This window comes from Eubacterium segne (assembly GCF_014287775.1).
Lineage (GTDB): Bacteria > Bacillota > Clostridia > Lachnospirales > Lachnospiraceae > Eubacterium_G > Eubacterium_G segne.
In genome coordinates, this window is the sequence record NZ_JACOOZ010000002.1 from 288357 (window position 1) to 403699 (window position 115343).

The 115343-nt window shown below is 35.9% G+C and carries 128 protein-coding genes and 2 pseudogenes (2 of these 130 cut by a window edge); 9 read left to right on the forward strand and 121 right to left on the reverse strand.

Annotated elements, in window-relative coordinates:
• The 3 genes in view from H8S00_RS03655 to H8S00_RS03665 are tightly spaced (at most 11 nt apart) and all read right to left on the reverse strand, a layout consistent with a single transcriptional unit that may run on beyond the window.
• A protein-coding gene (locus tag H8S00_RS03655; RefSeq protein ID WP_077710200.1) for an ABC transporter permease crosses the window boundary here: on the reverse strand, positions 1-1055 show its 5' portion. It extends 391 nt beyond the left edge of the window; only the first 1055 of its 1446 coding nucleotides appear in the window; the start codon lies at positions 1053-1055; its stop codon lies beyond the left edge, outside the window.
• Between the two features lie 3 nt (positions 1056-1058).
• Positions 1059-2282, reverse strand: coding sequence for an ABC transporter permease (locus H8S00_RS03660; RefSeq protein ID WP_025489608.1), 1224 nt, complete (start codon positions 2280-2282; stop codon positions 1059-1061).
• Between the two features lie 11 nt (positions 2283-2293).
• Positions 2294-2788: a hypothetical protein gene (locus H8S00_RS03665; protein WP_025489607.1), complete on the reverse strand. Its 495-nt coding sequence runs from the start codon at positions 2786-2788 to the stop codon at positions 2294-2296.
• Positions 2789-2950: 162 nt separating this feature from the next.
• Here H8S00_RS03665 and H8S00_RS03670 point away from each other — a divergent pair, with 162 nt between their 5' ends.
• Positions 2951-3637 carry a response regulator transcription factor gene (locus tag H8S00_RS03670; RefSeq protein WP_025489606.1) on the forward strand — a complete coding sequence of 229 codons (687 nt, stop codon included), beginning with the start codon at positions 2951-2953 and terminating at the stop codon, positions 3635-3637.
• On the forward strand, positions 3631-4923 hold the full coding sequence (locus H8S00_RS03675; RefSeq protein ID WP_021364213.1) for a sensor histidine kinase: 1293 nt from the start codon (positions 3631-3633) through the stop codon (positions 4921-4923). Before H8S00_RS03670 ends, H8S00_RS03675 begins: the two co-directional genes overlap by 7 nt.
• 45 nt (positions 4924-4968) lie before the next feature.
• Here H8S00_RS03675 and H8S00_RS03680 read toward each other — a convergent pair whose 3' ends face one another.
• The 7 genes from H8S00_RS03680 to H8S00_RS03710 form a co-directional block, all read right to left on the reverse strand.
• Positions 4969-5211 (reverse strand): hypothetical protein, encoded by a 243-nt coding sequence (locus tag H8S00_RS03680; protein WP_021380064.1) that lies wholly within the window; start codon positions 5209-5211, stop codon positions 4969-4971.
• A 27-nt stretch (positions 5212-5238) separates the two neighbouring features.
• Positions 5239-5934 (reverse strand): C45 family peptidase, encoded by a 696-nt coding sequence (locus tag H8S00_RS03685; protein WP_009905043.1) that lies wholly within the window; start codon positions 5932-5934, stop codon positions 5239-5241.
• Between the two features lie 49 nt (positions 5935-5983).
• The gene (locus H8S00_RS03690) at positions 5984-6895 is read right to left on the reverse strand and encodes a primase C-terminal domain-containing protein (protein WP_044967241.1); all 912 of its coding nucleotides are present in this window, start codon (positions 6893-6895) and stop codon (positions 5984-5986) included.
• A gap of 380 nt (positions 6896-7275) precedes the next feature.
• Complete coding sequence (locus H8S00_RS03695; protein ID WP_024407057.1) at positions 7276-7554, reverse strand: helix-turn-helix transcriptional regulator; 279 nt, start codon at positions 7552-7554, stop codon at positions 7276-7278.
• Positions 7555-7705: 151 nt separating this feature from the next.
• Positions 7706-7990 carry a topoisomerase C-terminal repeat-containing protein gene (locus H8S00_RS03700; RefSeq protein WP_002326770.1) on the reverse strand — a complete coding sequence of 95 codons (285 nt, stop codon included), beginning with the start codon at positions 7988-7990 and terminating at the stop codon, positions 7706-7708.
• Positions 7991-8135: 145 nt separating this feature from the next.
• Positions 8136-8873, reverse strand: coding sequence for a 23S rRNA (adenine(2058)-N(6))-methyltransferase Erm(B) (gene erm(B) / locus H8S00_RS03705; protein WP_001038792.1), 738 nt, complete (start codon positions 8871-8873; stop codon positions 8136-8138).
• Positions 8874-8997: 124 nt separating this feature from the next.
• Positions 8998-9081, reverse strand: coding sequence for a 23S rRNA methyltransferase attenuation leader peptide (locus H8S00_RS03710; protein ID WP_001814874.1), 84 nt, complete (start codon positions 9079-9081; stop codon positions 8998-9000).
• Positions 9082-9260: 179 nt separating this feature from the next.
• Here H8S00_RS03710 and H8S00_RS03715 point away from each other — a divergent pair, with 179 nt between their 5' ends.
• Positions 9261-9818, forward strand: a complete 558-nt coding sequence (locus H8S00_RS03715) for a TetR/AcrR family transcriptional regulator (protein ID WP_005946872.1) — start codon at positions 9261-9263, stop codon at positions 9816-9818.
• A 46-nt stretch (positions 9819-9864) separates the two neighbouring features.
• On the opposite strand, the gene H8S00_RS03720 is transcribed toward H8S00_RS03715, so the two are convergent.
• The 44 genes and pseudogenes from H8S00_RS03720 to mtaB all read right to left on the reverse strand — a co-directional run bounded on the left by H8S00_RS03720 (position 9865) and on the right by mtaB (position 49570).
• Positions 9865-10767: a conjugal transfer protein gene (locus tag H8S00_RS03720; RefSeq protein ID WP_025489605.1), complete on the reverse strand. Its 903-nt coding sequence runs from the start codon at positions 10765-10767 to the stop codon at positions 9865-9867.
• Positions 10768-10784: 17 nt separating this feature from the next.
• Positions 10785-11792: a bifunctional lytic transglycosylase/C40 family peptidase gene (locus H8S00_RS03725; protein ID WP_025489604.1), complete on the reverse strand. Its 1008-nt coding sequence runs from the start codon at positions 11790-11792 to the stop codon at positions 10785-10787.
• On the reverse strand, positions 11789-13978 hold the full coding sequence (locus tag H8S00_RS03730) for a CD3337/EF1877 family mobilome membrane protein (protein WP_025489603.1): 2190 nt from the start codon (positions 13976-13978) through the stop codon (positions 11789-11791). Before H8S00_RS03730 ends, H8S00_RS03725 begins: the two co-directional genes overlap by 4 nt.
• Positions 13978-16428 (reverse strand): conjugal transfer ATPase TcpF, encoded by a 2451-nt coding sequence (tcpF, locus tag H8S00_RS03735; protein ID WP_025489602.1) that lies wholly within the window; start codon positions 16426-16428, stop codon positions 13978-13980. The genes H8S00_RS03730 and tcpF overlap by 1 nt, the downstream gene beginning before the upstream one ends.
• A complete protein-coding gene (locus H8S00_RS03740; protein WP_003061368.1) occupies positions 16406-16804 on the reverse strand; it encodes a conjugal transfer protein in 399 nt (132 codons plus the stop codon). Before H8S00_RS03740 ends, tcpF begins: the two co-directional genes overlap by 23 nt.
• A 108-nt stretch (positions 16805-16912) precedes the next feature.
• Positions 16913-17416, reverse strand: a complete 504-nt coding sequence (locus H8S00_RS03745; RefSeq protein WP_002323345.1) for an antirestriction protein ArdA — start codon at positions 17414-17416, stop codon at positions 16913-16915.
• Between the two features lie 17 nt (positions 17417-17433).
• Entirely contained in the window at positions 17434-17937 is a 504-nt protein-coding gene (locus tag H8S00_RS03750) for an antirestriction protein ArdA (protein WP_025489601.1), read from the reverse strand.
• Positions 17856-18152 (reverse strand): conjugal transfer protein, encoded by a 297-nt coding sequence (locus H8S00_RS03755; RefSeq protein WP_074038079.1) that lies wholly within the window; start codon positions 18150-18152, stop codon positions 17856-17858. Before H8S00_RS03755 ends, H8S00_RS03750 begins: the two co-directional genes overlap by 82 nt.
• 88 nt (positions 18153-18240) lie before the next feature.
• The gene (locus tag H8S00_RS03760; protein WP_022620533.1) at positions 18241-18867 is read right to left on the reverse strand and encodes an alpha/beta fold hydrolase; all 627 of its coding nucleotides are present in this window, start codon (positions 18865-18867) and stop codon (positions 18241-18243) included.
• A gap of 70 nt (positions 18868-18937) precedes the next feature.
• Complete coding sequence (locus H8S00_RS03765; RefSeq protein WP_002323342.1) at positions 18938-19159, reverse strand: hypothetical protein; 222 nt, start codon at positions 19157-19159, stop codon at positions 18938-18940.
• Positions 19160-19273, reverse strand: a pseudogene (locus H8S00_RS03770) (DUF3789 domain-containing protein); the annotation flags it as partial.
• A 33-nt stretch (positions 19274-19306) separates the two neighbouring features.
• Positions 19307-20503 (reverse strand): MobT family relaxase, encoded by a 1197-nt coding sequence (gene mobT, locus H8S00_RS03775; RefSeq protein WP_025489600.1) that lies wholly within the window; start codon positions 20501-20503, stop codon positions 19307-19309.
• Between the two features lie 149 nt (positions 20504-20652).
• Positions 20653-21144 (reverse strand): hypothetical protein, encoded by a 492-nt coding sequence (locus H8S00_RS03780; RefSeq protein ID WP_009905022.1) that lies wholly within the window; start codon positions 21142-21144, stop codon positions 20653-20655.
• Positions 21137-22528 (reverse strand): FtsK/SpoIIIE domain-containing protein, encoded by a 1392-nt coding sequence (locus H8S00_RS03785; RefSeq protein WP_004843351.1) that lies wholly within the window; start codon positions 22526-22528, stop codon positions 21137-21139. The genes H8S00_RS03780 and H8S00_RS03785 overlap by 8 nt, the downstream gene beginning before the upstream one ends.
• A gap of 91 nt (positions 22529-22619) precedes the next feature.
• Entirely contained in the window at positions 22620-23105 is a 486-nt protein-coding gene (locus H8S00_RS03790) for a DUF6560 family protein (protein WP_004843350.1), read from the reverse strand.
• Between the two features lie 86 nt (positions 23106-23191).
• The gene (locus tag H8S00_RS03795) at positions 23192-23575 is read right to left on the reverse strand and encodes a YdcP family protein (protein WP_004843349.1); all 384 of its coding nucleotides are present in this window, start codon (positions 23573-23575) and stop codon (positions 23192-23194) included.
• A gap of 15 nt (positions 23576-23590) precedes the next feature.
• The gene (locus H8S00_RS03800) at positions 23591-23917 is read right to left on the reverse strand and encodes a YdcP family protein (RefSeq protein WP_004843348.1); all 327 of its coding nucleotides are present in this window, start codon (positions 23915-23917) and stop codon (positions 23591-23593) included.
• Positions 23918-24151: 234 nt separating this feature from the next.
• Positions 24152-27196 (reverse strand): SrtB-anchored collagen-binding adhesin, encoded by a 3045-nt coding sequence (locus H8S00_RS03805; RefSeq protein ID WP_009273766.1) that lies wholly within the window; start codon positions 27194-27196, stop codon positions 24152-24154.
• 375 nt (positions 27197-27571) lie between these two features.
• A complete protein-coding gene (locus H8S00_RS03810; protein ID WP_118588814.1) occupies positions 27572-28027 on the reverse strand; it encodes a GNAT family N-acetyltransferase in 456 nt (151 codons plus the stop codon).
• Between the two features lie 109 nt (positions 28028-28136).
• Positions 28137-28394: a hypothetical protein gene (locus H8S00_RS03815; RefSeq protein WP_118588813.1), complete on the reverse strand. Its 258-nt coding sequence runs from the start codon at positions 28392-28394 to the stop codon at positions 28137-28139.
• Between the two features lie 54 nt (positions 28395-28448).
• Positions 28449-29351 (reverse strand): AAA family ATPase, encoded by a 903-nt coding sequence (locus H8S00_RS03820; RefSeq protein WP_118588812.1) that lies wholly within the window; start codon positions 29349-29351, stop codon positions 28449-28451.
• Between the two features lie 41 nt (positions 29352-29392).
• Positions 29393-29944 (reverse strand): hypothetical protein, encoded by a 552-nt coding sequence (locus H8S00_RS03825; protein WP_118588811.1) that lies wholly within the window; start codon positions 29942-29944, stop codon positions 29393-29395.
• 175 nt (positions 29945-30119) lie between these two features.
• Positions 30120-30566 carry a hypothetical protein gene (locus H8S00_RS03830; RefSeq protein WP_186840012.1) on the reverse strand — a complete coding sequence of 149 codons (447 nt, stop codon included), beginning with the start codon at positions 30564-30566 and terminating at the stop codon, positions 30120-30122.
• 161 nt (positions 30567-30727) lie between these two features.
• Positions 30728-31678, reverse strand: coding sequence for a hypothetical protein (locus tag H8S00_RS03835; RefSeq protein ID WP_186840013.1), 951 nt, complete (start codon positions 31676-31678; stop codon positions 30728-30730).
• 119 nt (positions 31679-31797) lie between these two features.
• The gene (locus tag H8S00_RS03840; protein WP_118588808.1) at positions 31798-32331 is read right to left on the reverse strand and encodes a hypothetical protein; all 534 of its coding nucleotides are present in this window, start codon (positions 32329-32331) and stop codon (positions 31798-31800) included.
• Positions 32332-32673: 342 nt separating this feature from the next.
• Entirely contained in the window at positions 32674-33360 is a 687-nt protein-coding gene (locus tag H8S00_RS03845; protein WP_243053003.1) for an endonuclease/exonuclease/phosphatase family protein, read from the reverse strand.
• A gap of 550 nt (positions 33361-33910) precedes the next feature.
• Complete coding sequence (locus tag H8S00_RS13785) at positions 33911-34096, reverse strand: sortase family protein (protein WP_243053001.1); 186 nt, start codon at positions 34094-34096, stop codon at positions 33911-33913.
• On the reverse strand, positions 34096-34491 hold the full coding sequence (locus H8S00_RS13790) for a class B sortase (RefSeq protein WP_243053000.1): 396 nt from the start codon (positions 34489-34491) through the stop codon (positions 34096-34098). Before H8S00_RS13790 ends, H8S00_RS13785 begins: the two co-directional genes overlap by 1 nt.
• A 115-nt stretch (positions 34492-34606) precedes the next feature.
• Positions 34607-35053 carry an MSCRAMM family protein gene (locus H8S00_RS03855; protein ID WP_158576791.1) on the reverse strand — a complete coding sequence of 149 codons (447 nt, stop codon included), beginning with the start codon at positions 35051-35053 and terminating at the stop codon, positions 34607-34609.
• A pseudogene (locus tag H8S00_RS03860) lies at positions 35031-35166 on the reverse strand (ParA family protein); the annotation flags it as partial. The pseudogene H8S00_RS03860 and the gene H8S00_RS03855, both read right to left, overlap by 23 nt.
• A gap of 352 nt (positions 35167-35518) precedes the next feature.
• On the reverse strand, positions 35519-36616 hold the full coding sequence (gene tsf / locus H8S00_RS03865; RefSeq protein ID WP_021952693.1) for a translation elongation factor Ts: 1098 nt from the start codon (positions 36614-36616) through the stop codon (positions 35519-35521).
• Positions 36617-36641: 25 nt separating this feature from the next.
• Complete coding sequence (rpsB, locus tag H8S00_RS03870; protein WP_118589011.1) at positions 36642-37388, reverse strand: 30S ribosomal protein S2; 747 nt, start codon at positions 37386-37388, stop codon at positions 36642-36644.
• Between the two features lie 191 nt (positions 37389-37579).
• A complete protein-coding gene (topA, locus tag H8S00_RS03875) occupies positions 37580-39652 on the reverse strand; it encodes a type I DNA topoisomerase (protein WP_021952695.1) in 2073 nt (690 codons plus the stop codon).
• 32 nt (positions 39653-39684) lie between these two features.
• On the reverse strand, positions 39685-40776 hold the full coding sequence (gene dprA, locus H8S00_RS03880; RefSeq protein WP_021952696.1) for a DNA-processing protein DprA: 1092 nt from the start codon (positions 40774-40776) through the stop codon (positions 39685-39687).
• Positions 40773-42293, reverse strand: coding sequence for a YifB family Mg chelatase-like AAA ATPase (locus H8S00_RS03885; RefSeq protein WP_186840014.1), 1521 nt, complete (start codon positions 42291-42293; stop codon positions 40773-40775). Before H8S00_RS03885 ends, dprA begins: the two co-directional genes overlap by 4 nt.
• A gap of 77 nt (positions 42294-42370) precedes the next feature.
• Positions 42371-43033, reverse strand: a complete 663-nt coding sequence (gene sigK / locus H8S00_RS03890) for an RNA polymerase sporulation sigma factor SigK (RefSeq protein ID WP_366459400.1) — start codon at positions 43031-43033, stop codon at positions 42371-42373.
• A 54-nt stretch (positions 43034-43087) separates the two neighbouring features.
• Positions 43088-44314, reverse strand: a complete 1227-nt coding sequence (locus H8S00_RS03895; protein WP_186840015.1) for a peptidase U32 family protein — start codon at positions 44312-44314, stop codon at positions 43088-43090.
• Positions 44315-44333: 19 nt separating this feature from the next.
• On the reverse strand, positions 44334-44978 hold the full coding sequence (locus H8S00_RS03900) for an O-methyltransferase (RefSeq protein WP_186840016.1): 645 nt from the start codon (positions 44976-44978) through the stop codon (positions 44334-44336).
• Between the two features lie 24 nt (positions 44979-45002).
• On the reverse strand, positions 45003-45413 hold the full coding sequence (locus tag H8S00_RS03905) for an endolytic transglycosylase MltG (protein WP_021952701.1): 411 nt from the start codon (positions 45411-45413) through the stop codon (positions 45003-45005).
• A 12-nt stretch (positions 45414-45425) separates the two neighbouring features.
• Positions 45426-47087 (reverse strand): ribonuclease J, encoded by a 1662-nt coding sequence (locus tag H8S00_RS03910; protein WP_021952702.1) that lies wholly within the window; start codon positions 47085-47087, stop codon positions 45426-45428.
• A 50-nt stretch (positions 47088-47137) separates the two neighbouring features.
• Positions 47138-47404 carry a DUF1292 domain-containing protein gene (locus H8S00_RS03915; protein WP_021952703.1) on the reverse strand — a complete coding sequence of 89 codons (267 nt, stop codon included), beginning with the start codon at positions 47402-47404 and terminating at the stop codon, positions 47138-47140.
• Between the two features lie 50 nt (positions 47405-47454).
• Positions 47455-47874 (reverse strand): Holliday junction resolvase RuvX, encoded by a 420-nt coding sequence (ruvX, locus tag H8S00_RS03920; protein ID WP_021952704.1) that lies wholly within the window; start codon positions 47872-47874, stop codon positions 47455-47457.
• 81 nt (positions 47875-47955) lie between these two features.
• Positions 47956-48216, reverse strand: coding sequence for an IreB family regulatory phosphoprotein (locus H8S00_RS03925; RefSeq protein ID WP_021952705.1), 261 nt, complete (start codon positions 48214-48216; stop codon positions 47956-47958).
• Between the two features lie 46 nt (positions 48217-48262).
• Complete coding sequence (mtaB, locus tag H8S00_RS03930; protein ID WP_021952706.1) at positions 48263-49570, reverse strand: tRNA (N(6)-L-threonylcarbamoyladenosine(37)-C(2))-methylthiotransferase MtaB; 1308 nt, start codon at positions 49568-49570, stop codon at positions 48263-48265.
• A gap of 177 nt (positions 49571-49747) precedes the next feature.
• Between mtaB and H8S00_RS03935 the strand changes: the two genes are divergently transcribed.
• Positions 49748-49975 (forward strand): HPr family phosphocarrier protein, encoded by a 228-nt coding sequence (locus tag H8S00_RS03935; RefSeq protein ID WP_021952707.1) that lies wholly within the window; start codon positions 49748-49750, stop codon positions 49973-49975.
• Between the two features lie 53 nt (positions 49976-50028).
• Here the strand turns inward: H8S00_RS03935 and thiI are convergent, their stop codons facing one another.
• The 21 genes from thiI to H8S00_RS04040 form a co-directional block, all read right to left on the reverse strand.
• Entirely contained in the window at positions 50029-51210 is a 1182-nt protein-coding gene (gene thiI / locus H8S00_RS03940) for a tRNA uracil 4-sulfurtransferase ThiI (RefSeq protein ID WP_186840017.1), read from the reverse strand.
• Positions 51211-51215: 5 nt separating this feature from the next.
• Positions 51216-52370, reverse strand: coding sequence for a cysteine desulfurase family protein (locus H8S00_RS03945; protein ID WP_186840018.1), 1155 nt, complete (start codon positions 52368-52370; stop codon positions 51216-51218).
• A gap of 13 nt (positions 52371-52383) precedes the next feature.
• Complete coding sequence (locus H8S00_RS03950) at positions 52384-53121, reverse strand: 16S rRNA (uracil(1498)-N(3))-methyltransferase (protein ID WP_186840019.1); 738 nt, start codon at positions 53119-53121, stop codon at positions 52384-52386.
• 4 nt (positions 53122-53125) lie between these two features.
• Positions 53126-54091: a 50S ribosomal protein L11 methyltransferase gene (gene prmA / locus H8S00_RS03955; protein WP_186840020.1), complete on the reverse strand. Its 966-nt coding sequence runs from the start codon at positions 54089-54091 to the stop codon at positions 53126-53128.
• An 88-nt stretch (positions 54092-54179) separates the two neighbouring features.
• Positions 54180-54359: a DUF4250 domain-containing protein gene (locus H8S00_RS03960; RefSeq protein WP_021952712.1), complete on the reverse strand. Its 180-nt coding sequence runs from the start codon at positions 54357-54359 to the stop codon at positions 54180-54182.
• A gap of 150 nt (positions 54360-54509) precedes the next feature.
• Entirely contained in the window at positions 54510-54902 is a 393-nt protein-coding gene (locus tag H8S00_RS03965; RefSeq protein ID WP_021952713.1) for a hypothetical protein, read from the reverse strand.
• A 14-nt stretch (positions 54903-54916) separates the two neighbouring features.
• Positions 54917-55405, reverse strand: coding sequence for a COG2426 family protein (locus H8S00_RS03970; RefSeq protein ID WP_021952714.1), 489 nt, complete (start codon positions 55403-55405; stop codon positions 54917-54919).
• A 58-nt stretch (positions 55406-55463) separates the two neighbouring features.
• Positions 55464-56192 (reverse strand): polysaccharide deacetylase family protein, encoded by a 729-nt coding sequence (locus H8S00_RS03975; RefSeq protein ID WP_021952715.1) that lies wholly within the window; start codon positions 56190-56192, stop codon positions 55464-55466.
• A gap of 96 nt (positions 56193-56288) precedes the next feature.
• Entirely contained in the window at positions 56289-58391 is a 2103-nt protein-coding gene (locus tag H8S00_RS03980; protein ID WP_243169547.1) for a heavy metal translocating P-type ATPase, read from the reverse strand.
• A 103-nt stretch (positions 58392-58494) separates the two neighbouring features.
• Positions 58495-58851: an ArsR/SmtB family transcription factor gene (locus H8S00_RS03985; protein ID WP_021952717.1), complete on the reverse strand. Its 357-nt coding sequence runs from the start codon at positions 58849-58851 to the stop codon at positions 58495-58497.
• A 316-nt stretch (positions 58852-59167) separates the two neighbouring features.
• On the reverse strand, positions 59168-60292 hold the full coding sequence (locus H8S00_RS03990; protein ID WP_186840021.1) for a phosphopentomutase: 1125 nt from the start codon (positions 60290-60292) through the stop codon (positions 59168-59170).
• Positions 60289-60729, reverse strand: coding sequence for a cytidine deaminase (gene cdd / locus H8S00_RS03995; RefSeq protein WP_118588793.1), 441 nt, complete (start codon positions 60727-60729; stop codon positions 60289-60291). Before cdd ends, H8S00_RS03990 begins: the two co-directional genes overlap by 4 nt.
• A 51-nt stretch (positions 60730-60780) precedes the next feature.
• On the reverse strand, positions 60781-64485 hold the full coding sequence (locus tag H8S00_RS04000) for a ComEC/Rec2 family competence protein (protein ID WP_186840022.1): 3705 nt from the start codon (positions 64483-64485) through the stop codon (positions 60781-60783).
• Positions 64486-64699: 214 nt separating this feature from the next.
• The gene (gene atpC, locus H8S00_RS04005) at positions 64700-65113 is read right to left on the reverse strand and encodes an ATP synthase F1 subunit epsilon (protein ID WP_021952720.1); all 414 of its coding nucleotides are present in this window, start codon (positions 65111-65113) and stop codon (positions 64700-64702) included.
• Positions 65114-65185: 72 nt separating this feature from the next.
• Entirely contained in the window at positions 65186-66577 is a 1392-nt protein-coding gene (gene atpD, locus H8S00_RS04010; RefSeq protein ID WP_021952721.1) for a F0F1 ATP synthase subunit beta, read from the reverse strand.
• A gap of 56 nt (positions 66578-66633) precedes the next feature.
• Positions 66634-67518, reverse strand: coding sequence for an ATP synthase F1 subunit gamma (gene atpG, locus H8S00_RS04015; protein ID WP_118588790.1), 885 nt, complete (start codon positions 67516-67518; stop codon positions 66634-66636).
• A gap of 32 nt (positions 67519-67550) precedes the next feature.
• On the reverse strand, positions 67551-69059 hold the full coding sequence (gene atpA / locus H8S00_RS04020; RefSeq protein ID WP_021952723.1) for a F0F1 ATP synthase subunit alpha: 1509 nt from the start codon (positions 69057-69059) through the stop codon (positions 67551-67553).
• Positions 69060-69064: 5 nt separating this feature from the next.
• Positions 69065-69583, reverse strand: a complete 519-nt coding sequence (gene atpH, locus H8S00_RS04025) for an ATP synthase F1 subunit delta (protein ID WP_186840023.1) — start codon at positions 69581-69583, stop codon at positions 69065-69067.
• Complete coding sequence (atpF, locus tag H8S00_RS04030) at positions 69561-70013, reverse strand: F0F1 ATP synthase subunit B (protein ID WP_021952725.1); 453 nt, start codon at positions 70011-70013, stop codon at positions 69561-69563. Before atpF ends, atpH begins: the two co-directional genes overlap by 23 nt.
• Before the next feature lie 24 nt (positions 70014-70037).
• Positions 70038-70268, reverse strand: coding sequence for an ATP synthase F0 subunit C (gene atpE / locus H8S00_RS04035; RefSeq protein ID WP_021952726.1), 231 nt, complete (start codon positions 70266-70268; stop codon positions 70038-70040).
• 41 nt (positions 70269-70309) lie between these two features.
• Positions 70310-70996 carry a F0F1 ATP synthase subunit A gene (locus H8S00_RS04040; protein WP_021952727.1) on the reverse strand — a complete coding sequence of 229 codons (687 nt, stop codon included), beginning with the start codon at positions 70994-70996 and terminating at the stop codon, positions 70310-70312.
• Positions 70997-71319: 323 nt separating this feature from the next.
• On the opposite strand from H8S00_RS04040, the gene H8S00_RS04045 reads away from it, so the two are divergent.
• Positions 71320-72207 (forward strand): LysR family transcriptional regulator, encoded by an 888-nt coding sequence (locus H8S00_RS04045; protein ID WP_021952728.1) that lies wholly within the window; start codon positions 71320-71322, stop codon positions 72205-72207.
• A 109-nt stretch (positions 72208-72316) separates the two neighbouring features.
• Here H8S00_RS04045 and pckA read toward each other — a convergent pair whose 3' ends face one another.
• The 10 genes from pckA to H8S00_RS04095 form a co-directional block, all read right to left on the reverse strand.
• Positions 72317-73921, reverse strand: a complete 1605-nt coding sequence (gene pckA / locus H8S00_RS04050; protein ID WP_186840024.1) for a phosphoenolpyruvate carboxykinase (ATP) — start codon at positions 73919-73921, stop codon at positions 72317-72319.
• A 177-nt stretch (positions 73922-74098) separates the two neighbouring features.
• Positions 74099-74962, reverse strand: coding sequence for a C39 family peptidase (locus tag H8S00_RS04055; RefSeq protein WP_021952730.1), 864 nt, complete (start codon positions 74960-74962; stop codon positions 74099-74101).
• Between the two features lie 125 nt (positions 74963-75087).
• Positions 75088-76167, reverse strand: coding sequence for a vancomycin resistance histidine kinase VanS (vanS, locus tag H8S00_RS04060; RefSeq protein ID WP_186840025.1), 1080 nt, complete (start codon positions 76165-76167; stop codon positions 75088-75090).
• Positions 76168-76171: 4 nt separating this feature from the next.
• Positions 76172-76861, reverse strand: a complete 690-nt coding sequence (gene vanR / locus H8S00_RS04065; protein WP_186840026.1) for a VanR-ABDEGLN family response regulator transcription factor — start codon at positions 76859-76861, stop codon at positions 76172-76174.
• Between the two features lie 5 nt (positions 76862-76866).
• Positions 76867-77550 carry a YczE/YyaS/YitT family protein gene (locus H8S00_RS04070; protein WP_186840027.1) on the reverse strand — a complete coding sequence of 228 codons (684 nt, stop codon included), beginning with the start codon at positions 77548-77550 and terminating at the stop codon, positions 76867-76869.
• A complete protein-coding gene (locus H8S00_RS04075; RefSeq protein WP_186840028.1) occupies positions 77535-77792 on the reverse strand; it encodes a DUF1871 family protein in 258 nt (85 codons plus the stop codon). Before H8S00_RS04075 ends, H8S00_RS04070 begins: the two co-directional genes overlap by 16 nt.
• A gap of 211 nt (positions 77793-78003) precedes the next feature.
• Positions 78004-78762 (reverse strand): DpnI domain-containing protein, encoded by a 759-nt coding sequence (locus H8S00_RS04080; RefSeq protein WP_186840029.1) that lies wholly within the window; start codon positions 78760-78762, stop codon positions 78004-78006.
• A gap of 17 nt (positions 78763-78779) precedes the next feature.
• Positions 78780-79697, reverse strand: coding sequence for a DNA-methyltransferase (locus tag H8S00_RS04085; protein ID WP_021952736.1), 918 nt, complete (start codon positions 79695-79697; stop codon positions 78780-78782).
• A 342-nt stretch (positions 79698-80039) separates the two neighbouring features.
• A complete protein-coding gene (locus H8S00_RS04090; RefSeq protein WP_021952737.1) occupies positions 80040-80594 on the reverse strand; it encodes an ATPase in 555 nt (184 codons plus the stop codon).
• Positions 80584-80814 carry a hypothetical protein gene (locus H8S00_RS04095; protein ID WP_021952738.1) on the reverse strand — a complete coding sequence of 77 codons (231 nt, stop codon included), beginning with the start codon at positions 80812-80814 and terminating at the stop codon, positions 80584-80586. Before H8S00_RS04095 ends, H8S00_RS04090 begins: the two co-directional genes overlap by 11 nt.
• A gap of 620 nt (positions 80815-81434) precedes the next feature.
• On the opposite strand from H8S00_RS04095, the gene H8S00_RS04100 reads away from it, so the two are divergent.
• A complete protein-coding gene (locus H8S00_RS04100) occupies positions 81435-81674 on the forward strand; it encodes a DUF6061 family protein (protein WP_109216609.1) in 240 nt (79 codons plus the stop codon).
• Positions 81675-81684: 10 nt separating this feature from the next.
• Here H8S00_RS04100 and H8S00_RS04105 read toward each other — a convergent pair whose 3' ends face one another.
• The 6 genes from H8S00_RS04105 to H8S00_RS04130 form a co-directional block, all read right to left on the reverse strand.
• Positions 81685-83886 (reverse strand): AAA family ATPase, encoded by a 2202-nt coding sequence (locus H8S00_RS04105; protein ID WP_109216608.1) that lies wholly within the window; start codon positions 83884-83886, stop codon positions 81685-81687.
• 65 nt (positions 83887-83951) lie between these two features.
• Positions 83952-86702, reverse strand: coding sequence for an Eco57I restriction-modification methylase domain-containing protein (locus H8S00_RS04110; RefSeq protein WP_146190238.1), 2751 nt, complete (start codon positions 86700-86702; stop codon positions 83952-83954).
• An 11-nt stretch (positions 86703-86713) separates the two neighbouring features.
• Positions 86714-87571, reverse strand: a complete 858-nt coding sequence (locus H8S00_RS04115) for a DNA-methyltransferase (protein WP_109216606.1) — start codon at positions 87569-87571, stop codon at positions 86714-86716.
• Positions 87572-87786: 215 nt separating this feature from the next.
• On the reverse strand, positions 87787-89223 hold the full coding sequence (locus tag H8S00_RS04120) for a plasmid recombination protein (RefSeq protein ID WP_109216605.1): 1437 nt from the start codon (positions 89221-89223) through the stop codon (positions 87787-87789).
• Between the two features lie 257 nt (positions 89224-89480).
• Positions 89481-90476: an AAA family ATPase gene (locus H8S00_RS04125; RefSeq protein ID WP_109216604.1), complete on the reverse strand. Its 996-nt coding sequence runs from the start codon at positions 90474-90476 to the stop codon at positions 89481-89483.
• Between the two features lie 14 nt (positions 90477-90490).
• Positions 90491-90727 (reverse strand): hypothetical protein, encoded by a 237-nt coding sequence (locus tag H8S00_RS04130; RefSeq protein WP_014078576.1) that lies wholly within the window; start codon positions 90725-90727, stop codon positions 90491-90493.
• Positions 90728-90878: 151 nt separating this feature from the next.
• Between H8S00_RS04130 and H8S00_RS04135 the strand changes: the two genes are divergently transcribed.
• Together H8S00_RS04135 and H8S00_RS04140 are read left to right on the forward strand one after the other, a co-directional pair.
• Positions 90879-91310 (forward strand): helix-turn-helix domain-containing protein, encoded by a 432-nt coding sequence (locus H8S00_RS04135; RefSeq protein WP_109216603.1) that lies wholly within the window; start codon positions 90879-90881, stop codon positions 91308-91310.
• A 57-nt stretch (positions 91311-91367) separates the two neighbouring features.
• Entirely contained in the window at positions 91368-92423 is a 1056-nt protein-coding gene (locus H8S00_RS04140) for a tyrosine-type recombinase/integrase (RefSeq protein WP_109216602.1), read from the forward strand.
• 203 nt (positions 92424-92626) lie between these two features.
• Here H8S00_RS04140 and rpsI read toward each other — a convergent pair whose 3' ends face one another.
• From rpsI to H8S00_RS04190, 10 genes are all read right to left on the reverse strand, one after another.
• Positions 92627-93019 (reverse strand): 30S ribosomal protein S9, encoded by a 393-nt coding sequence (gene rpsI, locus H8S00_RS04145; protein WP_118588747.1) that lies wholly within the window; start codon positions 93017-93019, stop codon positions 92627-92629.
• A 23-nt stretch (positions 93020-93042) separates the two neighbouring features.
• Positions 93043-93471, reverse strand: coding sequence for a 50S ribosomal protein L13 (rplM, locus tag H8S00_RS04150; protein WP_021952740.1), 429 nt, complete (start codon positions 93469-93471; stop codon positions 93043-93045).
• A 224-nt stretch (positions 93472-93695) separates the two neighbouring features.
• Positions 93696-94145, reverse strand: coding sequence for a hypothetical protein (locus H8S00_RS04155; protein ID WP_021952741.1), 450 nt, complete (start codon positions 94143-94145; stop codon positions 93696-93698).
• A gap of 83 nt (positions 94146-94228) precedes the next feature.
• Positions 94229-95635: an alginate O-acetyltransferase AlgX-related protein gene (locus tag H8S00_RS04160; RefSeq protein ID WP_186840030.1), complete on the reverse strand. Its 1407-nt coding sequence runs from the start codon at positions 95633-95635 to the stop codon at positions 94229-94231.
• A gap of 12 nt (positions 95636-95647) precedes the next feature.
• A complete protein-coding gene (locus H8S00_RS04165) occupies positions 95648-97075 on the reverse strand; it encodes an MBOAT family O-acyltransferase (protein ID WP_118588745.1) in 1428 nt (475 codons plus the stop codon).
• Between the two features lie 14 nt (positions 97076-97089).
• The gene (locus H8S00_RS04170; protein ID WP_021952744.1) at positions 97090-97926 is read right to left on the reverse strand and encodes a hypothetical protein; all 837 of its coding nucleotides are present in this window, start codon (positions 97924-97926) and stop codon (positions 97090-97092) included.
• A gap of 128 nt (positions 97927-98054) precedes the next feature.
• The gene (gene truA / locus H8S00_RS04175) at positions 98055-98795 is read right to left on the reverse strand and encodes a tRNA pseudouridine(38-40) synthase TruA (RefSeq protein ID WP_021952745.1); all 741 of its coding nucleotides are present in this window, start codon (positions 98793-98795) and stop codon (positions 98055-98057) included.
• A gap of 13 nt (positions 98796-98808) precedes the next feature.
• Positions 98809-99615 carry an energy-coupling factor transporter transmembrane component T family protein gene (locus tag H8S00_RS04180; protein WP_118588744.1) on the reverse strand — a complete coding sequence of 269 codons (807 nt, stop codon included), beginning with the start codon at positions 99613-99615 and terminating at the stop codon, positions 98809-98811.
• Between the two features lie 5 nt (positions 99616-99620).
• Entirely contained in the window at positions 99621-100469 is an 849-nt protein-coding gene (locus tag H8S00_RS04185) for an energy-coupling factor transporter ATPase (protein WP_021952747.1), read from the reverse strand.
• 1 nt (position 100470) lies between these two features.
• Positions 100471-101322, reverse strand: coding sequence for an energy-coupling factor transporter ATPase (locus H8S00_RS04190; RefSeq protein WP_021952748.1), 852 nt, complete (start codon positions 101320-101322; stop codon positions 100471-100473).
• 138 nt (positions 101323-101460) lie between these two features.
• Here H8S00_RS04190 and H8S00_RS04195 point away from each other — a divergent pair, with 138 nt between their 5' ends.
• The gene (locus tag H8S00_RS04195) at positions 101461-103335 is read left to right on the forward strand and encodes an LTA synthase family protein (RefSeq protein ID WP_186840031.1); all 1875 of its coding nucleotides are present in this window, start codon (positions 101461-101463) and stop codon (positions 103333-103335) included.
• A 58-nt stretch (positions 103336-103393) separates the two neighbouring features.
• Here H8S00_RS04195 and H8S00_RS04200 read toward each other — a convergent pair whose 3' ends face one another.
• From H8S00_RS04200 to rplE, 20 genes are all read right to left on the reverse strand, one after another.
• Positions 103394-104875, reverse strand: a complete 1482-nt coding sequence (locus tag H8S00_RS04200) for a glycosyltransferase family 2 protein (protein WP_021952750.1) — start codon at positions 104873-104875, stop codon at positions 103394-103396.
• A 628-nt stretch (positions 104876-105503) separates the two neighbouring features.
• Complete coding sequence (locus H8S00_RS04205) at positions 105504-106028, reverse strand: bL17 family ribosomal protein (RefSeq protein WP_021952751.1); 525 nt, start codon at positions 106026-106028, stop codon at positions 105504-105506.
• A 101-nt stretch (positions 106029-106129) separates the two neighbouring features.
• Positions 106130-107089 carry a DNA-directed RNA polymerase subunit alpha gene (locus tag H8S00_RS04210; RefSeq protein WP_021952752.1) on the reverse strand — a complete coding sequence of 320 codons (960 nt, stop codon included), beginning with the start codon at positions 107087-107089 and terminating at the stop codon, positions 106130-106132.
• A gap of 71 nt (positions 107090-107160) precedes the next feature.
• Positions 107161-107754: a 30S ribosomal protein S4 gene (gene rpsD, locus H8S00_RS04215; protein ID WP_021952753.1), complete on the reverse strand. Its 594-nt coding sequence runs from the start codon at positions 107752-107754 to the stop codon at positions 107161-107163.
• A gap of 15 nt (positions 107755-107769) precedes the next feature.
• A complete protein-coding gene (gene rpsK / locus H8S00_RS04220) occupies positions 107770-108165 on the reverse strand; it encodes a 30S ribosomal protein S11 (protein WP_005362186.1) in 396 nt (131 codons plus the stop codon).
• Between the two features lie 31 nt (positions 108166-108196).
• Positions 108197-108565: a 30S ribosomal protein S13 gene (rpsM, locus tag H8S00_RS04225; protein ID WP_021952754.1), complete on the reverse strand. Its 369-nt coding sequence runs from the start codon at positions 108563-108565 to the stop codon at positions 108197-108199.
• Between the two features lie 343 nt (positions 108566-108908).
• Complete coding sequence (rpmJ, locus tag H8S00_RS04230; protein WP_118588738.1) at positions 108909-109022, reverse strand: 50S ribosomal protein L36; 114 nt, start codon at positions 109020-109022, stop codon at positions 108909-108911.
• 101 nt (positions 109023-109123) lie between these two features.
• Entirely contained in the window at positions 109124-109381 is a 258-nt protein-coding gene (locus H8S00_RS04235) for a hypothetical protein (protein WP_186840032.1), read from the reverse strand.
• A gap of 81 nt (positions 109382-109462) precedes the next feature.
• Positions 109463-109681, reverse strand: coding sequence for a translation initiation factor IF-1 (infA, locus tag H8S00_RS04240; protein ID WP_005362190.1), 219 nt, complete (start codon positions 109679-109681; stop codon positions 109463-109465).
• A 28-nt stretch (positions 109682-109709) separates the two neighbouring features.
• Positions 109710-110459 (reverse strand): type I methionyl aminopeptidase, encoded by a 750-nt coding sequence (gene map / locus H8S00_RS04245; RefSeq protein WP_118588737.1) that lies wholly within the window; start codon positions 110457-110459, stop codon positions 109710-109712.
• A 2-nt stretch (positions 110460-110461) separates the two neighbouring features.
• Positions 110462-111106: an adenylate kinase gene (locus H8S00_RS04250; RefSeq protein ID WP_021952756.1), complete on the reverse strand. Its 645-nt coding sequence runs from the start codon at positions 111104-111106 to the stop codon at positions 110462-110464.
• Between the two features lie 76 nt (positions 111107-111182).
• Entirely contained in the window at positions 111183-112523 is a 1341-nt protein-coding gene (secY, locus tag H8S00_RS04255) for a preprotein translocase subunit SecY (RefSeq protein ID WP_021952757.1), read from the reverse strand.
• A 1-nt stretch (position 112524) separates the two neighbouring features.
• Positions 112525-112965 carry a 50S ribosomal protein L15 gene (gene rplO, locus H8S00_RS04260; RefSeq protein WP_021952758.1) on the reverse strand — a complete coding sequence of 147 codons (441 nt, stop codon included), beginning with the start codon at positions 112963-112965 and terminating at the stop codon, positions 112525-112527.
• 25 nt (positions 112966-112990) lie between these two features.
• Positions 112991-113173, reverse strand: a complete 183-nt coding sequence (rpmD, locus tag H8S00_RS04265) for a 50S ribosomal protein L30 (protein ID WP_021952759.1) — start codon at positions 113171-113173, stop codon at positions 112991-112993.
• Positions 113174-113188: 15 nt separating this feature from the next.
• Positions 113189-113698 (reverse strand): 30S ribosomal protein S5, encoded by a 510-nt coding sequence (gene rpsE / locus H8S00_RS04270; protein WP_021952760.1) that lies wholly within the window; start codon positions 113696-113698, stop codon positions 113189-113191.
• A gap of 17 nt (positions 113699-113715) precedes the next feature.
• Positions 113716-114084: a 50S ribosomal protein L18 gene (gene rplR, locus H8S00_RS04275; RefSeq protein WP_021952761.1), complete on the reverse strand. Its 369-nt coding sequence runs from the start codon at positions 114082-114084 to the stop codon at positions 113716-113718.
• A gap of 17 nt (positions 114085-114101) precedes the next feature.
• Complete coding sequence (rplF, locus tag H8S00_RS04280; protein WP_186840033.1) at positions 114102-114644, reverse strand: 50S ribosomal protein L6; 543 nt, start codon at positions 114642-114644, stop codon at positions 114102-114104.
• A 24-nt stretch (positions 114645-114668) separates the two neighbouring features.
• The gene (rpsH, locus tag H8S00_RS04285; protein WP_021952763.1) at positions 114669-115070 is read right to left on the reverse strand and encodes a 30S ribosomal protein S8; all 402 of its coding nucleotides are present in this window, start codon (positions 115068-115070) and stop codon (positions 114669-114671) included.
• A gap of 27 nt (positions 115071-115097) precedes the next feature.
• Positions 115098-115283: a type Z 30S ribosomal protein S14 gene (locus H8S00_RS04290; RefSeq protein ID WP_021952764.1), complete on the reverse strand. Its 186-nt coding sequence runs from the start codon at positions 115281-115283 to the stop codon at positions 115098-115100.
• 15 nt (positions 115284-115298) lie between these two features.
• On the reverse strand, positions 115299-115343 hold the final stretch of the coding sequence (gene rplE, locus H8S00_RS04295) for a 50S ribosomal protein L5 (RefSeq protein WP_021952765.1). Its footprint extends 495 nt past the window's final position; 45 of the gene's 540 nt are visible here — the last part of the coding sequence; its start codon lies off the right edge, out of view; its stop codon occupies positions 115299-115301.

A 115343-nucleotide genomic window follows, 5' to 3' on the forward strand; every position in this document is an offset into this window, starting at 1 on the left:
TTTTTCAGCCAGAACAGAAATACTAAAACAAGGATAACAAAACTTGCAACAGAGATTACCAATATCATCATTTCGCTTACTTTTGCTAAATCATTGAAGTTTGAGGACATGGTTTCGGAATTTCCGTTATTGTCAATCAAATCATATTGCTCCCAGTTGATGTCTACTTTTTGCAGATTTTCTTTTACTTCGTCGTAAGCTTCCACATCTTCTACTTTGAAATAGGCTCTTTCATATAATGGACTTGTTTCACCCTCTGCCTTTTCTGGAAATCTCAAATCTGTAAATATTACATTTTCCGAACGGTAAGTATCTCCCTGCATAAGTGGGGACATCTTTTGATCCACTTGATAAATTCCAACAATCTCAGCTTCTGATACCTTTGAATTTTCAGTATCGTGGTAATCATTAAAAGAAATCTTATCGCCGATTTTCAGATTATTTTGATTTGCAAGTTCCTCTGAAATGACACACATATCTTTATCCTCTGGGGTTATCATTCGCCCCTCTTTGATATGCAGGTTTCCAGATAAAACATTTCTGTCAAGTTTCATATCTTTGTTTCCAATTAAGCTTACACCTCCCTCATCTACACTTTGGTCTACATCTTTATCTTCAATTCTTTTGAAATTTACAGGGTTTACAGGAGTTGTTGCTGTTGTAATATTGTAATCAGCAATTCCTTTTGTTTTTGCCAGTTTCTCAATGTCTTTTATATCTAAGCTTTCAAATTCATTTGTTGTCCAGCCTGACCAAGTCTCCACACCATTGATAATCTCTTTTTCCTGATGGTAGCCACCAAAACTACCTTCCTTATCATTACCAATCTTTTCTGAGTATTCACGAACTCGTTTTGTTCGGTACTCTGCATTTCTTTCTAAAAGAAAGCCTGCACCTATGGCTTGTCTGGTTTTGTCCTGCACCTCAATACTGGCATTTTTGCTCGCCACACCTGCAAGAAGCAGGGTACTGATTGCAAAAACAATCAACAATAAGAGAATACTTTTTATGGGCTTTCTGAACACAGAACGCCTTGCCAATCCAAAAAAATTCATGTACTATCCCTCCATTTTCGCTAATATATCTTTTGGGTTTGCTCGTAATATCGGAAGAATGGAACAGCACAATGCCACCAGAATAACTGCACCACCTAAAAGGAACAACATTCCAATATCTTGTATCTGCAACACCACTTTCAGATTTTCTGTTACTGTTTCTGAACCAGTAATGACATTTTGCAAAACGCCCGAGAACAATTTACCAATGGCTGTTGCTCCTAAAACCGAAAGTGTAAATACACTGCCTGCTTCTAATAAAGTTTGCAGGAAAATTTCACTTTTTGTCTTGCCGAGGCTCATAAAGATTGCCACCTCTTTTTGCCTTGTCCGCATCCACATACATAACAGCAGGGAAACAACAACAGTACCAGTTACCAATGTAAGTACCAGCATAAGATTTGCCACCTTACTGATTTGCTCTAATGGAGCAGACATCTGTTGATAAAGGGTATCGGAAGTGCTAAGTTCTACATCATTTCCGAATATTTTTTGCAAGCTGGTTTCCAGCACATCTAATTTTTCTGGTCTTTTTGAATAAACGCAGAGTTTTTCAAATTCAGCTTCTTTGAACAATTCTTTATAAGTGCTGTTGTCAATAAAGACTTGATTTTCTATTCGATTGACTGCGGTAGTTTCTGTTGGCTGGTCTTTTTCCACATTTCCTGCGGACATGAAAATTCCAATAATTTGAACAGATACTTTTGTTCCGTTTTCTGTACTTAATTCAATCGTATCTCCAACTTTTAGCTCATTTTGATTTGCAAGGTTCGCATTGATAACAGCACCTTTTTTCTCATGTTTGATATAATCGCCAGAAGATAAGCGGTACTGCATTTCTGAAAAAGGGCTGTCCTTTTCCAAATCATCATAGGAGAGCAACGCTATTTTCAAATTTTCCTCATTCGTAGAAGTATTGAGCGTAACGGGAGCAAAACTAGCTGGAAATACATCTTGCCTGCCGATACGGTTGATAGCTGAAACATCTTCCAGCGTTTCAATCTTGTTTACTTCATTCTCTGTTATCTTGCTGTCCTTACTTGTAATTTCAGCTACAATCTTAGAATTTGTCTTTTCCTGCATGGCTTGTTTGGACTCATTTGTAGTCCTTAAAATCATGCTTGTACCTAAAATCATACTGTTTACAAGTATCAAAACAATCAACAAAAGAATGGTTTTTCCTTTTTTTCGCTGTAAATAGCGAAAACCAAGTTGATAAAACTTCATACTTCACACCTCTATTCCCAACGGGCTATGACAACCTTTGTTGCATTGAAATGAAGTGTGTCTGCAAATTCTCCATAAAGATATACTTCAGATTGTTTTTTTACATCGGATATAGAACCCGTTGTTACATTTGTAACACCAGACTGTGCATTTACTGTGGCAATGACAAATTCACAATCTGGGTTATAGGTTACAGAAACAGCATTGTCTTTATTTTCCATTCCCGGTGCTTCTATTTTTATCCCAGCTCCACCCTCAATATCTTTTGCTTGATTTACCAAGCAACCATTGTCTGTAAATTCCAAAACACTTCCTCTCAAATTAGCAGACTCTAATATGTCGTTTCCTTTATTTTCTGAAGAACCATTTGTATTTTCTTCATTCGTATTAGAATTGACAATAGGATTAGACGTATCTGGCTTCTCATTTGGACTTGCACCACACCCCGTCAATGCACAGATACATAATCCAACTGCTATGAATTTACTGATGTTTGTTTTTTTCATTTTTGTATTCCACCTTTCTTGTTCGATATGCCCCTATTGTAAAAGCAAACCATTCTAAAAATCCTGTAAAAAAGTAAGAAAATCATCATCATTTTTTAGAGGATTTTTACAGACTTTTCTGTTATACTGTCTATAATTTATATAGAAAAGGATTGATACATTATGAAAATACTTCTTCTGGAAGATGATTTAGAGTTATGTAAAAATATAAAAATTTCTCTGGAAAAAGAAAACTATATGGTTGATTGTTGCAATGACGGGGAAACTGCTATGCTGTATGCCTTAAATACAGACTATGCTTATGACCTCGCCATTGTAGACCGTATGTTACCGATTATTGACGGTTTGACAATCATAAAATCTATGCGTAAAAAAGGAATTTCTATTCCTATCCTTATCATTACTGCCATGAGTACCCTTGACAATCGGGTTGAGGGTTTAGACGGCGGTGCTGATGATTATTTAGTAAAACCATTTCATATCAAAGAATTGCTTGCAAGAGTTCGGGCATTAACAAGACGCCCTGCCAATATCCAGTTATCTTCCAAATTAGAATATGGAGATTTAACTTTCGATAAAGACAGCCGAACCTTATCTACACCCGTCAATTCTCTTTTATTAACTTCAAAAGAAACCGAGTTGACTTTTGTATTTATGCAGAACCCAGAAACACTATTTTCCCGTGAACAGCTAATCCTTAAAATCTGGGGCAGTTCTTCCGAGGTAGAAACTGGCAATGTAGACAGTTACATTTCTTTTCTGCGAAAACGCCTAAAAGAATTAAAAAGTTCCTGTAAAATAACAACGGTCTACGGTGCAGGGTACAAACTGGAGAAAGAAACATGTTAAATAACTTATACCGAAAACTTCATATTCTGTTTGCAAGTTCTGTTATGCTGATTATTACCCTTGTGATTTCCTTTGTCGTTGCGAACACAGTTCATACAGAGAAAATCAACGAAAGCACCTTATTTCAGAGATTGACAACCTTGCTGATTTATCAAGTGGAAAGTGCTTCTTCGGATATGGACAAAGCACTCAAAACCTACGAAGAGAGTTATCATATTTTTTCTTTAATTACTGATACAAGGGGGAATACCATTTATCAGAGTGATTTCCCATTTCCAACTTCTGCGGACAATCTGTTGCATGATGTAGAAAAGCAGATTTCTACACAACCATTATCACAAATAGAAAACAGCACAACTTCACAAGGCGGTTTTCTGGAAATAAGAGGAACACATCACGATACTTATTTTGTTATTCCTGCTACAATTAGGACAGCAAATGATACCGTGTATCATGCAACCTTTCTTTATCAGACAGCCAGTTTGACGGATATTTTACAAAAAACATTGCCTATATATCTTCTTATCTGGTTTTTGGCTTGTATCGTTGTTATCGTGCTGACCCGTTATCTGCTGAAAAAGTCGTTTGCTCCAACGGAACGAATACTGCAAAGCCAAAAAGATTTTGTTGCAACAGCGTCCCATGAATTAAAATCTCCACTTGCTGTTATGATTTCCAACACGGATATGCTTCTTGATAATGTTTCCTTAAACGAGCAGGCAAAGCAAGCCGTACAGACCATAGATTTTGAATGTATGCGGTTATCCCGTTTAGTCAAAGATATGTTGCTTTTGGCTTCTTCCGACGCTAAAACATGGACATTGCATAAAAGCACAATCAATGTAGATACCTTGCTCATTACGTTATATGAAACCTACGAACCCGTCTGCATGAAGCAGAATTTAGAACTAAAACTGCATTTATCCGAGGAAAGTTATCCTGCTATGTTTACCGACAAAGACCGATTATTTCAAATCTTGTGTGTCTTTATGGATAATGCCATTCAACATTCCAAGAATAATTCTTTAATAGAGATAGAAGTAATCGCCACCGAAAAAAATATTGCTTTTTCTGTGGTAGACCACGGGCAAGGCATTTCTGATGAAGATAAGCAGTATATCTTTGACCGATTTTATAGTGGCGACAAGTCCCATACGAACAAATCGAATTTTGGACTGGGACTAAGTATCGCCAAAGAATTAACTCAAATGCTGAACGGTATTATCATTATCAATGATACTGCTGGTGGAGGTGCTACTTTTACTGTTAAATTTCCTCTGAAATAGATTAAGGCTTGCAGATCATACACTATGTATGGAGCAAGCCTTTTTTCAAATCTTTGTCTTTTTGGTAATCTTGTAAATATATTCTTCTGGGGTAGGGCGTTTATTACCAAAATATTTTTTGAAATTTGCCTGCACTTCTGGGGCGGTGCTATTCATAGCTTCATCAATCGTCGCTTCAATATCTGCCCGAACATCAGCCAATGATACACCGCCAGCTTTTGCACCAGCTTTCAACGCTTTTTTTATATCTCGCTTTTTTAGTCCTATCATAATAACCTTTCTTATCATAATTGCAAATTTATAAATTCATTAGTATTAAAACTGAAATTCAAATACATTACTAAAATCATTGTTCAAGACATAATAAACTTTATTTTTTTCTGTAGAATATACAAATGAAACCCTAGTTGCCCACAAGTCTTTTTGAGAAACAGATTTTAATACTTTAAATGCGTCATTTACTGAAAAATCTTTATCATATCCTGCCAATAACTCTTTAGCCACTTCGTATCTTGTATCCCCAGAAACAATGTACGGCTTTGTTATATCTGGTTTTAGAATAGAATAATTTGTAATAAGTGAAAAATTTTCTTGTTCATATCTATACCCAATTCCAGGTTCAATAATTAAAACTCGTCCTTTTTTATCAGAAAGCATAGCTTGCATAGTAGCATCTGGTGCATAAATAATTTTTTTCTTTTTAACAATGTCCAAGGCTTTATCAAAAGAAATCTCTGCCTTAATGAATTTTTCTGTTAATTCAGATATTGTAATACAATCCTCGCTTTCTATATACCTTGCATTTTCATTACCATGAACATAAAGAAGTGTTCCTACATTACCATTTTTATTTATCCCATGAAATGAATGATACAGACCGTCAGGCATTTTAATACCAATATAAAATCTATTTTCTTCGGTAATTACAGTATGATCCCATACAGAAAGGTCAATATCAAAATTAAAACCAACAATTTTATCTATACCATTGTAAACAAATCTTGTACACATATAATCACTCCTCAAAATACTATTTCAAATAGTCATTTAACTAATCTAATTAGTATTTTAAAATGTTTTTAAACTCAAACATATTATATTCGCACGTTTCGATTGAATAGCCTGAACTAAAGTAGGCTAAAGAGAGGGTAAACATAACGCTATTGCGCCCTACTAAACCCTTTTCTCCTGAAAATTTCGTTTCGTGCAATAAGAGATTAAACCAGGGTTCATCTACTTGTTTTTTGCCTTCTGTACCGCTTAAAACCGTTAGACTTGAACGAGTAAAGCCCTTATTATCTGTTTGTTTGAAAGACCAATCTTGCCATTCTTTGAAAGAATAACGGTAATTGGGATCAAAAAATTCTACATTGTCCGTTCTTGGTATACGAGCAATCCCAAAATGATTGCACGTTAGATCAACTGGCAAAGACTTTCCAAAATATTCTCGGATATTTTGCGAGATTATTTTGGCTGCTTTGACAGATTTAAATTCTGATTTTGAAGTCACATAGACTGGCGTTTCTAAAACAAAATATGCTTGATAACCTTTATCAGATTTGATAATTAACGTAGGCATAAAACCTAAATCAATAGCTGTTGTTAAAATATCGCTTGCTGAAATAGTTTCTTTTTCCGTGTGAATATCAAAATCAATAAAGAAGGTATTGATTTGTCTTAAATTGTTTTCAGAATGTCCTTTAGTGTATGAACGGTTTTCGTCTGCATACGTACCATAACGATAAACGTTTGGTGTCCAATGCGTAAATGTATCTTGATTTTCGTGAATCGCTTCTTCGGAAGTCAGAACAACGCCACGTCCGCCAATCATGCTTTTTTTTGAGCGATACGCAAAAATAGCCCCTTTACTTTTACCTGGCTTGGTAGTGATTGAGCGAATTTTACTATTTTTAAATTTGTACTTTAACAAGCCGTCATGAAGCACAGTTTCTACAACAAAAGGGATATTCATTCAGCTGTTCTCCTTTCTTACGAAAATTAATTAGTTAGAAGCTACGATCAAAGTTGAATCACAACAAAAAAGGCAATCAACTAAGTTTTTCTTAATTGATTGCCTGGTATCTTCTTAAAGACTTGAAATCCCCTCAAAAACCCGATATAATGGGTTTACAGATATTTAAGTATCTGATTAATAAAGTAATTAAATACTTTACCAAATTTTGGGTCTCGACTTCTTTAATTGATTGGTGGTAATCAATTAAGGCTCGCAGTTAAAGTTTCTCAGGCTTTAACTGGTCGTGGCTCTTTTTTTGTATTCTTTATTCAGTTCGTTGTTTCGTTATATCTAGTATATCGCTTTTTAAAAAAATAAGCAATGATTTCGTGCATTATTCACACGAAATCATTGCTTTTTTCTTCTTCCATTTCTAACTCCAATGTTACTTGTTCTGTTTCTGGTTCTGGTTCTGTTGGCTCATTTGGGATTAAATCCACTACTAGCGTTGAGTTAGTTAACTTTGCAATTTGTTCTAGTGTTTTTATGGTTGGATCTGATTTTCCTGATTCTATTCGTGAATAATTTGATCTACTCATTTCTAATTCTTGGGAGAATTTTTCTTTTGATTTGGTACCTCTCATCTTTTTTAAGCTTTCTCTAAATGCTAGTTCCAAGTTTCTCCCCCCTCTTTTTGTGTCATAAAATTCACGCTTTATTTAAATTATAGCTTTTAATATCTTAATAAACAAGTGATTAATCACTTGTGATTTGTGATAAGTGATTTGTGATTAATATATAAAAGCCCTCTTTAAAGGGCTTTTATGTTTATTTTGAAAAAGAGATAAAATCAATATATCCCTTTTCCCCAATTTTTACAACGGCATTGTAGGGCTTTTTCTCTTTGTTTTTGATTCCTTTTACCAGGGTTTCTTTTCCCTCCAGTAATTCTTTTACATTCGTTTTGGTTAGTTTTTTCTTTCTAAAATGTTCAGCTAAAGTAAACTTACATTCAGGATAATTTGAACAACCATAAAACGATTTTTTTAATACAATATTGTTGCCACACTTAGGACATTTTCCTACAAGGGGTCCCGAGCGCTTAGTGGGAATTTGTACCCCTTATCGATACAAATTCCCCGTAGGCGCTAGGGACCTCTTTAGCTTCTTGGAAGCTGTCAGTAGTATATCTAATAATTTATCTCCATTCCCTTTAGTAACGTGTAACTTTCCAAATTTAAAAAAGCGACTCATAGAATTATTTCCTCCCGTTAAATAATAGATAACTATTAAAAATAGACAATACTTGCTCATAAGTAACGGTACTTAAATTGTTTACTTTGGCGTGTTTCATTGCTTGATGAAACTGATTTTTAGTAAACAGTTGACGATATTCTCGATTGACCCATTTTGAAACAAAGTACGTATATAGCTTCCAATATTTATCTGGAACATCTGTGGTATGGCGGGTAAGTTTTATTAAGACACTGTTTACTTTTGGTTTAGGATGAAAGCATTCCGCTGGCAGCTTAAGCAATTGCTGAATCGAGACTTGAGTGTGCAAGAGCAACCCTAGTGTTCGGTGAATATCCAAGGTACGCTTGTAGAATCCTTCTTCAACAATCAGATAGATGTCAGACGCATGGCTTTCAAAAACCACTTTTTTAATAATTTGTGTGCTTAAATGGTAAGGAATACTCCCAACAATTTTATACCTCTGTTTGTTAGGGAATTGAAACTGTAGAATATCTTGGTGAATTAAAGTGACACGAATGTTCAGTTTTAATTTTTCTGACGATAAGTTGAATAGATGACTGTCTAATTCAATAGACGTTACCTGTTTACTTATTTTAGCCAGTTTCGTCGTTAAATGCCCTTTACCTGTTCCAATTTCGTAAACGGTATCGGTTTCTTTTAAATTCAATTGTTTTATTATTTGGTTGAGTACTTTTTCACTCGTTAAAAAGTTTTGAGAATATTTTATATTTTTGTTCATGTAATCACTCCTGAAGTGATTACATCTGTAAATAAATACAGAAGTTAAACGATTTGTTTGTAATTTTAGTTATCTGTTTAAAAAGTCATAAGATTAGTCACTGGTAGGAATTAATCTAACGTATTTATTTATCTGCGTAATCACTGTTTTTAGTCTGTTTCAAAACAGTAGATGTTTTATCTACATTACGCATTTGGAATACCAACATGACGAATCCCTCCTTCTTAATTACAAATTTTTAGCATCTAATTTAACTTCAATTCCTATTATACACAAAATTTTAAGAAAGTCAATAAATAATCATAATTTTCTAATTGTGTTATTGACTACACTAATTCAATTAGCTAGAATTGTGTTTGTATGATATTTTGAATGAGGTGCATAACTATGAAAACCACTAAAGAAGCAGTAATAAAAGCAACATCAGACTTAGCAGATGAAAAAGGATTAAATAACGTTTCGTTAAAAGCTGTTGCTCAAAAATTAAACATTCGTACACCATCTTTATATAATCACATAGAAAGTTTAGATAATCTTCTTTTAGAAGTTGCTCATAATGGTATGCGTGACATGAATGAAAGAATGATGAAAATTGCCGTTGGAAAAATAGGGAAAGAAGCAATTAAGTTAGTTTCTATCGAATACCTAAACTATATGATTGAACACCCCGGAGTTTATGAAACAATTCAATGGGCTGTGTGGCACGGAACAGAGGAAACAGCAACCATTTTTAACAACTATCTTTCATTATTAACTACTCTTATCCAATCGTGCAGTCTTAACAAAGACAAAACACTTGAAATATTAAATATGCTTACTGGAATAATTCACGGTTATACAACTTTGCAATTAGGAAACGCTTTTTCTGCCTCAGATAAAGTTAGATTTGAATTAGCTGAAGCGATAGATACTTTATTAGTCGGGATTTTCCAGAAGTATAAATAATATATTTAGGCTTGCAAATCAATACAGAACTGCAAGCCTTTTTCTTTTATCCTACAATCTTCCAGTTGCTATCCTTATGTAGCACAAGCTCATACTGTGATACTTGTGTCGCCTTTGTCTGATTATCAAGGAATTTTACAGCTACTTTAACTTTCACATTATCCCCGTCCTTTGTAAAGATAGGGTTTACCAGTTCAGAATAAAGGTAGTCCCTGCCGATAGGCTCAATCACATTTCCAGATACATAGTAAGCAAGCTCTTTTTCTGTGGCTGTTGGATAGAGCTTAAAGAATGTTTCCAGAAATGCGGTAGCGTCATTTACCGTATCAGCGTCCACGCTTGCGTCTGCTTCTGGTGTCTTAGGCTCATAGTCTGATTTTTCGATTGCTGGTGCAAGAGTAGGGTTCTGAATGATTACCATATCCCCGTCAGCGTCTACATGGACTTTTACAGTATAAGTCGCTTTCACATTGCTTGTCTGTTCTCCCTCTTTTATCTGCTGATCTACTTCGTAGGTAGCAGAAAAAGTGTCCGTTCCCGATTGCTCGATATGCCACACAATCACATCTGTAACTGTGGAGCTGGTCGGTATATCCGTTCTGATTGTATCAACATTCAAGTCTTGCAATTCCTTTGTCAGATAACCGCTGATTGCCTGCGTCCTTGCTTCAATCGCTTCTTTGCTGTTACTCCATGTGTAATAAGACTTCGCAAAGTTCTTTACGAAATTTTCTATCCCGTTGGTGTCCTGCAAACGAAGTTCAATGATTTCTTTTTCATGGGTCGTGTGCTGGTCGATAGCCGTAAAATTCTTATACACCCCAAAGCTCACGCTTGCGATAAGCACCACCCACAACGCAATCACGGTTTTCTTATGTGTGCCTACCTTGACAGTACGCACCTTTTTTTCTTTGACATTTTCTGTCTGTTTCTTATTCTTCTTAAACATAATGTTATCCTCACTTTCTATTGTTTTACTCGTCCTGCACCGATTAAGTGCTGTTGCCAGTAACTATTATTTAGGTCTGCATATCCTATCGGATTTCCTGCGTGGTACATCTGCGTCGGCGAAACAAGAATACCGACATGTGTTACATAACTTCCAGCGTTATAGGTAGAATGGAAAAATACCAAGTCCCCAGCCTTTGCCTGCGAGAGTGGAAGATGTTGGGTGGCGTCATACTGTGCTTGTGCTGTTCTCGGTAAGGAAACACCAGCTTTTCCATAGCACCATTGCGTCAGCCCCGAACAGTCAAAGGAAGTGTTAGGATTGCTACCGCCATATACATACTTCCAGCCTTGATACTTCAATGCTTCATTCATTACTTTTTGTGCCAGTTCTCCCGATACCTGCGGAACAGTTAAATACTGATTGACTAATTCGACGTAAAATTGATTGCCATACTGATACCGCCAGCCCCCGTTCTTCGCAACGGCTATCGGGTTGGTGTAGGTTACTTTCTTTCCACCCGATTTTTCACGGGCGAAGCTCTCTGCAAGATTAAAGGTGTGTTTCTTTCCTTTTCCTGCCACATATCCCACATAGCCACCGCCATAGTTATAAGACTGTATCGCTACATTCAAATCGTCGATACCTTGATTTTTGCAGGAAGAAAGCAGGGACGCAAAATACTTACACCCCTGCTTGATTGAGCTTTCCGTATCTAAGGAATTAGGCGGTAAACCAAGACTTTCCGAACTCTGCATAACATCTTCTGCCGTACCGCCACTTTCTACTTGAATGATAGCCAATAGCACATTGACATACTCGGAAATACCGTATTCTCTGGCGTACTTTTCTACCATAGGCTGATGTTTCAAGACTTCTGCGGATAAGTTCATACCCGTAATGCCAGAAGAAAAATTGCTGTTCTCGTCGTCGCTGTCCGCACTAATCAAGACACCAAAGAAAAGCACCAGAGAAAAGAGGATAGGAAACAGAGTGCCAATGATAGCGATATGTTTCAGTTTCATTTTTTCTTCTGTCCTTTCTTCATCACAAGGTTACGAGTTTTCTCTGTTGTCTGCTGGTTCTTTTGGACGGTTTGCGTCTGCTGAACCTTTGTCCTGCGGTCTTTTGTGTAATTCTGGCGTGTTTCCTGCGATACCACTTTTTCTACATTCTGCCTATGTACTGGCTGTGCCGACTGGGTCGCTTTCTTATCAGAAGCACCAGAAGATAACGGACGCTCTTTGATAACATTTGTCTTGACTGGCTCACTTGCTTTTGAAGTGGTCGCTGTGGCAGGACGTTTGACTTCCTGCATTTTTTCCGCACTCGGCTTTGAAGCTGTGGCTGGTCGCTCATGGGGACGGGTAGCTCCCGTTGTCGCTGATCCGTCAGCCTTTCGCTGTGCCTGCCTTGCTTCTTGTGCCTTTTGAAGCTCCATACGCTTGTCAGCGATACTCTGTCTATGCTTTTCCTGCTTTTCCAAACGTCCCGTCTGTCTGGACTGCTGTTCCTGCACCATGCCACGCTTAAAGTCGGACACGCTGGACTTTGCCTTTTCCTTTGCGGAATACACCGCATAAGCGGTCTGTGTCGGCATATCCTTGATATTCTCTTTGACAGCATTTGCCTTGTCTTTCACTTTATTTTTCGTATCTAAGACAGCACCCACCTTTGAGCCTGCACGCTGTCCCATACTGGAAGTAGATGTATTGCCCCGACTGTCTTTTGTGGCTGTGTTCCTTGTCGGTTTTCTGTTTGAAATCGTGCTACCTGCCACCGCACCAGCAACACCGCCAGCAGTAACCGCACCAGCAAGCCGTCTTTCCATACGCCTAGCTCTATGTCGCATAAACAGATATGGTCTGCGGAATATCCTGCGTCCCATGTTTTGACTGTCGCCAGCGTTCAAAGAGAACATACTCATTAAATCGCCCAGCTTCATATAAATACCAGCGAAACATACTATCTGCAAGAACGCTACCATAAAGAACGGATAGTCCGTGGAGATGTTATAAAACATACTGGAAATGCTGAACGCCACCGTTACAATGAGCGTTATTCCTGCCCGTGTCATTATGGTATTAAACACCCTTACGATTGCCTGCTTCGCCATGCTTTCATAGCTCGGTATCATGGAAAGTAAAAAGCTGATAGGTAAAAACATTGCAAAGATAATAAAAAGTATCTGGCTAAATAACATCATGCCCGTAAGCAAGAATACAAATATCGTTATCCCTAAATTGAAGAACAGTAGGAAGAACACCATGCCTAAACGGTTCACGACCTGCGGTATCGTCAGATTGTTGTTGTCGTTATCTTCGATTTCTGTTTTCACGACTTCCTCTCTGGTTTTCCCGTCCTCGTCCTCTGGACTTGCCGATACAAGAGCTTCGACACGGTCTGCCCCGATTTCTTCTGTGTTGCTGTTACCGAATTGCAGAAGTAGCCACGGCTGTTCCACTTGAATAGAAAATAGGCTGTCCCGTATCAAGTCCACGCTGTCCTTGCCCTCGCTGTCGGAGTTGGGGAGCATGATTTTTGTTCCCAAGTCCAAAGAAGCGGTACTGATGTCTGATGAAAATTCATTTATCTTCTTGATGTAGTCGGGAGCGTAGGCAATAAACGAAGCGGACAGCACGAACACCACCACAAAGTTGATAACAGCGTGAAGTGCCTTGCTGGTTTCCCGTTTGATAAGTCCCGTATAAGCAACATACATTCCCACCACTAAGATAATGAGAAGCAGGAAACCAACATAGAAGCCCGTAGAAGAAAAGCCGTTCTCGGTTACACCTGCAAGGGTCTGTATGCTCTTTCCGATACTGTCTGCCATATCGTTAATAAAATCAAGTTTATAGGCTTCCTGCACCACATAGCCCGTGGCATTGCTTAAATAAAGGCTTATCGTCCAGACAAAGTTGGTAATGCAGTAAAGCCCGTACTGTACCGATTTTCCAATGCCGTCCAGCCAGTTCCACGGCAACCATGACCAGCTATTATCCACATAAAAATCAAGCTGGTAGTTGGAAAGGGGATATTTTGAGTAAAGATTTTCTGCGTTTATGGTATCGTCCACAAGCCCCGTCGCATGAGCCACCGTCCCCAAAAGTGAAAGCAGGATAAGGGAGAGTGCCACCACGAACAGAGCCATTTTGAGAAAGTGAAGTATCTTCCTTTTTGTGAACGCACCTTTTATCCTTTCTTTCATCACTCCACCTCATTTCTCTGTACGGGCGGTCTGGTATCAAAGGCGTGTAGCAGTTCTTCAAAAACTGGGTGTATCTGTACCACACCGACACGCCCGTATAAGTCCTGCAATAAGCATTGTCCGTTCTCCAAATCACGAAGCCGTTTCTGGTTGTTTTCATCGTCCTTGTCGATACCGAAAAATTCTAAGGTCTGTTTTATCTCGTTGATGTCAGTAGAACGGAAAGCGAATTTTAAGCCGATATTGTTTTTCAGACTTTCCTTTGCCACGTCCCCAGAAGATTGTGTAACGAAATAAACACCTGCCTGCATAGCTCGTCCAGCACGAACCAGCTTGTTAGAGAGCGTTTCTCCTTGTGCCACATTTAAGAACGCCCACGCTTCGTCCAAATCGACAATCTTAAAAATACTTCTGTCCGAATGGATAAAATCAAGGGCAAAGGTACTAATCACAATCAGCATAGATACCGACAATAATTCAATAGTCGTGTATTCTTCAAAGGTCGTGTCCTTATCTGGCAGTACAAGGTCGGCTACTTGAATGATATTGAGCTGGTTATCAAGGCTGATTGCATTTTCCACCGTACCGTCTGAAAACAGCAGATGTGCAAAGTCGTAGTCCGTGAAGCTGTCGATATGGTCTGCGATATTTCTTGATATGGGCGTATCTTCACGGCGTAGCTCGTCTATTACATGGAGCAAGCCCCGACTGTCGCTCTGGGTAACGGAACGAACCGCTTTTCGTAACACGGGGAATTTTTCGCCGTCCCTAGAGGAAATACCCGTAAGGAATGTCAAGATGTCGATTGCCAGACTTTCAGCGTCTTTTACATTCTTCATAATCACGAATGGGTCAAGAAGTCCTGCATTGTCTTTATCGCTGGTAAGATTTACGATATTGATTTCATGGGCGATTTCTGGAAGTGTTTCTCTCCAGTTGCCACGCTCGGCTTTGGGGTCTAAAATGACTGCTTGACCGCCAAACAACACCGAATAATACACCAGAAGATTGTTGCAGAACGACTTTCCACCGCCAAGCGAACCGACAAAAGCAGACGCTAAAGCGTTGGTAACTGTACCTTTTACGCCCTGCGAAGCTAAAGACGGTTGCAGGTACACATTTCTTCCCGTATCAACGGAATAGCCCATATAGATACCCGTAGTTTCCCCTAACTGCTGGGTCGCTCCAAAGCCAAGCCCTGCCAAGAAGTCTGATTTTACATACTGCACATAGTCATTGATATATCGCTTGCTGGCAGGTAAAAATTCAGAATGAAGCCCCAGCATATCCCCAGCAGGACGTACCAGCTTTACATTGAGGTCGTCGTAAAAGTCTTTGACTTCATCACAACGGCGTTTCAGCTCGTCAAGATCGGGTGCAGACACCCGTATAACGTAGCTTAACTTATACATACTTTCTTTTGTCTGGTCTAAGTCCGTTTCCAGCTCGTCCACGCTGTCTAAAGCGTCCACCACATTTGAGCTGGTTTCACCTCCTGCTTGATAAGCGTGATTGTCAAGGTCTTTCAATTCCTTTTTCTTGTTGCGTACGGTTGTTAATGCTTTTCGGTTCTCCACGATTTCTACATTCATAGAAGTATCAACGGGGAATGTGAATTGCTGTTGCTGGAAATAGAAGATTTCACTTGACGGAAAATCAAGCTCGCCGACAATCGCATTGACGGTAAAATAGGACACATAACTTTCCTTGTCCTCATGTTCCAAGCGTAAATACCGCTGGCTTTCTTCAATCACACACCTTGTCGGACGGATAAGGTCGTAGTATTTTATCAGCGTTTCTTTGTTCAATTTTTTTTTTGGTAGCTGGTACGCATAATCTTCATAAGCGATACCGTCCCTGCCGTAAAGATGTTCCATGAGATACCCAAAATCATTGATTTCCAAGCGACGCACCTTAAAGCGACGGGAGATTTTATTTTCCAGTAACTTTTCCATTTTCATGTAACGGTTGATTTCATCATTCGGCATGGAAACAAAATCATTCATCAGCGTATGGTTTACTTCATGGAGAAACTCTTTGAATGTCAGCCACGCCGATTTTTTGATGTTCTTCAGATTGAGCTGTTCTTCCGTAACCATGAGCTTAAAGCCAAGAAAAAAGCGGTAGTCCACTTGATTGTTCCCAATCATAGATACTAACGCTTCGGTCTGTTCGTCTATTTTCTGGTAGGCAACTTCCTTTAATTTTCCCGTTACCAGTTTCTTTGACTGCTCCTGCATACTTCGTATGGAGCTTTCTGTGGCAATCTGCAACGCATGAATTTTACCCTCACGGGACTGTGCGATTAGCTGTCGGAAACTGTCATGCACGATAAATTTCTGCTCTGCGGATAGAAAAGAATAGTTGTATGGTACCAGCTCATAATAGGCAAACACTTCATTGTCCTTGTTCCAGACAAGGTTATTGTCAATATATTTTATCGGGAACATAGTTCACACTCCTTACTGCCGTGATTGTTTCATTTAATATCTGCTTATGCAGTTTTACGGCTTTTCCTGCATAAGTGATTTTTGGTCGCAGGGCATAGGTTATCTGTGATTTCAAAAAGCTGTACGGCTTCTTTCCGTCAAAGGTTTTCTGCGACATGAACCAAGTGAGAGCAACGGGAATACCAAAGTATTTGAGAAATGCTCCCTCAATCATGGAAAGTGGGGGAATATCCCCAAACAGAATGATGATAAATTCCGTAATCACAAACCATGTAATCTGTGTAAAAGTAACGGGAAAGGGTAAGTTAAAGTCATTGATTGCATATAAGACTTTTTCCACGTTCCAGATACCCGTGTAGCTTTTAATCTTTTTCAAGTTCTTTCAGCTCCTTTCAAAATAGAAAAGGACAGCCATTTTCAGACTGTCCCTTAAAAGAGAAATACGCTGTCAGTAGCAACAATGCTTGTCGCTGATCTTCCAGCGTTAATATGGTATCTCGCACATACCTCGGCTTGTTTCAATAAAGCAACCGCCCATATCCAAATCTCGCCCGTAGGCTTCATAGTCAATGTAGTTCTGTAAGCTGGGTGGAATGTCGCCAAGTGCCTGCAATTCGTCTATGTAGTAGTAGGCAACGTCTGTCATGGTTTCACAGTCGGGATAATAATAAATATCGTCCTTGTGTTCCACGACTTCTTCCAGCGTCCCGTAGTGGCTGATAAATTCGTCCAGACACTCTACGATATAGTCGGGAAGTTCCTCTATCATTTCATACATCTCATTGAGTTCTTCAATGGAAACATACTCGCCAATCGCAATGGGGAAGTTGTCGGTATCATGGATTGCGTATTCCTCATACTGTTCATTCAAGCCGATTTTTTCTTTTACATCTTCCTCATCAATGGGAAACGTGAACCAAGCACCGACTAAATATCCCTCATTGTATTTGCCAAGATTAGCAATGTAAACCGCCATATCATCAATCATAACCACCACCTCATTTCCTACTCTGGCAGTTCAAAGATACCGTGTTCTGTTACTAAAAATTTCCCGTGTTCCTGCAAGTGAGAAGCATAGGCTTCAAAGTCAAAGTAATATTCTTGACAGTCCTCGGATAAATGCTTAAATGTCGGGTCGTTCATCAGCTTTTGCCTTGCAACATCTATCATGCTTTTGCAGTCAGGATAAACCGTAATCACGTTCCTGCAAATATAAAGTGCTTCTAAATTGTCATATACGGTCAGAAGTGATACATATTCTTCCTGCATATCACTTGAAAGCTGGCGGTACATAAAATCTAATTCGTTGAGCTGATACACGCTTGTATGTTCGTGAACTTCATCAGCATAAGGCAACACCTTTTCGATAATACAGTAATCCCCACTTTCTGCACCGATACCTAACTTTTCTTCAAACTCGGCAACATCTATCGGCAGGTCGAACCAGTATGATATTGTTTCTTCGTCAGTTGTTCCTCTCGTTTCCACCAGTACCCTTGTTTCCTGCATTGTTCCTCACGTCCTTTCTGTTGGTTCATCACATCTTTTAAGTTCTGGTATGAGATACCAAACACATATTTAGAAAAATCTTCTAACTGTCTTTCTTCATAGTCGGCAGGGTTCAGCCGTTTCATTTCATGCCACACCTTACGCTTGTAAGAGGGCAGGTCGGAAATGTATTCACAGCCGACTTTTGCCTGCATATCCTTAAAAATATCGTTCATTTCATCACTCCAATCTGAAATTTAGGTATGAAAAAAGCAGTCAATCCTAAGACTAACTGCTTTGTGTGTATGGATATGAAATTGTTTATCAGACATATTGTTTGAAAAATACATTTAACTTTTGCCCTAGTAGTGTTGGGTTATCTGTATTTACTTCATGTCCTGCATTTTCAATAATAGCTATTTCTGCGTTTTCTATCTGTTGTTGCAATTCTAAAGAAGCTTTTTTATTTATCTTATCCTTATCGCCACAGACAACAAGTACCGAACATGATATTTTTTTCAGTTCATGTTTAAAATTAAGTTCTGTCATAGATTTGCATAGATTGATAAAATCTGTTTTCTGAAAACCCATTTTTTCAAATGCTGAACAAGGCATAATACGGAATATCAGATTTTGCATTTTTAACAGATACTTTGGCATTTCATATTGTGTGCCTATTAACACTAATGAGTTCATTTTTTCTGGGTGTTCTATCGCATACTGCATAGCAAGAATACCACCTAAAGAAAGTCCACAAATATTTAGCGGTTCTTCAAACTGTTCACAGTATGTTTCCAATGTCCGATACAATGTATCATAACATGGTATTTTTCCAAAAAGCCAATCTGATAAATTAGGGCATAAAACTTCAAAATCATCATTGAATACTTTTACGGTATCACTCCAACTTTCAGAAGATTGTCCCAAACCGTGAAGCATTATATATTTCATTCCATCACTCCTAGATACTGTGTTTCATATCCACATTATAACATTCGCATATCAGCACCACAATAAAATTTTATGCACCGATAATCTTATTGAACAGCTCTAACAATACATCTTTCACACCGCCAGCGTTGAATACCAAACCGACAGCAATCAAGGCAACTACCAAGAAGCCGATAAGTTTTGAAAACTCACGCTTGAACCCTAAGTAGATACCGATAACCACAATCGCCATAAGCACTAAGCTCTGTGCGTTTGATAAAAACCATTGATACAAATTTTGTCCGAAATTCATTTAATTGTCCTCACTTTCTTCTAATTGTTTCATTTCATAGTCAGCTTCTTTGCCGACATTCAAAATACACATCAAGACTACGCCGATACCCATTCCCATAGATACCAGCAGGAAATCTTTTAATAATACCCACATTTTTTATCACTCCTAACTTTCCACCAAATCTTTTGCAGGGGTCGTCTGCTGTTTGATTATCATTTTATGCTTTTCTGTGAGCTTTGCCTGCTGTTCGATTGTTTCCATGTAGTCTGTACCGTTTCCTTTATCAATCTTTTTCAGCATTTTCAAGGTTGGTGCTACCTGCCTTTGTACCCAACGCAATGTGCGGTCTAAGGTGTAAGGCTCTGGCTTTGTCGTCAGCTTCAAGCTCTGTCTGTTATCGCCAATAAACCAAGCCCAGCGGTCATTGAGTTTCCATTCATTTTTTCGCTTGTCGGGTTCTTCATCAACAAACCGTACATACTGGTTGATGATAGAAAAGGCGGTCTGCTCTGCGTCATAATAGGTCAGCAAATCTCGTACTGCATAATAGGCACGTTCATTTCTAAGCCGTATCTCAAAACGGTTGATAATGTCGGCTTCTTCAAGCGGTGTCCCTAACTTGACGTACTGCTCATAGTCCTTTTCATAGATACAAAAATACACATCTGATTTCAGCGAACCAAGATAAAGGGTGCGTCCCATATATTCTCTGTCGTCCTCTCTATGCTTGATAAGCTCGCCCGACTGGTAAAACTTATAACTTCTGGACTTTCCGATATATTCCCGTTTTCTGCATTTTTCCGCAAGCTCTGGAATATCCAAAATGCCCGTATGGTCGTTGATAGCAAGGTCGATACGCTTCATCACGCCACCGTCTACGAGTGCGTCCATGAGAAAGTCATACCAGCTTCTTTGCTGTGCCAGCAGGTAACTTTCAAACTGCCTGCAACCACGCCCCTTTAACTCTAAAAGGACACCTTTTTCTTCGTCAGCCGACGTATAGATAAAGATGTCCCCTAAAGAGTAATGCTCCGTATAACTGTAATGTCCATAATCTTCATGGAGCATATAGTTGATATTCAGTTTTAATATGTCTTTGATGATATGCTGTATATCCAGCGTGGGAAAACGAATTTTCACATAATCAAACAGCATGGTAAGCGGTGCTTCTGGATTGAACCTTGCCAGTTCTTTATGCAGAGTTTCCAAAAGCTCCTTTGACGGCTTCATTTTTCCGCTTTCTATCTTATTGAGATATTCTCTTGTGATACCAGAAGCCACCGCCAGCCTGCCTTGTGAGATACCGTAAGCAATCCGTTTCTCCCGTAATTCTTTTATCCATTGTTCTTCATTCAGAACCATACCCCCAATCTGTAAAGTGTGAAGTTTTTTTAGGCGACTTCACAGCCGATTTTTGCTAGGAAACCATGCCAGAAGCCTTATGTTTCCTATGTTTTTTGTCTATTGTCTATTTGCAAACGTACCCCTCTGTTAGATACCGAGGGGTTTTATCAGCGGACGGGACAAGCCCCGTCCGCCAAGAACGGAACTTGCGGTTGAGAACCGCAAAACCCGTCCTTGTCGTCCGTGTCTGTGTCCTGCTGTGAACCTTGTATGCCCTCATAGATAACCGCAAAATCTATTCTTTCATCTGAAAGTGCTTCTTTCATTTCTTCAGACAGCCCTTTAAGAAATACATTACATTGCAGACAAGCCTTATCTAAAACTCGAAATCGAAAATAGATTATCCTGCTTTCAACGCAATGTCTACTTTCCAACCTCATTCTAAACTTATGAGGAATGTTGATTTTTTCACGAATAACATCATCAATGATTTTATCTATCCTTGAATGAAATCGCAGATTTGGATTGACAGAATAATCTAAAAAACAATCTAACATATATTTCCTGCAATCCGTTGTAAAAATATCTGTATTCAAGCACAAACAGAGGTAGTTTTTCTCTGTGGGTGCGTGATAAACATTTAATGTGTCCTTATTCAATCACATCTTCCTTTCCTTGTTGTTCTGGCATGACTTGTCTTTCTTGTGCAAGCCTGCCGATTGTTTGTAAAAAATCATGTCCTTTGGGGACTAAAGGCGTGTAAAATTCGCTTATCACGCTTGTTCCCATATCACAATAGCCACGCCCCTTGATACGCTTCTGGAAAAACTGCTTTTTCACATCTGAACCGAACAGCATACCGTAACCTAATTCGCTGATACGCCCAAGTCCCACACGGAAATTGAAGTTATCTCTGATACCGTCAGAGAAATACTTTGCGTCTGGACGCTGGCAGGCAACGATAAGGAAATAACCTGCTTGTCGTCCTAACATAACGATTTTCTTTAACTGGCTAAGCAAGCCCACGCTTTCCTTTGTCCCCAGCATTTCAAAAAATGCCACATATTCATCAAAGATAAGAAAGCAGGGTGGCAGTCCCAGATAGGCGTAGTTTTCGCCCGTCTTATAGTTCGGGTGTTGCTTCATTTCCTCACTTCGCTGTACCATTCCCTCATAAAAGGCATTGACACAATCAATCATTTCTTCTTTGGTGTGATACACATTTCCCATAACTGTCCCTAAGTCTGCAAGGTCAGCGTTCTTCGGGTCTAAGATGTAAAGGACAGCGTTGGTATGCAGTAAGGCTTCAATAAGCGTCAGCAGAAAATAAGTTTTACCGCCACCCGTTCCACCAGCAATCAGAGCGTGAGGGAGTGCGTCATATTCCCAGACAAGATTTTTCATCAGTTTCAGACAGCCGTTTTCTGCCCGTACTTCATCAATGGTAATGCGGTTCGCTATCATATCATAAAGCAGGGTATATTCAATATAGCCGTCATGCAGGGTCTTGTCGGTCAGCTCACAATATAAGCCACTTTCCAATTTATCCTCTAACCGTAAAAGCTGGTCTTGATATTTTCCCAGCGTAATTTCACAGCGGATATGAAGCAGTCCCTTTTCCATTTGATAATAAATCTTTGGAAACCAGACGATTTTTTCCCTTGATCTGCTTTGCAGGTCAGTAAAAAAACCGCTGTCTTGTACGGTATCGGCTTCATACCACTTATTTTCCAGTACCATTCTTGCCAGCTTTTGACGGTGCAGGAGCTTCTTGAAACTATCGTAACAGAAGTGGTAATACAGAAAAACGACCAATGCACAAACACCAGTCGCTATCAGTATAGTTATGAAGTTGTAAGGGGAAAGCGTCAAGCCGTTCTCTAACAAGCTGAAATGTTCCCAATCAGTACGCATGAGCTGTTTGATATTCAGTAGCAGGAGAACCGCCACGAATACAAACAGAAGCGTTCCTATGGAAAAGTGGTAGACAAGGTGCTTGTCGCTGGCTCTGATACGGTGTCCTTTGTTAAAAATCTTTTGCATAAATCAATCACTCCTTTCTGGGTATGAAAAAAGCAGTCAATCCTAAGACTAACTGCTAAAATAATATAACTGTTTATTTGGGCGAAACGTATTAGAGTAAATTTTTCTCTTTTAACATTTCAAGAAATTCTTTATATCCAACACAGTCGCAAGAAACTGTACAAATTTTTTTGTTTCCTACAAATATTTTCAATCCTATTTGCTCTTTTTCTGTGCAACGGGAAATATCATTAAATGAAATTTCTCTTGTTCTTCCAACAGCAGGAGTAATACGCAAATTATTTCCGTCAATTACTACCTTATGTCTTTTTAATGCCCACGCACAAAATTCAATCAATAGAACAAAAATAGCAAAAACAACAGAGTGTCCCACCGTATTATCAAATCCCATGAACAATCCTAAAGCTATTGCAATTCCTACCATTATCAATGAACAAATATGACATACTGTTTGATAGGCGTGTGATACAAAAACAGTATTTGTGAATTTTTCTTTTTTAGTTGCTTTTTGTGTCTTATCTAATACGAGAGATATAATAGGGACAACGAATACAGCAAATATAATAGCTCTTATCATAAACAGCACTCCTTATAATTAAATTTTTCATACCCATATTATAACAGTTTTATATATCCGCTACAACGAAAATCTATTCAGCAAGCCTATTTTTTCGGCTGTCCCTGCGGTGTATGGTTCTGTGGACTGCCTACGTTTTGATTGCCTTTATTCTTCAATACAATATCCTCTGCCTTTACATACCAGTCCACATCTGCACCCGTATAGGTCTTTCTTGATACCGTATCGGCTACTGGATTGACAAGCTCCACAACTGCATTGTACGGAAATTCTCTTAACGGTACTTCTGGCGGTACAGACACGGGGATAATTCCACCATGCAAACTGCACTTCAAATCATAGATACGCTTTTTAAGCTGGGTACTCGGTGTCCCGTCCTCATTCTGTAAGAACACATCACGCACCGCTGTAAATTTTAATTCTCCAAATGTTTTCTCTTTGTCAATAACAAACCCGTTTGATAATCTCATAAATTCTTCACTCCTTTACTTTTCTTCAACTGCTACAATATCATCAGCAACTAACACATAATCGGTATGTCCCATATCCCCGATTGCATAACCTCTGCCGTATAACTTCGGATTGACAAGTTTTACTTTCTGTTCATACTTGAACTTTTTTTCGCCAGCCTGCACGGGAATTTCTACCACAACATTTTCGCCTTTCTGTACGTCAGAATAAAGGTTATAGCTTCGTCTTGCTAAGACCCTGCGGTTATTTTTATCTCTTTCAAAGACTGGCTCACTTTCGCCTGCAAATTCAAGAGTTCCAAAAGACTGTACCATATCTGGCACGACATATTTCATTTCCATATTGTTTTACCTCGTTTCTTTCTATTTTTGATAAATTGATTGTGATTTCTTATTCTGGCGGTTTGGGAAGTACCAGCAATCCCACAGATAGTAAAGGGTAAAATCAATGCTTACGCACCCTTGACTATCCGTGTTCTTGCAGGTTGTTGGCAGACAAGCCAGAATAAGCGGAAGTCTGCCGTTTGACAACTTCGGCGGAGAGCGTGATTTTTCTTTTCTCATACCGTTACCGCCTTATGATTTTTTCATTTTACGGCGTTTGTAGAAGAAGATACCTGCCAGTCCAGCACCAGAGGTCAAAAGAAGTGCAAGCAGTCCGTAAAGGTTTGTGTTATCGCCCGTTTTGGGACTGTCGCTCGGTCTGTTTGGCTTTTCTGGTGTCGGTGGTGTTTCGGGTTTCTCTGGTTCTTTTGGCTTTTCCTTAAAGGTAATCGTCTGTCCCTTATCCTCAATATCCTTATGCTCGGTAACTTTCTTCGGATCGTCTGGATTGCTTAAATCGTACAATTCTTCAAAAGTTACAAGCTGTTTGCCGTCAAGGGAAGTAGCGTCAAGGGTAAAGGCAACTTCCACTTTCATAGTTTCGCTGTCAGCAGTAAAAGTGTAATCACTTTCCACACGTTTCCCATTGATAAGAAGCTCGGCATTTTCTTTTTTCAACATCTGCCAGCCCACAAGTTTGTACTGTGTACCGACTTCTAAGCCCTCTAAGGTTACGGTATCAATGATTGTTACCTCTTTTCCAGCTTCAAGCTCTTTGTTGCCGTCCTTATCGGTAGCAGTCGTATGAATTTTGATGATACGCTCTGTGATAAGTACGGTCTGCCCGTCGTCCTCAATGTCTTTATGCTCCGCAACTTTCACGGGTTCGTCTGGATTGCTGAAATCATACAATTCTTCAAAGGTAACAAGGTTCTTGCCACCTAAAGCAGACGCATTGAATATATAGGAAATTTCCACTTTCATTTCTTCATCATCAGCGACAAAGGTATAATCGTTTTCTACACGTTTCCCGTCAATGATAAGCTCGGCGTTTTCTTCCTTTAACATCTGCCAACCTTTCAACTGATACTTTGTGCCTTTTGTAAGCCCGTTTAATTTGACAGTATCAACGATTGTTACCTCTTTTCCTGCAAGGATAGTTTTTTCGCCGTCCTTGCTGGTCGCTGTGGTATGGATAGAGATTTCTTTTTCGTATTCATCAGTCAACGTTCCTAAATCAATCACAAGGTTATTTCTTGATACCACGATTTCAAAAGGTGGGATAAGTTCAAAGCCTTTGTTACTGTCGCAACGCATTTCTTCAATGATGTAGGTATCATAAGGTAATGCACCCTTGCTGTCGTCTGGTTCAGAAGTTCCAAACCACACACCGTCCTCGCTGGTCTTGCCTGCGTTGGTATTGTGCTTATGCGAAGCCCATTCAGAAGAAGTGGAAAACTGCCCGTTATCATCAGTTACAACTATATGATTTTCGCCCGTTGTCTTGCTTGTGATCCTAAAAGGAACATCAGCAAGACGCTTGTGTGTGCCTGCACCGATTTTTACACCCTCAATATCTCCACGCTTAATCTGATTATAGATAGAATGGGCTTCGTCGGTTAAGTCCACGATTTTTCCATTTTCTGTGATTGTAAAATCAATCGGTTTTGCACCGTCTGTCAAATATCCGTCTGGTGCTTCGCTCTCAACGATACGGAAGTTTCCATAAGGTAAAAGGTCAGCAGAAGTAGAAGCGATACCCTCAATATCGGTACGAATTGTCTTTACCACTTCATTTTTCTTATAGAGCTTGCCCTCAACCAATACTGCATTATCATTTAAGGAAATGATGTCAAAGGCAGTATCTTTTAAAGTTGCACTTCCTTGTGGTTTGGTATCGCCCGTTTCTAAATCTCGTTTCTGAATTTTCACACCGCCACGGATAACCTTATCTGATACGGAAAACTGGTTACTTCCAGATAATACGGCAAGGTCGCCGTCCTCGGTAATCTGTGTAAGGTATAAGTCTTTTATCTGTTCGGACTTATCGCCAGCCTGCATATATGCACCGTCTAACAAGTATCCGTTTGGAGCTTTTGTTTCTTCAACGGTTAGCGTTCCAAGTGGAAGAACCGCTTTACCGTCCTGCATATAGAAGCTATCGCCAGATACTTTGTATGCGTCCGCAAATTTTGTGATGTAGTGGGTTGACCCGTCGCTGTCTGTTTCAGCGATTGTCTTTGTAACCCATGTACGAGTAGCTTCGGCAGGGAGATTGTCTTTATTATAGAAGCCTGCATAATACTTCCATGTAAATTCCGCACCTGCTAGAGAAGCGTTCCCCTGCGGATTGTCTTTCTGTGTTTCCATATCAATCTTGAAAAGCTCAATCAACGTGTCCGTTACTTTTGGTGTATCAGATACTTTCAAAGTCGCTGTTTTTCCAGCTTCAACCTTTAAGGAATATATAGTTTTATCTACTTTATATCCTGCTGGTGCGGATAATTCCTTGATATAGACTGTGCCTGCTTTTACCTCTACAACATCTGTATTTCCGTTTTCATCAGTCGTAAGAGTGGCAAGCTGTTTCGTGCAGTTCTTATCAGAAAAGACACCGTATGTTGCACCAGCGATAGAGTAATTCCCGTTACCGTCTGTAATGCTGGTATTACTGGTAGCCTTTTTAAGTTTCGCATTTCCGATATTTAACTTCGCCCAGAATTGCCCCAATTCCTGCCCCTCGCCAGAGTAGATATAACCGCCACATTCATAACGTCCTTTATTTTCTTTGACAAAGGCTCTTGCACCAGAGAAAACTTCGTCCTGCGTTGCCTTTGGAATTTCATCATAAGAAGCTCTCACGTTGTCGCATTGCCAGCCAAGATGTACGCTCAATCTCTGCCAGACAACAAGCTGTCTTAAAAGGTAGGCGTGATTGTTGCTTATTCCGCTGTGGCTGTCTGTGTACTGTTTCACATATTCGATAGATAAGGCAACGTCGCTTATCTGGTCGGCACTCATACGGGTGCTTGCGTCAATTCTGGTCTTGTAGCCATTCCTAAAATCTGTGTTAATGTCGATACAGTAAGCGTCCTCGCCCTCGACGGTCAAATGTCCCTCGTTAAAAGTAGAACCAATCGAACCGTCATTCATTACTTTTTCAACGATACCGACACGCTCTTTTGACTCCGTCCAGTATTGCTTGCTTTCTGCATGAACGGGTGTCGTCGGTAAAGTAGTAACGACAGTTGCAAGAGCTAAGAAGCCAGTACACAATCGTTTTAACATCTTTTTCATAAATCTAATGCTCCTTTCATTTTGGGTAATAAAATAGCCGTCCAATAAGAACGGCTGGAAATAGAAAAGGAACGTCATGTTAGGCGTTCCATAGTCTATAAGTTATTCAATTTTTTCTTGTTTCAATACTGATGTGTTGTACCATATCTTTGCATATCTAGGAAAACTTGCGTATCAAGGCTCATTCGTTAGTAGTAAATAAGTAGTAAATTGATGTGTTTGTTTCCTTGAAAATGCTGATAGATACTGTGTTTTAGCGGATAATCAGATTTTTATTGTGTTTTTATTGTTAAAACTTTATCCAAACAAAAAAGACAACCTTCTGCCATTCCTTAATTCCTTTCTATGTTTTTTCTATTATTAATGCATGATTATTTAAACAAAAAATTCACTTCCTTTTGTAATAATATTTTTCTTTAAAACATGAATTATTGCGGATTTAATAATCCTCATTGTTACTGTCTCTCCTTCTTCAGACACATACCTTTTAAATCCTAGCTTTATTAATAATTCTATTGTTGCTATATTATCTGTAAGAGTAACAACATATATTTCTCCCTTTTTTATTATTTTATTGTCTATTGATAAGCCTTCTGTAAAAAACAAATTTATAATTTCTATGCACGCTTCTTTTGCATAGCCTCTTCTTCTTTCTGGTTTAGATATATAAAATTCTATTTCAAAATTAATTTCTTTGTGAAAACCCACATATCCTATAAAATCTTTTTTGTTCTTTCTATATATGGAATAGATACATTCACAGTTACCTTTTCTTTCAAAATAATTTCTAAACTCTTCTAAATGCTTTTCTTTGAACTCAAGACCCGTAATTTTCGAAAATTTCCATCCTGTCTGAGCATTTTTATAAACGCTTCATCATCTCTGGAATTTTTTCCCGGAATAAGATATAAGCGACTCGTTTCTATAATTTTACCTGTATTCATAATTGTTTATCTAATAACTCCTGAAGTTCTTTCTTTGTCTCTGCCCTATTATGTATTGTAAATTCTCTACTATGTATATCTGTAATAGCCCGCGCCTGCTCCTTATCAAACCCATACTTTTCTAGCTTTTCTATATAATCATTCAAATTTTCAGATGTATCAGCTAAATACATAACTTGATTATGATGTTCCTGCGCCCAGACGACCGCTTCTAAAATTGATATTCTTCCATTATTGTTACTATTTGTTTTCATATAATATCATAACCTCCAGCCATTTTATGATTAAACAATATATGCTATTTCTTTTTACTTTTCTTCTTCAAGCAAACTTTCAGGTTCATTCTTAATTCTGTTCAAAGTTTTCAGCTCTTCTTCTGTTAACGTTTTTTCAATTACAATAGGAAATTTTTGTTTTTGTACTTTCAAAAAAAGCGTATCCATTATCGAACATTTTCCACAATTATGGGGACCTAATAATTTAAAATGTCCTATTTGTGGTGGGTAATTCCAACCTGCATCAAATGCTTCCTGGGCTGTGCAAAAAACCTTTGTGCCACATACTTCGCAATAATGCCAAAACGGACGTGTATTCATGCTTTCAATCAATGCTAATCGCTGTTCCCTTTTTTCTTTATCTTTTTTCAACTTTTGTGCTTCTTCTTCAAGGTCTTTATATGCATTCTTAACAATTTCATAATTGGGAGTATCCATACGCAACCTTATATCCCCATCTATAACCTGATATATTTTATTAAAACCTTCAACAGGATTCGGAAATTCTATTTCATTCTTTTGCGCTTTAATCTCAGAGACATTTAATTTTCGTTTGTTTATGTATTTTTCCCAAACTGAGTCCGTTGGACACATTACATAAACTTCTATATTTATATTTTTTATCGCTTTTCGAATTGCATCAATGTATGCTATTCTACGTTTTGTTTTATATAAAGTATGCTCTACCACTACATTCTTTTTTTCTTTTAATGCTTCAATAATATCAACTAGAATAGCCTCATTCGCATTCTTTAAACATTCTATTTCTTCCATAAAAGAAATGCATCCAAATTCTTCCATTTTTTTATAAGCTGCTTGCTGATAATCATACACATTCAGGATTATTGTATTTTTATCTTCAGAAAAATGATTTTTAATAAATGTTGTCTTACCTGAAGCTGCAGCACCTATAACAAATTTAACTGTCCTACTCATAAAATTCTCCTTTAATATATTTTTCCCGTTTAGTTTCCTGATTACTTATATTTTTCTATTTTTGGCTTTCCAACATATTCAATATCTAATAGTTGATTAAATCCATCAAAGAAATAGGCATTGTTATTCACTAAAATTGTTCCCCATAAGCTTGAAGGAATATTCTCTTTCTTCTCTATGAATATTCCCTGTGGTTCTACACTCCAACTACCGGCTTCATACGCAATCAAATCTTCGAAGGAAATAATTACGCTTTCTTTGTACCTCATATGCTTAATTTTAAATTTAAAGTCCTTTAATTCCAATTCAGGATATTCACAATATGAATATAACGGAGCATACTTCACAAGCAATTCGCTATTACATTCGCCAAATCTATATGTTCTGTTGCGACTAATATTCATTCCTTCCCAAAAGGATGGTATGTAATGCTCATTTCCCTTAGGGTGATCCCTATTATATCTTACTAATATTCCATCGTTTCCTGTGTTATGAATTACATCAAAATAACCATATAGGTCGTTAAAACTAAGCGCAACTTCATTCCTTGTTCTCTTATCGATTAATACAAATTGAAACTCATCTAACCGCATCTCATCATTTTCCTTTAATATATGTTAATACACAACAATATTTTTTATTAGTTACCTGTAACTATCCACAATTTTCTACAATGTAGGAGCCATAATTCATATATGTCATTGTGGTCCTACATTATATACTTTGAGTTGCGGAGCATTGTTTTTTGACTTTTGGTTTATATAATTTTTATCCAACTCTAACTATTGCTCCACCTAACGATTTAACAATAATTGTTCCAAACTCTTCGAACTCAATCTCATATATTCCATTCTTTAATTTTTCTTTATCAAAGTTATAAACCATAGCATACAAATATTTTCCTTCTGGTCTTTCAAACGGCCAATCTTCTTCATTTTTACTTACATATAGTAATGATAACATTCCAAAAGAATCTTCTACTGCATGATAAACTATTCCCTCATATGTTTTTTCAAATTTCTTTATTATTTCTGCGTACTTAGGGATATAGTCAATAGTATCAATAGAACCTACCATACCCCCTGCTGTCAAATAAGAATAGTAAACTTTGCCCTGTTCAAAATATTTAACAAGATTTGGATTTAAGTCTAATGATGATGTTAAATTTTTAAGCCTACTAACTGCCTCTTCTTTCATTTTTTCTCTCTTATCCATATTTTTTCTCCTTATTTTTTAATCTATGTTAAATTAATTATACTTTTTATTATCTTGATATTTGGACATAAATCTTTATTTTTCGGACATAAATCTTTTTATAACATAAAAGACACCTCATTTTGAGATGCCCTTTACAGATAAATTTTGTCTATTTAATTTTATACCTCAACATCAAATTTCTTCTTTATGATTGTTTTCAATGTCTCTAACATTTTTTCGCAATACAACAGTTTTTCTGATTGACTACTACTTCCAAAAAATTCCTCACATTTTTTAATTTCCTCCCGTACTTCTTCTCGAGAATTTCCTAAATCGAACTCTAATTTTTCTTTTACTTTATTATATAAATTATAATTATTTTTCGCTATTTCATATGTACAATCAAAGAATCTAAGTTCTTTGCAATTTTGATACCATATATCTCCATATTTAATTCCCGGATAACTGCCTTCATATATTATTATATTGAATGGTGATATTATTTCTTGCCATATACTATATTGAACTGTAGAATCATCAAATATTTCTTTTATATTCTCTTTTATCATCACTAGATGATTTTGATAACATTTTCCTTGAAAATTTTTGCTATTAGGTACATAATTAAAAAAATCTGATGTATACATAATTTCTATCAACTGCGCGAGTAACGAATATATATATTTAATTTCAAAACAGTATGGAATTTCCTCATTTATAGGTGTTAGCAATGTTCTTCCAAAAATCTTCTCTACCTTCCTCAAAAATAGATAACAGGTTTTATCTGATGCCACTAAATTAGGACTTCCTTTTTCTTTATTATTGATAATCCTATTATGTATTCTGTATATTTTCTTTCGTTTCTGCTCTTTTACACGTTCTAATTCTTTATCGCTATACAAGTCGACATTTTGAATAACTTCTCCTATGCCCACAATTTCTCCGAATGATGCAAAAAAATCTGACTTCGTCTCTATTTGATCTGTATTTGATTCCATATATTCCACCAGTAGATCACAATATTCTTCCATGTCATAGTCTACTTTCTTAATCTTTCCCGCTTCCTTAAAGCAAAGAGGTCTGTAGAAACCTCCTTTTTTAATATCTTTGTAAATATTATCTTTTTTCATAATCACACCTACTTTCTTATATAAATATCACACTGTTAATAAATATAAATTTTATACTTTATTAAAAATATTATATCTCTATTGTGTTCTTTTGTATTTAAGTATGTACCATCACATATTTAAATATCTAATTCTTCCATCTTTATTATCTCAGATTCGACTGCTAAAATTTTCATTTTATTTATACACTTTCTTTTTTGTAGATATTTAGTAGTACTTTGGTTTCCTCCTCTTTTGTTTAAAAAATAATTAATAAGAGCGTTCAAAAAAACCGTATCTGATATATCTTCTGCTGTAATATTAGAATTTTTTTGCTTTTGAGTTTCTGATAAATCTTTAGCAATATCATATGATGTGAATAGCTGTTTTCCAAATAAATATTCTTCTGCAAACTTTTCATTCTTTAACAAAATCTGTGAAAAACTTCGTAAAGCTTTCCCTGGTGTAGTCAATTCTAAACTACTTTTGAGTAAAATAACTAATTTATTGCTTTTTATTTCCAGAATATTTATCTCTTTTGAATTGTTTCTTTGTGAGCATACTTCATTGTATTTTTCTGCTGATTCATATAAAAAATCCTTGTACTCCACTAATGATTTTGGGGGTTGTGGCAACGCAAGTTTTAACCCAACTCTGTATTCGAAATATGTCATTTTATTTATTCTCCTCTTTTCACATTTTTTAATATTGTCCGAAAACATAAATCGTAATGATGATTTTTTGTTTGTTTTTTTTTATTACATTCATTATTATAATAAGAAACATTTTATTCATTATTACTGTAACGAAGGAAGTTAAAATATTCACTGGATTTACAAGCAATTTCACTTCATAATCTGTCGCTCTTGATTGGTTCATATATTTATAAATCAATCTTTTAACGCTTTCAATATCTTCAGGTGTTAGTTTATTAAATTCAGTTTTATAAAACTGCTTTAGAACTTTTTAACTCACATCTGCTTCCTCCTATCCACCTAATTAAAATGTTATTAATATTAAATAATTGTTGCTTTTATTATCGCATGATCTGGCTTACCATTTGGCTTATCTGCAGATTCCTTCGTAACATTTGAATATCTTGATTGATTAATAAAATTCCAATCATAATTTACTGTAATCGATCGGTCACTAATATTTGTAATCAAATGATCTAATTGAATTTTATCTCCATTCTTGTGAACAAAGGAATACCACTCCCCTTCCGTATATATTGGAGTATACAAACTATAACCTTTTTTCATTGATTTATTTAATGTTGTATTTTTAGGTGTTGACCATAAATTTCCCCAATACGCATTGTAATCGCCTATACATAAAACATCATGATTTTGCTTAGACAAATAATCATCCAAAGCCTTAAATTGATTCTTTTTATAATCCATATTTTCATTGTTTATATCCACTTTAATTCTTACACCAATTATTGATAATGGACGACCATTCCACATAACCTGTATTTCATATAAATTCGGTAAATTATTTCCTGTCAAAACTTCATCACCTGTTTTTACAGTAGGCTTATTATAGTCAAAAGTTTCATCAAAATTAAATGTTTTATACTTTAGGGCAATTAAAATTCCGTTAAATTTTGTTGTAGTTGAAACAAACCACTGATAACCATTTTCTTCCAATTTACTGATATAGTAATCAAAACCTTTCGCAATAACGAACTCAGTTAACACAATACAATCCGGTTATTCATTGAGTATTTCATCAATTACCCAAGGTAAAAGATTATAACCATTATTACTTGGAATTGTTGCTGACATTCCTATATTCCATTCGTATATTTTCATTTTTTTCGCCTTTCTTTTCTTATATAAATATCACTTCGAAATATTTCATTTTTTGCTTCCGTTCTTAATTATTATAGTTCTTTTTATTTCTATTTCAAGTTTTTTTTCAAAAACACAAAACAGAATATAGAGAGGCTAAAATAACATTATCTAAAGAAGAGATTTACAATTTTTTATCAGGATATTATCCCCACCATCTAACACAGAGAGAAATTTCAAAAATGTTAGGAATACCGTTTAGAGAAGTAATAGCCTTCACACAAGCTATGAATTATTACTATCACGCATGTAAAAGTAACACTCCATCTTTTCAAAATTTCATATCTGATGCAGACGTGGTTGAAAATATTTTCAAAAAGTAAAATTCTTTCTATACCCCTATTGGTGTATTTTATATAATTATCTATTTCACTTTCTAAATCCGATACTTTATGTTCTACACACATTCAGACATAATATTTCTCCCAATAACCACAATTCTCCAATCATCCCCTCTTCCATTATCACAAGTAGACAACATTAATATTTGTCCACCATACCTAGGCTTATCCCCAGTTTTCCACAAACTCTTCTCTGCCACCTTATCAACAAACTCTTCATACTCCTCCTCATTCCCTGCCATTACAGATTCCAATACTGAAACTCATATACGTTAACACTCATCACTGCAAACACTTCATACTCTCTCTTTTTATCCGTTATAAAATATATCTTCCTGTGCTTATTAAAAAACTCCTTATCCTTATACCGTTCTAATGCTCCAAACATTTTTCCACCATTTATGTTATGACCGTAAATAATCAGATTGTCCGATTTGTTCACATCACAGTATGCACTTAAATAAGGTGTTCCATAAAAACTGTAATTTCTGTTAAAATCATGGTTTAAATAAAAATCCGGATTATCCTTTGTCTGCATCACAGGATAACTTATGGTTGTTCCCGGTATTTCCACATAACCTATGCAGTCCTTGTTTTTCTTTACAAGACCATTTACATCAGACTTCTTTTCTGTCACACTTTCCTGTATGTTCTTAAATTCATTCTCATACTTTCTCTCTGCTCTTTTTTCCTAAAAAAAAAGGACAGCTGCAATCACAGCCATCCCCAATAAAAGAAGTATCAGAGATATTTTAATTATTTTCTTCATCGTCCTTCTCCTTTTTGAAATTGTATTTTAACTTGTCCTTTGCTCTTACGCATGCAAAACATCCAAGTGCAAGCAATAACGTAATAAGTGAAACCACCATTCCTGCTGTCTTTCCATTAATGCCTGTCTGTGGTGTGTCAGGTACCACAGGGATTCTTTCATCTGTAACTGTAAGTTTCTGAACCTTTCCTGTGTCCTTAATTCTTATTTTTTTATCCTTTGCAACCTTATAGTGTTCCGGTGCATCCACTTCCTTAAATGTGTAGGTTTCTCCTGCCTTAAACATGCCTTCTATGAATTCTGCTTTCTTTCCAGTTGTAAACTCATATACCTTCTTGCCCTTGCTGTCATATACCTTGTACTTTGCACCACCAAGCTGTTTCTTTGTGTCTGATGCAATCTTGTTGCATGCTACCCTGTGGGTCTGCATCTATTAACAGAACTCTCTTCCCCTTTCTTACTAATCCAATACCTAAATTAACTGTTGTGGTAGTTTTTCCTACTCCCCCCCCTCTGGTTTGCTATTGCAATTACCTTACACATTTCTTTCTTCCTCCTTATACATTTTTTAGAATGAGAACTCATATCGGCTCTGATTATTGTGTTACATTTTCGTCTTACTAAAGAAACAGGAAGACTTCGCATCTAATTTGGTTGAACCAAAATTTTCCCAAATCAAACCAAAATAAACCAAAATTCTACGATAAGACGTGATAATTTATAATATTTTATGAATTTAAGATATTTTGCATTTTCAGGATTCAGAAAGCAAAAAAAATCCCTCAAACATACTAAAAATAGTACATTTAATGGATTTTCTTCTCTATAATGTGGGTTTTCACCCGTTATAAAATAGAATTCTTTTTTATAAAATCAAGTTATGATAACTTATGATTTATTTCATCTGTGCAGCTACTTCTTCAGCAAAATTCTCTTCTTTCTTTTCAAGACCTTCACCTGTTTCAAAACGAACGAATTTCTTAAGTGCTACTGTAGCGCCAACTTCTTTTGATACTTCATCAAGATACTTAGCAACTGTCTGCTTTCCGTCTGCAGCCATTACATATGTCTGGTCAAGAAGGCATACTTCCTTTAACTGCTTTGATACACGACCTTCTACTAAACCATTGAAAATCTTGTTTTCCATGATTTCTGCTTTGTCGTTCATAGCGATTTCTGCTACTGCTGCCTTTGCTTCTTTTGAAAGGAAGTTGAATAAGTAATTTAAGTTACTCTTCTTCTCTTCATAAATAGCAATATCTTCATCGCTCCAAGCCTTGCTTTCTACAGCCTTGTTGAGTAAGTTCATTAAAATAGGCTTTGGAAGTGTATCAGGCTCGTTTAATGCGCTGTCAATTGTGATTTCTCTCATCTTAGCAAGTTCATCTGCAGAAATATCATTTCTTGAGATGTACTGTGGGTTCATAGCTGCAATCTGCATAGCAATTGTCTTAATTGCTGCTGTTACAGCATCATTTGCAGGAGCATCAGCTTCAACTAATACACCAATCTTTCCACCTGCATGAATGTATGATGAAATAACACCTTCTGATTCTAACTTTTCAAATCTTCTAATGTTCATGTTTTCACCGATAACAGCGATCTGTGATACTAATTCATCCTTAACAGTCTTAGCAGGATCAAGAATCCAGGCTTCGCCTAATAATTCTTCAACATCTTTAGCGTCTGAAGCAACAATCTGCTTAGCAACATTACCTACGAATGTCTGGAACTTTTCGTTCTTAGCAACAAAGTCTGTTTCTGAGTTAACTTCTACGATTGCAGCCTTACCGTCTTCTACTAATGTATAAACGATACCTTCTGCAGCGATTCTGCCAGACTTTTTAACTGCTGTAGCTTCACCTTTTTTTCTTAAAACTTCAATAGCTGCTTCCTGATTACCATCAGTTTCAACTAAAGCGTTTTTACAAGCCATAACACCAGCACCTGTTAATTCTCTTAATTCTTTTACCATTGCTGCTGTAATTGTCATAATTCTATTCCTCCTGAAATCTATATTATTCTTCTACTGTCTCGTTAACTTCTTCTGTTTCAGCCTCAGCTGTTTCTGCTACCATTTCTTCACCCTGGTTAGCTTCAATAACAGCATCTGCCATCTTAGAAACAATAAGTTTAACTGCTCTGATAGCATCATCGTTACCTGGGATAACGTAATCTAATTCTTCAGGATCACAGTTTGTATCAGCAATACCGATTAATGTAATTCCAAGTGCATGAGCTTCCTGAACGCAGATTCTTTCCTTCTTAGGATCTACAACAAAGATAGCATCTGGGATTCTCTTCATTTCCTTGATACCGCCAAGGTTCTTTTCAAGCTTATCCCATTCCTTCTTAATATTAACAACTTCTTTCTTAGGAAGAACATCAAATGTTCCATCTTCAGACATTCTTTCAATATCTTTTAATCTCTTAATTCTTGACTGAATAGTCTTGAAGTTAGTAAGCATACCACCTAACCATCTTTCGTTAACGTAGTACATACCACATCTCTGTGCTTCTTCCTTAACAGCATCCTGAGCCTGCTTCTTAGTACCAACAAAAAGGATTGTACCACCTTCCTGTGCAATATCAGATACTGCCTTGTAAGCTTCATCTACTTTACCTACTGACTTCTGTAAGTCGATGATGTAGATACCATTTCTTTCTGTGTAGATGTATGGAGCCATCTTAGGGTTCCATCTTCTTGTCTGATGTCCAAAATGAACACCTGCTTCTAATAACTGTTTCATTGAAATAACGCTCATTTTAATACCTCCTGGTTTTTTTAATATTATTTTTGATATCGTCCCGGCAATTATTCCGGCAAATATCATACCTTCCATCTGCTTCACCGAATCAGACAACCCCGAGCGTGGGCACCCGTCTGCTTCTCCACCGATGTGCTTAATGCAACTTCATTATCATACCATATATAAAAAACATTGGCAAGATTTTTTTACCTGTCTTTGTTTTCCTTACTTTCAACATAACCACACTCTGCATTGGCACAGGCTAACTTATTACCTTTTTCTACCATATAACCTCCACACTGTGGACACTTCTTTGTGGATGGCTTCTGCCATGACATAAAATCACACTCCGGATAATCAATACATCCGAAATATCTTCTGCCCTTTTTGGTTTTTCTGATGATAACATCCTTTCCGCATTTAGGACAAGGCACTCCTGCCTTTTCAAGATACGGTTTAGTATTTTTACACTCAGGAAATCCCGGACATGCCAAAAACTTTCCGTGAGGTCCATACTTAATTACCATTCGTCTGCCACATTCTTCACAGATTTCCTCGGACTCCTCATCGGCAATTTTTATTTTTTCTAATTTCTTTTCAGCTTCCTTTACCATTTCATCAAGGTCAGGATAGAAGTTTCTTATGATTGTCTTCCATTCCACGGTACCCTCTTCCACGGCATCAAGAAGTGATTCCATATTGGCAGTAAAAGCTGTATCAACAATAACGGCAAATGCTGTTTTCATTACATTATTTACCGCTTCTCCTAATTCGGTAACATACAGATTTTTCTTTTCTTTTATAACATAGCGTCTTCCAATAATTGTGCCAATAGTAGGTGCATAGGTACTTGGACGTCCTATTCCCTGCTCTTCCATTGCCTTTACCAGGGCTGCTTCAGTAAAGTGAGCCGGTGGCTGTGTGAAATGCTGATTTTCCTCAAATTCCACAAAATCCAGTTCCATTCCTTTTTCTAACTTGGAAACAGTATTATTTGTTACCACTTTTTCGTTATCACTGTCTGTATAAACCTTCATAAATCCGTCAAAATCCAACTTAGATGTTGCAGCATTAAAAATATATTTTCCTGCGGCAACCTTTACATTAGTTGTCTCATATACTGCACTTTGCATACGGCTTGCAACGAATCTCTTCCATATTAATTGATATAATCTGAACAAATCCCTTGGAAGCTGTGCCTTTATACTATCCGGAAGAAGGGTAACATCTGTAGGTCTTATGGCTTCGTGAGCATCCTGTATCTTTTTACCGGATTTCTTTGTAGTAACCTCTTTAGTCATATAGCTTTCGCCATAGTTATTTTCAATAAAATCCTTTACCTGGGCTTCTGCTGTTTCAGAGATTCGTGTGGAATCTGTACGCAAATATGTGATAAGACCGATACTTCCACGACCTTTTATTTCCACACCTTCATATAACTGCTGGGCTATTCTCATAGTCTTTTGTGTGGAAAAATTAAGAGCCTTTGAAGCTTCCTGCTGCAATGTACTTGTGGTAAAAGGAACCGGTGCCTTTCTTGACCTGTTGCCTTTTTTTACATCACTTACAGTGAACCTTGCAGCCTTTAATTCCTTTACGATTCCATCTAACTGCTCTTTTCCCGTGATTTCAATTTTTCCTTTTTCATTTCCGTAAAAGCTTACCTTGAAATCCTTCTTATTGTATTTCAAAACCGCATCCATATCCCAATATTCCTTAGGAATAAATGCGTTTATTTCATCTTCTCTGTCACAAAGCATTCTTAATGCAACAGACTGGACTCGTCCTGCACTAAGTCCTCTCTTTATTTTCATCCATAGAAGCGGGCTTATACTATATCCAACCATTCTGTCCATAACTCTTCTTGCCTGCTGTGAATCCACAAGATTCATGTTTATCTCTCTTGGATGCTTAAGAGACTCCTTTACTGCCGGCTTTGTAATTTCATTAAATGTAATTCTGGCAGTTTTCTTTGGGTCTAATTTTAATGCATTAGCCAAATGCCATGAAATAGCCTCTCCCTCACGGTCCGGGTCAGTTGCCAGATAAACTTTGTCTGCTTTTTTTACACAGCGTCTAAGTTCTGCCAGCTTGTCCCCTTTTCCACGTATGGTAATATATTTCGGTTCATAATCATTTTCAAAATCAATACCCATCGTGCTTTTTGGCATATCTCTGACATGACCATTTGAAGCTACAACTTCATAATTTGAACCCAAAAATTTTTTAATTGTATTCACTTTTGCCGGTGATTCCACAATAACAAGATATTTTGCCATAAGACTTCCCCTTAACTAAAAATAATCTGAATTTATGTATTTTTTATGGAAAAATAGTTCTCATAAGGTTGTTCTATAAGTCCTTCTAATTGTAATTTCAGCAACATTGTAACTATCTTCTCATATACTATGCCTGTAGTTTCTATTAATTCATATATACTTTTTGGCTGTAAACCTAACTCACTATACAACATCAAAAAATCTTTTTCAAGTATTTTTTCTTTTGCCTTTTCTTTCTTTTGCTCATAATATGCATTATATCCAAGGTCTGAGAGAATGTCATCCACATTTGTAACAATACCTGCTCCTGACTTTATAAGCCTGTTACATCCCTGACTTAATTTGTCGTCTACCCGCCCCGGAACCGCCATTACATCTCCTCCCTGCTCTAATGCCCACTCAACAGTTATTAATGAGCCACTGTTCTCCCTTGCCTCTATTACCACTATTTTGTCCGCCAGCCCACTTATTATCCTGTTCCGCTGTGGGAAATGCCATCCTTCCGGTGAACTTCCCGGAGGATATTCCGATATAATTCCGCCATTATTTATTATGTCCCCATATAACTCAATATTTTCCACCGGGTAGCAAATATCAACGCCACTTCCAATAACTGCATAGGTACTCATACCTCCCTCTATTGCTCCTAATTGACTATATGTATCAACTCCCCTTGCCATTCCACTTATTACCTGCACGCCCCTTTCCGACAGCTCTTTCCCTATTTTTTTTGCCATGTTTCTTCCATAATTAGAGCATGCCCTTGCCCCTACCATTGCCACTGCCGTGGCATTTTCATCCGGTAATTTTCCTTTGTAAAATAAAAAATAAGGTTTATGGTCAAAAGGTATAAGTTTTTCAGGATAATTTTCATCATCTACCGACACAAACTTTATATTGTTTTTCTCAAGTTTTTCAAAATATTCCTTAGGATTAAATCTTTCAATATGCCTTAAAAGTTCTGCTGCTTCTTCACTTTTAAGTCCCCCTGCCTCCACTAATTTCTTCTGGGTTCCATTAAATATTTCCTGTACATCTTTTAGATTTTTCATTATTTTTTGAATTTTTGTAAAATACATCTTAGGTGCCGTGGCTATGCATCCCCACATTTCCTGCTTGTTCATAGTCCCCTCCTTACTGACATGGCTTTATAACTTACTGCCTCTGCAATGTCCTCATATTTTATTTCCTCATGATTTTTTAAGTCCGCTATGGTTCTTGCGGTTTTTAATATTTTTTCATACGCCCTTACACTTAAATCCATATTTTCATATATCTGTCCTATAAGTTCCTGCTCTTTTTTTCCAAGATTGCAGTATTTCTTTATGTTTTCTCCTTCTAACTGACTGTTAAATCTGATTTTTTCATTTTCATACCGTTTCCTCTGAATCTCCACAGCCTTATTTACCCTTTTTCTTATTTCTTCTGAACTTTCCTCTGAAGACTCCCTTGTTAAATCAAAAAAATCCACATTATTCATATGTACGCACAAATCAATTCTGTCTAATATTGGACCACTGATTTTTTCTAAATATTTGTTTACATCCCTTTCCGTACAACTACATTTATTTCTGTCGGGATAATACCCGCATTTGCAGGGATTCATTGAAGCAAGAAGTATAAAATCCGCCGGAAATGAATATGTCCCACCTTTCCTTGATATGACAATTTTCTTGTCCTCTAAAGGCTGCCTCATAGCCTCCATTACTCCTCTGGAAAACTCCGTAAATTCATCCATGTACAGCACTCCCCCGTGAGCCATGGTCATTTCTCCCGGCTTTGGATTTATTCCGCCCCCTGTCATGGCCGTTACCGTTGTGGTATGATGAGGATTTCTAAAAGACCTTTCTCCTACCAGATTTCCCTCTAATTTCCCTGCTATACTTTGTATTTTTGATATTTCTATTTTTTCATTTTGTGACATCTCAGGAAGTATGGTTTTCATAGCCTTGGCAATGGCAGTTTTCCCTGTTCCGGGCGGCCCCACCAGCAAAATATTATGCATGCCTGCCGCAGCTATTTCCGCTGCCCTTTTTGCCATTACCTGCCCCTTTATCCACTTAAAATTATGTTCATAAACTGTAGATATATTTTCTTCTTCTATTTCTTCCTTTATTTGATAATTCTTATATCCGCCACTTACAAGTAACATAACCAGTTCATTTAAATCTTCTACTCCAATTACCTTTATGCCCTTTATATATCGGCATTCTCCAACATTCATAGCCGGCACAAAACAATATTTCATTCCCCTTTCCATAGCATGCAAAACTATAGGTAAAACTCCATTTACAGCTACTACCCGTCCACTTAGGCTAAGTTCTCCCACAAACATTTTATCATCTAACCTGCACTTTATTATATCAAGGCACCACAAAATAGACACTGCCACCGGCAGGTCAAAATACGTTCCTGCCTTTCTTATGTTTCCCGGAGAAAAATTAATTGTTATCCGCTTAGGTGGAACTAAAAACCCCGAATTTTTTATTGCTGTTCTCACCCTTTCCCTTGACTCTTTTATATCATAAGACAAAAGGCCTACCATATCAAAAGATGGCAGACCATTACATATATCTGTTTCAACTATTACAGGCAGTACGTCCACTCCCATAATAGCTGCACAATTTACTTTACACACCATAATCTATCCTCTTTGTATATTAAATTTTGGTGTCAAAAGTGCTATTCTTTTTTCATTGTCATATTGACTATTTTATATCACATTAAGTATGAATTGTCAAAAGCTTTTTTCAATTTTTCCAGTGCCTTTTTTTCAATTCTGCTAACATAGCTTCTTGATATATTCATTGCTTTTCCTACGGCTTTCTGGGTCATAGCTTCCTCTCCCCCTAAACCGTACCTCATAACAATAATTTCCCTTTCCCTTTTTGACAGAACCTTTTCCACATATTGCCTTACCCTTACCACATCTTCCGCATTTTCCATTTGCTTTAGTGCATCAATTCCGTCATTTTCCATAATGTCCATAAGGCTTATTGTATTACCTTCCTTATCCATCCCAATAGGTTCATTTAGTGACACTTCCCTGTTTTTCTTTTTTTCTCCCCTAAGCATCATAAGCAGTTCATTTTCAATACACTTTGATGCATATGTCACCAGTCGCTTTCCCTTTTGGGGATTGTAGGTATTTACCGCCTTTATAAGGCCAATTATCCCTATGGAAATCAGCTCTTCATTCTCCCTGTTTTCTGAATAATATTTTTTGGCTATGTGAGCCACAAGCCTTAAATTTCTTTCAATTAGTATGTCTTTTGCTTCCTTGTCTCCATTCTGAAATCTCTCTATCCAATGATTTTCTTCCGTAGGTGTCAAAGGTTCCAAAAAACTTTTCACACTTTCCCCCGCGACATACTTAATTATATTATCTTATGATAAATCGCCATTTCCCGTGCATGTCTTTACAGGTTTATTTTACTACTCTTTTACTCTAAGCACGTCTCCCCTTTCAGGAGTCTCACTTAATTTAACCAATAACTTCTGCTTTGGGTGAGGACAGCTTTCCATTTCATTCCCCTCCTCATCCTTTATGGAAATAACATTAACCTCTATGTCCCTTCCATCCGGCTTCATTACTTCTATTTTTTCCGAAACACTAAATTTATTCTTCTGTTCAAGAACAAATTCACCATTGTCTGAAACTTCCCTTACAATTCCTAAATATACATAATCTCTCTCATATACGTTGTTATCATATATCTGAGTTGTTTCGTCAGGCTTTCCAAAGAAAAATCCGGTAGTATACTGTCTGTAAGTACACTGGGAAATCCATTTTCTGTAAAGCGGAAGATTCTCCCTGTATTTGTCAGGGCTTTCTAAATAATCATCAATTGCTTTTCTATAAGTTCTTGCAACTGTAGCCACATACAAAGCTGTCTTCATTCTTCCTTCAATTTTAAAGCTGTCTATTCCTGCATCAATTAATTCAGGAATATGCTCTATCATACACAAATCCTTTGAGTTAAATATATATGTGCCTCTTTCATTTTCCTCCACCGGCATGTACTGTCCCGGTCTTGACTCTTCAACCACTGCGTATTTCCAGCGGCACGGATGGGTGCAGGCTCCTTTATTGGCATCTCTTCCTGTCATAAAACTGCTAAGAAGGCATCTGCCTGAATAGGAAATACACATTGCTCCATGGACAAAGGTTTCAATTTCCATATCATCAGGAATATTTTCCCTTATCTGCTTAATTTCATTAAGGGACAATTCTCTGGCGGAAACCACTCTTTTTGCACCTAAATTGTACCAGAAATTGTATGTTCCATAGTTAGTGTTATTTGCCTGAGTACTTATATGAAGCTCCATATCCGGCAGAATTTCCTTGGCTATGGTAAATATTGCCGGATCAGAAATAATAAGTGCATCCGGCTTAACTGTCTTTAAATCATTGAAATATACCTTAACCGGCCCAATATCCGCATTATGAGCCAAAATATTTGCCGTAACATATACTTTCACTCCATGCTCATGGGCAAAATCCACTCCTTCTTTCATTTCCTCTAAAGAAAAATTTTTAGCCTTAGCCCTAAGGCCGAAAACTTCACCACCAATATATACTGCATCTGCACCATACCTTACAGCTGTCTTTAACACTTCAAGACTGCTGGCAGGCACTAACAATTCCGGTTTTCTTCTCATATTAAAACACTCCTGTCTTCTATTTTTTAACAGATATTGTTATTCCATCACCTATTGGAACAATACTTGTCTCTAATTCCTCATGATTTTTTACTACTTCTAAGTATTCCCTCATTCTTTTATGAATGGTTCTGTCTCTTCTTTCCACCACAAATCTTGACTCAATAAGGTCTCCTTCCTGCAATACATTATCTGTAATGAGAACTGCTCCTTTTTTCATCAGACGCAAAACCTCCGGCAAAAAGTAAATGTACTGCGCCTTTGCTGCATCCATAAATACAAAGTCAAACTGTTGTGACGGAAGAGTCTTCATAACCTCTGTGGCATCGCCTTCAAGAAGTTCAATAATCTGTCCTTTTCCTGACAATTCTATATTTTTTTTAGCCTCCACAATTCTTTTTTCATAATTTTCAATTGTGATAATTTTCCCGTCTTCATCTATACATTCACTCATTAAAATGGCTGAGTACCCTACTGCGGTACCCAGCTCTAATATTCTTTTCGGCTTTTTAATGTATAACATTACCCTTAGAAAGCTTTCCATTTCCTTTCTTATAATAGGTACGTTATCAATATGTGCCTGTTCTTCAATTTTTTCCAAAACTTCGCTGTTTGTTTTTTCTAATGAATGTATATATGATACTATCCTTTCGTTTACTATCATATTATCCTCCATAATACAGGGCAATTACTGTGCATCTTCCCCTTGTTCAGTTGTATTTTCCTTTTTATTCTCTTCCGGACCTGCGCTTATGGTTTTAAAAATTTCTTCCCCTGTCCATGAAGTGTTAAAGGTATAGGTTCCGGGCTTTATGGTTTTTACAGTATAAATATATGACTGTACCACAAAAGCATTTGCATCTTCTATTACTCCATATTCTTCCAAGGTTTTGCCAAACTGCTTTATGGTTGTGCCTTTGTCAACAGTAAAGGTCATGTCCGTTCCCGGCTCTTCCTCAACACCATTGCTGTTAAATATCTTTGAGCCAAAATTAAAGGCTGCTGTGGCACATACCACAATTATAATAACCATTACAATATATTTAAGCATCTTTATTGATACATTGGCAAAGCCCTGTGAAGTTTTCCTATTATTCATATAAACTCCTGACTATTCAACTTCCATTATAATTGGCAGAATCATTGGACTTCTTCTCATGGTCTTCCACAAATATTCTCCAAGACTGTCTTTAACAACCATTTTGATTTTTCCCCAGTCCACATTTCTGCCTTCAAGACATTCCAAAAGTGCCTGTGTTACTACTTCCTTTGCATTTTCAATAAGGTTTTCAGATTCCCTTACATAAACAAATCCACGGGTTACAATATCAGGTCCTGCAAGAATCTGATTTGAATATTTTTCCAGTGTAAGAACAACTATTATTATTCCGTTTTCTGCAAGGTTTTGTCTGTCACGAAGAACAATATTTCCAACGTCACCTACTCCTAATCCGTCAACTAACACGGAACCTGCCGGAACTCTTCCTGTAATGCCTGCACTATCCTTACCAATGCTTAAAACATCACCGGATTCCATAATAAACACATTTTCCTTTGGTATTCCCATATCCTGTGCCAAACGTCCGTGCTGTCTTAAGTGCTGATATTCACCATGCACCGGAATGGCATACTTAGGCTTAATCAAAGCATACATAAGCTTAATTTCTTCCTGGCATGCATGACCTGAAACATGAGTGTCCTGAAAAATAACGTCTGCCCCCTGCTGGTATAATTCATTCATAACCTTTGACACGGCTTTTTCATTTCCCGGAATAGGTGTTGAACTAAATACTATGGTATCATTTGGTTTAATACGCACCTTTCTGTGAAGAGATGCTGCCATACGTGACAGAGCTGCCATGGACTCACCTTGACTTCCTGTAGTGATAAGAACTAACTGGTCATCAGTGTAATTTTCCATTTCTTCTATACTGATTAGTGTATTGTCAGGAATCTTTAAATATTCCATTTCCCTTGCTACGGAAATAATATTTACCATACTTCTTCCTTCAACAATAACTTTTCTGTTATATCTGCATGCCGTATTTATAATCTGCTGCACTCTGTCCACATTAGATGCAAATGTAGCAATAATAATTCTGTTTTTAGTGTGTTCTGCGAAAATATGATCAAATGTTTTTCCTACTTTTCTCTCTGACGGTGTAAAGCCCGGACGTAAAACATTAGTGCTGTCACACATAAGTGCCAAAACTCCACGTTTTCCCAGTTCACTAAATCTCGCAAGATTTATGGCATCACCAAATACAGGTGTATAATCAACCTTAAAGTCTCCGGTGTGTACAATAACCCCTACCGGCGTATGAATAGCCAATGCTGCTGCATCTGCTATACTATGGTTTGTTCTGATAAATTCTATTCTGAAACCTCCTAAATGTATACTTTGTCCGAATTTTACAACTTTTCTCTTAACTACATCAAGGAGCTCATGCTCTTCTAATTTTCCTTCAATAATTCCTATGGTAAGCTTTGTTCCATATACAGGAACATTAATTTCCTTTAATACATATGGTAATGCTCCAATGTGGTCTTCATGTCCATGGGTTATTACAAAACCCTTAACCTTATCAATATTTTCTCTTAAATAAGTAATGTCTGGAATTACACAGTCAATTCCCAACATATCGTCATCAGGAAATGACAAACCGCAATCCACAACAATAATACTGCCATTGTACTCAAAGGCAGTCATGTTCATTCCTATCTGTTCAAGACCTCCCAGTGGAATAATTTTTATATTTGAATTTTCACTCATCTATTATTTTTTCTCCTTATTATCTCAAATTTACCCTTCTAATAAATATCCTATTTTGAAATATCTATGTCCTCTAACAGTTCAGAAAATACTTTTCCTATATAGTCTATTTCCGAATCTTCAACTACCATTTCATAAACTGCCTCTTCATCTTCTTCCTTTGATATATCCTTTAAGATATAAGCCTCAGCCTCTTCTTCGTCTCCCTCGTCTTCCGTAACAAGAAGATAATTAACATTATTAATTCTGGTTTCCTCAACCACATACATTTCTACTTCATTTCCGTCTTCATCAATAAAAACAATCTTTTCTTCCATTAAATAAAATACCTCTAACTATTTTTCCTTAAAACTGATTTAAACTAAAACTAATTATTGCTGTTTAAATAATCCTCTAAAATAACCTGTGCTGCAACCTGGTCAACATATTTATATCTGTCTTCCCTTTTAATACCTGCTAAGTCCATAATCTCATAGGCTTCCACCGTGGTAAGCCTTTCGTCCTGAAATATTATTTCAAGGTTAGTCCTTCTGTGTAACATAGTTGCAAACTCTTTTGTTTTCTCCACTCTTTCTCCCTCGCTGCCGTCTAGCATAACCGGGTAACCCAACACGATTTTATCAACATTATATTCATTAATAAGTGCTTCAATTCTTGCCAAAGTCTTCCTTAACTTATTTGGCGAATCTCTTCTGACTATTTCAATTCCCGTAGCAGTAAGACCTAACTCGTCACTTACAGCCACTCCCACTGTTTTTGAACCGAAATCTAATCCCATTATTCTCATAGTTTAACCCTTAATCTTTTATTTTACGCACTTTACCTAAAAAAGAGCATGGCTACTAAAGCTACATTTTTTTCAACGCAGTTATTTTAATTTATTATTAATGTAATATTTTACAGCCTCTTCTATGAGCTCATCCCGCTCGACTTTCATAATAAGACTTCTTGCATTTTTGTAACTTGTAATATAAGTCGGATCTCCGGACATAATATAACCCACTATCTGGTTTACCGGATTATATCCTTTCTCAGCTAATGCCTCATATACCTTTTCGAAAATCTCTTCCACGCCTAACTTAGTTTCAGGCTGAACTCTAAAAAACTGTGTATTGCCTAAATTGCTCATCTTATCACGTCCTTTTTTTGCCTTTTAATGGCAGTATATTATAATTTTAATATAAAACTTTCCTAGTGGCAAGCATTATTTCATTATCAATAAAGTCTTTAAGGAAAACTTCTTCTATTTTTCCTGCCAGATTTTCCTTAGTTTCCACAGCCACCTCTATGTATTCTTTAGTGTGACCTACCTGATATTTTATTCCATTTATTTCCTTTTCCTCCTCAAAAAGCACCGATACTTTTTCCCCGATTTTTTCTTTTCTGTAGTTTTCTTTTAAAGATTCTCCCACTGAAATCAAATCTTCGCTTCTCTTTGATTTTATGGTTTCATCTACCTGTCCTATCATTTTTGCCGCAACAGTTCCGTCTCTTCTTGAATATTTAAACACATGAAGTTCTGAAAACCCTACTTTTTTTACAAACTCTCTTGTTGTTGCATAGTCTTCATCACTTTCCTGCGGGAACCCAACAATTACGTCTGTGGTAAATGCGGGATTTATAAATTTCTCCCTGAGAAGCATGCATTTGTTATAATATTCTTCTGATGTGTAATGTCTGTTCATGGCTTTTAACGTTGTATCGCATCCGCTTTGCATGGACAAATGGAAATGAGGACAGATTTTTGTAACTTTTGATAATCTGTGGGCAAATTCCTCCGTTACCACTTCCGGGTCAAGGGAGCCTAATCTTATACGTTCAATTCCTTCTGTATTTTCAGCTAATTCTATTACATCTATTAATTTCTTTCCATTATCGTCATAACAACTTAAGTTAATTCCCGTAAACACAACTTCCTTAAATCCGTTATTTGCCAATCTTTCCAATTCATCTTTTATACTATCCATTTTTCTGCTTCTTATTCGCCCTCTGGCATAAGGAATAATGCAGTATGAGCAGAAATTGTTGCATCCGTCCTGAATTTTCAAATGAGCCCTGGTATGCTCCGTAACAGTGGCAATTTCCAAGTCCTCATATTCATCAGTCTTATTTATGTCAATAATATAATTCTTTTTGTGTTCCTTAAAATATTCCTGTAATATTTCCACAATTTCTTTCTTTTTGTTATTTCCCACAATTATGTCTATGGACAAATCCTCTGCAATTTTCTCAGAGGCTGTCTGCACATAGCAGCCTGTTGCCACCACAATGGCACCTTCATTCATTTTCTTTGCCTTATGAAGCATTTGTCTTGATTTTCTGTCAGCCATATTAGTTACAGAACATGTATTTACTATATATACGTCGGCTTTCTCAGAAAAAGGAACTATCTCATACCCTGCATTTGCAAGGAGCTGGGACATTGCCTCTGTTTCATAAGAATTTACCTTACATCCTAAGTTGTGTAATGCTACCTTTTTCATTCTAATCTCCAAATATTTTATTTTAAACCTTTCTTTTTAAAGCCTCTGCACCTTATACAAATTTACACTAATTTAACCTATATTTAATTGTAATTTTGTTATTTGTTCTCATTGAACAAATGTTAAATCCGTGCTATTATGTAAAGGAAAGAGATAAAAAAAGAGAGGTGTACAAATATGAAAACAGTTACTATTAATTTAGGCTCTATCGACAAGGTTAAATCATTTGTAAATGATATCACAAAATTTGATAACGACTTCGACTTGGTTTCAGGACGTTATGTTATAGATGCAAAATCTATTATGGGCATCTTCAGTCTTGATTTGTCAAAACCAATTGATTTAAATATACATAACGAGGACAATCTTGATGAAATCCTTGAAGTTCTAAAAAAATACGAATAAAGCCTAAGTGGTCGGCTAATTTTTTAGTCAGCCACTTTTTTTTGTGTCTTTTTTTAGTTGTTAATTTCTATTACTTCTACTGTGTCAATTGCTTCCTTAAACATTCTGTCTATTTCCTCAGCTAAATGAGTTTCTGAATTTTTAATTACATTAATATTAGGTTTTGTAACCGGATGTTTTGCCACAAAAGTTGTACAGCAATCCTCATACGGAAGTATTGATGTTTCATAGCTTCCAATCTTTAATGATACATCTACTATTTCCTGTTTATCAAAAGCTATTACAGGTCTGAATACCGGAAGTGTACATACCTCATTTGTTGCTGCAAGACTTTGCATGGTCTGGCTTGCCACCTGTCCTATCGACTCACCGGTAATTAATGCCTGTGCTCCTTCTTCCTTTGCAAAATATTCAGCTATTCTCATCATATATCTTCTCATAATAATAGTCAGTTCATCGTGAGGGCATTTATCATATATATACATCTGAATATCTGTAAAATTAACTACATATAACTTCATTGGTCCTGAATATTCAGATACGATTTTTGCCAAATCCACTACCTTCTGTTTTGCTCTTTCAGATGTGTATGGAGGTGCATGGAAGTATACTGCATCCACTACTACACCACGCTTTGCAGTCATCCATCCTGCTACCGGGCTGTCAATTCCTCCTGACAACAAAAGCATTGCCTTTCCTGCTGTTCCTACCGGCATTCCTCCCGGTCCCGGAATTATTTTTGAATAAATATTTATATGATTTCTAATTTCAATGGTTAAAATCACATCAGGGTTATGAACGTCAACCTTTGTTTCAGGAAATGCCTCTAGAATTCTTCCTCCCATTTCCGCATTAATTTCCATTGACTTCATAGGGTAATTTTTTCTGGCACGTCTTGCCATAACCTTAAATGTAAAATTCTTATCCTCATAATTTTCATCAATATATTTTATAACCTGATTTGCTAAATCCTCAAATCCGTTATCTTCAATTTGTACCATAGGACAAATTCCCACAATACCAAATACGTGCTTAAGAGCATCAACAACTTCATCAAAATCATAGTCGTTTTCAGCTGTTGCATATATTCTTCCATATTCCTTTGTGACCTTGAAATCACCGTCAACTTTATCTAATGCCCTTCTTGCATTGTCAACTAAAGCATCTTCAAACAAAAATCTGTTTTTTCCCTTTACCCCGATTTCCGCATACTTTATTAAAAATGATTTAAACATTTCCTTTATCTCCTTACATATTTTCTTAAAACCGGAAGAAGCTTTGTTATTTCTTCCACTGCATAATCTACTTCTCCCTTTGTGTTAAATCTGCAAAAACTAAATCTTATGGTGGAACCTAATAAATCCTTATCTACCTTCATTGCCTTTAATGTTTCACTTACGGCAGGTCTGTTAGATGAGCAGGCACTTCCTGCTGACACATATATTCCTTTATCTTCAAGAGCGTGTAACAATACCTCACTTCTTACCCCTGAAAAGCTTGCACTTACAATATGGGGAGCACCTTTATCTCCCTTTCTGCTGTTTATTGTAACACCTTCTATGCCGCTTAATTTATCAATAAGATAGTCTTTTAAGTCTGTCATGATTTTTACGTTTTCTTCTAAATTATCATAACATTCCTTTGCCGCTAAACCTATTCCTGCAATTCCCGGAACATTTTCCGTTCCTGAACGCATGCCTTCCTGCTGCCCCCCTCCTAAAATTATAGGATTGATTTTAGTATTTTTCTTTATATAAATAAAACCGCTTCCTTTAGGTCCATGTATCTTGTGTCCGCTAACGGTTAAAATATCAATGTTGTCCTTTTTAGGTCTAATTTCCATTTTGCCAAAGGCCTGAATGGCATCCACATGATAAACCACCTTTGGATTTACTGTTTTTATATATTTTCCTATTTCGTGAATTGGCATTATGGCACCAACTTCGTTATTTACATACATTATTGACACTAATATTGTGTCTTCACTCATCTCTTTTTTTAGTGCCTCTAAATCCACCACGCCGTATTCATCCACAGGAAGGTATACTACGTTATATCCCATTTTTTCTAAATACTTCATTGGATTTGCCACGGAAGAATGTTCTACCTTTGTGGTAATTACCTTATTTCCACTTCTTTTATTTGCCTCAACAGAACCTATTATTGCCATATTATTGGATTCTGTTCCACCGGATGTAAAATATATTTCCTTGCTATCTACCTTTAAAATATCAGCAATACAGTCTTTAGCATCCTTTATATATTTTTCTGCCTCTACGCCTATCATATGCATAGAAGATGGATTTCCATAATCCTTTGTCATTGCATCTACAACTATATTTTTTACATTTTCAGTTACTTTAGTAGTAGCTGAATTGTCGAAATACGCTTCCATTTGTGTTTCCTCACTATTCTTCCGTCAAATACATTATTACCGACATAATTGTCATACCGGCTGTTTCCGTTCTTAAAATTCTTTTTCCAAGAGTTATTTGCTTTGCACCATATTCTGCTGCCTCTAAAACCTCTTCCGGTGCAAACCCTCCTTCAGGTCCTATGAAAATTCCAACAGACATGCCTTTTTTTATTTTTGAAACTATATCCCTTGTAATATCCATATTTTCAGCCTCTTCATAAGGAATCAGAATCATATCCATGTTGTTTGCCATTTCCAACGCCCTACTAAAAGACACCGGCTGTAAAACCTTGGGGATAATTCCTCTTTTTGACTGTTTTGCGGCACTTTCCGCTATAAGATTCCACCTTTTTGTTTTGGCTTCCGCCTTTTTTGCATCTAACTTAACAACACATCTTTTAGTGGCAACAGGAACTATTTCATATGCCCCTAACTCCACCATTTTTTGAATAACCGTTTCCATTTTGTCTGACTTTGGAAGTCCCTGAAATAAAGTAACTTTAACAGGAAGTTCCCTTGCAGGACCGTTTACATCTTCTATTATAACCTGAACTTCATCCTTTAAAATGTTATCTATGGAGCATACATATTCCCTGTCCATACCATTACTTATTAAAACCTTCTCTCCCACACTCATTCTCAAAACATTTCTTATGTGGTTTACATCTTTTCCCGTAATGGTAATTCTGTCCTCACCGATTTGGTTTTCCTCAACAAAAAATCTATACATTTCTCTACCTTTTTTCTGCCATAACAGCCCGCCAGTCGCCTTGTTTAACTACATCTGTTAATTTTAATCCTCTGTTATTTTCCACCGCTTCCTTTACTGCTTCTTCCTTCATATAAATAATTCCTGAGGAAATAAATATTCCTCCATCCTTTAAAAATCTATCCACAATACCGGCAATTGGAATAATAACATCCGCCAAAATATTTGCCACCACAACATCATATTTTTTATTTTCAAATTTTTGTTGCATTTTTTCATCATCTAACACATTTCCTAATATAACTTCAACGTCATCCATAGGGATTTTATTGACCTTAAAATTATCATACACAGCATCTATTGCAGCCTGGTCTATGTCTGTCATATCCACATGTCCTGCCCCTAACTTCTTTGCAACAATGGATAATATGCCGCTTCCACAGCCTAAATCCAATACTTCATCACCGGCTTTTATATACTTTGTAAGCTGGTTAATGCAAAGCTGTGTTGTTTCATGTTTCCCTGTTCCAAAAGCTGTTCCCGGATCAATTTCAATCATCTGCATATGGGAACACTTTTCATCTACACTCTCCCATGTAGGTTTAATGTAAAAATCACCTACCGTAAATGACTTAAAATATTTTTTCCAGTTATTAACCCAGTCCACGTCCTCTGTAGTGGATTTTTCTATGCTTCCTTCACCTATATTAATAAAACCGTTTGCTTCCTTTAACTTTTCCCTTAAACTTTCTAAGAGATTTTCGTCATTTTCATCATCAGCATTTTCTTCCGTATAAAAACTGATATATGCCACACCGTCATCTTCCGGCAAATCCGGCAGATAATCAATGAACATTTTCTCCTTTTCCTCCTGGGTGATCTGGAGATTATCCTCTATCTGTATTCCGTTAATTCCTAATTCTATCATAATACCACTGACAAAATCTGTAGCTTCAGTGGTTGTTTTTAAAGTGTATTTATTCCATTTCATAATAAAAAACCTCGTTATATTGATAAATAATCTACAACTAAATTATCATATCATATTAACGGGGTTTTATCAAACTTACCATTATATTTTATACAAACTGATTTGATGTGGCATCATAGCTATAATTGATTTTTTCCAGTTTCTCTTCTATCTCACTTTTATCCACATCCTTTGCCCTGCAAAAATCATCAAGGCTTCCGTAAAAATCTCTTAAATTGGTATTTACAACGCTTAAAAGCATAACCGGGTCTTTGGGTAATGTATCCATTTAAACTTCTCCTTTCATTCGGCGGCAGTTCGCCAAAAACATTTATAGAAATGAACTTCGTTCATTTAGTTTTTGGCTCCATTGTGTTGCCCCCTCATTTCATTCGGCGGCAGTTCGCCAAAAACATTTATAAAAATGAACTTCGTTCATTTAGTTTTTGGCTCCCCAAAGGAGGTATCCTATAATGATGCCCACAAATACTCCTATAATTAAATGTAGTATCCTCATTATATCCGGTCCCTTAGGTGTTTCCGTGTCTTTATATTTTTTTCTTTCTTTTCTGTTAAATATTACAATGTCAATTGCTAAAACTATGCTTCCCACAAAGGATATTATAAACGTAACTATTGTTACTAATATAGCCTGCTGTATTCCAGAAATTGCCATCATTACTGAAATAAACGCAATTAAGGCTGATGGAATGGTTATTGCCATGGTTATTTTTCCAACCATTCCCGGGGTGTATTTCCCATCTGTGGTTCCCTTAGTGATGTTCTTCTGTCCTTTATACATATAGTCGTAATTCATTTGTTTCTTTGCCATACAACGCTCCATTCTTAAACTGTAGCACTAAATGCCGACACTCCCAAGGCACTTAAAACTCCCATTATTATACCTGCTAAAAGTACGCCTCCCATGCAGGCTATTACGCTCTTTTTAAAATCCATATCTAAGAAGCTTGCTGCCAATGTTCCCGTCCATGCACCTGTTCCCGGAAGAGGTATTCCTACAAATAACATAAGGGCAACATAAAGTCCCCTTCCTGCCTTTGACTTAAGCTTCTCCCCTCCACGCTCACCTTTGTCTATGCACCATGAGAAAAACTTTCCAATATATTTTTTATCTGCTCCCCATATTAATACCTTTCTTGCAAACAAAAATATTATAGGTACCGGAAGCATATTTCCAATAACACAGATAATGTAAGATGTAACCATTGGAAGCCCCATTCCTGCTGCTATGGGAATGGCTCCTCTAAGTTCAACAATTGGCACCATAGATACCAGGAAAACTATTAAATATTTATAAATAACTGCTCCAAACATATTTATATCTCCTTAAGTTTTTATTTAAAATCTCCCGTAAAGTATAACATCCCACTGATTATTCCACAACTTGTTTTTTTATTAAATTAGAATCCTCTATTTGGTCCACCGTCACAAACTGATATCCCTTACTTTGTAGTTCATCCACAATTTTAAGTGCTGCATCAACAGATGTTCCAAAAATATCATGTAACAATATTATATCCCCGGGGCGGGTGCTTTTAATCACTCTTTTTGCCACAACATCTGCATTTCTATCCTTCCAGTCCTCCGGGTCTACGCTCCACAGCACAATTGACATATCTGTTTCTTCTAACAGTTTTTCATTCCAGTCCCCGTAGGGAGGTCTTAAAAACTTAGGCTTTTCTCCTGTTATTTCCTTAATGGCATTATTGGTATCCTCAATTTCTTTTTTTGCCTCATTATATCCGGTTTTTGCCAAATCTATGTGGGTATACGTATGATTTCCAATTACATGCCCGTCTTTTTTCATTCGCTTCACTATCTTTTCAGAATAAGAAATCCTCTCTCCTGTAAGAAAGAATGTTGCCTTGACTCCCCTTTTTTTTAGTCCTTTTAATAGTTTTTCCGTATATTTTGTGCTTGGTCCGTCATCAAATGTTAATGCCACCCTTGGAATGGTACCTTTCATGTCACTTATATTTAAATTTGCTTCACTGGTTTTTACGGATTCCTTATTATCAGGTACTTTTCCAAAAATAAAACATATTATTAAAATGCATAAAATAATTACTTCTGTTACAATTACAACCGTCGTTTTTTTCATTTTCTACCATTATTAGTCTTTATTAATTATCATATTCAAAAATGGCTGCATTTAGACATAAATCTAATGCAGCCATTCCTGTTATATTCTGACTAATTATTTAGCTGTTCTCATTGCATTTAAAATTGCCAGTACACAAACACCTACATCTGCAAAAACTGCAGCCCACATAGTTGCTATACCAACTGCCGCTAATACAAGAACGGCAACTTTTACTACTAATGCAAAGATAATATTCTGCTTTGCTATAGACAGGGTTCTTCTTGATATTTTAATTGCCTTTGTAATATTTTTCGGATTATCATCCATTAATACAATATCCGCCGCTTCAATTGCAGCATCGCTTCCCATGGCTCCCATGGCAATTCCCACGTCTGCTCTGGCAAGAACCGGTGCATCATTTACACCATCTCCCACAAATGCCAATGTTTTGCTCTCCTTTAAAAGTTTCTCTACATGAGATACCTTGTCTGCCGGAAGTAATTCTGAATGAACTTCGTCAATTCCTAATTCCTTAGCAATGCTGTCTGCGATTTCTTTTCTGTCACCTGTAAGCATTACCGTCTTTTTAACACCTAATTCCTTTAATTTCTTAATTGTCTCCTTAGATGTTTCCTTAATTTGATCCTCAATCAGGGCATATCCTAAATATTGTCCGTCAACAGTTACATATACAACCGTTGCTGCACCTTGTGCATTATCACTGGCAATACCAAACTGATCCATAAGTTTCTTATTTCCTGCAAGAATAGTGCTTCCGTCTAACTGTGCTTTTATGCCTTTTCCATGTATTTCCTCTATGGAAATTTCATTCTGTCTTGCCTCAATATCAAAGTAGGCTTTTGAATCAGTAATCTTCAATGCGTCCTTTAATGATTTTGCAATAGGATGATTTGAATATATTTCCGCAATAACTGCCGCCTTTAAAAATTCTAAATCGGACAACTTTGAGTTTATTTTGCTAACCTTGAAAATTCCTTTTGTTAAAGTTCCTGTTTTATCAAATACGATTGTGTCACATCCTGATATTTTTTCTAAGTAATCGCTTCCCTTTACCAGAACACCTTTAGTAGATGCAGCACCTATTCCTGCGAAGAAGCTAAGGGGTACTGATATTACCAGGGCACAAGGACATGATACAACTAAAAATGTTAAAGCACGGTAAATCCATGGCTGCCATGTTTTGGCAAAATCAGCAATGTTTCCACCTAATACGAAGCTTACAACAAGGGGAGGTATTATAGCTAATACCACTGCACATGCAACAACAATCGGTGTGTACACCTTTGCAAATCTTGTAATAAATCTTTCTGTTTTTGCTTTCTTACCACTTGCATGTTCAACTAATTCAAGTATCTTTGAAACTGTTGATTCACCAAATTCTTTTGTTACTTTAATTGTAAGGGCTCCATTTATACTAATTGAACCACTGATTATATCATCTCCTGCCATCGTTTCTCTTGGAAGACTTTCTCCTGTAAGAGATGATGTATCAATACTTCCCTGACCACTTATAACCACACCGTCAAGAGGAACCTTTTCTCCCGGTTTTACAATGATTGTATCACCTATTTTTACTTTGTCAGGTGATACTTTTTCATATGAGCCATCTTTCTTTAAAAGATTTGCATAATCCGGTCTGATATCCATTAAATCTGTAATGGAATCTCTTGATTTATCAACGGCGTAATCCTGGAATAATTCACCTACCATGTAGAATAACATTACGGCACATGCTTCAGGATACTGTCCTACGAAAAATGCTCCCAAACTTGATACCGTCATAAGGAACTGCTCATCCATAGCTTTTCCTTTAAAAAGATTTTTTATGGCATTTAATACAATATCTCTTGCTGTTAAAAGATATATAAGGAGATATGTTATAAGCTGTGCCATGTCAATGTCTATGGTTTTAAACAATCCCGGAATATGAAATATCACCATGGCAATTAAAAATACCACAACTCCCGCTACTGTTTTTCTTAAGTCAATTTCTGCACCATCTTCGCAACAGTCACATCCATGGCTATGTCCGTGATGATCATGATCGTGACCGCATGAGCAATGATTATGATCGTGATGATGTTCATGGTCATGGTCATGACCACATGAACAGTGGTCATCATGGCTGTGACTAGCACTTCCACCTTCATGACTACGTTCATTTTTTCTGTTTATTATTTTGTCATATAAATTCATTGTCCTTCCTCCTAATTAATTATTGTAGCGCCCCCTCCCTTCGGTCAGCGGCATTTCGTCGGAAACATTTATAGAAAATGAACTCCGTTCATTTTGTTTCCTCCTACTCCATAACGTGTTCTAGGCCCTGATTTAATATGGACTGGATGTGTCCGTCATCTAATGAATAGTATATAGTTTTTCCCTCTTTTCTGTACTTTACTAACCGCATCTGTTTTAAAATTCTAAGCTGATGTGATACTGCTGACTGTGTAAGTCCTAAACTTTGCCAAATATCACATACGCACAACTCACCTTCTGACAATGCATATAAAATTTTAATTCTGGTGGAGTCGGCAAACACCTTAAAAAATTCTGCCAAATCACAAAGCATACCTTCGTCCGGCATATTTAAGCTTCTGCTTTCTACCACATCATCATGGTGATGATGCTCTCCACAACTCTGTAACTTTTCTTCCATATGATTTACCTGATACTTCTGTGTATCATTCCTTTCTTTTAAACATATGAACCATTGTTCATATGTTATATTATTATATATGCCATAATATGTCAATAGTTTTTTGCACAAAAAAAGAAACTGCCATGGGACATTTTTATTTATCAACATGACAGTTTCAATATGATGAAATTACTACTTTTTAACTTTTACCGTTTTTACTTTACTCCACTTTCCAAAATATTTTATACCCTTTATGCTACCTCAATATAGCTTTATCTTATACCAGATACTATGATTATATAAGGTGTAATATTTTTATTTCAGTGTTATTTTTTTAAATGTTAAGACTTTCACATACTACCTTTGAAACATAAGAAAATCCCTTTATTATTCCAAGATTTTTCGGTTTAATATTTTTATTGTAAATTAGCAAAGGAACGTATTCTCTTGTGTGATCCGTAGTCATTGTAAACGCCGGATCACAGCCATGGTCGGCTGTAATTATCAGCAAATCCTCATCCCTTAACTGTTCCATAAATCCACCTAAAAATCTGTCAAACTCCGTTGCCGCATTAGCGTAACCTTCAATATTTCTTCTGTGACCATACAGCATATCAAAGTCAACTAGATTAAGGAAACACAAGCCGTTAAAATCTTCTTTTGCAACCTGAGCGATTTTTTCCATTCCCTCCTGATTTCCTGTGGTGCGATAAAATTTAGTTATTCCTCTGTTATTAAAAATATCAACAATTTTTCCAATGCTTATAACTTCTTTTCCGGAATTAGTTATCTTGTCAAGCATTGTATCCGCAAATGGAGACAATGCAAAATCATGACGTCTGGTGGTACGTTTAAAATCATCCTTATTCGTACCCTCAAAAGGTCTTGCAATAACTCTTCCCACAGCCATATCTCCTATTAGCATTTCTCTTGCCATACGGCAATATTCATATAATTCTTCTACAGGAACTATCGACTCATTAGCTGCAATCTGACACACACTATCTGCACTGGTGTACAAAATCAACGCTCCCGTTTTCATATGCTCCTCACCATAATCCTTTATTACCTCCGTTCCTGAATATGGCTTGTTGCATAAGCATTTTCTTCCTGTTTTCTTTTCAAATTCTTTTACAAAACTATCCGGAAAGCCCTGTGGGAAAGTTGGCATAGGTTTATGACTTACAAGTCCTGCTAATTCCCAGTGTCCAATAATAGTATCCTTTCCCATGCTTTCTTCCTGCATTTTTCCATACATTCCTATTGGATTTTCAACGCCTTCCTTATAATCCGTACCTTCAACATTAAACAATCCAAGTTTAGTCATATTGGGGCAGTTAAATTTAGGACTGCCACTTATGGTTCTAAGAGTATTGGCTCCTACGTCTCCGAATTTATCAGCATCCGGTGCCTCCCCTATTCCAAAGCTGTCTAAAACAATTAAAAACACTCTCTTCATTTTTGTTTCCTCCTTATATTCTCAGGGCCAAATCCCAAGGGTAATATTTCCTTTAATTTGAATATTTTATAATTATTCTCATTAACTGCCAATATTATTTCAAATGATTCAGGATTACAAAATTCCATCATCACCTGCCTGCAAACGCCACAGGGTGCTGTCATCTCTTCTATTTTTCCTCCTTTTCCTCCAACAATACATATTCCCATAAACTCCCTTTCTCCCTGACTTATGGCTTTGAAAAATGCCGTACGTTCAGCACAGTTTGTAGGAGTGTATGCTGCATTTTCAATATTACATCCCGTGTATAACTTTCCTGTTTTTGACATGAGCACCGCTCCTACCTTAAAATCAGAGTAAGGGGCGTATGAATATTTTATCTGCTCTATTGCCAGGTTAATCATGTTTTTTATTGTATCTGTGTTAATATCGGTCATAACTTATCTCCCTTAATTTTTATGACTTCATTATACCACTTTTTTTGTTATTTATCTTGCTATAGTTCCTCCCCAATTATACTTTACTTCTTTGTAATTACTATCAACAACTGTTAATATATCCTCATATAAATACCTGTGACCTGCATATGTAGACATTAATGCATTATCATATAGTTTTTTTGCCACATCATATATGGAATAACTATATACTTTACTATAAAGGTAACTACCATCAGATAGTTTTGCATAAGCTCTTACATAATACTTTCTTGTATATGCAGCCACTGTTGTTCCGTTGTCACACATTGTCATAACATAATTTACAGCCGTTTCAGATGATGAATACTGTTTATTAATAATTCCATTTTCTGTTGCCTTCACTGTGGAAATATATTTACTTTCACTTCCAACATACATATCATCTTCACTTACACCATTTTCATCTACACCGTAAACGTTGCCAAATTCAATCACTTCCATGCCGTCTATTTGCGGCTCCACGGTGGATACTGTTCTAATTCCCTTTAATACATTGCTAATCTGAAATCCCTGAACATTAACCTTATCTGATATGTTTTGCTGCTGATTCTCTATTAGTTCAATTTCTGATAACTGTAATATGTTTCCACTGTTTATTTCCAAAAAGCAAATTGCGAAATAGCAATACTTTCCCGGATTCTTTGATTTAAAAATAGTTCCTGTATAATTTTTAGCCGGTAAATTTCCATCTGACACAGCATCAATTATATTCCAGTTTTTTCCATCATTTGAACCCTTTAATATCCATTTTACGGGATTTCTTCCAGGATTATTTTGTGTGTCATTTGCAGTATATAAAACATATTCATCTATGGAAACCGGTTTAGTTGTCTTCCACTTTATATTTGCCGGTATGGTTTCCGTACAATATTTCGTGGATGTTGAACCGTCAAATGCCATATATGCATTTTCTGTTCTTATGGCATTTCCTGCATTCTTTGATGATACCGGTGAACCATTTACAGACACTGTTATTAACTCATCTCTTAATTTTTTTCCCTTTTCAATATCACTATCCCTTCCTATTACGGCATTTTTCCCATTTACTTCGCTTAAATTACCACCTGGTGCATCAAAATCTATTCCCAGCTCTTTTCTATAATTATCATAGGTACTCATTTGTATTCCGTTATCTGTTGTTATTTTGTAGGTATATTCCCCTGCAAATATTGCTTTAGTTGCACCTGCATCTAAAATATCCTGCAATTTTTGTTTGTTACCGCTATTAAGCCCTGCATTTTCTTCCGAATTAGGACATATAGCATATTTTGCACCAATGGCTTTATATAAAGATGTAAGGCGGTTATATCCATGATGGGCAACCTGAACCATATCACTTTTTAGCTCATTTCCGTACATTTTTTCCAATTGGTCACTTTTTTTAATATCCCCTAGCAACATAAGACTTTTTCCGTTTATTGTAATCTTAAGCACTGTGGATGCTGTATTCATGTCACCGCCTAAAGTGGTTTTTCCATCAGTACTTACCCAATCTTCATGAGTACACATTACGTCAAAATTAACCCCCTGCATTGAAAACCTCTGTCCTGTATGAAGAGATACATGATTAACATTTGGAAAATATGTGTTAAATGCCTTTTTCATTTTAAAGGTTCCCCCATCATAACCACCTACGACTCCATATGCCGGGAAATTAAACAACACACTTTCCACATCGATGTAGTCATGATACATTGTTACAAATTGATGTGCCCCAAAAACGTGATCTCCATGGGCATGTGAGAAAAACCATCCTCTTATTTTAACTTTATCATTTTCGGAGGTATTTGTTATTTTTCTCATAAAATTAAGTTCAGCTGCCATTGCCTCCTTTGATGACTGCCTTTCATGTCCACTGTCAATTAAGAACAGACTGTTATCTGCCAGCTTTATTATAAACATCATACCACAATCTATCTGCCAGTAATCCGTTACACTGGTAGTTGATTCTCCTTTAGTGTAATCTATGCTATACATATACATTTCTGTTTCACTGTCACCTGTCAGTTTTGTGCTGATGTTTGAAAGCAATGTATTTGAAGCATAATCGCATATTACCCTTACTTCATTTTTACTATAAGTATAATATATATAGTATATACGTCCAGCTTTAGTTAAAGTATAATACATATTGTTTTCCATCTCTCTCTTGCTCGTTTTCCCGTACCCTCTGCACACTAACTTGTCTACATAATCCTCAAAAGTGCTCCTACTTGTATCTTTTATTACAACCATCTTTGCATCCTCTGATGTGGTTCCATTTTCATCACTTGCCATACCCGGGCCACAATTATAAATGTTATCAGAAACCACTCCGTCAATGTATTTTGGCATATTTTCTAACTTAACATCTACTGTATCATTATCTGTGGGATTGCTTTCATATACAGCGTTTTTTTCAAAATAAAGCACCGGATAACCCCCCTGACTGTTTTTCCTATAGGCACTTGCACCCTCAGTATAAGCTGTTATTTTATTATACAATTCAGTTGAATTTTGAAATGTTTCTCCTGCTGTACCTGCTGTTGCATTACTATTTAATTCTGTTTCATATTCACTTCTGCCTGACATATAGAAATTTTTAAATTCTCCATTAGAAGGATTTCTAACTACACATATTTCTGCCTCAAGTTTTTTCTCACTGGCATTATAGCAATATAATACAGACAACTTGTTATCAGATGACAGGTTTGCATAACCAAATATTCCAAAATAATTTCCATATCCGTTTCTTGCCAATGTATTTCCATTATCAGTGTATTCCACTACATTTCCCACATTGTAACAATATCTTATTTTTCCACTCTTAACATATCCTATAATTCCTGCTGCTCTTTCCCCTTCTGTTTTATATACCTCTATATTACCTTTATTGGCACAATAACTTATATCAACATATGTAGAATTTTCATTAACGGAAGTTTGTCCCACAATTCCACCTATATTGTCCTTACCGCCATTTACAATAATCTCACCATTATTAATGGTTCTTGCTACTTTAACACCACTTTTAGCAACCACTAACCCTACTATTCCTCCAACAGCTCCTGATGTACCGTTGTTATAATCATTTTCCCCTCTTTGGGCTGACATGGCATTAACATTTATCTCACCATTATTCACAGAATTTTCAATGGTACTTTCCTTTTGTTCATTTTTCACACCTCCTGCTATTCCACCTACATTTAGCGCCTCTTTCGTTCCTGTGGCATTAATTGCTACATCCGTTGTACAGTCATATATATATCCTCCTGATAGTACAGCTGAAATTCCTCCTACATATCCACCTGCCACAGAAACATTTATACTTCCTGTAACAACCAAATTATGTATTTCTCCTGAAACATAATTAAACAGGCCTATTTTCTCTATCTCCTCCGTTGAATCCGTCCTGTTAATTCCTATCTTTATAGAATGTCCATTTCCATTAAATTCCCCTGAATAAGGTTCTGTTTCAGTTCCAATTCCCTGAAAATTTTCATATCCTGATAAATCAATGTCACTAGTAAGTATATAGTCCTTACCGGGATTTTCTTTTGCCCACATTAATTCCTTTGCACTTGAAATCTGATATGTACCATCAACCATTTTCGGTTGTGATAATTCATTTTCATCCGCCATTACATTCATACTTTTAAAGTCATGGGATATCCCTGAAAACATCTGAAAAACCGTGGCAATAATTACTATATAAGCCAATATTCTATTCTTCATAACAACTCTCCTCTCTTATGATAATAATATACTTAAATTATATAATGTTGTTTTTTCTTATTAAAGGCTTCTAATTTTATAATTGTTTCTTTTTTCAATGTGTTCCCACGTTATTTTCAACTTTTATAAAAAAAGCAGTTGTGGTATTTAATGGATATTTCACCATTAACACTCCAACTGCTAAATTAATTCTTTATATCATTTCATTCGTAAATTATTTACCGCTTGTAGCCTTAAGTCTTGTCATTGCTCTTGCAAGAGATGCTCTGGAGTGGTAATACTCCTGGATACTCTGCTTCTGTCTCAATTGCTCCTGAGCTCTTTCTTTTGCTTCCTCAGCCCTTACCTTATCGATTTCTTCCGGCCTCTCTGCAGTTTCCACCAAAACCGTAACTCGGTTATTTATGGTTTCAACAAAGCCTGCACCAACTACAACTGTTTCGTAGTCTTTTTCTCCGTCTTTTTTGAACTTCAAGACTCCATTTTCCACGGCACTTACCATATTTTCATGGTGTGCCATAATTTCTTCCTGACCGTCATGTGCCGGCACAATAACCGATGAGCATTTTCCCGAAAAGAACACTCTGTTTGCGGCAATTATATTTAAATTAAATGTATTTGTTGCCATATGTTACCCCATTCCGTTTTCATTTGAAAACAATGTATTATGATGTGAGTATCAAAAGCCAATTTTGTAACATTATTCAGCCATACTTTCAGCTTTTTTCTTTACATCTTCAATAGTTCCTACGTTAAAGAATGCATTCTCAGGATATTCATCCATCTCGCCGTCAATTATAGCCTTAAAGCCCTTTATTGTCTCGCTAAGAGGAACATATACACCTTTAACCCCTGTAAAGTTTTCTGCCACATGGAATGGCTGTGACAAAAACTTCTGGATTTTTCTTGCTCTATATACAAGCATTTTATCATCTTCTGATAACTCTTCCATACCAAGAATTGCGATAATATCCTGTAATTCCTTGTATTTCTGAAGAATTTCCTGAACCTTACGTGCTACATCATAATGTTCTTTTCCAACAATATCTTCCTCTAATATACGTGATGTAGACTCCAAGGGATCAACTGCCGGGTAAATACCCTGTTCAACAATCTTTCTTGATAAAACTGTTGTAGCATCCAAATGGGCAAATGTTGTAGCAGGTGCCGGGTCAGTTAAGTCATCAGCCGGCACATATACTGCCTGTACTGATGTAATTGAACCATTCTTTGTAGAGGCAATTCTTTCCTGAAGTTCACCCATTTCATTGGCAAGGGTTGGCTGATAACCTACCGCTGACGGCATACGTCCTAAAAGGGCTGATACCTCTGAACCCGCTTGGGTAAATCTGAAAATATTATCTATAAACAATAATACATTCTGATGTTCCACATCTCTAAAATATTCTGCCATTGTAAGTCCTGTTTCAGCAACACGCATACGTGCTCCAGGTGGCTCGTTCATCTGTCCGAACACTAAGGCTGTTTTTTCCAGAACCCCTGACTCTTTCATTTCTGTCCACAAATCATTACCTTCACGGGATCTTTCTCCAACACCTGTGAATATGGAATATCCGCCATGCTCAGTTGCTACGTTGCTGATAAGTTCCTGAATAAGCACTGTCTTACCAACACCGGCACCACCGAACAAACCGATTTTACCACCTTTTGCATATGGTGCTAACAAATCAATAACCTTAATTCCTGTCTCTAATATTTCCTGTGCAGGATTTTGTTCTTCAAAGCTAGGTGCTTCTCTGTGAATTACCCATTTTTCTTCACTGTCAGGCTGCTCGCCACCATCTATTGCCTCTCCTAATACGTTAAAGAGACGACCTAATGTTTTTTCACCAACAGGTGTCTTTATACCACTTCCCGTTGCCACTACTTCCATGTCTCTTGAAAGTCCCTCACTTGACGCTAACATTACACAACGTACAACATCATTTCCTATATGCTGTGCCACTTCCATAACACATTTTTTGTCACCGTTTTGTACTTCTAATGCATCTTTAATTGCCGGAAGCTTTCCGTTTTCAAAGACAACATCCACAACAGGACCTAAAACCTGTACTATTTTTCCTGTTTCCATATAAAATGTTCCTCCATTTTATGAATCTTAACTGTAGATAAATTCTATGTATTATGCTACTTTTTCTTTTTCTGAGACTTTGCACCTGCTATTACCTCGGTAATTTCCTGAGTAATGGCAGCCTGTCTTGCACGATTGTATAAAATACTTAATTCATGCAACATATCTTTAGCACTTTTAGTTGCAGCTTCCATAGCCATCATTCTTGCATTTTGTTCGCAGGAATAACTTTCAACTAAAGCACCATATACAAAACCTTCAATATATCTTGGAACAATTCTGTTCATAACCTCCTCCGGCGATGGTCTGAAGGATACCTGCTCTATAGGTATTCCTGCCGGAATCTGAACTTGAAAGTCTGCTTTTTTAAGAGGAAGTAACTGTAAAAGCTCCGCCTCTTCCTTTATGGGACTAACCATCTTTGTATATATAATATATATTTCATCAAGTTCACCCTTTATATATGAAAGAAGTAATTCCTCCGTAATGTTTCTTGCCCTGTTTAAGGTAGGATTCTGAACTGTGTAATGAAACTGCTTATCAATATGGCATCCTCTTTTTTCAAAATAATGCCTTCCTACCTCTCCCAGTACAAAAAGCTTGTGCTTCTTCTGACTTTTCAGATGTTCTTCTGCAATTTTTAATATGTTATGATTGTATGAACCTGCAAGTCCTTTATCCGCCGTAATAACAATGTACCCGGCTCTCTTTTCTTCAGGACTTTTTTCACTTGTTCTAAAAAATATGCTTTCCATATCCGGAACATGTCTTAAAATTCGCCCCATCTGAGACTGTAACGCGTAAAAATAAGGTTCCGTATCTTCCAGCATTTTCTTTGATTTTTTTAACTTTGACGAGGAAATCATATACATTGCATTTGTTATTTTAAGTGTATCATTGATACTCGCCATTCTCTCCTGAATTTCCTTTGTGTTTGCCATTTCTGACCTCTCTTACTTCAAAAATCCATCAATTACTTAGTAGCCTTATATTCATCAGCTGCTGCTAATATTGCCTTTGACAATTCATCTGATAAATCTTTTTTGGTCTCTATTTCCTCTGAAATTTCCGGATGCTTCAAATCAATATAATTTAATACTTCTCCGCAATATGACTTAACTTCATCAGTTGGAATATCATCAAAAACTCCATTATTTGCCATATGCAGTATAAGAACCTTTTCATGTAATGAATAAGGCTTACACAGCTTCTGCTTCAATAATTCCATAAGAGCTTTTCCGTGATTAAGCTGTTTCTTTGTAGTTTCGTCCAAATCTGATGAAAACTGGGTAAACACTTCCATTTCCCTATACTGTGCCAAATCAATTCTTACGCTTCCTGCTGCTTTCTTCATTGCCTTAGTCTGTGCCGCACCACCTACACGGGATACGGAAAGGCCAACGTTTACTGCCGGTCTCATACCTGAGAAGAATAAGTTGCTTTCAAGGAATATCTGACCATCAGTAATTGAAATAACGTTTGTAGGAATATATGCTGACACATCTCCTGCCTGAGTTTCAATAATAGGAAGGGCTGTTATGGAACCGCCACCTAATTCATCACTTAACTTACTTGAACGCTCCAACAATCTTGAATGAAGGTAGAATACGTCTCCCGGATATGCCTCACGTCCCGGTGAACGCTCTAACAATAATGATATGGCTCTGTATGCTACCGCATGCTTTGATAAATCATCGTATACAATAAGTACGTCTTTTCCCTGATGCATAAAATACTCTGCCATGGCTGTACCTGCATATGGTGCTATGTACTGTAATGATGCTGCATCACTGGCTGTAGATGACATTACTATGGAATAATCCATTGCCCCATGAGTTTCTAACGTTGAAACTATCTTTGCTACAGTTGATGCCTTTTGTCCAATGGCAACATATATACATATAACATCCTTGCCCTTCTGATTGATTATGGTATCTGTGGCAATGGATGTTTTTCCTGTCTGTCTGTCACCGATAATCAACTCTCTCTGACCACGTCCAATAGGGAACATTGAGTCAATGGACAAAATTCCTGTTTCCATTGGTGTATCTACTGATTTACGCTCTACAATGCCGGGAGCTTCATTTTCCACCGGCATGTATGCCTCTTCTTCTATGTTTCCTTTTCCGTCAATAGGTTCTCCCAATGCATTTACAACTCTGCCTATAAAACCTTTTCCTGCCGGAACTCCGGCTTTTTTCTTTGTTCTTACTACCTTAGTTCCTTCTTTGATTCCCGTATCACGTCCAAACAAAATACATCCGATTTCATTTTGACGGATATCCTGAACCATTCCTTTTACTCCATTATCAAAAACAACAATCTCACCATACATGGCATGTTCGATTCCATATATGGTTGCAATACCATCGCCTACCCATATAACGGTTCCTGTTTCTTTTTCGCCATTTTCGTTGAAATCAAAACCTTCGATTTCACTTTGTATAATAGAGATTATATCTGTTGCACTAATCGCACTCACTTATTTCACCTCCCGGTTAATTTTTCTTCCAGCTGTCTTAAACGGTTTCTATAGCTTTTGTCATATTCTATATTTCCAACTTTTACTATGTAACCGCCAAGCAAAGTATCATCAACTGTTTTTTTCCAATCTATGGTGTAGCCGCTATACTTCTCTGAAAGTAATTCTTTTGCCTTCTCCTCTTCCTTTGCAGTAACTGATGAAGTACAAAAGAATTGTGCTCTTATTATTTTTTTCATTTTATCGCTATATCGATAATACTCTTTAAAAATATCTTTCATTTCACAGCTTTCATTATGCTTACACATAACCTGAAAAAACTTTACAAGTTTCTCTGAAATACCAGCCTTAGAAAAAATCTTTTCCAGTATATCCGCCTTTTTTTCATAAGGTATGGTTGGGTTATTCATAACCTGCTGTAACTTAGAACTCAAAAAGTAAATCTCCTGTGCTCTTTCTACTTCACTTCTGTCAAAAGATAAACGGTATAATACCTTTGCATTATTTACTGATTCTCTTGTCACTCTCATCACCTGATTTTATAATTTTTTCTGCTGCTACCATAGCAAGTCTGGCAATATCAGCCTGAGCTGCCCTTCTGGCACTTTCTTCCTCTCTTGCAATATCGGCTTTTGCCCTATCCATCATGGTTTGTGCTTCTTTTCTGGTTTTTTCCATAGTTTTAACCTTTTCACTTTCAGCACGTTCTCTTGCCTCCATGATAATCTTATCTGCTTCACCCTTTGCAAGACTTAACTGTTCCTCATAGTTCTTTTTCTTCTCCAATGCATCTTCGTTAGTTTTTTTAGCATTCTCTAACTGTTCATTAATTAAATCTTCTCTTGCTTTAATTACATTTAACACAGGCTGAAAAAGGAATTTTTTAAATATAAGGTACAAAACTAACAGATTGACAACTATCCATATAATGTTCCATGCATTTAAACTAAGCATATGCTTTCCTGCCTTTCTGCTTTATTATTTTAAAAGAAGGATTATTAACAATGCAATTACGAAACCATAAATAGCTGTTGCTTCTGCAAGTGCACATCCTAAAAGAAGTGACTTACTGATTTTTCCTTCTGCTTCCGGCTGTCTTGCAATTGCGTCACATGCTGATGCTGTTGCCTTACCGATTCCAATACCTGCTCCAATACCTGTTAATACTGCTACTCCTGCTCCTATTGCTACTAATAATGATGTTGACATATTGATTTCTCCTTTTCTTTCTTATCTATATTTTTTATTATTTATTCAGTGGCTTCTTTAATAAACAATGCGGTTAGAAATACAAATACATATGCCTGTATTAATCCGTCAAAAATATCAAAATAACAACTGAATACTGCCGGTAAAACCGGAGGAATTATAATTTTTATCAATTCCATAATTACAAAAGATCCAAGTACGTTACCAAACAATCGCATACACAATGACAACGGTTTAATGAAAATCTCTAAAACGTTTATTGGTAATACAATTGGCATAGGCTCTGCAAAACTTTTCAGCCAGCCCTTAGTACCCTTTTGTCTTATTCCGGATACTTCAATTAACACGATGCTCATAACTGCTAAAGCTACCGTAACATTCATATCCTTTGTTGGTGGTTTAAAACCTAACAGACCAATCAGGTTTGCAATACCTATGTAAAGTGCAACTGCCATAAGATATGGTATGTATGCAGTTCCATGCTCCCCTATTGTGTCCTTGAAGAAATTATACAGTCCCTGAACTGCTGTCTCCAGAACCAATTGTTTTTTACCAGGATTTTCAACCTTAAGATTTCTTACAAAAATAATACATAAAAGAAATACTACAGCCATTATAATCCAGGTTACCACAACCGATTCATAAATTGGAATCCCGCCAAAGATTGGAATTTCAAAAACTGTATCGCAGTTTAATTCTTCTAACAATCTGTCCACGATGTCATTCAACAGTTTCACCCCTTTCTAAGACAATTATTAATGTATTTTCTTCGATGTTTGTATTATACTTCCAAGTTTTGTAATATGTAAAATACATATTTGATATATTCATTATATTATTTTTGTATTATAATTTTGAATTAAGTTATATTGACGAGTTTTTTGTACAATTGTCACATTTTTATGGCAATTTTTACTATATTATTTTTTATGCTCGTGTCTAAAAAGCTATTTTTCACGAAAACATTGACATTTTTTTCACAAATATTACAATATAAGCACAATGTTAACTGTTTATTAACTATATTTTTGTGTTTTAGGAGGGCAAAAATTTGATTACATATGACTATTACAGAATATTTTATTTTGTGGCAAAATATAAAAGTTTTACAAAGGCTGCTGATATTCTTCACAATAACCAGCCTAATATTACAAGATGCATGAACAATTTAGAGCAGGAATTAGAATGTACATTATTTCTCCGTTCTAACCGTGGCATTGTTCTTACCCCTGAAGGCGAAAAATTATATAAGCATGTTGCCATTGCATACAAGCAGCTTTCTTTAGCCGAAGAAGAATTGCGTCAGGATAGAACCTTGGAAAACGGTATTATTACCATTGGTGCCAGTGAAAACGCCTTAAGGCTTTTACTGTTAAGCAAGTTGGAATTTTTTCGCAAGGAATATCCTAATGTGCGTATCCGTATACTTAACTACTCTTCTCCTGATGCCATTCGTTCATTAGAAGCTAATTTAATAGATTTTGCTGTTGTTACAACACCCTTTAAGTTAAAAAAGACCATGAATCAGTTTTCCCTTACCACATATGAGGAAATATTGATTTGTGGCCCAAAATATAAATATCTTACAGCTCACAAACAGTACCTAAAGGATTTAACAGAAATTCCTCTTATTACATTATCAGAAGGAACCGGAACTCATAAGTTATATAACAAATACTATATAAGTAATAATATTCCCTTTAACCCTGACATGGAGGTTGCCACCACAGATCAGATTCTTCCTATGGTAATCCACAACCTGGGCATAGGTTTTTATCCTAAGGAATTAGCAGAAGAGGTTATTGCTGCCGGCAAAGTTTTTCCTATTGAATTAGAAAAACCTTTACCTGAACGTGAAATATGTTTAGTAACCAACAAAAACATAGCAATGAGTACATCTGTAAGGAAAATAACGGATTTCATTTGTGAAAACATGTAATTATCTAATTTTTATACGGCAACATTATAAATAGTCTTAAATACACAAAAACAACCACGTTTATGGATAATCCCAAACGTGGTTGTCTTTTTATATCAATAATTTCTTATTAAATCTGTGGTCCTGCTGAAACTAAAGCCTTACCAACTTCATTTCCTTCGTACTTAGCGAAGTTCTTGTTGAATCTTTCAGCTAAGTCCTTAGCCTTAGCTTCCCATTCTGAAACATCAGCATAAGTATCTCTTGGATCAAGAATTGCAGGGTCAACTCCAGGAAGTTCTGTTGGAACTTCAAAGTTGAAGTAAGGAATCTTCTTTGTAGGTGCATCTAAAATATCACCATTTAAGATAGCATCGATAATTCCTCTTGTATCTTTAATTGAGATTCTCTTTCCTGTTCCGTTCCATCCTGTGTTTACTAAGTATGCCTTAGCGCCACTCTTTTCCATCTTCTTAACTAATTCTTCAGCGTACTTTGTAGGATGAAGCTCTAAGAAAGCCTGTCCGAAACATGCTGAGAATGTAGGTGTAGGTTCTGTAATTCCACGTTCTGTACCTGCAAGTTTTGCTGTAAATCCTGATAAGAAGTAGTACTGTGTCTGCTCAGGTGTAAGAACTGATACAGGAGGAAGTACTCCGAAAGCATCTGCTGATAAGAAAATTACGTTCTTTGCTGCAGGTGCTGATGAAATAGGACGTACAATATTTTCAATATGATTAATTGGATAAGATACACGTGTATTTTCTGTTACGCTCTTATCTGCAAAATCAATCTTTCCATTTTCATCAAGTGTTACATTTTCAAGAAGTGCATCACGTCTGATTGCATTATAAATGTCAGGTTCTGAATCCTTATCTAAGTCGATAACCTTAGCGTAACATCCACCTTCAAAGTTGAATACACCATTGTCATCCCAACCATGTTCATCATCACCAATAAGGAGACGCTTAGGATCTGTTGAAAGTGTTGTCTTACCTGTTCCTGAAAGTCCAAAGAAGATTGCTGTGTTTTCACCATTCAAGTCTGTGTTAGCTGAACAATGCATTGAAGCAATTCCCTTAAGTGGAAGATAGTAGTTCATCATTGAGAACATACCTTTCTTCATTTCTCCACCGTACCATGTATTAACAATAACCTGCTCACGGCTTGTAATGTTGAACATTACAGCTGTTTCTGAGTTAAGTCCTAATTCTTTATAATTTTCAACTTTTGCCTTTGATGCGTTGTAAACAACGAAATCAGGTTCAAAGTCCTTAAGTTCTTCAGCTGTTGGCTTAATGAACATATTTGTTACGAAATGAGCCTGCCAAGCAACTTCTACGATAAAACGAATTGCCATACGTGTATCTTTGTTTGCTCCACAGAAAGCATCTACAACATAAAGCTTCTTATTTGAAAGTTCTTTAATTGCAATATCCTTTACTGTTTCCCAAGCTTCCTTGCTAGCCGGATGATTGTCATTCTTGTATTCATCAGTTGTCCACCATACAGTGTCCTTTGAATTCTCATCTTCTACGATAAATTTGTCTTTAGGTGAACGTCCTGTGTAAATACCAGTCATAACGTTAACTGCACCAAGTTCACTTTCCTTTCCTTTTTCGTAGCCTTCAAGTTCCGGCTTTGTTTCTTCTTCGAATAATAATTCATAAGAAGGGTTGTACACGATTTCTGTGGTACCTGTAATACCATACTTGCTTAAATTAATCTCTGCCATGTTGCCTTAAAACCTCTTTTCTTCTTATTTTGTGATATAATTAATATCTGCCATGCAGAATATTATATCAACAATAGTAAAGAACCATACCGTACATATCCAGTCCAGGTTCCCTACCTTAGTATTATACATATTTAATTGATAAAATCAATAAAATTTGTATTAGAAAATTTTTATTTAAGATTTTAAACTAAAAGCCCACAGATTTTTTATCTGTCCTTCAATTTTGTCGTAATCCCATAACCGGCTCCTTGATCTGCTGTTAGGGTCATTTACTTTTACCTTATTATTTTGAGCAGAAGTAAGTACAATAAAATGTCCCTCCGTTGTAAAATCTCCCGGTCTTACACTGCAAATAATGGGATTTCCCTGCTGCAAATTAGACATAACCGTTTCCCTGTCAAGAGATATTTCCCTGCCATCTACGCCAAAATCTGCTGTCCCCTCCGTCATAAGACCCCAGGATGTTCCCGTATTTTCCACATAGTACCCATTATCCTGTGCGTACTTTGCTACCTCATATGGTGTCGCACTGTCATCATGAGTTAATCCTACAATTACCATGGATAAACACGTTGGTGCACACCCTGCCATTCCTATATCTGATTCTCCATAAGGTGCGTACCCCCATCTTTTATCCCACTGAATCAGTAATGGTATTTTCGCCTGTTTTTCTTTCTTTGTAAGACCTCCCTTTGCCTTATTACCTGAATCTAAGTATCCCTTAACAAATTCAATCATTTCAGGCGTATTGCAAAGAGATTTTATTATTTCCTGCGGATACTCATTTCTGTTATTATATATTGGCTTAAATTCCGGATATTTTTCAGATAGCCCGGCTAATTTTTTCTCTGCTTCATTATAATCTCTTTTTACGGGAGTTTCTGCTTTATATTTTGCCGTAACCTCTTCTGTGTCTGTTTGCTTTAGGTTTATGAGAAAACCTGCCCCTTTACTTCCTACAAATATTACAATAAGTATAGCTACTACAAAAATTGTCACCCTTACAACTCTTATTTTTCTCCTTCTTCTCCTTTTCATATGTAAAAAACCTCCTACAAGTTATACTTTGTTTTCATTAAAAGTTTAACTTATAGGAGATTTTTATGTTTTAATTATTTGTATAACCATTGTTTCAAAACACTTGCATATTTCTTACGAAATTCTTAAGGCTCACTTAATGGAAGTGCCACCTGAAAGGCAATGCTTTCATCCCTACTTTCTGCTGTAATTGTTCCGCCGTGAAGTTCCACTATTTCTTTTGCTATGGCAAGTCCTAACCCTGCGCCGCCGGTAGCTGTTCCACGGGAGGAATCGAGTCTGAAAAACTGTTCAAAAATACGCTTTAATTTTTCAGGTGCAATAGTCTTTCCCTTGTTTTTTATTTTGAAATATACAACATTGTCTTCTAATGTAAGACTACATTTTATTTCCGTATCATTATAACTGTAATTTATGGCATTTCTTATAAGATTATCAAATACCCTTAGGATTTTGTCAGTGTCACACATAATAAAAATGTCAGGAGTAATTGCCAGATTCCATGTAAGACCTTTTTGCATAAGAACCGGGATAAATTCATTGCACACCTGCTCAATCATTCTGCTTAAATTGGTTTTCTCCAAATCAATTTCAATTTTGCTAAGGTTAAATCTTGTAATATCAAAAAATTCATTAATTAGTTCCTCTAAGCGTTCTGCCTTCCTTAAAGTAATTCCCACATATTTTGCCCGTGTTTTTGCCGGTATGTCCGGTTCCTCACTCAGCAGGGTAAGGTAGCCTATAACACTTGTAAGGGGGGTTTTTAAATCATGGGCTAAATATACTATTAAATCATTCTTTCTTTGCTCCGCCTCTTTTGCAACCCTGGCATTTTTAATTGCTTTTTTTCTTAATTCATTTAACTGATCCTGAATTTCCTTCAAATCGTCATGAAGTATAATTGTATCCTCTGACAAATCGGCAAGTTTCTCTGAAGCCAAAGCAATTTCACCAATATATCCAATCCATTTCACCATAAAAAAACATGCTATAATAATCCATCCAATGCCCACAAAACCAATGCCTATCTGCCACTTGTTTTGGTCTATCATTTTTAGAAATATATAGGTAGGGTCATCTCCATACCATATTCTGGTATGACATAATATAACAGCTCCCACAGCCAACCCAATAACTAAAAGAGTAAAAACCGCACCTGTTACTATGTATTTTCTTATGAATCTCTCTGTTATTTTACTTTTCATTTATTTATTCCTCAACTATGTAGCCCACACCCCAAACGGTTTTTATATATTTAGGATTTCTTGCCGGCTCTTTCATCTTTTCCCTGATTCTCGCAATATGAGTCATTACTGTGTTGTTGCTGTCCATGTATTTTTCCTTCCATACAGCTTCAAACAGTTCCTCTGAAGACACTACTTTGCCTTTGTTTTCGCACAAATACCACAATATATCAAATTCAAGGGGAGTGAGAAATATCTCTTTTTTATTTAAATAACAGCTATGATTTTCTTTATTGATATGAAGTCCCCTAATATCATATTGATTATCCTCCTGATTTTCCAACCCATTATATCTGGTATACCTTCTAAGCTGAGTTTTAACCCTCGCCAAAAGTTCTAATAGATTGAAAGGCTTTGTGATGTAATCGTCTGCTCCAATTGTAAGTCCCGTTATTTTATCCATATCTTCTACCTTTGCCGTTAGCATAATGATAGGAAAGTAAAACTTTTCTCTTATTTTTCTACAAAGTGAGAATCCGTCAATATCAGGAAGCATAATGTCTAAAATTGCCAAATCTATGTCATTATTATGTATGCAGTTAAGAGCATCTTCCCCATTATAAAACTTATAAACCTGATATCCGTCATTTTCTAAATAAATTTCAACTAAATCAGCAATTTCTTTTTCATCATCTACAATAAGTACCTTGTTCATAGTTTTTATCTTCTTTCTGCTTCTAATAAATAATCTCTCTTCGCTCCAAATGCTTTAGTAACAGCCCCTAATACCGTTCCAACTAAGACTGCTGCCACAACAGTTCCCATGCCAACTGACCCAAACGCCTTTAGCACAACTATACAGGATATAAGAGATACCGAAACCATAGATACATCAAATCCTATTTTAACTTTGTTAAAAGCAATATTGGAGTTTTCAGTTATTGCCTGCATAGCACCTTCCCCTGCTAAGGGTACAATATCTGCCAGCAAATAAAAGAATATTTCCACGGCAATGAATACCGCGCTGCCAAGCATTAATGCTATCCTGATAATCATATTATCAACATCCGGTAAAAATGAAAACAGGTAATTAGAAAATGTTGTAAAGTATCCAAATACAATTCCCACAAATACCTGCAATAAATTTTTTATTTTAAAATCTTTTCTTAAAATTATTATTTGAAGAACCACCAGTCCTACATGAAAAAGTATTGTTGCTTTTCCCATTTCCATTCCAGTAATACATGTTATGGTATAAGGTATTGAGCTGACCGGCGAAACTCCAAAATCAGATTTCACTGACATTGAAATTCCTAATGTCATAATAAACAATCCTATAAAATAAACCGGTAATCTGGTGATGTAATTTTCCTCTTTTAGTTTTTTCTTTAGTAATTCCTGCATTGTTTGCCTATTCTCCCTTCCATTTCTTCAGCTATTTCCATACATTTTGATATATCAATTCTAAACTCTTCACCAAAACTTTCGCGAAACACTTCATATATTATTTCCCCTAATATTTCCTGACCTTTTACAAATCTGTCCAATATTAATTGACATTCGTAATCATACTCATCTTTGGGTGCAAATCCCATCAAATGAATGGGGTCCCATTTTACAATAACCTCTTTTATAATATTAAACATAATTTTGCCTCCTGATTGTGAAATAAAATTATAAGCATTTTCGTTACTTACAACGTCATACTTTAAATATATTGTGCCTACATCCTTTTGTTGTCATCATAATATAAATGCTACCCTATTCGGTAGGCGGTTATCCTAATCCGTCCACATACCGGGCTAACCGCCTATCAATATCCCCTTTTTGTGTTTATGCCAGCATTAGCCCCAAAAGTCAACCAATTTTTTTGTATCGTCCTCTTCCTATAAACTCTATAATTCCATTATCCCTTAACATTTGTAATTGCTGTCTTATTTTTTCTTTTATATGATGGTTATCCGGATGTTTTCCCGCAAGAAACTCTTCAAATCTATACATCTGTTCCAAAGTAAAATTTTTATTTTCAATCATGTTAACACAATTTAGCACATCCAAAGTCCATCCCCTTGCATCCAACTTACTACCACGTAAAAATTCTGTTTTATGTACTTTTTCGATTATCTTTTCAATAGATACTTCCTTCTCATTTTGTACAATATAAATTCTTCCTTCTTCCGGGATTCTTCCCAATAAAATATTACATCCTGTCCAGCCTGCCCGTCTTGCTGTATCTGACAATGGCTTTCTCTTTTCTATTATGTCTGGCGAAAAAAAATATTTTGGTACCATAACAAAATTTTCAATCTGAAGATTGGTTTTATTATAATGCATGAAGAAGAAATTAGGATTATTGACTGATGTAATCCTTTCAATCATTGTATTATATGCTCCATCATTTACCTTATTGCTAATAGATGTACCTTTGCTTTTTAACTCATATTCTTCCATACATGAAGGGCAAAAGAAATCAGCCACAGGTCTATTGTTTTCAAAATGAGATACATATGGATTACCACAGTAAGGACAAAACATATTTTTATCTACCCAATTTTCTGTCATAACTCTTATTTTTTGCGCATTACTTGAATAATTTTCTGCTTTTCTTCTATCCATTTGTAAATTCAAAACTATCACTCCAATACTGTTTGATATAATACGCTATTAAAACGTTCTCTTATTTTTTGTATATTTTCTTTCAATATTTCTACAAGTATACAGCTTCTTTTTTTATTCAAAGCAGCTACTCCTACAGCTCCGCTACCTGCAAATGAATCTAATACTATCTCACCTTCATAAGTAACATATTCCAATATTTGTTCACAAAGTTCTACCGGCAATTCACTCTGATGTATTTTATTTTTTCTGGCTACCGGCTGTACATCAAACATAGTAGGTAGCATTCCATTACATCCACTCATATAATGCTTTTTACCTGTTATATCGGACTTTTTTTTATCATATCGCATACTCCTGGCTTTCCCTTTGGAAAAAATCATTATGTCTTGCGTATTCTTTGCTTTTCTTCCGGTATTGCTTACAAATGTCCCCTTTTTCCAAGATACTTTAGAATAATAAACAAATCCGGCTTCTTTAGCATATTTCTTTATTTGATATAGATATTCGTAATTATTTTCGTTCTCCGCCGGTAATACTTCAACAAGAAAGCATCCATCTTTTAATACTCTGGCCTTTTCTTTAAAATCTTCTAATGTGTATCTAAAACAATCGTATAATGCAAAATTTCTTGTTCCACCTTTATTTGATTTTACATCTAGCCAAGGATGATCTGTGAATATACAATCAATGCTTCCATCCTTTAACATAGATAAATCTCTACCATTACCTTCTATTAGCACACACTGTTCATCTTTATTGTCAATAGTACAATATACACCCTTTGACACCCTTTCAAACTTAACACCTATTTTTTCATAAATACGTGCTCTAACGGTTTCCTGCGGCTTATCAGCATTTTGCTGATATGCTTCTTGTAATGAAAAACTTTCACAATTCTTAAAACAATTAAATATCTTTTCTGCTAATGTCATTTTGTATAACCTCCTTCGATTTTGGATCTTGATCCTATCATAGGAATTACACAAATAAAAGTACTAAATTTTATATTATAAAATTTTACATGCGTAACTCTGAAATAAGCTTGATTACACTTCGTTTCATCTCGCCCATTTCAGATTTCTATGGAATTATGAATATACAAAAATACCACCTGCAATTTGCAAGCAATCATTATCCTTTTGGGAGCATTTGTAGAACAAGAAAAACCCATAAATATGTGTTTTATGTTCGGCAATGTTGCATAGTGTTATATGCTGATGGCTTTCCACACGTTCCCATAACTACGCATCAGCCTAATGTTTATAACAGCAACATTATTCCATCAATCCTAATATATCCTGCTCACTCCAATACTCATTCGGATATATTGATAATTCTTCTTTATGTTTACGAATAATTCTTCTTGGGGTTTCAGTATTATCATAAACATGCATAATATCGCATATATTAAGTAATTCTTTTATATTATTAATTGATTTATAATATCTTTCAATAACTTTACTGCTATCAACATTATGTCCACCTGCTGCTACCCGGGCTTCTATTCTGACAATATTAATTTGTGGATCAACTGTTAATACGAATACGCATTTTATAAAATATCCGTCTTCTTTCGCTTTTCTTAAAATGTTTAACTTATATTCAGATGACAAGACTGTTTCAAATGTAAAATCTTCTTTCTTGTCAATCGATTCATACCTCATCCTATCAACCATAAGAGCTGCTTTCATATTATCCATTCCTGTAGTTGCAACAACATCATCGGCATTAGTATATTTACCAACTTTATCGAAAAAAGTTGTTATTGTACTTTTTCCCGAGCCATTTGGTCCCGCTAATACAAGAATCATCGGTTTTCTATTTTGCATACTTTCTTTCTCCATTTGCATACTCAACATAAGCCCGCTTCTTTTCTTTATCGTAACCCGCTATAGGTTTTTTACAAATTTTTGCTTTATTTATTGCTGCCTTAACAGCCTCAACCGCTCTTTCATCCATTTCATTATCTGATTCTGTCAATGTACTTTTCTCTTCTTCTCTCGATACAACTTTTATAATTCTACCACTTTTAGTGCTTACAGTTGTCATATAAACATCCCTCCATTCTAATTAATATGAAAGTAACTTATTAATTACATTTAATCTTCAACTATTACAATATATTTTATCATAATTTATATAAAAAAACACCTTCGATCCGAATTTCTGAGGTGAAATAAACTTTTTTTCAGATTCCTATGGAATTATGAATATGCAAAAATATTGCTTGCGAATCTAAGAATCACAATGCAAAGAAAAAGCCCTTGAAGCCCCAAAACATCTGCGTAACTCTGAAATAAGCTCGATTACACTTCGTTCCATCTTGCCCATTTCAGATTCCTATGGAATTATGGACATCCCCCAATATTGCTTGCGAATCTAATAATGAGCCTCGAATCCGTTCGCTTCGCTCACTTCTTCTCGGTCATTCTTAGATTCTAATGAATCACAATGCAAAGAAAAAGCCCTTGAAGAATAAATTCTTCAGGGCTTTCCATTTGCATTGCGATTCGCAAGCAATCATTATCTCTTTGAGAATGTTTTGATAGCTTGAAAAGCCCACAAATAGGGGATTTGTGTATGACAGTGTTGCATATGTGTTGTATGCGGTTGACTGCCCACATGTTCCCTGAACTACTCATATCTTTGACAAAGAAAGGACTAATACTATGAAAATACATTTTGCTTACTACAATCAATACAAGAACGGAATTGATATTGCTTTTGCTGATAATACACTTCTATTCTTATCCTGTGCTGATGCTGAAAAGAATCTCCATACTACACCTAACTCTCAAAGGCTTATTGATAACCTTGCAATTGATAATCCACTTATGTATGCTGCACTTGCTCTTGATTGCGAGTTGCAAGCTTGGGCTGATGCTATGGATGAGGATTGGAGTCCGTAATGTACTACAATCATTCGGTATTTTCATTAATTCCCATCATCATATTATAATGCTCAATATGATTTGTATATTCGAATATCTTTTTAAATACTTCCTGATATCTTTCTGATGAATCATCCAATGCTTCAACATACAAATCATCCGGCATACAATGTGATCCATCATTTATCCAAGATAATAATGATCTGCAGATTTCCTGACTTTCGTAATCAGGAAACTTATTTATCAATTCGTCATCTTTATATTTCCCCAATATTTTAAAATAATTCTCAATTATTCGTCTCATAACATTTTGTATAGTAATGACAGAATTAGCATTTTGTTCTTTCAATTCTTTCCACAACAACTCATATGAAGAAGATATTGGATTTTCAGTTCCATAATACTGTATATTTGTAACACCATCCTTTTTCCTTAGAATCCAATAATGAATATTCTTATTAGGGTTATTTCCATTTCCCATAAATGAAAGTTCTTTATGAAAATACACATTATGCGTCAATACAATAACCTGCTTAATATTTACATTTCCATCTAAAACTTTATTAATCACATCTTTTAAAAGTGAACTTACTACAAATAGTACATTGCTATCTAAGCTTGAAATAGGATCATCAATAACTATTATTCTGTCCTGTGTAACCTCTTCTTCATTTTGACTACCTTTAATCCATTGAAGAAAATATAAAAAAGTAATAAATGTCACTTCTCCTTCACTTAATGTAGACTCTACCAATGTCCCATCGGGTCTTCTTATTTGATAATGATTATTTTTTTCTGTTGATGGCGCAATTGAAAAATTGTTAAATCCATAACTTACTAAAATCCTATTAATTTCATCAACCGCTGGTTGTATACTTGTAACTGATTTATTCTTTTGTCTGATTTCTAACTCAATAGTACTCTTTTGATTTTCATATTGAATCTTTTTATTAGAAGCAGCTTGAATACCCTTTGTAAATCCTGCCACTTTATTTTTATGTTGACTGATTAATTCACTATTTTCTTGTGCAATTAAATACCATATGTCGCAAATCAATTTTTTCTTTTCTTCCTGATAATTGTCCACAAGATTATTATGTTTTTTTACTTCTATATTCTTTATTTCAATTATTTTGTTAATTTCATCAACAATATCTTCAACACTCGTAATCTTTATCTTTTTTCCTGGCTCATTTATTTTTTCATCAATTTGTAATTCATTATTTCTAAAACAATTAACTAACTTTTCTTTTAATTGTTGTATTTTAAGCTTCTCGTCATCTTCAAAATCATAATTTTCAATAGATTCCAAAAATGAAATAATCACCTCTTTTTGACACAAATATTGACTTTTACTTGTTTTTAGTAACTCAACATCTCTTTCAAATTCTTCATCAAAAAAATCCTCTAATTGCTTTTTAAATGCATCATCTATTGTATTTTTTTGACAAAAAGGACATTGACTTCCAGAATAAAGAAACTTTCTTCCTTGATTTACCCAATCACTATTTCCCAATTTTATTATCAGGTCCGCAATAGGGATATCTCTTTTACCCACTATACACTTATCCCATATGGATAAATTTTCTATCTGTTTTATACTTGCAATTGCTAATTTATTAAATCCATCTTTCTTTTCTGGTGGATCTCCTAATAATTTAATTGCTCGTTTTTCTATCTCGTCCCTATCAACATTCTCATTTCTTGACAGTTCTATTCCTTTCACTTTAGAAGCAAAAGTATCTTTTTTCATAAAGCCAACAAAAGCTGCCTTAAATTTATCTTCATTGGCTTTATATACATCCTTCCATATTATTTCTTTAAAATCCGCCTCTTCTTTCTGAATTTTACTGTTTAATGATTCAATGGTATTTTTGTTAGCAATAATATTTCGTTTTAAATCTTCCAAATCTGCTTTCTTCTTATTGATTTCTTGTATTTCTTCTGTCGTTGCTTGTCCAAGAGTAAAGATACCAGCAATATCACTTTCTTTGAAATTTTTTTCTCTAAATGTTTTATTATAAACAAATACTCTTTCAGCTACATTATTAGCCCACTTAACTTGACAATCAGAATATTTTTCTAATTCAAAATTTCCTAACAAATTACTAATAGTAGTTTTACCACATCCATTTGCACCATAAATATAATTAATTTTTTCAATATTATCTATGGTAACTCCTTTATCATCATATGTAGCCACATTTTTTATAACTATCTCTTTTATCAATTGTTTTCTCCTCTATCAAACCAATCATATATACATTTTCTTGTTTCTTCTATAAAAGCTCCTTTTCATTTTACACAATGTCTTGTGTGCTGAAGTGATAAAAGAGAATCCTTTATTTTATCATATAAATCTTGTGCCCCAATTGATTGAAGTACTTTATTGTCGAACTCTCTACGTGCCGGATCTTTTAATTCATCTTCAATATCCATAACTTCTCTGTTCTTAATAATATCAAATAGTCTAATAATCTCTTCAGCATCCGGTTGAGATATTTGATCAATATCTATCATATACATATTTTTCAGTCTAGCACTACTTGCATCAAGCACTCCCAACCCTCTTCCGAATCCTATCGCTTCTATTGCAAACATTCCATATATAGAATTTAAAACAGCATGTACCAAATCAGAATCATACCTTTCGGATTTTAATAACATTCTAGTAAATCGCTGATCCACAAAAGTTCTTTCCTTAAATTTTGCCACAAACAGCCTTTTGTCAGGATTCAATGCCGTAACAAAATCAGCTCTTGACGCATCATCCATTTCATACCAATAACACCCAGGTTTTTTTAATGCAATTGGAAGTGGTTTTCCAACGCCATTATTTATGTGTTCAAACTTTTCTATCCAAGTAAGTGCCCCTTCATGCCCCAACTCTTCTAATTCTCTTTTACTTCTATGGCAACAAAATGCTTCTATGTCTGTTTCTGCATCATATGATTTTAATCTAGCTGGATTTTTTAGAACCGGACGTATATATTCTTCTTCAATATCATTTGTATCGGAAGGATAAAATAAATCGTTCCAGCCTCTACGCTCTCCTCGCCTAACATCTAAGAATTTTGAAACAGGTACTAATTTATTCACCAACTTTTTCATCCATAACACATCATGAAAAAGAGTATTAATTGTAAGTCCATAATTTGTTATATTATTAATCTCCTCATAACTGTACTTTTTAAATGTCGCCAACTTAGGATCCAACATTTCGTTCAGAATAATGCTATTTACTAATACTTCAACCTCGTCATCCCCTATACTATGTATATCTTTTCTTACTAACCAAAATGATACTTTATGTTGTATATCAGGTTGTGAAATAATTTTCTTCTGCATTATTAATAATGTACCAACAACATCGGCATTTTTAAACCATCTCTTATTGTCACTTGCAACTACTGCTTCTATATCATAATAATATTGCAGTGCATCAAAAAATTTTCTTCCAATATCTGTTCCCAACCATGAATTTGATAAGATAATTCCAAGTTTTCCATTAGTATCTAATAATTCATACAACTTAAATGGTATAAAATTATATAAATCTGTTTTACCTAACGTAAATTCTATACCTGTATTATCTTGTATATTCTTTCTTATTTGAGTAATAAACTCCTGTTCATCTTTCGCGATTTTATTATATTCAACAAATGGTAGATTAGAAATAATTGCTCCAAACTTCGGAATAATCCTTTTTATTTCCCTTCCATCAATTGGACTTTTAATCTTAATTTCATCGCCAACATTAACAGAAAAAACGTCTCGTTGAAACATATTTAATGGTATATTTATTGCCTGAATATCTGTTATTGATATATTAGCAATCTGAAGTGGATATGCGTATTTATCCGAGACCCAAGTACTAACGAAAGCCTTTTCCGTCATTGCAAATCTTTTAGCCTTATTCTTAATTATAGCTTTTGCAATTGTACCAGTTCCAGCACATAAATCTGCACAATCTTTATTCCAATCATCTACTGTGATTCTAGATAAGAAATCAGCCAATATTGTAGGTGTTGCATATTGTCCTCTTATCTCTCTTTTTGAAACATTAACTGTTTTCTCTAGTAATTCCTGTAATACTGATTGATCTATTTTATCTATATTGTTATCAACTAAAAATTGATTAAAATCCACAATATCTATCCAAGTATCCTCTGGTACTAACTCATTGAAATCAACTTTTTTGAATATATTGTAAAAGTCTCCTTCATCAATTATCTGTTGAATAATTTGATTTCCATTCTCTGGTGATATTGTAAAATCAATTTGATTAATTTTATATGCACAATTATGATATTTCTTTATTGCATTAGCAAACATAATTCTGTTAGTCCAATTTAACAATATTGTTTTTGCATATGCAGAATACATATTGTTTTCATCTTTATCATACTCTTCATGAAAAGCATTCCACCATACTTTAATTCTACTTTCCATTCTTGTATTACGACTTGCTTCTATTGTGATATTTTCTGCAACTATCTCTTTGTTTCTCTGTATCAATTCCGCCATTATTGACTCTGAAACAGTTCCCGTTATTGATGATGTAGTAATTTTTCCAGTAACTAAAAAATCATTTACGGTTAATACAATATCTTTAATAATTGGTAACCATTCATCCTTATATGTACTAACATCTTCTCTTGATTTAATATGACTTGTCCCATCCCATACTTTAGCTTCCTCAAAAACACCTTGCTGATTCTGTAAATATAATTTACCATATGTAAAATTCCATATGACAAAACTATTTAATCCTAATGCCTTTGCCTTCCTTGTTGCATCTGCAATCAATGCCTCATCCGTAATTAATACATCGGGCATTTTGAGTTCCCAGCCTTGTAATATTTTAGTCTGTGCCTCATCTTCATACAATAAAACATCTGGAAACATACTCTTCTTATTTACAGAGAGTGTGCTTTCTCCACCTGCACTCTTAATCTTTAATCCCAATCCATTCAGCATTACTTTTATCTCTGAAATAATTACGATTGCCCAACTTCTTTCATTTCTTCTGATAATTGTCCCCATACATTTCACCTTCATCTTTCTTTAAATTCTGCTATAAGATTTTCCTCTTTTATATATTTACGAGTTTTTTTATCTAATCCTTCCCATGCTAAGAATAATCTTCTTTTTGCTACATCAATATAATCTATTTCTTCTTTTTTAAACAATGCAACATCTTCATTCTTTTCAATTCCAATAAAATTTCGCCCTTCCATCAATGCTGCCACTAAAAATGATCCGCTACCAAAAGTATTATCAAGTACTATATCCCCTGGATTTGTATATGTCCTTACCATATATCTGCCCAGTTCTATAGGCTTCTGTGTTGGATGAAGAACTGCACCTTCTGATTCTGCTGTTTTAATATAAATAACATCTGTAGGATAACGGTCTCCATCACTTGCTACATGCACTGGTTCAAAGTCTCCATAATTACCACTAAGCTGATTTTTTCTTATTCCTTTATCATATGGTTCTCCCTTTGTCATTTGAGGATGATATGTTGGCTGTTTTTTATAAAAAACGCAAACATCTTCATGTTTTCTTAATGGTTGCTTTTTAGCATTCAAAAAATTAGTTGGCTTTGATTTTTCCCATACCCACTTATACTTATAAATATTAGGTTGGCTCAAAATCAACTTTGCAGTAAAAACTCCATTAGATGTTAAAACAATTGCCCCATTGGGTTTTATTATTCGATTATATTGTTTCCATAACTCATCTAAAGGAATATAACTATCCCATTTATTTTGTGTCATACCATATGGTAAATCACACAAAATCATATCCACACTTCCAGCTGGTATTTTTTTCATATACTCTAAGCAATCGCCTTCAAACAATTTGTTGATCACATTACTCATATCTATATTATTTTTTTCACTATTCATGCCTTATCTCCTCGAACATATTTTCTGTTCATAGTATATCATTTTATTTTGTCGAACACAAGTTCCTATATCTGTTTTTTCATATAAAAATCCAAGATAAATTTTAACATATATCTTCCGTTTTTTCCACTTATAAAGAAAATACCTTTATTGCACTTTAGAAGTATCACAAAGGCTATTAAAACTTTTTCAGTCACAATAGCCTTTGATAATTTTTATCTCCCCTCATACACCTCCCACAATCTCTTCTGCTCCGCTCCTATCCTCAATATCTCCTGCAAATCTCTTGCCATTGCCTCAACATTAGCATCCATCTGTTCAACTGTACCAGTACGATTACCTGCCGTAATCTCCCATTGAACACTCTCTTTTGAGTAATATTCCTTAGTGCCCACATTCATATATCCATACAATGAATATGAATAGCCATCGCTTTTCTCTATGAATACCGGTGCCACTTCTCCTCTAGAAGTTTTCCATATCATCAGTCTTGGAAACCAGCATAAGCCTTCTTTAATCAGTTCCTTGAATGCCCCAAGCAGCTTGCCCAGCTCATTCAATATTCCACGGAATGAATTTCCTGCCTCTATTGTCTTATCCGCTTCTACCTGATTAGCATATTCTTCTATCGTAGGTGCAAATAATCTGAATGACGATACAAAATTCTTGATTCTATCAAGCAATTTCGCTGCATCTTCTGCTTTTTCAATAGCATTTGCCAGCTCTTCATTTACCGATTGAAGTTCAGATCTTTTTTCATCGAGTTCCATTGATATCTGTTTTGATTCTCTACTATCCATTTCTGATAGCGACTTACTAATCCGCCGCATACTTTCCAGGCATGAAATATCAGACTCCAGTTTATCTTTTTTATCCGTATATTCTTTTTCAATAGCTCTATTTGCCTTAACTGCCCTATCCGATTCTTCCACCTGCTCTTGTAATTGTGTCAAATGCTTTGTCTCCTGAGCTACCTTATACTCTGCAACAGATAAATCATGATTTCGACCTTTCGACTTTTCTTTTATCTGTTTCCCAAACCAGTCATTCACTTCTTTATTCGCCACCTCTCGAAGCTCATCCTGCAGCACTCGTGATAACACATCTTTAGTAAATACCTTACGTTTTGACACCTGCTTGCTAAGACCTTTCTTATATCCATCTGCCACAGGAACTCCGACAATGTGCATATGCGGACTGTCCTCATCAAGATGAACCACAGCATTTGCAACTACAAACTGTGGAAGCCTCTTTCTAAGCTCGTCCAGTATTATCTGATATGACAATTTCATATATGACTTCATATCATCAAATTGCTTCCAGAACTCCCTGTCGCCTATTTGAATTATTATTTCAACTGCCATATCCTGTTCCTTACCTGCCACATGTTCAAAATAATCTTCGATTTTCCGGTCTTGTCGTGTCTGCTTTTTATTATATTCTTCTAATGCCTCATCGAATTCTTTATGATATACTGTTTTCACATCATCAATCAAATTTGATGTACCATATATGATGCAGATGTTGTCTTTGCTATAATCTGATGATTTGTATTTTCTCAGGTTATGCTTTGCAACAGCTGCAAGCTTAGATTTCGATGTAATGGCACTTTTCTTATTGCTCACATGAGCTGTATATGAAATATTTCCCATTCGCATCTCCTTATCTGTACTACCTTTTTATCTGTTAAATCTATCGGAGCAGTGCAGTTATCATCTTGGCTCTGCCACAGATGATAACCCCCTAGCAGTTTTGGCAAGCCAAAATTGCAGTGGGCTCTCCGAGGGTTTTATATATTATCTTTACTATTACCAAGAGTTTAATAATCTGTACTTTTTATAGTTGCAGACTCTAAACTCTTCCTAGAATTTAGAATCTGCTTTTCCAAACATCCAGATTGTTAAACTCTTTATTCCGGCATTACCCAAGTCCAGTAAATTGTTCCATCTTCTGCTTTTTCTTTATCTGATGTTATACCCAACTTTTTCTTTGCCGATAGAAGAGTATTTCTCTTAATGCTCCTTTTTGCAGCTTCCATCATTATTTCATTAGATGGAATCACCTTATTTGTACCAAAGTATTCTTTAATAAAATTCTCCGCAATGTCGAGCTTCTTTTTTCCTCTTCCTTCATTACCTGACAGAAGCTCATCTATGGTGATATCATAAGGTCCTATGCAGACCATTCCATTATCCTCCGTCATTTCAAATCCTATTGCATCCCCTGTTGGAGCTAATGAAGATTTATCATGTGCCATTATCCTGATATTCGGTTTATCACGGAGTCTTGCCACTAGCAGAACACTTCTGGCAGTTGCCTGTATATCAATAGAACCAAGTCCTCTGTATGTTGATTTACTGCCAGATGCCTTATTCATATGACCGATAAGAATAATTGCACAATTATGCTTTTCTGCTATTATTCCAAGATGCTTTAGCACCGGTCTTATTTCATTTGCTCTGTGCATATCAACTGTAGCTCCGATATATGCCTGAATCGGATCAAGAATGATTAACCTCGCCTTAGTCTCAATTATTGCCTGCTCTAGCCTGTCATCTGTCATTAATAATTCCTTATCTGTCTCATCAATAACACGAATCATGGAACAATCTGCTCCTTCCTTTTCTAATCTGGGCTTAATCGTATCTTCAATTCCATCTTCTGCGGTCTGATAAATGATATGAATAGGTTCATATTCTTTATCATCATCACAGGGGAGCGGCAAGCCCCTGCTAAGAGCTGCCGCTAACTTGAGAACCAAAGTTGTCTTTCCTTCTCCCGGATCTCCTTCAATAATTGTTATCTTTCCGTATGGTATATATGGATACCATAGCCATTCCACCTCCTTTGAAACCACATCCTCCATATGAATAAGTTTCAGTTCAACATTCTGCTTTTCAACCATATTCATCCTCCTTGCTATACTGCTTCTTTGTTAAAATATCCTGTTTCTTCCCAAACTTTTTTATCCGGACAATAATAGCTGAACTCATTTGAGCTCCCTACCTTTATTGCCGTTCCAAATTTGAGTAATCCTTGTTGTATTCCCAGCCTTACATACTGTGCGTCCTTCCCTATTGCACTTGCAATCTCTTTTATTGGTACATTTCTCCCTGTAAAAGCTGGTAAATCACCCTGATAGATAACTTCTGGCATCTCTACCACCTCCTCTTTTTATATAGAGCATTTCTTGCTCTGTTATGTTTTGTATTATACAGACCTTTATTTGCTCTGTCAATAGTTTAAAATTTAATGTTGACTATTAAATATTAGTGTGTTACATTTACAATCACAGGAGGTTGAAGCAATGAATACAGGTAAAAAGATTAAATTGATACGAACCTTTCGTGGTTTAACCCAAAAGGAACTAGGTGAAGCATGTGGAATACACGAAGTTGCAATCCGCAAGTATGAATTAGGAAAAAATATTCCTAAACCGGAACAATTAAGAAAGATTGCAGAAGCACTTAATGTAAATGTCAATTCATTAGCAGAATTTGATATTGAAGCTGATGGTGATGTACTACCATTACTATTTGCAATTGATGAAAAGTTTGATGTGTCTCTCAAAGACATTGATGGCGAACCGGGAATATTTTTCTCTGATAAGAATCTTGTACAGTTCTTAAAGGACTGGCAGGCTATGAAAGAGCTTCTTGCATCTGGCAGCCAGACAAAGGACAACTATGAGATATGGAAAACAATTCGCCCAAGCGTGACAAAGGTAACCCACGAATAATAATCATTTTATCCGTTTGCTATCAGCTTTCTAGTAAATAGCGAAAGGATGGTGCTTATGAAGTTACCCAACGGATACGGAAGCGTTGTAAAACTTTCCGGTAAGAGAAGAAAGCCTTATATCGTGCGAAAGACTGTAGGCTGGCACTATGATAAGGAAAAAGACAAACAGGTTCAGGAAATGATAACAATTGGATATACAGCAACCAAAGCTGAAGGCTTGCAGATGCTTGCTGAATATAACAACAATCCATTTGATACTACTGCCGCCAAGATGACATTTTCAGATGTATATGATGAATGGTCAAAGCGTAAGTTTCCTACAATTTCTGAATCTAATGTAAAAGGATATACTGCATCGTGTAAGACATGTGAATCCCTTTACAACAAAGTATTTAAGGATATCAAACTTGTTGATTTACAGACAGTTATTGATACCTGTGGAAAGAATTATCCCACACTAAAGAAAATCAAAGTTTTGTTTAATCAGCTATATGATTACGCCTTAAAGAATGATATATGCAACAAAGATTATTCAGGCTATGTAGATGTTGTTCAGTACAAGGATCGCAATCCTAACAAATACGACAGAAACAAATTCGAGAAAAATGAGATTGACCTTCTATGGGAGCAGAAAGAAGACAAATATTATCAGATAGTATTGATGCTCATATATAGTGGAGTCAGAATTTCAGAACTGCTCGATTTAAAGAAAGAAAATGTTCATCTGGACGAACAGTATTTTGATGTTATCTGTAGTAAAACAGAGAATGGTATCAGAAAAGTTCCAATCGCCGACAAGATTCTGCCATACTACAAAGCCTGGTATGAATCCTGCCCTGAATGTGAATATCTGCTTCATACAGAAGACGGAAAACATTTTGAATACAGGAACTACTATGATAGCTATTTCAAGCCACTTATGGAACAACTTAATATTAATCGTACACCACACTGCTGCAGACATACATGTATATCTATGTTAGCAGAAGCCGGTATTAATCAGACGATTATCAAGAAGATTGTGGGACACTCTGGTGCTATGACACTCACAGAGAAAGTATATACCCACTTTGATATAAAGGAGCTTGTAGATGCGATTAATGAAATTTAGGAAACAATCGGTGCCATGCGCAAAAAGAAAGGACATTTCCCAATATCACTACTGAAAAATGTCCTATACATATCAATATCTTTGTTGCATACCTGCTGCATATGTGTTGCATTCGATGTAAATTCCAGCACATCTGACGGCATTCCACAACTTCTGTAACCCTTGAAAAATGGGCTTTTCTTGATATCTTCGTTCTTGAAAGATTATCTCTTTGAAAACTGTGGTGCTCTTCTGGCTGCTTTGAGACCGTATTTCTTTCTTTCCTTCATTCTTGAATCTCTTGTTAAGAATCCGGCTTTCTTTAATACTGGTCTGTTTTCAGCGTCTGCCTGAACTAATGCTCTGGCGATACCATGTCTGATGGCACCAGCCTGTCCTGTATATCCACCACCATGTACATTTACAACAACATCAAACTTATCAGCTGCATCAATAGCTGCTAATGGCTGACGTACGATTACCTTTAATGTCTCAAGACCAAAGTAATCATCAATGTCTCTCTTGTTGATTGTTACATTTCCTTTACCAGGCATAACGTATACTCTAGCGATACTGCTTTTTCTTCTACCTGTTCCATAATACTTTTCTATAGCCATTATCATTTCCTCCTCTCAGTTAACTAAAATGTTAATTCTTCCGGTTTCTGAGCTGCATGTGGATGCTCAGCACCAGCATAAACAAAAAGTTTCTTCATCATGCTTCTTCCTAAAGGTCCCTTTGGAAGCATGCCTTTAACTGCGAGTTCAATGACACTTTCAGGTTTCTTAGCAAGTTTTTCCTTAAGTGTAACTTCCTTCATACCACCAACGTAGTCTGAATGATGATAATAAACCTTCTGGTCTAACTTCTTTCCTGTAACCTTAATCTTGTCAGCGTTTGTAATAATTACATAGTCACCTGTATCAATATGAGGTGTGAACTGTGGTTTGTTCTTTCCTCTTAAGATTTTAGCAACTTCTGATGACAAACGTCCTAATGTATATCCTGTAGCATCAACTACATACCATTTTCTTTCAATATCTGCTGGACTAGCCATGTATGTTTTCATTGGTTTACCTCCTGAAATTTTGCTTATCTTTTAATATTTCTTTTATAAAACGTTCTATATCCATACCGGGGCTTTGGCTAAGACATAAAACAAACGTGCATAACACGTCACAATAGAACTTATTATATAATAAGTATTTTTTACTGTCAATTAATTTTTGTTGATTTTTTTAGTTTTTTTCAATAAAAAACTGTAGTTTCCTTATAATCATCCGAATTATATCATTAATCTACGCTGGATATTACCCAAACACCATTTTCTGTAGATGCTGAAACGGTAAATCCATCATAATAAAACATTCCATCATATTCACCGTCAACTAAGCAGCTCTTTGATTTGTCCATACTGTTGTACTGACCTATTGCAGCAACAAGCTGGTCTATTGTTTTTCCAACATAACTTTTAGCTGTAGCCTTAGCTTCTTCCGGACTAAGTGCTTTTGGTGCCTGTGTTTCCGTATTTTTCTTAACTTTCTTCTTTTTTACAACTTTCTTTGTAGGAGCCTCTGTTGTTTCCTCTGCCGTAGTCTCCTCCACTGTTGTTGCTTCTTCAGTTGTTACCTGTACTGTTGTTTCTGCTTTTGTTGTTTCATTATCTTTGCTATCTGAACCACATGCAGTAATTGCAAATGCCATCATTGTAACTGTAGCAATCATTAAAATATTTTTTCTCATGTTCCATTTCCTCCACAATCATTCATTATACATTTATTTTATTTCTTGTAAACATCTTTTTGCGAAATTAATTATTTCTTAATCTATTCCTCAAGTTCCACTTCCACACCGCTGCCGGAAGTATAATATTCATTTCCCTTTTGAGAAATCACTTCCACATCATAACTTCCTGACGCAATTTCTGCCGTGTCAATATAAAGTCCAAAATGGTATCCATCTGCTTTTTCATTTTCATAGGATGCCGGGAATGCCTCAAAAGTATAAGAATTTTTATCATTGTACATTCTTACATATATATTTCCGTCATCGCTTAAATAGTTTTTGTCTACAGCACCTTTAAAGGGCAGATACTGGTTTTCACTGTCCACCATTTCAATAACAGACTTGCACTTATCCGTTGTCTGTACCGATAAGTTTTCAGTTCTAAGAGGCGCTGCCATATATGGAACTTCCTCAATAAGTGACGGAATATGTCTCTCAGTTATTTCAATAACAACTGCATCCGCATTATAATCATCCGCTAGATTTATATTATATGGCACAGCCTTTGAAAAATAACCATGGTTATATTCATCTGCCACAAAGGGTAACAAAGCATTTCCAAAAGAATCCCTGTACATCACAATAGACCCTTTTTTAGAATCCTCTTTAGTTTCAAGAGAAATATCCTCCACGTTATTTGTCTTTGAAAGATATTCATATGTATGCTTTTTTTCGTAAATTACATTTTCATCCTTTTTCTTCCCCTTTGGGAAAAGCATGCCATATAAATCTCCTGAGAAGTTCTTCTTAATAGTGTACTTTTCATTGCTGTAATCATAATGGCTCTTCCCTAAATTATCCAAAATCCAACCACAAGCCATAGCTGCACCCTCATTATTCCAATGAGTGTCTAATTTATGATAAACACGTTTATTTACATTTTTAAACATCTGCTGCAAATCAAGAGTGTTAACACCTAACTTTTCCATTTCAGCCTTTAACAGTGAATAATTGTTAACATCACTTATCTTTATGTATCTCGAAGGCATATACTCAGGATATAAGGCGTTTTTATCCGGTGCTGCTATAAACAAAAACTTTCTGTTATTGTTATTGGCATTTTCCTGAATCAGGGAAAGTACCTTTGCACAGGAATATATTTTTCTCTCTGACAATGTGTTTCTTCCAATATAATCATCTAATGTTTCACTGAAAAACAGCCAGCCGTCTTTGCCTACAATTACATTGTCATTATTAGATTCCTTAAACACATTACTTTTAATGACACCGTCAGCCTCAATTAATTCCTGCCTGAAGGCAAAATTATCTGCGAAAAAATCCGTTAATTCCGAAAAATAATCTCCATTTATATGCCCATCTTTCTTTAATTCCGGGAAACCCTGAACCTGACGTTTTTCCACATTTAAATCCGTCTTGTAAAAAAACATGGCTACTGACGGAAGACAAATTATTATAAAAAATAAAATTATGAATATTTTCTTTTGCATTCCCATCACCACCTAAAATCTAAAATAAATAAACGGATTATATGTAGCCGTTGCTAAATTTATAACACATAGTAAAACAAGCAAAATGTCAAATGCGTAAACAGCTGTATTTATGGTGTATTTTGCTTTTACGCTTCTGCCATCTACATAGCTTAGCAGATTTTCCCTTACAGGATATGCAAAAGCCACAGCCAATATCAAAATAAATATGTAATAAGGACTTAATAATTCAGCTATGTAGCTTACAGAATTTATTCCAAATGTAAAGCCTGTAAACATTGTTTTAATCATTCCAAAACCTTCAGCCACCGTGTCTGCCCTAAACATAACAAAAGCTACTGTTGCCACCAACCACACATATATATTTTTTATGACTTTGTTTTTTATTTTTATGCCCTTTCCTACAGTGTCCTCTAAAACATTTGCCACACCATGTATCATTCCCCATACAAGGAAAGTCCAGTTAGCACCATGCCATATACCTGTAAGTGCAAAAACAATTAACTTATTTATTTCTGTGCGAAGTTTTCCTTTTCTGTTGCCCCCTAACGGAATGTACACATACTCCTTAAACCAAGTAGAAAGGGATATGTGCCATCTGCGCCAAAATTCTTTTATGCTTTTTGAACAATATGGATGTTTAAAGTTTTCGCTAAATTCAAATCCAAATATTTTTGCCATTCCAATTGCCATATCAGAATAACCGCTGAAATCATAATAAATCTGTAAAGTATAGCTTATAGCTCCTACCCACGCCACAAAAAAGCCATAATCTCCTATGTTTAACTTAAATATGGCATCTGCTATATAACCTGCACCATTGGCTATAATTAGTTTTTTTGCAAGACCTCTTATAAACCGCTGAATGCCTGCAGCTGCCATATCTATACTTGATTTTCTGCTATTTATCTGTTTTGCTATTTCATTGTACCTTATAATAGGGCCCGCAATAAGCTGTGGGAAAAATGATACATACAAAACAAGGTTAAATAGATTTTTCTGCTCTAATTCAGGTTCCCTGTAAACATCAATTACATAAGACAAAGCCTGAAACGTGAAAAAAGAAATTCCAATGGGAAGGGCAATATTAGGATTCTTTATATTTATTCCATTTATGTGATTAAGATTTTCCACAATAAATCCGGTATATTTAAACACTCCCAAAACTCCTATATTGGCTATTACAGCTAATATAAGACAAATCTTTCTGCCCGCCTGGTTTTCATTTTTTGAAAACACGCCAATAAGCCTTCCGAACATGTAGTTTACAGCAATAGAGGCCAGCATAAGTAAAATATACACCGGCTCTCCAAATGCGTAAAATATCAGGCTGGCTATAATTAACAGTGCATTCTTTGCCTTAATGCCCGGTGCACAAAAATACAACGCACACACTATCGGCAAAAAAACAAACAAAAATATCGCTGAACTAAATACCATACCGTACTCCTATTTTATATCTTTCTCTTATCTACCGCCCAGCATGAATAATTTTTATATGATAAGCCGTAGTACTTTTCATAATCCTTTGCTCTGGCAAATAATGTATCATAAACTTTTCCGTTAAGTTCCATCCATGCATGTTCCGTGTCATGGGCAACATAAACTGTTTTATATCCGCTTTCATGTACCAGAAAAGCTAATGCTGCTGCTTCCGAAACACAACATCCGTCTCCATTTTTAAAGATGTCATTGGCAAACGTTGATTCCCAGCCTTTTTGCTTATATATTTTGTTAAGGAAACGGTATCTCTTGTAAGGTGCCTTGGCAACCCAGTCAAAACATTTTCTCAACTTTACTTCCTTGCTATCTGTAGCCTTGCAAATCTTATTTACCTTCAACCTTGCTGTAATCATTGTGTTAATTTTATCAATATTTAAATCTGTCTTTTCTGCCTTGCCCTTTTTATCCAGCTTAATTCCGTCCACCTTACGGTTTTTAAACATTTTTCCATTTACACGGCTGAAACAATAGTAATTTCCACGGCTTCTAAGCCATCCTAATGTCATTGTTCCGTCTTTTCCAAAGTGGTATGTTTTTCCCTTAATCTTTACAAAGCGTTTTTTCACATACTTTCCATTAACCTTATAATATGTATAACCGTTCTTTGTAACTAATTTTCCCTTCTTTTTTGCTGCCTTTTTCTTGGTATTCTTTGATACTGTAGTAGTTTTTTCAGACTTGCCATCCTTATTGTCTACTGTGGCTGCTGAGGTAACTGTTAATGTACCTATGCATAAAAACAATGCAACCAACATTAATACTTTGTGAATATGTAATACTCTTTTCATTTTCATTTTCTTTTCCCTTTCTCATTAAATGTGATGTAATTATGTCTTTTAATCATTGGTATACTAGCACTGCAACTATACAAAATCAACATTTTGTTTATTACATTTCTATTACAAAAATTAACAATCTATTCTTGGTATTCAATGCCTACTAAAGTAAGTCCTTTTGCCGGTGCTTTAGGCCCTGCCATGTACCTGTCTTTTGCCTCAATTATCTCCTTTACATGCTCTGGTGGATACACCTTGAGTCCCACTTTCATAAGGGTTCCCACTATTATTCTTACCATATTATAAAGAAAACCGTTTCCACTGATTTTAATTGCTATAATATCATTTTCTTTATTTATGTCTAATTCATAAATTGTTCTCACAGTGGTTTTCACCTGGCTTCCTGCAGAGCAAAAGCTGGCGAAATCATGTTCTCCAACTATATATCCGGCAGCTTCCTTCATCAACTCCACATCCAAAGGCATATATACGAAATGAGTATACAACCTTACCATAGGATTTGGAAATCTGCGGTTTAATATTTTATATTCATATGTTTTTTTACTGTTGCAATATCTTGGATGAAAATCAGTAGATACTTCTTCTGATTTCTGTATTCTAATATCCTCCGGAAGTCTCTGATTCAGTGCAAAACTGATTTTTTCAGGAGGTATTTTTGTTTCCGTATCAAAAACAGCCACATTTCCTATGGCGTGAACCCCTGAGTCAGTTCTGCTTGCACCAATTACCGCAATTTCTTCTCCAAGAAGTCTTGTTAATTCTCTATTTATTATTTCCTCCACCGTAATACCGTTAATCTGGGTCTGCCACCCGCAATAATTAGTTCCGTCGTAGGAAATTATCATTCTTACTCTTTTCATTAAAACCTGCTCTCTATATGAAATATGCAAACACTTTGTCTGCACCTATTACAACTACTATCATACATAAACTTAACGCGTATCCTATGGCATCCCGCTTAGCATATTTTAACGGTTTCATTTTCGTTCTGTTTCCTCCGTGATAGCACCTTGCTTCCATTGCCGTTGCCAAGTCAATGGCTCTTCTAAGGGATGATATAAACAATGGAATAAGTATAGGTATTAAACTTTTTGCTTTCTGCAAAATATTTCCCGTATCAAAACTTGCCCCTCTTGCCTTCTGGGCTTTTGTGATTTTGTCTGTTTCCTCCATAAGAGTTGGGATAAAACGCAATGCCAGTGACATTATCATGGCAATTTCGTGAACCGGAAATTTCACTACCTTAAGGAAACCAAATGCCTTTTCCAGCCCGTCTGACAGGTCATTAGGAGTCGTTGTAAGAGTCATTATGGAGGTACATATAATAAGGTATATAAGTCTCACGGAAATATATAGTGCCTTTATAAGTCCCTCTTTTGTTACGGTAAGAAATCCTATTTCCAACAGAATTTCGCCTTTTGTCATAAAAATATTTAATACCACACTAAAAAGCAGTATAAATAAAATTCCCCTGACTCCCTTCAACAGTTTCATAAATGGAATTTTTGAAGCTTTTATAACTGCTGCCATAAATATTGTAAATAATCCATAACCTGCAATTGTATTTATCTGAAAAAGTACAATTATACAAATCATCGTTCCTGCTAATTTGACTCTTGGGTCAAGTTTGTGAATTATTGAATTTTCGGGATAGTATTGTCCTATAGTAATATTTGCCATTTATCTTATCTCCCTAAACATTTAAGAATGTTTTCCTTTGCTTCTTCAAGATTAATAATATTTTCATCTACGTTGTATCCTGCTTTTTTTAATTCATGCATTACATAAGTTATTTGCGGGGCTGCCAGTCCCACCTTTTCAAGTTTCCTGTAATGGGCAAAAACCTTGTGAGGCACATCATCATACATTACCTCTCCGCCATTCATTACAATTATTCTGTCTGCATAATTTGCCACATCTTCCATGCTGTGGGACACCAGAACCACTCCTATTCCACGTTTTTCCCTTAAATCACTGATACATTGAAGAATTTTATCCCTGCCTTCCGGGTCTAATCCCGCAGTAGGTTCATCAAGAACTAATATTTCCGGATTCATTGCCAGTGTTCCTGCAATTGCCACTCTTCTTTTCTGTCCACCGGACATTTCAAAAGGTGATTTTTCGTACATTTCTTCGCCAATTCCCACCAGTTTCAGTGCCTCTTTAGCCCTAATCCGTGCATCCTCATTACTTAGTCCTTCGTTTTTCGGTCCAAAACAGACGTCCTTTAACACAGTAGCTTCAAACAACTGATGTTCCGGATACTGAAAAACCAAACCTACCTTGCACCTTAATTTTCGCAAATCAAAGTCCTTGTCAAATATATCTTTTCCATCATATAAAACTTTTCCTTCCGTAGGCTTTTCAAGGCCATTAAAATGCTGTATCAAAGTTGACTTTCCGGAGCCTGTGTGACCGATTATGGCCACAAATTCTCCTTTATTTATTTCCAAATCAACATTTTTTATGGCTGCAGTTTCCTGACTTGTTCCTTTTTCATATATATAACTTACATTTTCTAATTTAAGCGACATATTAATTATCTCTTTCCATCTTATTTATCTGTTCTAACAGCTGGTCTACAGTAAGTATTCCATCTTCTATGTCAAGACCGCTTTTCTTTAGCATATAACCTAATTCCGTAACCTGCGGCACCTCAAGTCCATATCCTTTTATTTCGTCCACCCGGGAAAAAATTTCTTTTGGAGTTCCCTGCATTGCCAACTTTCCCTTGTCCATAACAAAGATTTTATCTGCTTTAATTGCTTCATTCATATAATGAGTTATTAAAACAATGGTTATGCCTTTTTCCTTATTAAGCTGATGCAATGTTTTGATAACTTCTCTTCTTCCTACCGGATCAAGCATGGCAGTTGGTTCATCTAAAATAATGCATTTCGGTTCCATGGCTATTATTCCTGCAATTGCCACTCTCTGTTTTTGTCCACCGGAAAGCTTTAAGGGAGATTTGTGCCTGAATTTTGTCATTCCAACGGCACCTAATGCCTTCTCCACTCTTTTCCATATTTCCCCTGTGGGAACCGACATATTTTCCGGGCCAAAGGCAACATCCTCTTCCACCATGGTTGCCACTATCTGGTTATCAGGGTTCTGAAAAACCATTCCTGCCGTCTGTCTTATGTCCCACAAAAGCTTACCATCCCTTGTATCCATATCATCTACCCAGATAGTTCCGTCAGTGGGCATTAACAGGGCATTTATATGTTTAGCTAAAGAAGATTTTCCAGAGCCGTTATGACCTAATATTACAATAAACTGCCCCTGTTCAACATCAAGGGATACTCCGTCAATGGCCCTTACCGTCTCTGTTTCTTCATCAGCTGTTCTATATTCATGAATAAGATTCTTTATATTAATTATTTCCATTTTAGTCTCCGATTAAATTTTGCTACACCACCGCACTTATTTTATTCTATTTAGATTTTTTTTGCAACTTATATGCCAAATATTAGTTTAGACATTTGTAACTATTTATGGTATTTTATTGTGTGGAGGAATATTACAATGATTAATTCAATAAAAAACATAAGTATTAAGTTAAAAAAAATAATTATCACTAACAAGGTTATTATATTAATGACTCTTCCATTCTTTGCAATGGATATTTTTACTCGTGCTTTCGGTCTTAAAATTTCATATTTTCCGATTTACTATCCGGCTCCTAATATTTTCACTTTATTGTGGATTGTATTTTTTATGGGAATTGTCACTTCCTTAAAAGGAATTGCCGGTAAAATTCTTTACTGGATTTTTTTCATTTTGTCCTTTGGGATGTTTTTGACTAACACCATTTATTATTCCCTTACAGGATTTTATTTTAGTTTTAATCTTACTAAATTGGCTGATGAAGGAAGTTCTTATATATTAGATACTATTGTTCATACAAATCCAGTTATATACATATTTGCCGTAATTGTACTTGTATACACTATTATTGTGGCAAAAAAGTATAAGAAATATGATGAGTTTCGTTTAAAGAGGCTGCTTATTTTTGTGGTGGTTTTTGTTATACTTCATCTTTTAGCACCTCTTATGTTTGGTCACTCCAGTTCAGGGCTTAAGTGGAATAACTTTAAAAAGCCAAGAAGCGTGTACGAAAATTATAGTGACAGCAACAAAAGTATGAGAATATCAGGACTTTATGAATATTCCGTTAGAAACTTTTATTTTACTTTCCTTAAACCTAAGGATAAAATCAGCAAGGAAGATAGAAAGTTTTTAGATGACATATATAATGCAAAAACCGAAGATGAAACTAATTCATATACCGGTCTTTTCAAGGACAAGAACGTGATTTTTCTCCAGTTAGAAGGAATGGATACATGGCTTTTAAGCAAAGAAAATACACCTAACCTTTATAATTTGCTTAATCACTCCATTAATTTCACGGATCATTATTCCATATATACCGGTGGTGGTTCTACCTTCAATTCAGAATTTGCAGTTAATGCGGGATTTACCACCCCAATATCTTATACTGAAAATGTATATACTTTTAACACTAATACCTTTGACAATTCCATGGCAAGGTTGTTTAAAAAGGCCGGTTACAGTGTTAATGCTTTCCATATGAATTCGGCAGATTTTTATTCCCGTGGCATTAACTACAAAAGCTGGGGATACGATAACTACTATGGTTTAAAGGATATTGCCAAGTATAATAATTTAGATTATGAGTTAGACAGGGAATTGATTCTTAACAAAACATTTTACAATAAGATGTTTAAGCAAAAGGGAAAATTTGTGGATTATATTATTTCTTATTCTCCTCATACACCTTTTACAACCTCCAAAGAGGTGGGAAAGCTTATTGCCGAAAAAAAATACGGTGTAGGTAATGTTCCCGATTTGTCGGAAGAGGAAACTGCCAAATTAATGGTGGGAGAAACAGATTATATGGTAGGTCTTTTAATTCAGGCGTTAAAGGATAATAACCTATACGATAATACAGTTATTGTTGCGTATGCAGACCACTATCTTTACACAATTAATGATAAGTCAGTTCTTGATAAATATAAGGAAACTGACAACAATCTTATTAATCATACACCATTCTTTATATGGAGTAGTGATGTTAAACCAACCGATGTTAATGAGGTTACAATGCAGATGAATATTCTTCCTACTGTGCTTAACCTGTTTGGAATAAAATATAACAGCAATAATTATATTGGAAAGAATGCTTTGGCAGATAATTACCACGGTTTTGCCTTTTTCAGCGATTATTCATGGTATGACGGAAAAGTCTACGTTGAAGATGGAAAAGTCACTAACGGTGGCAAAATCAGTCAAAAGAAGTTAGAACAAATGAGTATTTTGGTAAACGATACCATTAAGAAAAATGATTTAACCTTGAAATATGATTATTTCAGAAAATAATTTTTAATTTATAAAATAAGCTACAGCTTAAGTGTTGCCTTAAACTGTAGCTTATTTTTTATCCTACCTGCTCTTCTATATCTTCAATTGTAATCTTGCTGTTGTGGGGAATTGGCTTCCACTCAACCTTTTTAAACAATGCTACATACTGGGTATATCTTTGTATAATATCAAAAGTAGGCCAGGTAAATACATAAAGTACCTTTCGCCATATGCTAAACTTCGGTATTCTTCTATGCTCAATTATAAACAGATAAACAGCTACCCATATATTCACAAAATATCTTCCTATTCTATAGAATAATCTTATCCATATTGCCAGTAAAATGCTGAAAAAATAAGCTTTTACTCCCGAGTCTAGGGCTACAGTGGTATTACCTGTAAAGTGTCTCACAATGGCAGATAAATATGTATCATTGCTAAAGACGTACATTGTAGCTCCTGTATTCCACGCAACAAAAGGATCAATTATTAATTTCAGTAAAATCCACTTGGCTGCATAGACAATATTTTTAGGAAGAAGTTGTGCAAAAGTATCAAAGGACATAAATCTATGCCTTATGGTTCTTATTAAATAGCTGTACCATTTATCATCTTCATAGTGCTTTGTGTTTTTATCTATGAATATATTTTTAAACAAACCCCATCCACTTTCAGCAAATGCCTGAAGATGCCCCTTAGACCAACGTAACCTTTGTCTCAACGCTACCTTTAAACTAACAGGTTGTTCATCATAGAAGATTGCATCATCATTGTAGGATATTTCATATCCCTCCACAACGCAATCTGCTGTTAATGCCCTATCTTCCGTAAGGGATGTATATTTCCATCCGTCTTTTACTATTTCATTGGAAAACAGAAAACCTGTTCCCTGAATGTTAGTTGCTAAGTGAAGAAGAGAACGGGCTCTATGCCTGTATCGTATTGACCGTAACCAATGAATGGCATATGTGGATGCTATCCAGCTTTCCGTCCAGTTCTTTGTGCTTCTATATGATGTGATTATCTTCTCTCCTGCATCAAAGGAATCATTCATTCTTGAAATATAATCTTTTTTCAGCAAATTGTCTGAGTCAAATATAAAATACCCTTCAAAGGACTCTATGCCATAATCTCTTTGTATTTGTTCAAAAAGATACTTAAGGGCAAATCCTTTGGTTCTCTCTTCAGGATTAAAATGCTCATAGCATATGGCTCCCTTTTCTCTTGCCACCTTTGCTGTATTATCAGTGCAGTTATCTGCCACAACGAATATGGTTATTAGTTCCTGGGGATAGTCCTGCTTTCTTATACTGTTAATAAGATTTGCAATAACCGGTTCCTCATTTCTGGCAGGAATAAGCACTGCATATTTGTGCTGCTTCTTTGCCGGTTTAAATTTTCTGGTGGCAAACAAACCAATAAGCATATATGGTTTATCCTGTATTACAAGAATTCCCATAAATATTCCTACTACATAGCAAATCGCCAACACCGGCGACTTTATATTACACATAAAATCAACGATTCTGTCTATTATAGTCATTGACATAATCCACATGATTCTTTCCTCTCTATTCTGTAAAATCTATTACACTATACTAAGTTATATTAAAAAAAGCAAGTGGGAATGTTTTCATTTATGCACTATGTAAAACAGGCTTTTACTTTATTTCTCTATATTGCTTGCCACAATAAGTGGTGCGTTCTCCCCTTGTGTACTGTTTGCTATGTAATTATTATATTCCTTTTCATCTAATATCACATTTCCTAAAATATAATCCTGGGATATCTCATTTCCTTCTGAATGGGTTATTTTATAAAAATACTTATATGTCTTTCCGTTACAAACATACTCATCCCCATATCTCTCAACACTTATTTTATTTATACCTGTGTCATCTTTTGAGGATTTGTTTATTATAGTTATTTCCTTTGCAGCCTTATTGTCAATAAATGCATCAATACTGTCACCTCGTTCTTTCTATACCATTTCTATAGTATTCTTTTCTTTTAACTTTGTTAAATACAAAAAATAACAAATCTTCACGGTTTTCAAAGAACCATGCCCCCGCTCTTGTATAGTGCCGTTTATTTTTACTGTTAAACAAAAATAAACAGCCAACTATGTATAACATAATCGACTGTTTGTTTTATTTAATGCGAGCTTAACACTCAATATATTGCTATTATACTAATTCAAGTAATACTTCCATAGCAGCATCACCTTTACGCTGGCCAATCTTAACGATTCTTGTATAGCCACCCTTACGGTCTGCGTACTTAGGAGCAATCTCGTCAAATAACTTCTTAGTTAAATCAACTTTCTTTGCTTCATTCTTCTTGCCAGTTTTGTCTGTTACTGTGTAAAGAACCTTGTTCATCTGGCGTCTAGCATGAAGACGTGAAGGCTGGTCTTTCTTGATAGTCTTCTTTACTTCATCGTAAACTGTTACTTTCTTGCCATCAACTACTTCTTTAACTCTCTTGCCATCTTTATCTTTACGAGCAACTTTAGCTGTAACTTCAACTTCATCAAAGTTATCTTTTTCTTTTACAGCTAATGCAATAAGACCTTCAGCAACCTTGCTAATTTCTTTAGCTCTTGCTTCAGTTGTAACTATTTTGCCGTTATTTAAAAGACTTGTAACCTGACCTCTTATTAAAGCCTTTCTCTGACTTGAAGTTCTTCCAAGTTTTCTATAACCTGCCATTTTCTTACCTCCTGTTTTGTATTGTCACCATTGCTTAATAGTGGCAAATCGTCGGTGGGATATGTATATACCCTGCACCTCCTCTAACAAACTCATGTCTATTAGTTCTCGTCGCCTGGTTTCAATGCAAGGCCGAGTTCTTTTAACTTAGCAAGTACTTCTTCTAATGACTTACGTCCAAGGTTTCTTACCTTCATCATATCATCAGAAGTCTTATTTACTAATTCCTCAACTGTATTGATACCTGCTCTCTTCAAACAATTGTATGAACGAACTGATAACTCTAATTCATCGATGTTCATCTCTAACACTTTATCAATTTCATCATCGACCGGTTCTGCTATAACTTCAATATCCTTTGAAGTATCAGAAAGATCAATAAATAACTTTAAGTGTTCGCAAAGAACTTTTGATGCCAAACTAACAGCTTCATCAGTATCTAATGTTCCATTAGTATAAACATCTAATGTAAGCTTATCAAAGTCTGTAACCTGACCTACACGAGTGTTTTCAACTGACATATTAACTCTCTCTACCGGAGTGTAAATTGAGTCTACAGCGATAACACCGATTGGAAGATTATCATTCTTATTTTTCTCTGAACTTACATAACCTCTACCCTTAGTAATGATTAATTCCATACTAAGTTTGCTATCTGCACCACCACTAAGTGTTGCAATAACTAAATCCGGGTTTAAGATTTCAATATCAGAATCTGTCTGGATATCAGCTGCTGTTACGACCTGGTCTCCAGTTACATCAATATGAGCAATCTTCGGTTCATCTGTTGTACTGTTGTTTTTAATCTCAAGCTGTTTAATGTTCATTACGATTTCCGTAACGTCTTCTTTTACTCCAGGTACTGAACTGAATTCATGAAGAACTCCGTCAATCTTAATCTGGCTTACAGCTGAGCCTGGTAATGATGAAAGCATAATTCTTCTTAATGCATTACCAAGTGTTGTACCATATCCTCTTTCAAGAGGTTCAACTACAAACTTACCATATCTTCCATCATCTGATTTTTCTACTATAATATTTGGTTTCTCAAAATCGAACACTAATTAGCCCCTCCTTTATTGGGAATTGCTTAAGCCTACTGGGAACAATCTTAATAAAATATATGAATATATTATTTAGAATATAATTCGACAATAAGCATCTCATCTACAGGTACATCAATCTCTTCTCTCTTTGGAAGTTCCTTGATTTCACCTTTAAGATTATCCTGGTCTACTTCAACCCATGCTGGGACTGTTCTTCCACCAGTAACTTCGATGATATCTTTATATCTCTGTGAACCTTTGCAGTTCTCTTTGATTTCAATAACATCACCAACTTTGATTAAGTAAGAAGGAATATTTACCTGCTTTCCATTAACCAAAACATGCTTGTGATCTACGATCTGTCTTGCTTCTTTTCTTGTTCTTGCAAATCCCATACGGAATACTACATTGTCAAGTCTTGTTTCAAGCATGATCATAAGATTTTCACCTGTCTGTCCAGGTTTCTTCTGTGCCTTCTGATAGTAATTTCTGAAAGGCTTTTCTAATACACCATAAATGAATTTAGCTTTCTGCTTTTCTCTAAGCTGAAGACCATATTCACTCATCTTTCTGCTTGATCTGTTTAAATTTCTATTTGATTTCTTGTCTATTCCTAAATAAATCGGATCTAAACCAAGTGATCTACATCTTTTAAGAACAGGAACTCTATTTACTGCCATCTTTTCCCTCCTAAATTAGACTCTTCTACGTTTTGGTGGGCGACATCCATTGTGTGGTACTGGAGTTACGTCCTTAATAGATGTAACTTCAAGACCGCATGTAGCAAGGGCACGAATAGCTGCCTCTCTACCTGATCCTGGACCCTTAACCATAACATCTACTGTTTTCAAACCATGTACTAAAGCTGCCTTTGTTGCAGTTTCTGCTGCCATCTGAGCTGCATAAGGAGTAGATTTCTTTGAACCTCTAAATCCCAGACCGCCAGCACTTGCCCATGATAAAGCATTTCCTTCAGCATCTGTCAATGTGACAATTGTATTGTTAAATGATGCCTGTATATGTGCCTGTCCGTGTTCAACGTTTTTCTTAACACGCTTCTTTGTCACTTTCTTTGTAACTTTCTTAGCCATTTTCTAAACTAACCTCCCTTATGGGTTTATACTATTTTTTCTTGTTTGCTACAGTTCTCTTAGGACCTTTTCTTGTTCTGGCATTGTTCTTTGTGTTCTGGCCACGAACAGGAAGTCCACGTCTATGACGGATACCTCTATAGCATCCAATTTCCTGTAATCTCTTAATGTTTAATGCGATTTCTCTTCTTAAATCACCTTCAACTGTCTGACTTGCATCGATAACGTCGCTGATTTTCTTAACTTCTTCGTCAGTTAAATCCTTACAACGTGTGTCAGGATTAACGCCGGCTTCTGATAAGATTCTCTTTGAACTTGAAACACCGATACCATAAATATAAGTCAATCCAATTTCAACTCTCTTTTCTCTTGGTAAATCAACACCTGAAATACGAGCCATATGAATAACCTCCATTAGTTAAATTGTATGAATCTTCGAAATACGTAGCCCGTGTTTCCACGTCTGAAATGTTGTACGCTCCCAAAAATTCATATTTGTAAGTTTCAAACGAATAACCGGTTCAGCAAATTACCAGTCATTCTTTCTGAAAATATAAATCAATTATATCTTCTTTATTTCATAGTAACGTATATATAAAATATAGTTACTGCAGCCGCAAATTCGTAGTAAAACTACCTGATGCTCTCTAAATATAGCATCATTAATACGGTTAATACCGCATTACAATAAACAGCACAAATAAGTGAACAATATGTATCATTCACTTCTTTTCCGGATTAAATTAACCCTGACGCTGTTTGTGCTTAGGATTCTCGCAAATAATTCTTACGATTCCTTTTCTTTTAATGACTTTGCATTTTTCGCATATTGGTTTAACTGATGATCTAACTTTCACAGTAAATCCTCCTTCCACAAAAAAGTCCGAATATAATGTTATCATAAGATTATAATTATTACAAGGACTTTTTTTTAAAAAAATTATATTTTTTAGTTACTCTATAAAAAGCTGCACCAATTACAGCCTTTCTTCCTCTTAAGCTGCGCCAGCTCAATTCCGCTTCGCTTCACTGACCTTTCGCTTCTCTTCCTTATAAGCTGCGCCAGCTCAATTTTGCTTCGCTCCATTGACCTTTCGCTTCTCTTCCTTATAAGCTGCGCCAGCTCAATTCCGCTTCGCTTCATTGACCTTTCGCTTCTCTTCCTTATAAGCTGCGCCAGCTCAATTCCGCTTCGCTTCATTTCGCTGCGGGGCATACGCCCCATAATAATAAAATTTTGTGCAAGGGTTTGTATGTAAACATCCAAACCCTTTTACAAATTTTATTATTGCGCAGCTTATTTATCACGCCATATGATTCTTCCTTTTGAAAGGTCATATGGAGACATTTCTATTGTTACTTTATCTCCAGGGAGTATTTTGATATAGTTCATTCTAAGCTTACCGCTGATATGTGCAAGCACTATATGTCCGTTTTCAAGCTCTACCCTGAACATCGCATTTGGCAATTTTTCTACAACTGTTCCTTCTATTTCAATTACATCTGCCTTTGACATGATTTCATTCCTCCACTTTTATAGTCTTTTACAGTGTTAATATTTCCGGCTCTCCCTTTGTTATAAGAACCGTGTTTTCATAATGTGCTGCCAATGATCCATCGTCTGTAACCACTGTCCAGTCATCATCCATAAATGCCACATCTGCTCTTCCCATATTAATCATAGGCTCAATACAAAGTGTCATTCCTGCCTGTAACTTCATTCCTCTTCTTCTTTGTCTGAAATTCGGAATCTGCGGATCTTCATGCATTTCTCTTCCAATGCCGTGGCCTACCAAATCCCTGACAACTCCATATCCGAATTTATCAACATAATCATTTATAGCTGCTGATATTTCGTATAAGTGGCATCCCTCTTTTGCAAACTTAATTCCCTCGAAAAAGCTTTGCTTTGTTACCTCTAACAATTGTTTTGCATCATTACTTATTTCCCCAACAGGCAATGTTCTTGCACAATCTGACTGGTAACCTTTATAGCTTAAGCAAAAATCAAGACTTACAATGTCGCCATTGTCCACAAAGTGATCTTTTCTAGGTATCCCATGAACGACTTCGTCATTTACTGATACACACAGCGCTGCCGGAAATCCTTCATATCCTTTACATGTTGGAATACAGCCATAGCTTCTTATTAACTCTTCTCCAATTTTGTCAATTTGATAAGTACTCATGCCCGGCTTTATTTCTTTTGCCAGTTCCTCATGAACCTTGGCAATGTATTTGCCGGCCTGACGCATAAGTTCAATTTCTCTTTCTGATTTAATTGTAACTGCCATTTTTATGCTCCTAAAATATCAACAATTGCATTGAATACATCCTTCATGTCAACTGTTCCATCAACACTCTTTAAAATTCCCTGTTCATTATAGTAATCTATAAGTGGCTGTGTCTGATTGTGATATACTTCAAGTCTGTTTAATACTGTTTCAGGCTTATCATCATCTCTTACAATAAGCTCTTCTCCACACTTATCGCACACACCTTCAACCTTTGTCGGGCTGTATACTACATGATATGTTGCTCCACAGCCTACACATGCTCTTCTTCCACCCATTCTCTTTACAATGTTTTCATCCGGTACGTCAACATCTATTGCGAAGTCAACTTTTTCACCCTTAGCTTTTAATGCTGTATCAAGAGCTTCTGCCTGTGGAATTGTTCTTGGGAATCCGTCTAAAACATATCCGTTTTTGCAATCATCCTGTTTAAATCTATCCATAATTAAGTCTAATGTTAATTCATCAGGAACCAACTGTCCCTTATCCATATAAGACTTAGCTTTTTTTCCTAATTCTGTTCCATTTTTAATATTTGCTCTAAAAATATCTCCTGTTGAGATATGTGGAATGCTGTATTTTTCAGCAATCATCTTTGCCTGTGTTCCTTTTCCGGCTCCAGGTGCGCCTAACATAATAATTTTCATATTTTTTTCCTCACACAATAAACAATAGTAGTTTTAGGGGGCAGCATAAGCCGTCCCCTAAATTATCTGATATCTTCTAGAATATTCCTCTGACTGTACTGTAACTGCGTTCTGAAACCATTGACTTAATAGTCTGAAGTGTTTCAAGAATAACACCTACGATAATGATAATTGATGTACCGCCAAATCCAACTTTTGCTCCTGTTACACCTGAAGCAACGATTGGAATAACCGCTACAATAAGAAGTCCTACTGCACCGATTAAAATTATATAATTTAATATCTGTGTCAAATATTCAACTGTTGGCTTACCGCTTCTGATTCCCGGTATAAAACCACCTCTGTCATTAAGGTTTTTAGCAACCTCACGAGGGTTAAATGTTATTGATGTGTAGAAATATGCAAAGAAAATAATAAGTAATATATATACTACAAATCCTATAGAATATTTCATATTCGCTGGATTACACCAATATGACTGACTAAGATAATGAGCCCATTCCGGATCTTTTCCGAAGAACTGAGCAATTACGACAGGGAACTGTAATAATGATGATGCGAAGATAATTGGAATAACTCCGGCAGTGTTAACCTTAAGAGGTATATTTGACTGCTGTCCACCAACCTGTCTTCTTCCCTGTACTTTTTGTGACATCTGCACTGCAATTTTTCGTGTTGCCCCCTGAAGGATTACTACAAGAACGATAATTCCCACAACTACTCCGATAATAATCAAAGCTGAAAGGCCTCTCATTCCTGGAGATATACCATCTTTAGCAACAAAGTTTGTAAATAAGTTGGCAATATCACTTGGCATACCTGAAACGATATTAATTGTAAGTACAATAGAAATACCATTTCCTACACCCTTTTCTGTGATTTGTTCACCAATCCACATAAGAACTGCTGAACCGGCTGTCATTGCCAAAATTCCTGTTACGATTACTCCCCATTTTCTTATGGCATGCATATCACCATACTTAATAGCGTCTGTATCAAATATTCCCTGATTTGCAAATCCAATAATCATGGCAGTTGACTCGATTAATGCAAGAGCAACTGTTAAATATCGTGTAACTTCTGCTAATTTCTTTCTGCCTTCTTCTCCATCTTTCTGAAGTTCATCAAGTTTTGGAATGGCAATTGTTAATAACTGCACGATAATAGATGCAGTGATGTACGGTGTAATGCTCAAAGCAAACACCGACATCTTTTCCATTGATCCACCGGTGATGGCAGTAAAGAAACTAAAGTTTTCATTTGAGAAATTGCTCATAATATCTTTTATTGCATCACCGTTTACAAATGGAATAGGTATCTGACTACCTAATCTTACAACTATTAACATCAGAAATGTATAAAGTAATCTTTTTCTTATCTCTTTAACTTTTAATGCTTTCTTTAAGGTTTCTAACATATTAGATCACCTCACAAGTTCCACCTGCGGCTTCAATCTTTGACTTAGCACCTTCACTAAAAGCATCAACTTTTACTGTAAGTTTCTTAGTGATTTCACCATTACCAAGTATCTTAACACCGTCTCTAGGATTTTTGATTACCCCAGCCTCAAGTAATGTTTCTACAGTTACTACTGTATCATTGTCAAATCTTTCCAAAGCTGTAACATTAATTCCTACAATGTTCTTTGTATTAATATTTGTGAAGCCTCTCTTTGGGATTCTTCTGTATAATGGCATCTGACCACCTTCAAAACCTGGTCTAGGGCTTCCTGAACGTGCTTTCTGTCCTTTATGACCTTTACCGGCTGTCTTGCCATTTCCTGAACCATGTCCACGGCCTCTTCTGAAATTATCACTATGTTTTGAGCCCTCAGCAGGCTTTAAGTTTGATAAATCCATTGTCGCACCTCCTTATCTAATTAGATTAAATTTCTTCAACTTTAACTAAATGTCTAACCCTCTGAATCATACCTCTGACTGCAGCATTGTCAGGCATTTCGACTGTCTTGTTAAGCTTTGTAAGTCCTAAAGCTTCTGCAGTCTTCTTGTTTTTTGGAACTGCTCCAATTGTTGATTTTACTAAAGTAATTTTTAATTTATCTGCCATTTTCATTTCCTCCTATTAGCCTAAAATCTCTTCTACAGTTTTACCGCGAAGTGAAGCTACTTCTTCCGGAGTCTTTAATGCAGCTAATCCTTCAATTGTAGCAAGAACTACATTCTGCTTATTCTTTGAACCTAAAGACTTTGTACGGATATTTGTGATTCCGGCAAGTTCTGCAACACTACGTGCAGGACCTCCGGCGATAACACCAGTACCTTCCTTAGCTTTCTTAAGAAGTACTTCAGCACTTCCGAATTTTCCAATAACATCGTATGGAATACTGTTATTCTCATCTACAGGAACAGTAATAAGGTTCTTAATAGCATCTTCTTTACCTTTACGAATTGCTTCAGGAATTTCAGCTGCTTTTCCTAAACCTGCACCAACGTGTCCATGTTTATCACCAACTACTACTAAAGCTGCGAAACGCATATTACGTCCACCCTTTACTACCTTAGTAACACGTTTGATTGATACTACTGTCTCTTCTAATTCTAACTGACTTGCATCAATTATCTCACGTTTCATGTGTGTTACCTCCTCAACTAAAATTCCAGTCCAGCTTCTCTAGCTGCATCAGCTAATGCCTGAACTTTACCCTGGTATATAAAGCCGCCTCTGTCGAAAACAACTTCCTTAATACCCTTTTCTACTGCTCTTTCTCCGATAACCTTACCAACATATGCTGCGGCATCAACGTTATTAGTCTTTTCTAACTCTTTCTTAATGTCAGCTTCTAATGTAGATGCTGCAACGAGAGTTTTTCCAACTGTATCGTCAATAATCTGAGCATACATATGATTATCACTTCTAAAAACTGCTAAACGTGGGCACTCTGTTGTTCCACTTAAATGATTACGCAGTCTGTTATGTTTCTTAACGCGAACTTCGCTTCTAGATTTCTTACTAACCATCGTCTACACTCCTTTAATTATTTCTTACCAGTCTTACCAACTTTACGTCTGATAACTTCTGTTTCATATTTGATACCTTTGCCCTTGTATGGTTCAGGAGCTCTCTTGCTTCTGATTTCAGCAGCATACTGGCCAACTTTTTCTTTATCAATACCTTTTACAGTGATCTTATTCTGTCCGTCTAAAACAGTTTCGATTCCTTCAGGATCTTCCATTTCAACCGGATGTGAATAACCAAGTGAAAGAACTAACTTCTTTCCCTGCTTCTGTGCTCTGTAACCAACACCGTTTACTTCTAATACCTTAGTATAACCCTCTGTTACACCAACGATCATGTTGTAAATAAGTGTTCTTGTAAGACCATGTAAAGATTTGTTTTTCTTTAAGTCATTTGGTCTTGTTACAACGACATTGTCGCCGTCTAATTTAATGTCCATAGCCTCAGGTAAAACTCTTGAGAGTTCTCCCTTTGGTCCCTTGACAGTCACTTTATTATTTTCTGCTATATCAACAGTTACTCCTGCCGGTACAGCGATAGGCATTCTTCCTATACGTGACATTTCGCCTTACCTCCTAATTTTTATTTACCAAACGAATGCGAGAACTTCTCCACCTACGTTTGCTTTTCTTGCTTCCTTATCTGTAATCACACCTTTGTTTGTTGAGATGATAGCTACTCCAAGTCCACCGAGAACTCTTGGTAATTCATCTTTTCCGGCATAAACACGAAGACCCGGTTTTGAAATCTTCTTTATTCCTGTAATAACCTTATCGTTTTTGTCCTTACCGTATTTCAATGTGATTCTGATTGTTTTGAAGTTTCCTTCTTCTATAATATCATACTTTTTGATATATCCTTCATTTAAAAGAATGTCAGCAATAGCTAATTTCATCTTTGATGCAGGAACATCTACAGTATCATGTTTTGCAGTATTTGCATTACGAATTCTTGTAAGCATATCTGCGATTGGATCACTCATAGTCATAGTTTACTTCCTCCTTCAAATTTTCTCTTACCAGCTTGCTTTCTTTACGCCTGGGATCTGTCCCTTGTATGCTAATTCACGGAAGCAAATTCTGCAGATTCCGTATTTCTTTAAATAAGCATGTGGACGACCACAGATTCTACAACGGTTATAAGCCTGTGTAGAGAACTTAGCTTTTCTTTGCTGTTTAACTTTCATAGCAGTTCTAGCCATGGATCTACCTCCTAATTACTTTGCAAATGGAACATTAAATAATGTCAATAATTCACGAGC

Coding starts and splice junctions, on each gene's coding strand:
- H8S00_RS03710 (WP_001814874.1), bottom strand. CDS start 9,081: ATGTTGGTATTCCAAATGCGTAATGTAGATAAAACATCTACTGTTTTG.
- tcpF (WP_025489602.1), bottom strand. CDS start 16,428: ATGTTCCCGATAAAATATATTGACAATAACCTTGTCTGGAACAAGGAC.
- H8S00_RS03760 (WP_022620533.1), bottom strand. CDS start 18,867: ATGAAATATATAATGCTTCACGGTTTGGGACAATCTTCTGAAAGTTGG.
- H8S00_RS04155 (WP_021952741.1), bottom strand. CDS start 94,145: ATGAGAAAAAATATTTTAATGATTGCTACAGTTACAATGATGGCATTT.
- H8S00_RS03670 (WP_025489606.1), top strand. CDS start 2,951: ATGAAAATACTTCTTCTGGAAGATGATTTAGAGTTATGTAAAAATATA.
- H8S00_RS03855 (WP_158576791.1), bottom strand. CDS start 35,053: ATGCAGACCCACAGGGTAGCATGCAACAAGATTGCATCAGACACAAAG.
- H8S00_RS03975 (WP_021952715.1), bottom strand. CDS start 56,192: ATGAAAAAAACGACGGTTGTAATTGTAACAGAAGTAATTATTTTATGC.
- H8S00_RS03800 (WP_004843348.1), bottom strand. CDS start 23,917: ATGGAAATGAAATATGTCGTGCCAGATATGGTACAGTCTTTTGGAACT.
- H8S00_RS03835 (WP_186840013.1), bottom strand. CDS start 31,678: ATGAAAAAAGATAATATTTACAAAGATATTAAAAAAGGAGGTTTCTAC.
- H8S00_RS03985 (WP_021952717.1), bottom strand. CDS start 58,851: ATGGAAGAAAAGTTACAGAGTTGTGGAGAGCATCATCACCATGATGAT.
- H8S00_RS04095 (WP_021952738.1), bottom strand. CDS start 80,814: ATGACAACTGTAAGCACTAAAAGTGGTAGAATTATAAAAGTTGTATCG.
- H8S00_RS04115 (WP_109216606.1), bottom strand. CDS start 87,571: ATGAATAGTGAAAAAAATAATATAGATATGAGTAATGTGATCAACAAA.
- rpsK (WP_005362186.1), bottom strand. CDS start 108,165: ATGGCTAAGAAAGTTACAAAGAAAGTGACAAAGAAGCGTGTTAAGAAA.
- H8S00_RS03730 (WP_025489603.1), bottom strand. CDS start 13,978: ATGAAAGAAAGGATAAAAGGTGCGTTCACAAAAAGGAAGATACTTCAC.
- H8S00_RS04290 (WP_021952764.1), bottom strand. CDS start 115,283: ATGGCTAGAACTGCTATGAAAGTTAAACAGCAAAGAAAAGCTAAGTTC.
- H8S00_RS03840 (WP_118588808.1), bottom strand. CDS start 32,331: ATGACATATTTCGAATACAGAGTTGGGTTAAAACTTGCGTTGCCACAA.
- H8S00_RS03675 (WP_021364213.1), top strand. CDS start 3,631: ATGTTAAATAACTTATACCGAAAACTTCATATTCTGTTTGCAAGTTCT.
- H8S00_RS03720 (WP_025489605.1), bottom strand. CDS start 10,767: ATGTTTAAGAAGAATAAGAAACAGACAGAAAATGTCAAAGAAAAAAAG.
- rplM (WP_021952740.1), bottom strand. CDS start 93,471: ATGAAAACATACATGGCTAGTCCAGCAGATATTGAAAGAAAATGGTAT.
- H8S00_RS03960 (WP_021952712.1), bottom strand. CDS start 54,359: ATGGATACATTACCCAAAGACCCGGTTATGCTTTTAAGCGTTGTAAAT.
- rpsB (WP_118589011.1), bottom strand. CDS start 37,388: ATGAGCGTTATTTCAATGAAACAGTTATTAGAAGCAGGTGTTCATTTT.
- mtaB (WP_021952706.1), bottom strand. CDS start 49,570: ATGAAAAAGGTAGCATTACACAACTTAGGATGTAAGGTAAATTCTTAT.
- H8S00_RS03725 (WP_025489604.1), bottom strand. CDS start 11,792: ATGAAACTGAAACATATCGCTATCATTGGCACTCTGTTTCCTATCCTC.
- map (WP_118588737.1), bottom strand. CDS start 110,459: ATGGCAGTTACAATTAAATCAGAAAGAGAAATTGAACTTATGCGTCAG.
- H8S00_RS03805 (WP_009273766.1), bottom strand. CDS start 27,196: ATGAAAAAGATGTTAAAACGATTGTGTACTGGCTTCTTAGCTCTTGCA.
- mobT (WP_025489600.1), bottom strand. CDS start 20,503: ATGGTTCTGAATGAAGAACAATGGATAAAAGAATTACGGGAGAAACGG.
- H8S00_RS04125 (WP_109216604.1), bottom strand. CDS start 90,476: ATGGTTGAAAAGCAGAATGTTGAACTGAAACTTATTCATATGGAGGAT.
- truA (WP_021952745.1), bottom strand. CDS start 98,795: ATGAAAAGAGTAAGAATGATAATTTCCTACGACGGAACTAATTATTGC.
- H8S00_RS03750 (WP_025489601.1), bottom strand. CDS start 17,937: ATGCAGGAAACAAGGGTACTGGTGGAAACGAGAGGAACAACTGACGAA.
- H8S00_RS03825 (WP_118588811.1), bottom strand. CDS start 29,944: ATGCGGTTAGATGAGTTTCAATTTGTATTAATCGATAAGAGAACAAGG.
- H8S00_RS03980 (WP_243169547.1), bottom strand. CDS start 58,391: ATGAATTTATATGACAAAATAATAAACAGAAAAAATGAACGTAGTCAT.
- infA (WP_005362190.1), bottom strand. CDS start 109,681: ATGTCAAAGGCAGATGTAATTGAAATAGAAGGAACAGTTGTAGAAAAA.
- H8S00_RS04160 (WP_186840030.1), bottom strand. CDS start 95,635: ATGCAAAAGAAAATATTCATAATTTTATTTTTTATAATAATTTGTCTT.
- H8S00_RS04140 (WP_109216602.1), top strand. CDS start 91,368: ATGAAGTTACCCAACGGATACGGAAGCGTTGTAAAACTTTCCGGTAAG.
- H8S00_RS03910 (WP_021952702.1), bottom strand. CDS start 47,087: ATGAGTGAAAATTCAAATATAAAAATTATTCCACTGGGAGGTCTTGAA.
- rpsD (WP_021952753.1), bottom strand. CDS start 107,754: ATGGCAGTAAATAGAGTTCCTGTTCTTAAAAGATGTAGATCACTTGGT.
- rpsI (WP_118588747.1), bottom strand. CDS start 93,019: ATGGCTATAGAAAAGTATTATGGAACAGGTAGAAGAAAAAGCAGTATC.
- cdd (WP_118588793.1), bottom strand. CDS start 60,729: ATGACCGATATTAACACAGATACAATAAAAAACATGATTAACCTGGCA.
- H8S00_RS04070 (WP_186840027.1), bottom strand. CDS start 77,550: ATGCAGGAATTACTAAAGAAAAAACTAAAAGAGGAAAATTACATCACC.
- H8S00_RS04170 (WP_021952744.1), bottom strand. CDS start 97,926: ATGAAAAGAGTATTACATATTCACAAAGTATTAATGTTGGTTGCATTG.
- pckA (WP_186840024.1), bottom strand. CDS start 73,921: ATGGCAGAGATTAATTTAAGCAAGTATGGTATTACAGGTACCACAGAA.
- H8S00_RS04100 (WP_109216609.1), top strand. CDS start 81,435: ATGAAAATACATTTTGCTTACTACAATCAATACAAGAACGGAATTGAT.
- H8S00_RS03660 (WP_025489608.1), bottom strand. CDS start 2,282: ATGAAGTTTTATCAACTTGGTTTTCGCTATTTACAGCGAAAAAAAGGA.
- H8S00_RS03785 (WP_004843351.1), bottom strand. CDS start 22,528: ATGCAAAAGATTTTTAACAAAGGACACCGTATCAGAGCCAGCGACAAG.
- H8S00_RS03790 (WP_004843350.1), bottom strand. CDS start 23,105: ATGATAAGAGCTATTATATTTGCTGTATTCGTTGTCCCTATTATATCT.
- atpC (WP_021952720.1), bottom strand. CDS start 65,113: ATGGCAACAAATACATTTAATTTAAATATAATTGCCGCAAACAGAGTG.
- H8S00_RS04055 (WP_021952730.1), bottom strand. CDS start 74,962: ATGAAAAGGAGAAGAAGGAGAAAAATAAGAGTTGTAAGGGTGACAATT.
- prmA (WP_186840020.1), bottom strand. CDS start 54,091: ATGAAATGGAATAAATACACTTTAAAAACAACCACTGAAGCTACAGAT.
- H8S00_RS03990 (WP_186840021.1), bottom strand. CDS start 60,292: ATGAAGAGAGTGTTTTTAATTGTTTTAGACAGCTTTGGAATAGGGGAG.
- H8S00_RS04180 (WP_118588744.1), bottom strand. CDS start 99,615: ATGGCAAATATTACTATAGGACAATACTATCCCGAAAATTCAATAATT.
- rplR (WP_021952761.1), bottom strand. CDS start 114,084: ATGGTTAGTAAGAAATCTAGAAGCGAAGTTCGCGTTAAGAAACATAAC.
- H8S00_RS03815 (WP_118588813.1), bottom strand. CDS start 28,394: ATGAAAACAAATAGTAACAATAATGGAAGAATATCAATTTTAGAAGCG.
- H8S00_RS03945 (WP_186840018.1), bottom strand. CDS start 52,370: ATGGAAGCGTATTTCGACAATTCAGCTACTACTAAAGTAACTGAAAAT.
- atpE (WP_021952726.1), bottom strand. CDS start 70,268: ATGTCAACATCATTATTAGTAGCAATAGGAGCAGGAGTAGCAGTATTA.
- H8S00_RS04200 (WP_021952750.1), bottom strand. CDS start 104,875: ATGTGGATTATGTCAATGACTATAATAGACAGAATCGTTGATTTTATG.
- H8S00_RS03830 (WP_186840012.1), bottom strand. CDS start 30,566: ATGGATAAGAGAGAAAAAATGAAAGAAGAGGCAGTTAGTAGGCTTAAA.
- H8S00_RS04195 (WP_186840031.1), top strand. CDS start 101,461: ATGATTAATTCAATAAAAAACATAAGTATTAAGTTAAAAAAAATAATT.
- H8S00_RS04130 (WP_014078576.1), bottom strand. CDS start 90,727: ATGCCAGAAGTTATCTATCAGGGTGATTTACCAGCTTTTACAGGGAGA.
- H8S00_RS04000 (WP_186840022.1), bottom strand. CDS start 64,485: ATGAAGAATAGAATATTGGCTTATATAGTAATTATTGCCACGGTTTTT.
- rpsE (WP_021952760.1), bottom strand. CDS start 113,698: ATGAAACGTGAGATAATTGATGCAAGTCAGTTAGAATTAGAAGAGACA.
- H8S00_RS03755 (WP_074038079.1), bottom strand. CDS start 18,152: ATGAACGATATTTTTAAGGATATGCAGGCAAAAGTCGGCTGTGAATAC.
- H8S00_RS03745 (WP_002323345.1), bottom strand. CDS start 17,416: ATGATTGATGATATGGCGGTTTACATTGCTAATCTTGGCAAATACAAT.
- rpsM (WP_021952754.1), bottom strand. CDS start 108,565: ATGGCTCGTATTTCAGGTGTTGATTTACCAAGAGAAAAGAGAGTTGAA.
- H8S00_RS03820 (WP_118588812.1), bottom strand. CDS start 29,351: ATGAGTAGGACAGTTAAATTTGTTATAGGTGCTGCAGCTTCAGGTAAG.
- rpmD (WP_021952759.1), bottom strand. CDS start 113,173: ATGGCAGATAAATTAAAAATTACTTTAGTAAAATCAACAATTGGAGCA.
- H8S00_RS03715 (WP_005946872.1), top strand. CDS start 9,261: ATGAAAACCACTAAAGAAGCAGTAATAAAAGCAACATCAGACTTAGCA.
- atpD (WP_021952721.1), bottom strand. CDS start 66,577: ATGGAAACAGGAAAAATAGTACAGGTTTTAGGTCCTGTTGTGGATGTT.
- H8S00_RS03970 (WP_021952714.1), bottom strand. CDS start 55,405: ATGTTTGGAGCAGTTATTTATAAATATTTAATAGTTTTCCTGGTATCT.
- H8S00_RS03900 (WP_186840016.1), bottom strand. CDS start 44,978: ATGATAGTAAACGAAAGGATAGTATCATATATACATTCATTAGAAAAA.
- H8S00_RS04120 (WP_109216605.1), bottom strand. CDS start 89,223: ATGGGAAATATTTCATATACAGCTCATGTGAGCAATAAGAAAAGTGCC.
- H8S00_RS03885 (WP_186840014.1), bottom strand. CDS start 42,293: ATGGTGTGTAAAGTAAATTGTGCAGCTATTATGGGAGTGGACGTACTG.
- H8S00_RS04090 (WP_021952737.1), bottom strand. CDS start 80,594: ATGCAAAATAGAAAACCGATGATTCTTGTATTAGCGGGACCAAATGGC.
- H8S00_RS04190 (WP_021952748.1), bottom strand. CDS start 101,322: ATGGAAATAATTAATATAAAGAATCTTATTCATGAATATAGAACAGCT.
- H8S00_RS03765 (WP_002323342.1), bottom strand. CDS start 19,159: ATGAATTTCGGACAAAATTTGTATCAATGGTTTTTATCAAACGCACAG.
- H8S00_RS03680 (WP_021380064.1), bottom strand. CDS start 5,211: ATGATAAGAAAGGTTATTATGATAGGACTAAAAAAGCGAGATATAAAA.
- secY (WP_021952757.1), bottom strand. CDS start 112,523: ATGTTAGAAACCTTAAAGAAAGCATTAAAAGTTAAAGAGATAAGAAAA.
- atpF (WP_021952725.1), bottom strand. CDS start 70,013: ATGCTTAGTTTAAATGCATGGAACATTATATGGATAGTTGTCAATCTG.
- H8S00_RS04250 (WP_021952756.1), bottom strand. CDS start 111,106: ATGAAAATTATTATGTTAGGCGCACCTGGAGCCGGAAAAGGAACACAG.
- H8S00_RS13785 (WP_243053001.1), bottom strand. CDS start 34,096: ATGGCAGGGAATGAGGAGGAGTATGAAGAGTTTGTTGATAAGGTGGCA.
- H8S00_RS03690 (WP_044967241.1), bottom strand. CDS start 6,895: ATGAATATCCCTTTTGTTGTAGAAACTGTGCTTCATGACGGCTTGTTA.
- vanS (WP_186840025.1), bottom strand. CDS start 76,167: ATGAAAAGTAAAATAACAGAGAGATTCATAAGAAAATACATAGTAACA.
- H8S00_RS04080 (WP_186840029.1), bottom strand. CDS start 78,762: ATGGATAGAAGAAAAGCAGAAAATTATTCAAGTAATGCGCAAAAAATA.
- H8S00_RS04185 (WP_021952747.1), bottom strand. CDS start 100,469: ATGTCGCTTAAATTAGAAAATGTAAGTTATATATATGAAAAAGGAACA.
- H8S00_RS03950 (WP_186840019.1), bottom strand. CDS start 53,121: ATGTATAGATTTTTTGTTGAGGAAAACCAAATCGGTGAGGACAGAATT.
- H8S00_RS04075 (WP_186840028.1), bottom strand. CDS start 77,792: ATGTTTAATATTATAAAAGAGGTTATTGTAAAATGGGACCCCATTCAT.
- vanR (WP_186840026.1), bottom strand. CDS start 76,861: ATGAACAAGGTACTTATTGTAGATGATGAAAAAGAAATTGCTGATTTA.
- H8S00_RS03895 (WP_186840015.1), bottom strand. CDS start 44,314: ATGAGAAGAAAACCGGAATTGTTAGTGCCTGCCAGCAGTCTTGAAGTG.
- rplF (WP_186840033.1), bottom strand. CDS start 114,644: ATGTCACGTATAGGAAGAATGCCTATCGCTGTACCGGCAGGAGTAACT.
- H8S00_RS04135 (WP_109216603.1), top strand. CDS start 90,879: ATGAATACAGGTAAAAAGATTAAATTGATACGAACCTTTCGTGGTTTA.
- H8S00_RS04205 (WP_021952751.1), bottom strand. CDS start 106,028: ATGGCAGGTTATAGAAAACTTGGAAGAACTTCAAGTCAGAGAAAGGCT.
- H8S00_RS03685 (WP_009905043.1), bottom strand. CDS start 5,934: ATGTGTACAAGATTTGTTTACAATGGTATAGATAAAATTGTTGGTTTT.
- H8S00_RS04165 (WP_118588745.1), bottom strand. CDS start 97,075: ATGGTATTTAGTTCAGCGATATTTTTGTTTGTTTTTTTGCCGATAGTG.
- H8S00_RS04110 (WP_146190238.1), bottom strand. CDS start 86,702: ATGGGGACAATTATCAGAAGAAATGAAAGAAGTTGGGCAATCGTAATT.
- rpsH (WP_021952763.1), bottom strand. CDS start 115,070: ATGACTATGAGTGATCCAATCGCAGATATGCTTACAAGAATTCGTAAT.
- H8S00_RS03925 (WP_021952705.1), bottom strand. CDS start 48,216: ATGAGCAATTTAGGCAATACACAGTTTTTTAGAGTTCAGCCTGAAACT.
- H8S00_RS03905 (WP_021952701.1), bottom strand. CDS start 45,413: ATGAATAATAGGAAAACTTCACAGGGCTTTGCCAATGTATCAATAAAG.
- H8S00_RS03665 (WP_025489607.1), bottom strand. CDS start 2,788: ATGAAAAAAACAAACATCAGTAAATTCATAGCAGTTGGATTATGTATC.
- topA (WP_021952695.1), bottom strand. CDS start 39,652: ATGGCAAAATATCTTGTTATTGTGGAATCACCGGCAAAAGTGAATACA.
- H8S00_RS03935 (WP_021952707.1), top strand. CDS start 49,748: ATGAAAACAGTTACTATTAATTTAGGCTCTATCGACAAGGTTAAATCA.
- rplO (WP_021952758.1), bottom strand. CDS start 112,965: ATGGATTTATCAAACTTAAAGCCTGCTGAGGGCTCAAAACATAGTGAT.
- H8S00_RS03915 (WP_021952703.1), bottom strand. CDS start 47,404: ATGGAAGAAAAGATTGTTTTTATTGATGAAGACGGAAATGAAGTAGAA.
- H8S00_RS03795 (WP_004843349.1), bottom strand. CDS start 23,575: ATGAGATTATCAAACGGGTTTGTTATTGACAAAGAGAAAACATTTGGA.
- thiI (WP_186840017.1), bottom strand. CDS start 51,210: ATGTTTAAATCATTTTTAATAAAGTATGCGGAAATCGGGGTAAAGGGA.
- tsf (WP_021952693.1), bottom strand. CDS start 36,616: ATGACAATTACAGCAGCAATGGTAAAAGAATTAAGAGAATTAACAGGT.
- atpG (WP_118588790.1), bottom strand. CDS start 67,518: ATGGCAAACACAAAGGAAATTCAGGAGAGAATGGCGAGTATCAATGAT.
- ruvX (WP_021952704.1), bottom strand. CDS start 47,874: ATGAGAATAATGGGATTAGATTTCGGTTCAAAAACAGTGGGAGTGGCT.
- H8S00_RS03965 (WP_021952713.1), bottom strand. CDS start 54,902: ATGGCAAAGAAACAAATGAATTACGACTATATGTATAAAGGACAGAAG.
- H8S00_RS04085 (WP_021952736.1), bottom strand. CDS start 79,697: ATGACATTAGCAGAAAAGATATTTAATTGTTTTAAGAATTGTGAAAGT.
- H8S00_RS04235 (WP_186840032.1), bottom strand. CDS start 109,381: ATGCCCCGCAGCGAAATGAAGCGAAGCGGAATTGAGCTGGCGCAGCTT.
- dprA (WP_021952696.1), bottom strand. CDS start 40,776: ATGAACAAGCAGGAAATGTGGGGATGCATAGCCACGGCACCTAAGATG.